General features: G+C 67.8%; 87 protein-coding genes (2 of these 87 cut by a window edge). 39 read left to right on the forward strand and 48 right to left on the reverse strand.

Translation table 11 applies throughout. The features are described 5' to 3' along the window. The 7 genes from FBZ87_RS02935 to FBZ87_RS02965 form a co-directional block, all read left to right on the forward strand. A protein-coding gene (locus FBZ87_RS02935; RefSeq protein ID WP_246134201.1) for a S46 family peptidase crosses the window boundary here: on the forward strand, positions 1-1,027 show its 3' portion. 1,019 nt of this gene lie to the left of the window's left edge; the window shows 1,027 of its 2,046 coding nt (coding positions 1,020-2,046); its start codon lies beyond the left edge, outside the window; it ends in the stop codon at positions 1,025-1,027. Between the two features lie 362 nt (positions 1,028-1,389). Then, entirely contained in the window at positions 1,390-2,454 is a 1,065-nt protein-coding gene (locus FBZ87_RS02940) for an HlyD family secretion protein (protein ID WP_145608861.1), read from the forward strand. Positions 2,455-2,465: 11 nt separating this feature from the next. Beyond that, positions 2,466-4,073, forward strand: a complete 1,608-nt coding sequence (locus tag FBZ87_RS02945; RefSeq protein WP_211106824.1) for a DHA2 family efflux MFS transporter permease subunit — start codon at positions 2,466-2,468, stop codon at positions 4,071-4,073. 5 nt (positions 4,074-4,078) lie between these two features. After that, a complete protein-coding gene (locus tag FBZ87_RS02950; RefSeq protein ID WP_145608862.1) occupies positions 4,079-5,581 on the forward strand; it encodes an efflux transporter outer membrane subunit in 1,503 nt (500 codons plus the stop codon). A 38-nt stretch (positions 5,582-5,619) separates the two neighbouring features. Beyond that, entirely contained in the window at positions 5,620-6,261 is a 642-nt protein-coding gene (locus FBZ87_RS02955; RefSeq protein WP_186454537.1) for a TetR/AcrR family transcriptional regulator, read from the forward strand. A gap of 278 nt (positions 6,262-6,539) precedes the next feature. Next, positions 6,540-8,051, forward strand: a complete 1,512-nt coding sequence (locus FBZ87_RS02960; protein ID WP_145608864.1) for an efflux transporter outer membrane subunit — start codon at positions 6,540-6,542, stop codon at positions 8,049-8,051. 138 nt (positions 8,052-8,189) lie between these two features. Further along, entirely contained in the window at positions 8,190-9,419 is a 1,230-nt protein-coding gene (locus tag FBZ87_RS02965) for an acyltransferase family protein (RefSeq protein ID WP_145608865.1), read from the forward strand. Positions 9,420-9,438: 19 nt separating this feature from the next. Here FBZ87_RS02965 and FBZ87_RS02970 read toward each other — a convergent pair whose 3' ends face one another. Further along, positions 9,439-10,806, reverse strand: a complete 1,368-nt coding sequence (locus tag FBZ87_RS02970; RefSeq protein ID WP_145608866.1) for a sensor histidine kinase — start codon at positions 10,804-10,806, stop codon at positions 9,439-9,441. Positions 10,807-10,834: 28 nt separating this feature from the next. Then, positions 10,835-11,506, reverse strand: a complete 672-nt coding sequence (locus tag FBZ87_RS02975; RefSeq protein WP_145608867.1) for a response regulator transcription factor — start codon at positions 11,504-11,506, stop codon at positions 10,835-10,837. 193 nt (positions 11,507-11,699) lie between these two features. Here FBZ87_RS02975 and FBZ87_RS02980 point away from each other — a divergent pair, with 193 nt between their 5' ends. Next, complete coding sequence (locus tag FBZ87_RS02980) at positions 11,700-12,695, forward strand: FkbM family methyltransferase (RefSeq protein ID WP_145608868.1); 996 nt, start codon at positions 11,700-11,702, stop codon at positions 12,693-12,695. 84 nt (positions 12,696-12,779) lie between these two features. On the opposite strand, the gene FBZ87_RS02985 is transcribed toward FBZ87_RS02980, so the two are convergent. The 3 genes from FBZ87_RS02985 to FBZ87_RS02995 are packed head-to-tail and all read right to left on the reverse strand — an operon-like array spanning position 12,780 to position 20,591. Continuing rightward, on the reverse strand, positions 12,780-15,899 hold the full coding sequence (locus FBZ87_RS02985) for an efflux RND transporter permease subunit (protein WP_145608869.1): 3,120 nt from the start codon (positions 15,897-15,899) through the stop codon (positions 12,780-12,782). Positions 15,900-15,918: 19 nt separating this feature from the next. Further along, entirely contained in the window at positions 15,919-19,131 is a 3,213-nt protein-coding gene (locus FBZ87_RS02990) for an efflux RND transporter permease subunit (protein ID WP_145608870.1), read from the reverse strand. Further along, positions 19,128-20,591 carry an efflux RND transporter periplasmic adaptor subunit gene (locus FBZ87_RS02995; RefSeq protein WP_145608871.1) on the reverse strand — a complete coding sequence of 488 codons (1,464 nt, stop codon included), beginning with the start codon at positions 20,589-20,591 and terminating at the stop codon, positions 19,128-19,130. Before FBZ87_RS02995 ends, FBZ87_RS02990 begins: the two co-directional genes overlap by 4 nt. A 718-nt stretch (positions 20,592-21,309) precedes the next feature. Between FBZ87_RS02995 and FBZ87_RS03000 the strand changes: the two genes are divergently transcribed. The 7 genes from FBZ87_RS03000 to FBZ87_RS03030 all read left to right on the forward strand — a co-directional run bounded on the left by FBZ87_RS03000 (position 21,310) and on the right by FBZ87_RS03030 (position 30,417). After that, a complete protein-coding gene (locus FBZ87_RS03000) occupies positions 21,310-21,555 on the forward strand; it encodes a hypothetical protein (protein ID WP_040842394.1) in 246 nt (81 codons plus the stop codon). 75 nt (positions 21,556-21,630) lie between these two features. Further along, positions 21,631-23,385, forward strand: coding sequence for an ABC transporter permease (locus FBZ87_RS03005; protein ID WP_326486335.1), 1,755 nt, complete (start codon positions 21,631-21,633; stop codon positions 23,383-23,385). A gap of 19 nt (positions 23,386-23,404) precedes the next feature. After that, entirely contained in the window at positions 23,405-24,814 is a 1,410-nt protein-coding gene (locus FBZ87_RS03010; protein WP_246134202.1) for an ABC transporter ATP-binding protein, read from the forward strand. Between the two features lie 209 nt (positions 24,815-25,023). After that, positions 25,024-27,228 carry a prolyl oligopeptidase family serine peptidase gene (locus FBZ87_RS03015; protein ID WP_246134203.1) on the forward strand — a complete coding sequence of 735 codons (2,205 nt, stop codon included), beginning with the start codon at positions 25,024-25,026 and terminating at the stop codon, positions 27,226-27,228. A 108-nt stretch (positions 27,229-27,336) separates the two neighbouring features. Then, positions 27,337-28,629: an AMP-binding protein gene (locus tag FBZ87_RS03020; protein ID WP_246134204.1), complete on the forward strand. Its 1,293-nt coding sequence runs from the start codon at positions 27,337-27,339 to the stop codon at positions 28,627-28,629. Continuing rightward, positions 28,626-29,369: an SDR family NAD(P)-dependent oxidoreductase gene (locus tag FBZ87_RS03025; protein ID WP_186454538.1), complete on the forward strand. Its 744-nt coding sequence runs from the start codon at positions 28,626-28,628 to the stop codon at positions 29,367-29,369. Before FBZ87_RS03020 ends, FBZ87_RS03025 begins: the two co-directional genes overlap by 4 nt. Positions 29,370-29,382: 13 nt before the next feature. Continuing rightward, a complete protein-coding gene (locus FBZ87_RS03030) occupies positions 29,383-30,417 on the forward strand; it encodes a 3-oxoacyl-ACP synthase III family protein (RefSeq protein WP_145608872.1) in 1,035 nt (344 codons plus the stop codon). A 171-nt stretch (positions 30,418-30,588) separates the two neighbouring features. On the opposite strand, the gene FBZ87_RS03035 is transcribed toward FBZ87_RS03030, so the two are convergent. The 6 genes from FBZ87_RS03035 to FBZ87_RS03060 all read right to left on the reverse strand — a co-directional run bounded on the left by FBZ87_RS03035 (position 30,589) and on the right by FBZ87_RS03060 (position 39,238). Further along, a complete protein-coding gene (locus tag FBZ87_RS03035) occupies positions 30,589-31,041 on the reverse strand; it encodes a flagellar biosynthesis repressor FlbT (protein WP_145608873.1) in 453 nt (150 codons plus the stop codon). A 262-nt stretch (positions 31,042-31,303) separates the two neighbouring features. After that, positions 31,304-33,160 (reverse strand): flagellin N-terminal helical domain-containing protein, encoded by a 1,857-nt coding sequence (locus FBZ87_RS03040; protein ID WP_145608874.1) that lies wholly within the window; start codon positions 33,158-33,160, stop codon positions 31,304-31,306. 199 nt (positions 33,161-33,359) lie between these two features. Then, positions 33,360-35,306 carry a tetratricopeptide repeat protein gene (locus tag FBZ87_RS03045; RefSeq protein WP_186454539.1) on the reverse strand — a complete coding sequence of 649 codons (1,947 nt, stop codon included), beginning with the start codon at positions 35,304-35,306 and terminating at the stop codon, positions 33,360-33,362. A 160-nt stretch (positions 35,307-35,466) separates the two neighbouring features. Further along, a complete protein-coding gene (locus tag FBZ87_RS29050; RefSeq protein WP_186454540.1) occupies positions 35,467-36,060 on the reverse strand; it encodes an RAD23 family protein in 594 nt (197 codons plus the stop codon). Between the two features lie 346 nt (positions 36,061-36,406). Then, positions 36,407-38,494, reverse strand: a complete 2,088-nt coding sequence (locus tag FBZ87_RS30005; protein WP_145608876.1) for a tetratricopeptide repeat protein — start codon at positions 38,492-38,494, stop codon at positions 36,407-36,409. 27 nt (positions 38,495-38,521) lie between these two features. Continuing rightward, positions 38,522-39,238, reverse strand: coding sequence for an MBL fold metallo-hydrolase (locus FBZ87_RS03060; RefSeq protein ID WP_145608877.1), 717 nt, complete (start codon positions 39,236-39,238; stop codon positions 38,522-38,524). 293 nt (positions 39,239-39,531) lie between these two features. Here FBZ87_RS03060 and FBZ87_RS03065 point away from each other — a divergent pair, with 293 nt between their 5' ends. The 3 genes from FBZ87_RS03065 (at position 39,532) to FBZ87_RS03075 (ending at position 41,799) form a co-directional block, all read left to right on the forward strand. Next, entirely contained in the window at positions 39,532-40,455 is a 924-nt protein-coding gene (locus FBZ87_RS03065) for an HD-GYP domain-containing protein (RefSeq protein ID WP_145608878.1), read from the forward strand. A gap of 701 nt (positions 40,456-41,156) precedes the next feature. Beyond that, positions 41,157-41,378, forward strand: coding sequence for a hypothetical protein (locus FBZ87_RS03070; protein ID WP_040842923.1), 222 nt, complete (start codon positions 41,157-41,159; stop codon positions 41,376-41,378). After that, positions 41,368-41,799: a helix-turn-helix domain-containing protein gene (locus tag FBZ87_RS03075; protein ID WP_145608879.1), complete on the forward strand. Its 432-nt coding sequence runs from the start codon at positions 41,368-41,370 to the stop codon at positions 41,797-41,799. Before FBZ87_RS03070 ends, FBZ87_RS03075 begins: the two co-directional genes overlap by 11 nt. Positions 41,800-41,859: 60 nt before the next feature. Here FBZ87_RS03075 and FBZ87_RS03080 read toward each other — a convergent pair whose 3' ends face one another. Next, entirely contained in the window at positions 41,860-42,873 is a 1,014-nt protein-coding gene (locus FBZ87_RS03080) for an NADP-dependent oxidoreductase (protein ID WP_145608880.1), read from the reverse strand. Positions 42,874-43,069: 196 nt separating this feature from the next. After that, positions 43,070-45,982, reverse strand: a complete 2,913-nt coding sequence (locus FBZ87_RS03085; protein ID WP_246134205.1) for a TonB-dependent receptor domain-containing protein — start codon at positions 45,980-45,982, stop codon at positions 43,070-43,072. A gap of 473 nt (positions 45,983-46,455) precedes the next feature. Between FBZ87_RS03085 and FBZ87_RS03090 the strand changes: the two genes are divergently transcribed. Beyond that, entirely contained in the window at positions 46,456-47,703 is a 1,248-nt protein-coding gene (locus FBZ87_RS03090; protein ID WP_211106825.1) for an aspartyl/asparaginyl beta-hydroxylase domain-containing protein, read from the forward strand. Between the two features lie 10 nt (positions 47,704-47,713). Here FBZ87_RS03090 and FBZ87_RS03095 read toward each other — a convergent pair whose 3' ends face one another. Then, the gene (locus tag FBZ87_RS03095) at positions 47,714-48,316 is read right to left on the reverse strand and encodes a TetR/AcrR family transcriptional regulator (RefSeq protein WP_145608883.1); all 603 of its coding nucleotides are present in this window, start codon (positions 48,314-48,316) and stop codon (positions 47,714-47,716) included. Between the two features lie 202 nt (positions 48,317-48,518). Here FBZ87_RS03095 and FBZ87_RS03100 point away from each other — a divergent pair, with 202 nt between their 5' ends. The 3 genes from FBZ87_RS03100 to FBZ87_RS03110 are packed head-to-tail and all read left to right on the forward strand — an operon-like array spanning position 48,519 to position 52,752. Next, the gene (locus FBZ87_RS03100) at positions 48,519-50,015 is read left to right on the forward strand and encodes an efflux transporter outer membrane subunit (RefSeq protein ID WP_145608884.1); all 1,497 of its coding nucleotides are present in this window, start codon (positions 48,519-48,521) and stop codon (positions 50,013-50,015) included. 27 nt (positions 50,016-50,042) lie between these two features. Further along, positions 50,043-51,230, forward strand: coding sequence for an HlyD family secretion protein (locus FBZ87_RS03105; RefSeq protein WP_145608885.1), 1,188 nt, complete (start codon positions 50,043-50,045; stop codon positions 51,228-51,230). Positions 51,231-51,240: 10 nt separating this feature from the next. After that, complete coding sequence (locus FBZ87_RS03110; protein WP_145608886.1) at positions 51,241-52,752, forward strand: DHA2 family efflux MFS transporter permease subunit; 1,512 nt, start codon at positions 51,241-51,243, stop codon at positions 52,750-52,752. 126 nt (positions 52,753-52,878) lie between these two features. On the opposite strand, the gene FBZ87_RS03115 is transcribed toward FBZ87_RS03110, so the two are convergent. From FBZ87_RS03115 to FBZ87_RS03130, 4 genes are all read right to left on the reverse strand, one after another. Next, positions 52,879-55,026, reverse strand: coding sequence for a TonB-dependent receptor (locus tag FBZ87_RS03115; protein ID WP_186454541.1), 2,148 nt, complete (start codon positions 55,024-55,026; stop codon positions 52,879-52,881). A 518-nt stretch (positions 55,027-55,544) separates the two neighbouring features. Then, positions 55,545-56,081 carry a hypothetical protein gene (locus FBZ87_RS03120; protein WP_145608888.1) on the reverse strand — a complete coding sequence of 179 codons (537 nt, stop codon included), beginning with the start codon at positions 56,079-56,081 and terminating at the stop codon, positions 55,545-55,547. A gap of 180 nt (positions 56,082-56,261) precedes the next feature. Then, entirely contained in the window at positions 56,262-59,222 is a 2,961-nt protein-coding gene (locus FBZ87_RS03125; protein WP_246134206.1) for a TonB-dependent receptor domain-containing protein, read from the reverse strand. Between the two features lie 564 nt (positions 59,223-59,786). Continuing rightward, positions 59,787-62,234 carry a TonB-dependent receptor gene (locus FBZ87_RS03130; RefSeq protein ID WP_211106826.1) on the reverse strand — a complete coding sequence of 816 codons (2,448 nt, stop codon included), beginning with the start codon at positions 62,232-62,234 and terminating at the stop codon, positions 59,787-59,789. Positions 62,235-62,850: 616 nt separating this feature from the next. On the opposite strand from FBZ87_RS03130, the gene FBZ87_RS03135 reads away from it, so the two are divergent. Beyond that, a complete protein-coding gene (locus FBZ87_RS03135; RefSeq protein WP_145608889.1) occupies positions 62,851-66,459 on the forward strand; it encodes an ATP-binding protein in 3,609 nt (1,202 codons plus the stop codon). 60 nt (positions 66,460-66,519) lie between these two features. Here the strand turns inward: FBZ87_RS03135 and mbfA are convergent, their stop codons facing one another. Then, positions 66,520-67,476 carry an iron exporter MbfA gene (mbfA, locus tag FBZ87_RS03140; RefSeq protein ID WP_145608890.1) on the reverse strand — a complete coding sequence of 319 codons (957 nt, stop codon included), beginning with the start codon at positions 67,474-67,476 and terminating at the stop codon, positions 66,520-66,522. A 241-nt stretch (positions 67,477-67,717) separates the two neighbouring features. On the opposite strand from mbfA, the gene FBZ87_RS03145 reads away from it, so the two are divergent. Beyond that, positions 67,718-68,368 (forward strand): LysE family translocator, encoded by a 651-nt coding sequence (locus tag FBZ87_RS03145; RefSeq protein ID WP_246134207.1) that lies wholly within the window; start codon positions 67,718-67,720, stop codon positions 68,366-68,368. A gap of 146 nt (positions 68,369-68,514) precedes the next feature. Continuing rightward, positions 68,515-69,573 (forward strand): tetratricopeptide repeat protein, encoded by a 1,059-nt coding sequence (locus tag FBZ87_RS03150; RefSeq protein ID WP_145608891.1) that lies wholly within the window; start codon positions 68,515-68,517, stop codon positions 69,571-69,573. 62 nt (positions 69,574-69,635) lie between these two features. On the opposite strand, the gene FBZ87_RS03155 is transcribed toward FBZ87_RS03150, so the two are convergent. Next, positions 69,636-70,673: a hypothetical protein gene (locus FBZ87_RS03155; protein WP_211106827.1), complete on the reverse strand. Its 1,038-nt coding sequence runs from the start codon at positions 70,671-70,673 to the stop codon at positions 69,636-69,638. Between the two features lie 250 nt (positions 70,674-70,923). Between FBZ87_RS03155 and FBZ87_RS03160 the strand changes: the two genes are divergently transcribed. After that, positions 70,924-72,219, forward strand: a complete 1,296-nt coding sequence (locus FBZ87_RS03160) for a hypothetical protein (RefSeq protein ID WP_145608892.1) — start codon at positions 70,924-70,926, stop codon at positions 72,217-72,219. Positions 72,220-72,355: 136 nt separating this feature from the next. Here FBZ87_RS03160 and aceB read toward each other — a convergent pair whose 3' ends face one another. Next, the gene (aceB, locus tag FBZ87_RS03165) at positions 72,356-74,002 is read right to left on the reverse strand and encodes a malate synthase A (RefSeq protein ID WP_145608893.1); all 1,647 of its coding nucleotides are present in this window, start codon (positions 74,000-74,002) and stop codon (positions 72,356-72,358) included. A 339-nt stretch (positions 74,003-74,341) separates the two neighbouring features. Further along, positions 74,342-75,631, reverse strand: coding sequence for an isocitrate lyase (gene aceA, locus FBZ87_RS03170; protein ID WP_145608894.1), 1,290 nt, complete (start codon positions 75,629-75,631; stop codon positions 74,342-74,344). Positions 75,632-75,995: 364 nt separating this feature from the next. Here aceA and FBZ87_RS03175 point away from each other — a divergent pair, with 364 nt between their 5' ends. Continuing rightward, positions 75,996-77,435 (forward strand): helix-turn-helix domain-containing protein, encoded by a 1,440-nt coding sequence (locus FBZ87_RS03175; RefSeq protein WP_145608895.1) that lies wholly within the window; start codon positions 75,996-75,998, stop codon positions 77,433-77,435. A gap of 101 nt (positions 77,436-77,536) precedes the next feature. Then, on the forward strand, positions 77,537-78,055 hold the full coding sequence (locus FBZ87_RS03180; protein WP_145608896.1) for a hypothetical protein: 519 nt from the start codon (positions 77,537-77,539) through the stop codon (positions 78,053-78,055). Positions 78,056-78,071: 16 nt separating this feature from the next. On the opposite strand, the gene FBZ87_RS29595 is transcribed toward FBZ87_RS03180, so the two are convergent. Continuing rightward, on the reverse strand, positions 78,072-78,707 hold the full coding sequence (locus FBZ87_RS29595; RefSeq protein ID WP_145608897.1) for a hypothetical protein: 636 nt from the start codon (positions 78,705-78,707) through the stop codon (positions 78,072-78,074). 41 nt (positions 78,708-78,748) lie between these two features. Beyond that, positions 78,749-79,279 carry a GNAT family N-acetyltransferase gene (locus tag FBZ87_RS03190; protein WP_145608898.1) on the reverse strand — a complete coding sequence of 177 codons (531 nt, stop codon included), beginning with the start codon at positions 79,277-79,279 and terminating at the stop codon, positions 78,749-78,751. 188 nt (positions 79,280-79,467) lie between these two features. Here FBZ87_RS03190 and FBZ87_RS03195 point away from each other — a divergent pair, with 188 nt between their 5' ends. Both FBZ87_RS03195 and FBZ87_RS03200 read left to right on the forward strand, forming a co-directional pair. Then, entirely contained in the window at positions 79,468-80,784 is a 1,317-nt protein-coding gene (locus tag FBZ87_RS03195; RefSeq protein ID WP_145608899.1) for a metal-dependent hydrolase family protein, read from the forward strand. A gap of 37 nt (positions 80,785-80,821) precedes the next feature. Continuing rightward, entirely contained in the window at positions 80,822-81,769 is a 948-nt protein-coding gene (locus FBZ87_RS03200) for a phytanoyl-CoA dioxygenase family protein (RefSeq protein WP_145608900.1), read from the forward strand. Here the strand turns inward: FBZ87_RS03200 and FBZ87_RS29065 are convergent. Beyond that, positions 81,766-82,128 (reverse strand): VOC family protein, encoded by a 363-nt coding sequence (locus tag FBZ87_RS29065; protein ID WP_186454544.1) that lies wholly within the window; start codon positions 82,126-82,128, stop codon positions 81,766-81,768. The two genes, FBZ87_RS03200 and FBZ87_RS29065, sit on opposite strands and share 4 nt — an antisense overlap. Before the next feature lie 202 nt (positions 82,129-82,330). On the opposite strand from FBZ87_RS29065, the gene FBZ87_RS03210 reads away from it, so the two are divergent. Beyond that, positions 82,331-83,389, forward strand: a complete 1,059-nt coding sequence (locus FBZ87_RS03210) for a DUF6624 domain-containing protein (protein ID WP_186454545.1) — start codon at positions 82,331-82,333, stop codon at positions 83,387-83,389. A 78-nt stretch (positions 83,390-83,467) separates the two neighbouring features. Here FBZ87_RS03210 and FBZ87_RS03215 read toward each other — a convergent pair whose 3' ends face one another. After that, the gene (locus FBZ87_RS03215) at positions 83,468-83,947 is read right to left on the reverse strand and encodes a YchJ family protein (protein ID WP_145608903.1); all 480 of its coding nucleotides are present in this window, start codon (positions 83,945-83,947) and stop codon (positions 83,468-83,470) included. Positions 83,948-84,263: 316 nt separating this feature from the next. Here FBZ87_RS03215 and FBZ87_RS03220 point away from each other — a divergent pair, with 316 nt between their 5' ends. The 4 genes from FBZ87_RS03220 (at position 84,264) to FBZ87_RS03230 (ending at position 88,392) form a co-directional block, all read left to right on the forward strand. Beyond that, positions 84,264-84,671, forward strand: a complete 408-nt coding sequence (locus FBZ87_RS03220; RefSeq protein WP_211106847.1) for a hypothetical protein — start codon at positions 84,264-84,266, stop codon at positions 84,669-84,671. A gap of 246 nt (positions 84,672-84,917) precedes the next feature. Beyond that, entirely contained in the window at positions 84,918-85,055 is a 138-nt protein-coding gene (locus FBZ87_RS29070; RefSeq protein ID WP_157999424.1) for a hypothetical protein, read from the forward strand. A gap of 246 nt (positions 85,056-85,301) precedes the next feature. Further along, entirely contained in the window at positions 85,302-86,582 is a 1,281-nt protein-coding gene (locus FBZ87_RS03225; protein WP_246134208.1) for a Bcr/CflA family multidrug efflux MFS transporter, read from the forward strand. A 256-nt stretch (positions 86,583-86,838) separates the two neighbouring features. Further along, positions 86,839-88,392: an efflux transporter outer membrane subunit gene (locus tag FBZ87_RS03230; protein WP_186454546.1), complete on the forward strand. Its 1,554-nt coding sequence runs from the start codon at positions 86,839-86,841 to the stop codon at positions 88,390-88,392. 65 nt (positions 88,393-88,457) lie between these two features. Here FBZ87_RS03230 and FBZ87_RS03235 read toward each other — a convergent pair whose 3' ends face one another. The 8 genes from FBZ87_RS03235 to FBZ87_RS03270 form a co-directional block, all read right to left on the reverse strand. Next, positions 88,458-89,246 carry a MerR family transcriptional regulator gene (locus FBZ87_RS03235; protein WP_211106828.1) on the reverse strand — a complete coding sequence of 263 codons (789 nt, stop codon included), beginning with the start codon at positions 89,244-89,246 and terminating at the stop codon, positions 88,458-88,460. A gap of 140 nt (positions 89,247-89,386) precedes the next feature. Beyond that, positions 89,387-90,172: an exodeoxyribonuclease III gene (locus FBZ87_RS03240; RefSeq protein ID WP_145608905.1), complete on the reverse strand. Its 786-nt coding sequence runs from the start codon at positions 90,170-90,172 to the stop codon at positions 89,387-89,389. A 72-nt stretch (positions 90,173-90,244) separates the two neighbouring features. Beyond that, positions 90,245-90,445, reverse strand: a complete 201-nt coding sequence (locus tag FBZ87_RS03245; protein WP_040845606.1) for a YbdD/YjiX family protein — start codon at positions 90,443-90,445, stop codon at positions 90,245-90,247. Next, a complete protein-coding gene (locus FBZ87_RS03250; RefSeq protein WP_145608906.1) occupies positions 90,445-92,514 on the reverse strand; it encodes a carbon starvation CstA family protein in 2,070 nt (689 codons plus the stop codon). The genes FBZ87_RS03245 and FBZ87_RS03250 overlap by 1 nt, the downstream gene beginning before the upstream one ends. Positions 92,515-92,964: 450 nt before the next feature. Continuing rightward, positions 92,965-93,441 (reverse strand): spore coat protein U domain-containing protein, encoded by a 477-nt coding sequence (locus FBZ87_RS29075; protein WP_186454566.1) that lies wholly within the window; start codon positions 93,439-93,441, stop codon positions 92,965-92,967. Between the two features lie 328 nt (positions 93,442-93,769). Continuing rightward, positions 93,770-94,231, reverse strand: coding sequence for a Csu type fimbrial protein (locus FBZ87_RS03260; RefSeq protein ID WP_145608907.1), 462 nt, complete (start codon positions 94,229-94,231; stop codon positions 93,770-93,772). Positions 94,232-94,561: 330 nt separating this feature from the next. Beyond that, positions 94,562-95,032: a spore coat protein U domain-containing protein gene (locus FBZ87_RS03265; protein ID WP_145608908.1), complete on the reverse strand. Its 471-nt coding sequence runs from the start codon at positions 95,030-95,032 to the stop codon at positions 94,562-94,564. A gap of 286 nt (positions 95,033-95,318) precedes the next feature. Then, positions 95,319-95,777 (reverse strand): Csu type fimbrial protein, encoded by a 459-nt coding sequence (locus tag FBZ87_RS03270; RefSeq protein ID WP_145608909.1) that lies wholly within the window; start codon positions 95,775-95,777, stop codon positions 95,319-95,321. 327 nt (positions 95,778-96,104) lie between these two features. Here FBZ87_RS03270 and FBZ87_RS03275 point away from each other — a divergent pair, with 327 nt between their 5' ends. The 3 genes from FBZ87_RS03275 (at position 96,105) to FBZ87_RS03285 (ending at position 98,197) form a co-directional block, all read left to right on the forward strand. Further along, a complete protein-coding gene (locus FBZ87_RS03275; RefSeq protein WP_145608910.1) occupies positions 96,105-97,295 on the forward strand; it encodes an acyl-CoA dehydrogenase in 1,191 nt (396 codons plus the stop codon). Between the two features lie 120 nt (positions 97,296-97,415). Next, entirely contained in the window at positions 97,416-97,646 is a 231-nt protein-coding gene (locus FBZ87_RS03280; protein ID WP_145608911.1) for a hypothetical protein, read from the forward strand. Between the two features lie 317 nt (positions 97,647-97,963). Continuing rightward, a complete protein-coding gene (locus FBZ87_RS03285; RefSeq protein WP_138918831.1) occupies positions 97,964-98,197 on the forward strand; it encodes a hypothetical protein in 234 nt (77 codons plus the stop codon). A gap of 65 nt (positions 98,198-98,262) precedes the next feature. Here FBZ87_RS03285 and FBZ87_RS03290 read toward each other — a convergent pair whose 3' ends face one another. The 6 genes from FBZ87_RS03290 to FBZ87_RS03315 form a co-directional block, all read right to left on the reverse strand. Next, positions 98,263-98,835, reverse strand: a complete 573-nt coding sequence (locus FBZ87_RS03290; RefSeq protein ID WP_145608912.1) for a nucleoside 2-deoxyribosyltransferase — start codon at positions 98,833-98,835, stop codon at positions 98,263-98,265. Then, positions 98,832-100,829: a bifunctional 2',3'-cyclic-nucleotide 2'-phosphodiesterase/3'-nucleotidase gene (locus FBZ87_RS03295; protein WP_145608913.1), complete on the reverse strand. Its 1,998-nt coding sequence runs from the start codon at positions 100,827-100,829 to the stop codon at positions 98,832-98,834. The genes FBZ87_RS03290 and FBZ87_RS03295 overlap by 4 nt, the downstream gene beginning before the upstream one ends. Before the next feature lie 141 nt (positions 100,830-100,970). After that, on the reverse strand, positions 100,971-101,945 hold the full coding sequence (locus FBZ87_RS03300) for an ABC transporter permease (RefSeq protein WP_145608914.1): 975 nt from the start codon (positions 101,943-101,945) through the stop codon (positions 100,971-100,973). 19 nt (positions 101,946-101,964) lie between these two features. After that, a complete protein-coding gene (locus FBZ87_RS03305; protein WP_145608915.1) occupies positions 101,965-103,092 on the reverse strand; it encodes an ABC transporter permease in 1,128 nt (375 codons plus the stop codon). Then, positions 103,089-104,690, reverse strand: a complete 1,602-nt coding sequence (locus tag FBZ87_RS03310) for an ABC transporter ATP-binding protein (protein ID WP_246134209.1) — start codon at positions 104,688-104,690, stop codon at positions 103,089-103,091. The genes FBZ87_RS03305 and FBZ87_RS03310 overlap by 4 nt, the downstream gene beginning before the upstream one ends. Positions 104,691-104,755: 65 nt before the next feature. After that, positions 104,756-105,781 (reverse strand): BMP family lipoprotein, encoded by a 1,026-nt coding sequence (locus FBZ87_RS03315; RefSeq protein ID WP_186454547.1) that lies wholly within the window; start codon positions 105,779-105,781, stop codon positions 104,756-104,758. A 357-nt stretch (positions 105,782-106,138) separates the two neighbouring features. Here FBZ87_RS03315 and FBZ87_RS03320 point away from each other — a divergent pair, with 357 nt between their 5' ends. After that, on the forward strand, positions 106,139-107,743 hold the full coding sequence (locus tag FBZ87_RS03320; RefSeq protein ID WP_145608916.1) for an alkaline phosphatase D family protein: 1,605 nt from the start codon (positions 106,139-106,141) through the stop codon (positions 107,741-107,743). 6 nt (positions 107,744-107,749) lie between these two features. Here FBZ87_RS03320 and FBZ87_RS03325 read toward each other — a convergent pair whose 3' ends face one another. The 8 genes from FBZ87_RS03325 to fba all read right to left on the reverse strand — a co-directional run. Further along, positions 107,750-108,208: an NfeD family protein gene (locus FBZ87_RS03325; RefSeq protein WP_145608917.1), complete on the reverse strand. Its 459-nt coding sequence runs from the start codon at positions 108,206-108,208 to the stop codon at positions 107,750-107,752. 11 nt (positions 108,209-108,219) lie between these two features. After that, positions 108,220-109,227, reverse strand: a complete 1,008-nt coding sequence (locus FBZ87_RS03330) for an SPFH domain-containing protein (RefSeq protein ID WP_246134210.1) — start codon at positions 109,225-109,227, stop codon at positions 108,220-108,222. A gap of 120 nt (positions 109,228-109,347) precedes the next feature. Further along, entirely contained in the window at positions 109,348-110,583 is a 1,236-nt protein-coding gene (locus FBZ87_RS03335; protein WP_145608918.1) for a patatin-like phospholipase family protein, read from the reverse strand. A gap of 61 nt (positions 110,584-110,644) precedes the next feature. Further along, positions 110,645-111,295 (reverse strand): ribulose-phosphate 3-epimerase, encoded by a 651-nt coding sequence (gene rpe / locus FBZ87_RS03340; protein ID WP_145608919.1) that lies wholly within the window; start codon positions 111,293-111,295, stop codon positions 110,645-110,647. After that, complete coding sequence (gene cbbX, locus FBZ87_RS03345; protein WP_145608920.1) at positions 111,292-112,245, reverse strand: CbbX protein; 954 nt, start codon at positions 112,243-112,245, stop codon at positions 111,292-111,294. The genes rpe and cbbX overlap by 4 nt, the downstream gene beginning before the upstream one ends. Then, entirely contained in the window at positions 112,245-112,664 is a 420-nt protein-coding gene (locus tag FBZ87_RS03350) for a ribulose bisphosphate carboxylase small subunit (protein WP_145608921.1), read from the reverse strand. Before FBZ87_RS03350 ends, cbbX begins: the two co-directional genes overlap by 1 nt. A gap of 18 nt (positions 112,665-112,682) precedes the next feature. Beyond that, entirely contained in the window at positions 112,683-114,140 is a 1,458-nt protein-coding gene (locus FBZ87_RS03355; RefSeq protein WP_145608922.1) for a form I ribulose bisphosphate carboxylase large subunit, read from the reverse strand. Between the two features lie 138 nt (positions 114,141-114,278). After that, a protein-coding gene (gene fba, locus FBZ87_RS03360) for a class II fructose-bisphosphate aldolase (RefSeq protein WP_145608923.1) crosses the window boundary here: on the reverse strand, positions 114,279-115,343 show its 3' portion. The gene runs 21 nt beyond the window's last position; only the last 1,065 of its 1,086 coding nucleotides appear in the window; the start codon falls outside the window, past its right edge; it ends in the stop codon at positions 114,279-114,281.

The following is a 115,343-nucleotide window of genomic DNA, read 5'->3' on the forward strand; positions in this document are numbered from 1 at the left end:
CCCGCAGTTCCAGCAGCGCTTCGGCGATCCCTGGGCCGCCATTGCCCAGGCCGTGAGCCATTACCGCGCCGTCGCCGACCGCATGGAGGTGGTGGAGGAGGGACGCGGGCCCCAATCCGACCTGTTTGCCTACGCCCGCCTGCTGGTGCGCGCGGCGGAACAGCGCCAGCTGCCCGACATCAAGCGATTCCAGGAATTCACCGACGCCGGCATCCCTTTCACCCGCCAACGCCTGCTGGCGAACGCACCCATTTCCAACGACCTGGAAAAGCTGTTGCTGCGCGCTTGGCTGGTCCAGCTGCGGCGGGTGCTGGGGCCGGACGATCCCCTGGTGCGCGACGTGCTGGGCGCGCAGACGGCGGAGAAGATGGCCAGCGATTTGGTGGACGGCACCCGCCTGGCCGACCCCAACGAACGCAAGCGCCTGCTGATGGGCGGCATCGAGGCCATCAAGAACAGCCACGACCCCTTGATCCGCTTCGCGCAGGAGGTGGACAAGCAGGCACTGGCCATCCGGCGCGACGTGGAGGTGAATGTGGAAGCGGTGGAACGGCGCAACGCCGGTGTCATCGCCCAGGTCGTCTTCGCCGCCAAGGGCACCGGCGCCTACCCGGACGCCACCTTCTCCCCCCGCGTGTCCTACGGCACGGTGAAGGGCTATGACGAGAACGGCCGCCATGTGCGCTACTACACCACCATGGGCGAGGCCTATGGCCGCGCCACCGGGGCGGAACCCCTGGCCCTGCCGCGCTCCTGGCTGCGTGCCCGCAACGATGTGGACTTCGGCCGCAAGCTGAACATCGTCAGCACCAACGACATCGTGCGCGGCAATTCCGGCTCGCCGGTGGTCAACACCGACGGCCAGGTGGTGGGCATGATCTTCGACGGCAACAGCCAGTCGCTGGGCGGTGATTTCGGCTTCGATGACAACTCCAACCGCGCCGTCTGGGTGTCGGTCGGGGCGGTGAAGGAAGCGCTGACCAAGATCTATGGCACCACCCGTCTGAACCGCGAACTGGGCATCTAGCGTCGTCGGCTGACCCTGTGATCGCCGCCGCTGACAGGCGCCTCCAGCTGGTGATAAGCGAGGTGGCGTCATCGCGGAAAATGGCCTGGAATTTTAAGGTTTTGGCCGGGCGTACGGGCCTGCGCTCACATCTCACGGTGTTGGCGCTTGCCGCATCCCAGATCTGCGCCATCCTCATTAGGTGCGTTCCGGAACCATAAGCAATAACTTGCTTGCAAGCAGTTTCCGCGCCGCAGGATTTCGCGGCACCTTCCACACATCCCCATTCCTTGACCCGGCCAGGCCGGGCCCAAGGCGTTAGCACCCCTCCCGGGTGCCCAAGCCCGATCCGGCCTTCAACGATCAGGGACCAAAGGACCATCATGACCAGCGCGCCCACCGCCCTTCCGCCCAAGCGTTCCCCCCTGCCGCGTATCATCGGTTTCGGCGTGCTGGCCATCATCGTGGTCGGTGGCGTCGTCCTCTGGCTCAGTGGCCGGGGCAAGGAATCCACCGACGACGCCTTCACCGAGGGCCGGGTGGTGACGGTGGCGCCCAAGGTTTCAGGCTTGGTGATCGAGCTGGCGGTGCAGGATAACCAGAAGGTGAAGGCCGGCGACCTGCTGTTCCGCATCGATCCCCGCGATTACCAGAACACCCGCGACCGCGACGCCGCGCAGCTGCAACTGGCGCAGGCGCAGCTGGCGCAGGCGCAGACCAACCTGGAAATCGCCCAGGTCTCCTACCCGGCGCAGCTGGACCAGGCCCGCGCCGCCCGCGCCCAGGCCGAGGCCACGCTGGTCCGGGCGAAGTCCGACCTGGCGCGCCAGACCGAGATCGACGTCCGCGCGACCACCAAGTCGCAGATCGACGCCGCCCAGGCGGCATTCCGCACCGCCCAGGCCCAGCTGGCCGACGCCGACGCCAAGCTGCGCTCGGCGGAGCAGGCGCCGCGCAATATCGAGGTCGCCGCCACTCAGGTGAAGCAGTGGGAGGCCCAGGTGGCCGCCGCCCAGGCCGAACTGGCCCAGGCGGAGCTGAACCTGTCCTACACCACCGTGGTGGCGCCGCAGGATGGCTGGGTGACCAAGCGCGCGGTGGAAAAGGGCAACTATCTGCAGGTGTCGCAGTCGGCCATGACGCTGGTGACGCCGGAGGTGTGGGTGGTCGCCAACTTCAAGGAAAACCAGCTGAAGCACATGCGCGTGGGCCAGCCGGTCGACATTGATGTCGACGCCTTCCCCGACCTGAAGCTGACCGGCGCCGTCGACAGCTTCCAGATGGGCACCGGCTCGCGCTTCACCGCCTTCCCGGCGGAAAACGCCACCGGCAACTTCGTGAAGATCGTCCAGCGCCTGCCGGTCAAGATCAAGGTGACGGGCGGCCTGCCCGCCGATCACCCCCTGCCCCTGGGCCTGTCGGTCGAACCTACCGTCAACCTGAACTGAGGGGGGCGGCGGTGAGCGAAGGACTTCCCCCACCCGAGGCGGATCACGGGGCGTCGGCCTGGCGCCCCAAGCACAACCCCTACCTTGTCGCCATGGTGGTGACGGTCGCCACCTTCATGGAGGTGCTGGACACCACCATCATCAACGTGGCCCTGCCGCACATCGCCGGCAGCCTGTCGGTGGGCACGGATGAAAGCACCTGGACCCTGACCTCCTACCTGGTGGCCAACGGCATCGTGCTGCCCGTGTCCGGCTGGCTGGGCCGCATGATGGGGCGCAAGAACTACTTCCTGCTGTCCATCATCATGTTCACGGTGTCGTCGCTGCTGTGCGGCCTGTCGACTTCGCTGCCGGAACTGATCATCTTCCGCCTGATGCAAGGTTTCTTCGGCGGCGGCCTGCAGCCCAACCAGCAGTCCATCCTGCTGGACACGTTCGAGCCGGCCAAGCGCGCCACCGCTTTCGGCGTCACGGCCGTCGCCATCATCGCCGCCCCCATCATGGGGCCGACGCTGGGTGGCTGGATCACGGACAATTTCAGCTGGCGCTGGGTGTTCCTGATCAACGTGCCGGTGGGTGTCATCGCCACCTTCGCCATCTCGGCGGTGGTGGAGGATCCGCCCTGGGCCAAGGCTGGTGCCGGCAAGGGCAAGCGCAACATCGACGTGGTCGGCCTGTCGCTGATCGCCGCCGGCTTCGCCTGCCTGCAGATCGTGCTGGACCGGGGCGAGCAGGAGGACTGGTTTTCCAGCGGCTTCATCCAGGCTTTCGGCGTTGGCGCCGTGCTGGGCTTGGTGGGCGCCGTCGTCTGGCTGCTGGACCGGCCCGATCCCATCGTCAACCTGCGGGTCTGGAAGAACAAGGATTTCGCCATCGGCACCCTGTTCATCAGCATCATGGCCGCCACCCTTTATGGCAGCGCCGTGCTGATTCCGCAGCTGGCGCAATCCCAGCTGGGCTACACCGCCACCTGGTCGGGCATGATCCTGTCGCCCGGTGGCTTCATGATCCTGTTCATGATTCCCATCATCACCCGCGTGCTGCTGAAGAAGTTCCAGGCCCGCTTCATCGTGGCAACCGGCTTCTTCCTGCTGGGCATCGCCATGTTCTACACGGGCACCATCACGCCCCAGGTCAGCTTCCTGAACCTGATGAGCATGCGCCTGGCCCAGACCTTCGGCACGGCACTGCTGATGATCCCCATCAGCACGGTGGCCTTCGCCTCCGTCCCGCGGGAGATGAACGGCGACGCCGCCGCCCTCTACGCCATGTCGCGCAACCTGGGCGGCAGCATCGGCATCGCCCTGGTCACGGCCTATCTGACCCAGCGGTCGCAGGTGCACCAGGCCTATCTGGTCGAACACCTGTCGGACCTGAACATGGGTTATCAGATGACCAAGCAGGCCTGGATGAACGGCCTGGCTGGCCACGGGCTGACGCCCTCGCAGATGGACTCCTCAGCGCTGGGCGGCATCTACCGCGCCCTGGTGCGCCAAGCGGCCATCCTGGGCTACGTCGACGTCTTCCGCATATCCGGCGTGGTCGCCTTCTGCGTCGTGCCCCTGGCCTTTTTCATGAAATCCACCAAGGCGGCGCCCAAGCCCGCCGCCGCGGAGTGACCCTGATGCCCGCTTCCACTCCCCTTTTCCCGCTTCCGCGCCGAGCCCGGCTGCTGGCCGCCACGGCGGCCCTGGCCTTGACCGCCGCCTGCACCCTGGGTCCGGACTACCAGCCGCCGGCGGCCGACGCCCCCACGGCGTGGAGCGCCACGACCACCCAAGCGACGGGCCAGGTGGCGGGCAAGACCCAGGTCAATACCGACCCCACCGTGCTGGCCCATTGGTGGACGGAGTTCCACGATCCCACGCTGGACAAGCTGGTGGCCGATGTGGTCGCCGGAAACCTGGACCTGAAGGTGGCGGAACAGCGCATTCTGTCCGCCCGCGCCCAGCGCCAGCAGGCAGCGGCGGCCCAATACCCCAGCGTGAAGGGGGAGAGCGCGGCCATGCGCAACCGCCTGCCCCCGGGGGCGACCGGTTCACTCGGCGGCACCAGCAACATCTTCCTGGCGGGCTTTGACGCCTCATGGGAACTGGACCTCTTCGGCGGCACCCGCCGCAGCATCGAGGCGGCCGACGCCAACATCGAGGCGGGTATCGAGAACCGGCGCTCGCTGGTCATGTCCATGCTGGCCGAATTGGGCACTGACTACGCCGCCCTGCGGTCCGTCCAGGCGCGCATCGTCATCGCCAACGAGAACGTGCGCCTGTCGCAGGAAACCCGCGACCTGACGGCCGCGAAGTACAAGGTGGGCCTGGCGACCGAACTGCAGCTGGCGGAGGCTGACGGCCAGTTGGAACAGCAGAAGGCGGTACTGCCGTCGCTGGCGACCCAGGCGGCCCAGCGGGCCCACGCCATCGCCACCCTGACCGGCCGCACCCCCGCCGACGTGGACAGCCTGCTCACCACCGCCGGACCGGAGGTACCCCTGCCGCCCTCCCTGCCGGCCAGCCTGCCGTCCGAGGTGGTGCGGGCCCGTCCCGACATCCGGGCCGCCGAGCGCACCATGGCCGCCACCAACGCCCAGATCGGCGTGAAGGAGGCGGCGCGCTTCCCCAAGCTGTCGCTGGGCCTGATCGGCGGCTTCCTCAACCCCGACATCGGCAAGCTGCTGCAGGGCGACAGCTTCGGCTGGAGCGTGGGCCCCACCCTCAGCGGCCCCATCTATGATGGCGGCCGCCTGAAGGCTGGGGTGAAGGATGCCGAGGCCCAGGCCGAAGAGGCGCGCCTCACCTACCGCAAGACGGTGCTGACCGCCTTCCAGGAGGTGGAGGACGCGCTGGTCGCCTACGCCAACGAGCGCCAGCGGAACGAGACCTTGCACCGCGCCCTGGACGCCGCCCAGTTGGCGCAGGACCGCGCCCGGTCGCAGTACCGCGCCGGCCTGGCCGACTTCCTGACCGTGCTGGATGCCGACCGCACCCTGGCCACGTCCAAGGACGCCGTCGCGCAGAGCGACTATGCCCTGGTGCAGCAGACCATCGCCCTCTACAAGGCGCTGGGCGGCGGCTGGCAGGCCGGGGAGACGACCACGGCCGCCGGCGCCGCCAGCGCGCCGCCAGCGTGACCCGGGGGGCGGCAATGGGCCAGGGTGAGACAGCGGTGATGGAAGATGACACCTCCGGAGAGCGTCCCGACGGCCGCCCCGGTGGGCGCCAGCGCAAGGCGGGCGATACCCGCCGGGCGGAGATCATCGCCGCCGCCCTGGAACTGCTGCATGAGGTGGGGCCCGGCGGCACCACGACCACGGCCATTGCCCGTCGCATCGGCATGGCCCAGGGCTCGCTGTTCCGCCATTTCCCCACCAAGCGCGCCATGTGGGAAGCGCTGCTGGACAGCCTCTCCCACCGCATCGCCCCACCGATCCAGGAAGCGCTGAACGGTGCCGGCAGTCCCATGGCCCGCCTGCGACAGGTCATGCACACCTGGCTGGGTCTGGCTGAAAGCATCCCGGCGCTGTCGTCGCTGATGTTCTCGCGCGAGGTGCTGGCCGACAGTCCCGATATGCGCAGCCTGCTGGCGGAACGCCTGCAGCGGCCCCACCGCATCTATTGCGCCCTGATCCGCGAAGGCATCGCGGCGGGCGAGGTCTCGCCCGACACCGATGTGGAACGCGTAGGCTGGATCCTTTCGGGCATGAAGCACAGCCTGGTCATGCGCTGGACTTTGCTGGACCGCACACTGGACATGCACGCCGACCTGGACGTGATGCTGGATACGATTATCGCCGGCATGAGCCGGCGGTAAGTATCGGTGCATTGGCCTCAGGCGCGCTGACCGGATGGTGGCGGGGCGGCAAATGGCCGAGCCCCGTGTCCATTTTTCCCGACAGGTTGGCGGCTTTTGTTTCGTACCATCGGGCGGTCACGGGGGTGGGCGTTCCACTTCGCCCGCTGGTGGCTGGGCCAATTGGGCGCAGGCCCAGTTCGTCCGTGACAGGGGGCTTCCGGTGTGAAAAGAAGGGCGCCGGGTCTGTTCCCATTTCGCGTTTCCATCTGGCCTCCCTTCCTGGATCACGTCCCGCGATGCTGCGCCACCGGTCGTCCCGTTCCCTGCTTTCGTCCGTCGCCAAGCGGCCCCTGCTGGCCTTTGTCATGGCGGGTGCGCTGACGGGCTGCACCGTGGGGCCGGACTATGAACGGCCGGAAACGCCGCAGCCGGCGGCCTATCGCGAAACGGTGACCGGCGACGCCGCCAAGGACGCGACCCTGCGTACGGAAATCGCCGCCGACTGGTGGCGGCAATTCAAGTCGCCGGAACTGGACAGCCTGATCGCCCGCGTGGCGTCGAATAACTTCGACGTGCGCGCTGCGGTGGCCCGCATCCGCCAGGCCGAGGGGACGGTGGACGAACAACGCTCCACCCTGTTCCCCACGGTGACGGCGAGTGCGGGGCGCACCCGCAGCCAAACGGGCGGCGGCACCACCACCGTCAGCAACGGCAACTTCATCACCCGCAACAACATCAGCAGCAACTATTCGGCCAAGTTGTCGGCCAGTTACGAGCTGGATTTCTGGGGCAAGAACCGGTCCGCCTTCGAATCGGCCAAGGCCAGCCTGAACTACAGCCGCTACGACAAGCAGACGGTGCTGATGACGGCCATCGCCACGGTGGCCACCGACTACTTCCAGGCGCTGGCCTACAAGGACCGCCTGGCCCTGGCCCGCCAGTCGCTGCGCGATGCCGAGGACGTGCTGCGCGGCATCCAGGCCCGCGCCCGCGCCGGCACCGCCACCGATGTCGACGTGGCCAACCAGGTGAACGTGGTGGAGGGCGAGCGCGCCGCCATCCCGCAATATGAGCAAAGCCTGGCGCAGCAGATCGACGCGCTGGCCGTGCTGGTCGGCGTGCTGCCGGAACAGCTGAAGATCGAGGGCACCACCCTCAGCGGCCTGGCGGAGCCCGAGGTGGCGCCCAACCTGCCGTCCACCCTGCTGACCCGCCGGCCGGACGTGGCCTCGGCCGAAGCACAGCTGATCGCCGCCAATGCCACCCTGCGCAGCGTCATCGCCCAGCAATACCCCAGCCTCAGCCTGACCGGCAGCTACGGCTATCAGAATGAGTCGCTGGGCGACCTGTTCAACCCGGCCAGCAAGCTGTGGTCGCTGGGCACCTCGCTCAGCCAGACGGTGTTCGACGCCGGCAACCTGCAGGCCCAGTCCGACGTGCAGCGCGCCCGGGTGGAGGAGCTGGCGGCGGATTACCAGAAGGCGGTCGTCACCGCCTTCTCCGATGTCGAGGATGCGCTGGCCGGGGTGCGCTACACCCGCGACATCCGTGGCGCCCAGGAAAAGGCCACGGCCTCGGCCGACGTGGCCCTGCGCGGCACCACCGGGCAGTTCCAGCGCGGCACCGCTGACATGGTCAGCGTGCTGACGGCCCAGCGCACCCTGTTCAGCGCCCAGGACAGCCTGGTGCAGAGTCGCCTGAACTACCTGACCTCCATCGTCACGCTGTACCGCGTGCTGGGCGGCGGCTGGTCGGTGGAACAGACCGAGGCCCAGGCCGATACAGCGCCCGCCAAGGCCGGTGGCTGACTGCCGTCCTCAAAGCCAGGGGCGCCATCGTCATTTCCGGCAAAATGCCGACCTTGGGGCTAGCCGCGCGGGACGCGTGCTGGCACACCTGATCGCATCCCCGCGCCGTTCCCTGGTTGAAAGGCCTGCCTGTTCCCCATGTCCGCGCCCGCCTTGGACCGCCCTTCCGTGGAGCCCTCTCCCGCCGCCAAGCCTGAACGCCTGCTCTCGCTGGACATCTTCCGGGGGCTGACCGTGGCCCTGATGCTGCTGGTCAACGATCCCGGCACCTGGTCCGACATCTATTGGCCGCTGCGCCACGCCAAATGGCATGGCTGGACGCCCACCGATCTGATCTTCCCCTTCTTCCTGTTCATGGTGGGCATCACCACCCACCTGTCGCTGACCCAGCGGCGGGCACGGGGGGATGACGATGGCGCCTTGGCCCGCCAGATCCTGCGGCGCGCGCTCATCCTGTTCGGCCTCGGCCTGTTCATCGCCTGGTTCCCGGGTTACGCGCTGGCCGGTCACGGCACGCTGGCCGATCGCGCGGCGGCCCAGGTGCTGTCCTGGCGCATCCCCGGTGTGCTGCAGCGCATCGCTCTGTGCTACGCCGCCGCTGGCCTGCTGTCGCTGCGGATGGGGCCGAAGGGGCAGGGGGCGCTGATCCTGCTGCTGCTGCTGGGCTATTGGGTGGTCATGACCTGCGTGCCGGTGCCCGGCACCGGCGCCACCGGCCTTGCGGCACTGGCCCATCCCGGCGCCACCGTGGCGGCGGCGGTCGACCGCGCGCTGTTCGACTGGGGCGCCTGGGGCAACCACCTGTGGGCCGCCGCCAAGACCTGGGATCCCGAAGGCGTCCTGTCGACCCTGCCGGCCATCGCCACGGCGCTGCTGGGCGTCCAGGCCGGCCGCTGGCTGGCCCGGCCCCTGCCGTTGCCGGCCCGCATCCGGGGCCTGATCGTGGCCGGGGTCGTGGGCGTCCTGCTGGGCGAAATCTGGGATCTGGCCTTCCCCATCAACAAGAGCCTGTGGACCAGCTCCTTCGTGGCCCTGACCGCCGGCATGGCTTGCCTGTGCCTGGGTGCCCTGCTGTGGGTGGTGGAGGTGCGCGGCTGGCGCCGCTGGACCCGGCCGGCCCTGGTCTTCGGCGTCAACCCCATCCTGGCCTATGTCGGATCGGAACTGATGGCCATCATCATCGGCGGCGTCATCACCCTGCCCTGGGACCACCGGATTGCCCCCCTGCAGGACGTGATCTACGAGGCGGTGTTCTATCCCCTGCTGCCGGAAAAGGCGGCCTCGCTGGCCTTCGCCCTATGCTTTGTCGCCCTGTGGTGGGCGATCCTCGAGGTGCTGTACCGCCGGCGGATCTTCCTGAAGGTATGAGGTTCCCTGACGGGTCTTATCAAGCAGCCTTATCCTCAAAGCACAGGCTGAACAACGCGCCGCCGCCGTGGCGGTCGCGGGCGGCCAGGCGGCCGCCGTGCTGGCGCATGATTTCCATGGCGATGGCCAGGCCCAGCCCTGAGCCGGTGATGCCGGCGCCGGCGGCGCCGCGCACGAAGGGCTCCGCCAAGGTCAGGGGATCCTCGCCTTGCAGGCCGGGGCCCCGGTCGGCGACGGACAGGATGGGGCCGGGGCCCACGCGCACCTCCACCGTGCCGCCGGCCGGGCCATAGGCCACGGCGTTCTCCACCAGGTTGCGCAGGGCCTCGGCCACGGCGCCGGTGTTGCACACCAGGGGGAAGTCCTCCACAACCTCCAGCTCGATGGATTTGCCCAGGGAGCGGATGAAGGGCGCCAGGGTCACCAGTTCCCCCGCCGTCAGTTCGCCCGCCATGACGCGATCGGTGCGGGGCAGGGGGGTGCCGGACAGGCGCGACAGCGACAAGAGCTGCGCCACCAGGCGGGACAGGCGGCGCACGTCGGCGCGCACAGCCGCCATGTCGGCCTCCCCGCTTTCTAGGCGGGCCTGCACCACGGCCAGGGGGGTGCGCAGCTGGTGGGCGGCGTCGGCGATGAAGCGGCGGTGGTGGCGGAAGCTGCCTTCCAGCCGGGCCAGCGCCGTGTTGAAGGCGTCGACCAGGGGCAGGACTTCGCTGGGCAGGTTCTTGCCGTCCAGCCGGTGGTCCAGCCGGTCCAGGCCGATGGCCGCCGCCTCCTCCGACACCTCCTGGATGGGGGTCAGGCTGCTGCGGATGGTCCAGACGCCGATGGCGGCGGCGATCAGGGCCACGGGGATGCCGAACAGCAGGATGTCGCGGACGAATTCATCCAGCAGGCCGTTGATGATCTTCTGGTCGGCGGTGGGCGATTGCGCCACCGCCAGCGTCAGGGTGCGGTCGCCCAGCTTGATGGGCGTGCCCAGGCCATAGCGCTCCGGCTCGCCCGGCGGGCGGAAGAAATATTCCGTGTCCGGCTGGTTCAGCGCCTCGCGCAGGGTATTGGCGGCGCGGGGCAGGGACTGGGTCAGCAGCCGGCCGTGCTGGTCCCACACGGCATAGATGACGCCGTCCTCTTCCAGGGCATAGCGGTTGGCCAGATCCGGCGGCAGGCGGTCCAGCGACAGGCCGCCGTGGTTGAACACGGCCATCAGTTCATTGGCCTGGCCGCGCAGCACCTTGCGCTGCACGACGCCGCCTGCTTCCTCCAGCCGCACCACCAGGGGCAGGATACCCACGGCGACGGATGCCAGGAACAGCAGGCCCAGGCGCCAGGCCAGGCGGCCCTGCAGCGACCGGTGCCGCCAGATCTGCGCCAGGGTGGCCAGCATCAGGAAGAAATCCGAGGAAAGAGGGGGCTCACGACGCGCTCATCATATAGCCCAGGCCGCGCATGGTGATAATGCCGGCCGTGGCCTCCGCCGTCGCCAGCTTGCGGCGCAGGCGGGACACCAGGGCCTCCACCGCGTTGTCGGTGGCCTCGTTGCCGAAGCCGTAGAGGGCGCTGTCGATGTGCGCCTTGGTCACCACCTGGTCCACCTTGCGCAGCAGCACCTCCAGCAGGGCCAGCTCGCGCGCCGTCAGGGTCAGCGGGGCACCGGCCACGGCCACGCTGCGGGCGGCGCTGTCGAAGGACAGGTTGCCGCATTCCAGCACCACGCCAATGACGCCACCCGGCCGACGCAGCAGGGCCCGCAGTCGGGCCGCCAGCTCCCCCATGTCGAAGGGCTTGACCAGGTAATCGTCGGCGCCGGCGTCCAGCCCCTCGATGCGATCATCCAGGGTGGACCGGGCCGTCAGCATCAGGATGGGCACCTTGCGGCGGCAGCCGCGCAGGCGGCGCACCAGGCTGACGCCATCGCCATCGGGCAGGCGCCGGTCCAGAACCAGGGCGTCGTAGTCGGCGGTGGAGATATAGTCGTCGGCCTCGGCCAGGCTGCCGCAGGCATCGACGGTGAAGCCGATTCGCGACAGGTGATCGGCGGTTAGTGTCCGCAGATCCCGTTCATCCTCGACCAAAAGAAGCCGCATCGGCCAAGTTCCCACAAGTCGCCCACTGCGGGCGGCAGACGTATCTATACGCGCGAACAAGCGCGGCCTGTCGGTGTCCTGCTGATTTTCACGGGGCGGGGCCGGTTTGAGAGGCGAAAAACCGCGTCAGCAAGGCGTCAGCTTGACTGTGCCATCGTTGCCACGCGCTGATCAACCGAGGGTGCTGACCACCATGACCGTCCTCACCGCCGCCCTGCTGCCGGACCCGTCTTCCGGATCCTGGGACGTTCCGCCCGCCAGTCCAGCGGCCGGCACTCCCGTCATCGACTATCGCGCCCCGGTGGCACCGGTGGACGATGGCTTCGGACGGCATCGCCCCGGCGGGCTGCCGGGCTTGCTGCTGGCGCTCGGCGCCGCCCTGCCGGCCAGCCGCTGGGGCCGGGTGGCCGGCGGCGTCCTGGGCCCGGTGGTGCGGGTCATGGTGCCCTGGCTCTACGGCTCCGTCATTGATGTGGCGGCCGATGGCCTGCGCCGCCGCCTGCACGTCCGCGACCATGCCGACGACCGCCGGTTCCTGGCGCTGCCCCGCCAGGCGGCGGCCCGGGCCCGGGCCCATGTCGCGGCGGCCCTGCCAGCCGATGGTGTTTTTGTCGATGTCGGCGCCGGCACCGGCCTGCACACCCTTGCCGCCGCGCGCCACCTGGGCCCCCAGGGCCGCGTGCTGGCGGTGGAGCCGAACGCCGCCACCCGCGACCGGCTGGCGGTCAACCTCTCCCTGAATCCCATCGCCGCTACCGTGACCCTGGCGGAAGAGGCGGCGGGCCCCACTTGCGACGGCCTGGTCCTCGCGACCGGCGCCCGCAGGGCCGCCGCGGTGCCCGCCTGGGAGGGGCCACCGCCGGCCCTGGTGCGCACCCGCCCGCTGCTGGATTTGGTGCGGGCTGCCGGCCTGCATCGTGTCGACGTGCTGCGCCTGGGCTACAAGGCCGGCGCCGACCTGGCGCTGATCCCCTTCCTGCAGGCGGCACCCCAGGCCCTGCGCCCCCGGCTGGTCGTCATCGACCGGCGCGGCGCCAAGGGCTGGGGCGTGGATCTGCCGGCCACCCTGGCCCTGTTCGGCTACCGCGCCTGCGGCGTCACGCCGGACGCGCTGCTGTTCCAGGGCGATGCCGTTGCCGACTCCGGCGCCCTGTGGGAGCCGACCGACTGGTCATTGGTCGCCTCCTGATCCGGCCCGTCTGATCCGCGCGAAAATGAGAAGGGCCCACCGGGGTGATCCGGCGGGCCCTTTCCATTGGTCCTGTCGGATGCCTCAGCTTCGCTTCACCCCGGCCATGGCCGCGTGCAGGCGGGACAGCATGGGCCTGCGCGGCCGCAGGTTCCGCAGCGCCAGGTAGATCACCGGCGTGGTGTAGAGGGTGATGAACTGCGACACCAGCAGGCCGCCCACCAGGGCGACGCCCAGCGGCTGGCGCAGCTCCGCCCCCGTTCCGCCGCCGATGGCCAGCGGCACGGCGCCCAGCAGGGCGGTCAGCGTGGTCATGGTGATGGGGCGGAACCGTTCGCGGCACGCCTCCGTGATGGCGTCCACGGGGGACATGCCCTGGATGCGCTCCGCCGCCAGGGCGAAGTCCACCAGCATGATGGCGTTCTTCTTCACGATGCCCATCAGCAGGATGATGCCGATGAAGGAGATCATCGACAGCTCGAACCCCGTGGCCATCAGCGCCAGGATGGCGCCGATGCCGGCGGAGGGCAGGGTGGACAGGATGGTGATGGGCTGGGCCCAGCTTTCGTACAGCATGCCCAGTACGATGTAGATGGTCACCAGCGCCGCCACGATCAGCAGGGGCTGGCCCTGGTTCTGCTGTTGGAAGATGCGGGCGATGCCGCCCACCTCCACCCGCATCGAGGCCGGCATGGCCAGTTCCGTCACCGCCTGCTGCGCCCGGGCCAGGGCGTCCACCTGGGCGACGCCGTCGGCCAGGTTGAAGCTGAGGGTGGAGGAGGGGTACTGCCCCTCATGGTTCACCGACAGGGGCGATTCCTGCACCTGCACCTTGGCGAAGGTGGATAGCGGCACCATGCCCGCCACCGACTTCACATAGATGCGCACCAAATCGTCCGGACCCTTCTGCTCATTGGGCGTCGCCTCCAGCACCACGTGGTACTGGTTGCGGGCGCCGTAGAGGGTGCTGACCTGCTTCTGGCTGAAGGCGTTGCCCAGGGCCGCGTCCACGTCCGATGGCGTCAGGTTCATGCGCGAGGCCAGGTTGCGGTCGATGACCACCTTGGCGTCCAGGCCGGCCTTGTCCTGGTCGGAACTGACATCCTGGAAATAGTCCGGCAGCTCCTTCAGCTTGGTCACCAGCTTCGGCCCCCATTCATAGAGGTCGTCCAGGTTGTCGCTCAGCAGTGAGACCTGGAACTGCGAGTCGCTGCTGCGTCCGCCAAAGCGCAGGTCCTGCTCCGCCTGCAGGAAGACCTGCAGCGCCTCCATCTTGGCGAACTTGGGCCGCAGGCGGGCGATGACCTGGTCGGCGCTGGCGTCGCGCTGGTTCCTGGGCTTCAGCGAGATGGTCATGCTGCCGGTGTTGGCGCTGCTGCTGCCGGGGCCGCCGCCGCCGCCGCCGGTGGTGCCGCCGATGGCCGCCACCGCCGGATCGTCGGCGATGATCTTCACCACCTCCTGCATGCGGCGTTGCATGGTCTGGAAGGAGGTGTCGGCCGAGGCGCGCACGCTGCCGCGCAGCAGGCCCGTGTCCTGCTGGGGGAAGCCGCCCTTGGGCACCACGCCATACAGGTAGACGGTGCCGAAAATGGTGCCGATGGCCACGAACAGCATGAGGATGCGGTGCCGCATCACCCAGCCCAGGCCCTTCATATACAGGTTGGTGGCGCCGTCCAGCGGCCGGCCCACCCAGCGGTCGGCCCAGTTGGCCTTGCGCTCCCGGGCATGGTCGACGAAGCGGGCGCACATCATGGGCGTCAGGGTCACCGATACGATGCCCGACACCAGGATGGCCGCCGTCAGGGTCATGGCGAATTCGTGGAACAGCCGGCCCGCCAGCCCGCCCATGAAGATGATGGGCATGAATACGGCCACCAGCGACAGGGTCATGGACACGATGGTGAAGCCGATCTCGCGCGCGCCGTCCAGGGCCGCCTGCAAGGGCGGCTTGCCCATCTCACGATGGCGGACGGCGTTCTCGATCATGACGATGGCGTCGTCGACCACGAAGCCCACGCTGATGGTCAGGGCCATCAGCGACAGGTTGTCCATGCTGTAGTCCAGCATCCACATGACGGCGAAGGTGCCGGCCAGCGACAGGGGCACGGCGGTGGCGGCGGCCAGCGTGGGCGCCAGGCGGCGCAGGAACAGGCCCACCACCAGGATGACCAGGCCGATGGAGATCAGCATGGTGATCTGCACGTCGTCCACGCTGGCGCGGATGGTGCCGGTCTGGTCGTTGACCACGTTGATGTCGATGCCGGGCGGCAGCCACTTCTGGATCTGGCCCAGGTTGGCCTTGATCAGGTCCACCGTCTTGATGACGTTGGCGCCGGGCTGCTTCAGCACCGAGACCAGCACGGCCGGCTGCGTGCCGAACCAGCCCGCCTGCCGGATGTTTTCCGAGCTGTTCAGCACCGTGGCCACGTCACCCAGGCGGAAGACGGTGCCGCTGGCGGTGCGCACCACCAGGTCGCGGTAGTCCTGCGCCTTCAGCATGGTGTCGTTGGTGGTAACCGTCATCAGCGTGTCTTCGCCGTCCATGGTGCCCACGGGCTGGCTGACGTTGGCGTTGGTGATGGCGGTGCTGATGTCGGCCAGGCTGATCTTACGCGCGGCCAGGGCGTTCACGTCCACCTGCACGCGGATGGCGGACTTCTCGCCACCGGCGGCCGAGGCCTGGGCCACGCCCTCGATCTGCGACAGGCGCTGGGCCAGGATGCCGTCGGCGGCGTCGAAGATGGCCTGGTTGGTCAGGGTCTTGGACGTCAGGGCCAGCGTCATGATGGGCCGGCCGTTGGGGTTGGCCTTGCGGAACGTGGGTTGGCTGGTCAGGCCGGAGGGCAGGTCGGTGGCGGCGGCGCTGATGGCCGCCTGCACGTCGCGCGCCGCGTCCGTCACCGGCCGGCTGACGTCGAACTGCAGGATGATGGTGCTGACGCCCAGCGACGTGGACGAGGTCATCTCGTTCACGCCGGCGATCTCACCCAGGTGACGCTCCAGCGGGGCGGTCACCGTCGCGGCCATGGTCACGGGGTCGGCCCCCGATTCCCTGGCCTGGATGAAGATGATGGGCAGGTCGGTGTTGGGCAGGGACGCCACCGGCAGGAAGGCGTACGCCACCGCCCCCACCAGCGCCAGGCCGATGGCCAGCAGGGCCGTGCCGATGGGCCGGCGGATGAAGGGTTCGGAGATGCTCATGGGGTGGCTGCTCCGCGCCTCAGTCCGCCAGGCCCGTCAGGGGTGGGGGCGCGCCCGGGGGCACGTCTTCCGTCCGGTCGCCGCCGGTGCGCCGGGCGACCCAGGCGCGCAGCCGCTCCATGTACAGATAGATCACCGGCGTGGTGTACAGGGTCAGCAGCTGCGACAGGATCAGGCCGCCGACGATGGTGATGCCCAGCGGCCGGCGCAGCTCCGACCCCGTGCCATGCTCCAGCGCCAGGGGCAGGGCGCCCAGCAGCGCCGCCATGGTGGTCATCATGATGGGGCGGAAGCGCAGCAGACAGGCCTCCACGATCGAGTCGTGGGGGGATTTGCCCTCCACCCGTTCCGCCTCGATGGCGAAGTCGATCATCATGATGGCGTTCTTCTTCACGATGCCCATCAGCAGCACGATGCCGATCAGGGCGACCAGCGACAGGTCGTTGCCGGTCAGCCACAGCGCCAGCAGGGCGCCGATGCCGGCCGATGGCAGGGTCGACAGGATGGTCACCGGGTGGATGATGCTCTCATACAGCACGCCCAGCACGATGTAGATCGTCACCACGGCGGCGGCGATCAGCCACGGCTCGCTGGCGATGGAGGTCTGGAATTCCGCCGCCTCGCCGGCGAAGGACCCGGTCACCGTGTCCGGCATGCCGATGTCCTTCTCCGCCTTGGTCACGGCGTCTACCGCGTCACCCAGCGACTGGCCCTCGGCCAGGTTGAAGGTGACGGTCAGGGCCGGGAACTGGGCCTGGTGGTTCACCGTCAGGGGCGCGCTGGTGGTCTCGATCTGTACCAGAGAACTCAGCGGCACCTGGGTGTTGGTGGTGACCTGGGTGCTCTGCGCCACCGTGTTCACCGCCACCGGCCCGCCGGTGCTGGGCACATACAGGCGGCCCAGCGCCTCGGGGCTGGATTGCAGCTTCTCCGGCACCTCCAGCACCACGCGGTACTGGTTCATCTGGGCGTAGATGGTGGAGATCTGGCGCTGGCCGAAGGCGTCGTACAGCACGTCGTCGATGCTCTGGATGCTGACGCCCAGGCGGGCGGCCAGGGCGCGGTCGACGTTCAGCACCACTTGGCGGCCATTGGTCTGCTGGTCGCTGGCTACGTCGCGGAACTGGGGCAGGCTGCGCAGCTTGGCCACTAGCTTGGGCGCCCATTCCGCCAGTTCCACGCCATCGGCGTCGGCCAGAGTGTACTGGTACTGCGTGCGGCTGGCGCGGGCGCCGATCTGGATGTCCTGCACCGACTGGACGTAGACCTCACCCTGCACGCCCGACAGCTTGTGGCTGAGGCGCACGGCGACCGCGTCGGCATTGGCCGATCGTTCGTCCCGCGGCTTCAGGCCCACCGACAGGTGGGCGGTATTGGGGGTGGGGTTGACGGTGCTGGCGCCGGCGAAGCTGGTCACCGACACCACGTCGGGGTCCTGGGCGACGATATCGGCCACCTGCTGCTGCAGGCGGCGCATGGACGAGAACGAGCTGTCCTGGTCGCCGTCCACGGTGATGGCCAGGATGCCGGTGTCCTGGCTGGGCAGGAAGCCCTTGGGCATCCACATGTAGAGGACGACGGTCAGCACCAGGGTGCCGATGGCCACCAGCAGGGTCAGGAACTGGAAGCGCATGACCACGGACAGGGTCCGCTCATAGCCCCGCAGCATCCAGTTGAAGCCGGCTTCCGTCCATTCCAGGGGGGAATATTTGGCCCAGCGCGCGCGGCGTCGGTGGGCGGCCTGTTCCTCGGCATGGCTGCGCAGCAGGCGGCCGCACATCATGGGCGTGACGGTCAGCGACACGACGGCCGAGGCGACGACGGCGATGGTCAAGGTCAGCGAGAACTCGCGGAACAGGCGGCCGATGATGCCGCTCATGAACAGCAGGGGGATGAACACCGCCACCAGCGACACCGTCAGCGAGATCACGGTGAAGCCGATCTGCTTGGCGCCCTTGTAGGCGGCCGGCAGGGGCGCCTCGCCCGCCTCGATGTAGCGGATGACGTTCTCGATCATGACGATGGCGTCGTCGACGACGAAGCCGGTGCCGATGGTCAGGGCCATCAGCGACAGGTTGTCCAGGCTGAAACCGCACAGCGCCATGACGCCGAAGGTGACGATCAGCGACAGGGGCAGGGCCACGGCCGGGATGACGGTGGCGCGGCCGGACCGCAGGAAGGCCAGGATGACCAGCACCACCAGCACGGTGGTCAGCACCAGGGTTTGCTGCACGTCGCGCACGCTGGCGCGGATGGTTTCCGTCCGGTCGGCGACGATGGTCAGCTTGATGCCGGCGGGCAGGGCCGATTGCAGCTCATGCAGCTTGGACTTCAGCCGGTCCGCCGTTTCCACGATGTTGGCGCCGGGCTGGCGCTGGATGTCCAGCAGCACGCCCTGCTTGCCGTTGAACCAGGCGCCGACGCGGGAGTTTTCCAGCCCGCGCGTCACCACGCCCACGTCTTTCAGGTGGACGGGGGCGCCGTTCTTGTAGGTGACGATGACGTCGGAATAGGCCTCGGCCTTTTCGATCTGGTCGTTGGCGGTGATGGTATAGGCCTGGGCGACGCCGTCGAAGCTGCCCTTGGCTTGGTTCACGTTGGCCTTGCCCAGGGCGGTGCGGATGTCCTCCATGCTCAGGCTGTAGGCGGCCAGGCGCTCCGGCTGGATCTGGATGCGCACGGCCGGGCGCTGGTTGCCCTGCACGGTGACGCGGCCCACGCCCGACACCTGGCTCAGCTTCTGCGCCAGCAGGCTGTCGGCCGTGTCGGAAAGGGTGGAGATGGGCAGGGTTTCCGAGGTCAGCGCCAGCGACAGGATGGGCGGGTCCGCCGGGTTGACCTTGGCGTATGTGGGCGGATAGGGCAGCGTCTTGGGCAGGGTGCTGCCGGCGGCGTTGATGGCCGCCTGCACGTCCTGTGCTGCGTCGTCGATGTTGTGGCCCAGGCCGAACTGCAGCGTGATGTTGGACACGCCGAAGCTGGAGATGGACGTCATGACGTCCAGGCCGGGAATCTGCCCCAGCTGGCGTTCCAGCGAGGCGGTGATCAGCGTGGCGGTGGTGTCGGCGCTGGCGCCGGGCAGCTGGGTGGTGACCTGGATGACGGGGAAGTCCACTTCCGGCAGCGACGACACCGGCAGCGCCCGATACCCCAGGAAGCCCACCAGCACGATGCCGATCGCCAGTAGCGTGGTGGCGATCGGCCGGGCGATGAAGGGGGCGGAAACGTTCATCGCGGCTGGCTGCCCTGGGTGTTGTCCTGCGCGGGCTGGCCATTGGCAGGCTGGCCATTGCCGGGTTGATTGGGGTTGGGCGCACCCTGTGGCGTCGGGCCCTGGGCCGGGTCGCTGCCCGGCTGGCCGCCCTGGTTGCGGCGGCGATGGTGCTCACCCTCGGGCCCGGCCTGGCCGTTGCCGCCCTGACCCTGGCCGCGGTGGTGTTGGCCGGTGGCGCCCGCGGGCGCCCCGGCGTCCGGCGTCGCGCCCGCCGGGGCGGCGATGTTGATCTTGGCGCCGTCCTGCAGGCGGTCCTGGCCGTTGACCACCACGCGCTCGCCCACCTGCACGCCGTCGGACAGGGCGGACTTGTCGCCTTCGTTCAGGATGACGGTCACGGGGCGGGGGGTGACGGTGTTGTCCTCGTTGACGATGTAGACGAAGGTGCCGTTGGGGCCATGCTGGATGCTGGAGGCCGGCACCACGGCCAGCTTGGGCTTCACTTCCAGCAGCAGGCGCATGTTGACGAAGCCGCCCGGCCACAGGCGATTGTCCTTGTTGGGGAAGGACGCCTTCAGCTTGATGGTGCCGGTGGTGGTGTCCACCTGGTTGTCCAGGGTGGTCAGGGTGCCCTTGTCCAGCTGGCGGCCGTCGGAACTGACGGCCAGCACGCTCAGCGTCTCGCCCTTGGCCAGGTGGGCATTGATGACGTCCAGCTGCTGCTGCGGCAGGGTAAAGACACCCGAGATGGGCTGCATCTGGGTGATGACCACCAGGCCGGTGCTGTCGCCGGAGCTGACGATGTTGCCCACGTCCACCAGGCGCAGGCCGGTGCGGCCGTCGATGGGCGCCTTGGTCACCGTCCAGTCCAGGTTGGTCCGGGCGGTTTCCACGGCCGCCTGGTCGTACTTCAGCGTCGCCTCATACTGGGCGACGGTGGCCTTCTGCGTGTCATAGGTCTGCTGCGTGCCGTACTTCTCGGCCGCCAGGGCGCGGTACCGCTCCAGGTCCAGCCGGGCGTTGGCCAGTTGCGCCTGGTCCTGTGCCACCTTGGCCACCGCCTGGTCATACGCCGCCTGGTACAGGCGCGGATCGACCACCGCCAGGGTGTCGCCGGCCTTCACGGTCTGGCCTTCGGTGAAGGCGACCTTGGTCAGCTGGCCGCCGATGCGGGTCTTGACCGTGACGGTGTTCAGCGCCTGCACCGTGCCCAGGCCGTCCAGGTAGACCGGCATGTCGGCCAGCACCACCGGCGTCACCGCCACGGTTGGGATGGAGAAGCCGCCGCCGCGACGCCCGCCGCCCCCACCGGGGCCCCCGGGGCCGCCCGGGGGCGGGCCGCCGGCGCCGGGCCGCCCACCCGGCGCACCTGGGGGGCTGCCCGCGTCCTGGCTGCTCGGCTTCTTGTGCATGACCCACCACGCGCCACCACCCAGCAGCACCACGACCAGGGCAGACACCCAAACACTGCGTCGCATCGAAATCCCAACCTTCCCGATGATCTCTGGAACCCGGGTTTATACGCCGGCCGTCCGAAGATCCTGTTGTCTCGCTTATTCCCACGGATGGGCGTGGCCGGTAAGATTTGAAAAGGCCCGTACCCGACTGCCCTGCCTTGTATTTCGCGCCTTCTCTTACCCCGAAAACCGCCAGGCGTCAGCACCGCTTGCACCCGCCCGCCTGGGTCCGCTTCGCCGTCCATCCTCAGGGCCATCCCGCCCATGCCGGCCGGCAGGCTATAGCGGTGCCGGGTGACGGTTTTATGTCATCCCACGCCGGATACCGCCTGCGCCAATTGGCGCATGGCAGGGTGAAACCGGCCCGCGCGGCATGATCGGGACCGGATGATTTTGCATCGCGGCAAATCGCGCTCTGGTTTGGGGTTGACGCGGGTCCCCCGCCCGGTTTATTGGCGGGCCGTCGGTTGTCCTCCGCCGTCTGGAACCCCGGTTCCGCACGACGGGCGATATGCCGTCAACCCCAAGAGAACAGTCACCCTGAGAATGAACCCTCGACCTAGTGAGAGCGGCGCGGACCCGTTTGGCCGGACCCATCCGGCGCGACTGGTCGCTACAGACCGCCAGCCGGGACAGGGGTGTGGGTGGGAGTGTCGGGCCCCTCGCTGAGACGGGGGCATCGACGCCCCCATCCCCGCCTTCGTCCCCGCCGGGCACCGGCCGCGTGACGGAGGCAGCAATGGCCCTCAACAAGACCCGTTTTTCCGCCGGGACCGATCCCGTGTCCGCCGTCATGGCGGCGGCGGCCCGTGCCGCGCAGGCGCAGCGCGCGGCCCTCTCTGGCCATGGCCTCACCCTGGTGTGGCGGCAGGATGCCGCCGGCCGCCCCGTTATGGGCTGGATGCTGATGCGCCGGCCGGTGGCCGCCAATGACATCGCCGCCAACGACGCACCGTCGGAGGGCCGAACGCGGTACGCCCGCTGACCGGTACCTGATTCCCCTGACGCTGTTCGGGCCCGACACCCCATCCGAAACCAAGGGTGACGGGGGGAACGGCCAATGACGATGCATGTCCTTCACGGCGGCCGTGACGGGCTGGGATCACCCAGCCCGCTTGCCCGCCTGGCGCCGTCCCGCTGGGACGTCGTGGCCTTGCCGCTGGTCCTGGGCCTGCTGGCCCTGTTGGTCTTCGGCGGGCACGAGGTGGCGCAGCCGCTGTCGCAGCTGGAACGCACGCCCATCACCCTGGACCCGTGGACGCTGCCCTACTACGCCCTGCGCACGACGCTGCGCATGCTGGCGGCCCTGGGCGCATCCCTGCTGTTCACCCTGGTCTATGCGCCGCTGGCGGTGAAAAGCCAGCGCGCGGGGCAGATCCTCATCCCGGCGCTGGACATCCTGCAGTCCGTGCCGGTGCTGACATACCTGTCCTTCACCGTGACCTTCTTCCTGGGCTTGTTCCCCGGCCAGGTGGTGGGGGCGGAGCTGGCCTCCATCTTCGCCATCTTCACCAGCCAGGCCTGGAACATGACCTTCAGCTTCTACCAGTCGCTGCGGACGGTGCCGTCCGACCTGGAAGAGGTGTGCACGGGCTATCACTTCTCCACCTGGCAGCGCTTCTGGCGGCTTGAGGTGCCCTTCGCCATCCCCGGCCTGGTCTGGAACATGATGATGAGCATGTCCGGCGGCTGGTTCTTCGTCGTGGCGGCCGAGGCGGTGACGGTGGGCAGCACCACCATCACCCTGCCGGGCGTGGGCGCCTATCTGGCGCTGGCCATCGAGCAGCGCGACCTGGGCGCCATCGGCTGGGTCATCCTGACCATGCTGGGCGTCATCATCCTTTATGACCAGCTGCTGTTCCGGCCGCTGGTCGCCTGGGCCGACCGCTTCCGCGCCGACACCGTGCAGGCAGAGGAACGCCCGACCTCCTGGGTGCTGACCATGGTGGAACGCTCCACTCTGTTCCGCACCTTGGGCCGGCCGGCCGGCGGCGCCGCCCGCGCTACCTTGCGCTGGCGCCTGCCGTCCCTGCCCAAGCTGCCGGCACCCAGGCTCAGCCCCCGGGCCGTGCGCATGGGGGATTATGTGTGGCAGGGCGCCCTGGCCGTCATGGCGCTGTACGTGGCGGTGCACGGCGTCCAGTTCATGGCCACCGGCGTCACCTGGGGTGATGTCGGCCATGTGGTGCTGCTGGGCCTGGCCACCATGGTCCGGGTGGTGGTGCTGATCGTCCTGGCGGCGGTCATCTGGGTACCGATCGGGGTGATGGTGGGCATGCGCCCGCGCCTGGCCGCCATCGTCCAGCCGCTGGCCCAGTTCCTGGCCGCCTTCCCGTCCAACCTGTTCTTCCCCGTGGCGGTGGCGGCCATCGTGCACTGGACCCTGAACCCGGACATCTGGCTGTCGCCGCTGATGATCCTGGGCACGCAGTGGTACATCCTGTTCAACGTGGTGGCCGGTTCCCAGGCCTACCCCGTGGATCTGCGCGACGTTATCGCCAACCTGCGCCTGCGCGGCTGGAAGAAGTGGCGGGACGCCCTGCTGCCCGGTGTCTTCCCCCACCTGGTGACGGGGGCCATCACCGCCAGCGGCGGCGCCTGGAACGCCAGCATCGTGGCCGAGGCCGTGTCCTGGGGCGATACCCACGTCCAGGCACGTGGACTTGGCGCCTATATCGCCCAGATGACGACAGACGCCGACTTCCCGCGCCTGGTGCTGGGCAACGTCGTCATGGTCTGTTTCGTCGTGCTGTTCAACCGTCTGGTCTGGCGGCCGCTGTACGCGTACGCCGAACGCCGCCTGCGCGTGTCCTGAAGGAACGGAGGTCCCCATCATGAACCTGACCCCGAAGTCCCTGCGCGCGGCCCTGGGCGTGCATGCCCCGGCCGACCTGGCCACCGCCGGAGTCGCTCCCCGTGGGGCGTCCTCCGGCCCCCGTCCGCTGCCCAGCGGCGTGCCCATCCTGACCGTGAAGGACGTCAGCAAGCGTTACGACGCCGACCCCGACAGCCCCCTGGTGCTGGATAACGTCAACATGACGGTGGACCGGCGCGAGATTGTGGCCCTGCTGGGCCGCTCCGGCTCCGGCAAGTCCACCCTGCTGCGCATCATCGCCGGCCTGCTGTCCTCCACCTCGGGCCAGGTGTCCGTGGCGGGCAAGCCGGTTTCCGGCCCGGCCAACGACGTGGCCATGGTCTTCCAGTCGTTCGCCCTGTTCCCCTGGCTGACGGTGCTGGAGAACGTGCAGGTGGGACTGGAGGCGCGCGGCGTGCCCCCGGCGGAGATGCGCAAGCGCGCGCTGGCTGCCATCGACCTCATCGGCCTGGACGGGTTCGAGAACGCCTATCCCCGCGAACTGTCGGGCGGCATGCGCCAGCGCGTGGGCTTCGCCCGCGCCCTGGTGCTGGATCCCGGCATCCTGTTGCTGGACGAGCCGTTCTCGGCCCTGGACGTGCTGACGGCTGAAACCGTCCGTACCGACTTCCTGGACCTGTGGGGCGATGGTCACCTGGCCATCGGCGCCGTGTTGCTGGTCACCCACAACATCGAGGAGGCGGTGCAGATGTGCGACCGTATCCTGGTGATGTCGTCCAACCCGGGCCGGGTCGCGGCGGAGATCGAGGTGACGCTGCCCCATCCGCGCGTCCGCACCGACCCGGCCTTCCGCCAGCTGGTGGACCACATCTATGGCCTGATGACCCGCCGGCGCAAGGCGGCGCCGGGCATCGCCGAGACGCTGGCCGCCGGCCTCAGCCTGCAGCTGCCGCATGTGTCGACCAACGTGCTGGCCGGTCTGATGGAAATGGTGGATGCCGAGCCGCACAACGGCGTGGCCGACCTGCCCGTCATCTCCTCCGCCCTGCAGATGTCCACCGACGACCTGCTGAAGGTGGCGGAAACCTTGCAGATGCTGGGCTTCGCCGAGGTGGTGGAGGGCGACATCCGCCTGCTGCCCCCAGCGCGGCAATTCGCCCAGGCCGAGCTGGACGTGCGCAAGCGCCTGTTCGCCGACCATCTGCTGCAACGCATCCCGCTGGCCAGCCACATCCGCCGCGTCCTGCAGGAACGCCCAAACCACCGCGCCCCCCGGCCCCGCTTCGAGACGGAGCTGGAGGATCATATGTCCGAGACCGCGGCGGATGAGACGCTGAAGGCCATGATCAGCTGGGCGCGCTATGCCGAGGTCTTCGCCTATGACGGCGACACGGCGCAGTTCCACCTGGACGCGGAGGAAGAGGCTTAGTTTTTTCCTCAAGCGCCGGCAGCCGCATTCACGGCTTTGGCTTTCCTCGATTTTTAGTCCGCTCCGCTTCCCAAAAATCTCCGGCGGACGCGGTCGCGTCCTAGGAGGAGGGTTAAGGGGCCAGCATTCCAAGTTTGCGAGAAGAGGCTTGGCAGAACGGGCCGCCGGTGGTGCACTGCGCGGCCCGTTCCCCTTTCTGGACACCGCCCATGGCCCGCCTGGCTGCCCCCCGCCTCATCGCCCTGTCCTTGGCTGGAATGGCTTGGTTTGGCGGTGGTGCCGGGGCGGTGGGTCTGCCCTCCACCCCGGCCAAGCCCGTGACGGACAGCTTCTTCGGCCAGCCGGTGGCCGATCCCTACCGCTGGCTGGAGGATTGGTCCGACCCGGTGGTGAAGCGCTGGTCGGCTGATGAGAACGCCTACAGCCGCGTCTACCTGGACGCCGTACCCCAGCGCGCCGCCATCAAGGCGCGCCTGGAGTCGCTGATCGCCGCTACGCCCAGCCGTTATTCCGGCGTGCGCGCCGCCGGCGGCCATCTGTTCGCCCGCTATATCGACCCGCGCCTGCAACAGCCGCAGGTGGTCATGATCGATGATGGGATGACCACGGCGCCGTCGCGCGCGCTGGACGTGAAGGTGATCATCGACCCCAACCGGATCGACTCGCGCGGCCTGACGGCGGTGGACTGGTTCGTGCCGTCCCCCGACGGCCGGCTGGTGGCCGCCAGCCTGTCCACGGGCGGCAGTGAGAATGGCAGCGTGCATGTCTTTGACACCGCCACCGGGACGGAGGTGGGTGAGGTCATTCCCCGCGTGCAATATCCCACCGGCGGTGGCGACCTGGCCTGGTCCGCGGACGGCAAGGGCTTCTGGTACACCCGCTACCCGGGGGAGGAGCGGCCGGAGGCCGACCGTCATTTCTACATGCAGGTCTACTGGCACCCGCTGGGTGGCGATTCACGCAACGACAGTTACGTGCTGGGCCGCGACTTTCCCCGCATCGCGGAGGTGGAGCTGGACAATCGCGAAGGCACGGGGCCCCTGGTCATCTCGGTCGCCAACGGCGATGGCGGGGAATTCGAACACTTCCTGCTGCCCCAGGCCGCCGGGCCTACCGGCACACCGGCGCCGGTGACCCGGTTCGCCGACAAGGCGGTGGCGGTGGCGCCCGGGCCCGACGGCGCGCTTTACCTGATTTCCCGCCTGAATGCGCCGGCGGGGCGCCTGTTGCGCCTGGCGCCGGGGGACACCAACCTGGTCCATGCCAAGGTGCTGGTACCCGAGGGCAAGGCGGCGCTGCTGTCCGACCGGGGCTCCCACTCCCTGGCCGTGACGGACAGCCGCGTCTATCTGCGCCGCATTGAAGGCGGCCCCATCACCGTGGCCATGGTGGCGCCGGCCACGGGTCAGCCGCTGGGTCCGCTGCCCCTGCCGCCGGTCTCCGCCAACCATGAGCTGGTGCCCCTGGCCGGCAACCGCGTGCTCTATGACATGACCACCTATCTCAAGGCGCCCGCCTACGCCATCTACGACGAGCGCCGGCAAAGCATGGACGAAACCAAGCTGTCCGCCGCCGGTGGGCTGGATTTCAGCGACGCCGAGGTGGTGCGCGACGCCGCCACCTCCGCCGATGGTACCTCGGTGCCGGTCACCATCATCATTCCGAAGGGCGCGCGCAAAGGGGGCAAGGCGCCCGCGCTGCTGACCGGCTACGGCGGCTTCGGCGTCAGCCTGACGCCGGGCCAGCTCACGGCGGAACAGCGCTTGTGGCTGGACGCCGGCGGCATCTACGCCATCGCCAACTTGCGCGGCGGGGCGGAGTTTGGCGAGGCCTGGCACGATGCTGGCCGCCTGACGAACAAGCAGCATGTCTTCGACGATTTCGCCGCCGTGGCCCGCCTGCTGGTGCAGCGGGGCTATACCGATGCCGACCACCTGGCCCTGATCGGCGGCAGCAATGGCGGCCTGCTGATGGGCGCCACCCTGACCCAGCATCCGGACCTGGCCCGCGCCGTGGTGGGCAATGTCGGCATCTACGACATGGTGCGGACGGAACTGGACCCCAACGGCGCCTTCAACATCACCGAATACGGCACCGTGAAGGATTCGGCGCAGTTCCAGGCGCTGTACGCTTATTCGCCCTATCACCATGTGACGGATGGGGTCCGCTATCCCGCCGTGCTGCTGGCGACGGGGGAGAATGACGGCCGCGTGAATCCCATGCATTCGCGCAAGATGGTGGCCCGGCTGCAGGCGGCCAACCCCACCGGCCTGCCCATCCTGCTGCGCACCACCGCCAATGCCGGTCATGGCCATGGCAGTTCCCTGGCCGAGCGCGTGGCCCTATCGACGGACATCTACGGCTTCCTGTTTGACCAGCTGGCCATGACCCTGCCGCCGCCATCGGCCAAGTGACGCATTAAGCCGGATGGTGCATTAAGGCTGTCGCGGGCGGGGTGGCTGGCCCATAGTAGGGACCTGTTTTTCCTGATCCTGTTCCCCCGCAAGGAACCGCCTGGTGCCATGATGTCCCCGCCTGCCGCCCCGCCGCCATTCCCCGCTCCGGCGGATGGAATGGGCTGGCTGGACCCTGCCTGCCGGTTGATCCAGGACGGCCAGTCCCATGACCAGGCGGCCTTGCTTGAGCGGGCGCGGGACTTGGCCGGCCGGTTGCGGCCCGCCGCGCGCATCGCGGCGGTTGCGGCCACACCGCTGGCTGTGGCGGTGGCCCTGCTGGCGGCCCGCCTGCTGGACGCCGAGCTGTTCCTGATGCGGGGCACTGCTGTGCCCGCCGGGGTTGACGCGGTGGTGGATGCCGGCGGCGGGGTAACGCGCCCGGGCGGTGCGTTGTCCGGGGCCGCGCCCGGCTTCGCCCTGGTGCTGGAAAGCTCCGGCACCACCGGCACGCCCAAGCGTCTGCGCCACGCTTTCGATCGGCTGGCGGCCCGTATCCAGGGGGGGCGGGGGCGGGGCAGCGTGTGGCTGGCCACCTTCGACCCGGGTGGCTATGCCGGCCTGCAGGTGCTGCTGACCGTGTTGCGCGGTGGCGGGACGCTGGTGGCGGGCGACGCCCCCGACGTGCCGGCGCTGGCGGACCTGGCGCAGCGTCATGCGGTCACCCACATCAGCGCCACGCCCAGCTTCTGGCGGGCCTTCCTGCTGACGGGGAAGACGCCGCCGCTGAAGGCGATGACTCTGGGGGGTGAGGCGACGGACCAGTCGTTGCTGGACCGGCTGGCGGCCGCCTTTCCCAACGCCGCCGTGCGTCACATCTATGCCAGCACAGAGGCGGGCGCCCTGTTCGCCGTAGCGGACGGCCGCGCCGGCTTCCCCGCCGCCTGGCTGGAGACCGGAATTGAGGGTACCGACCTGGCCGTGCGTGACGGTGTGTTGTGGGTCCGGGGGCCCCGGCTGGCCATCGCGTTGGCCGGCGGCCGCCTGCTGACCGATGCCGACGGCTGGTATGCCACGGGCGACCGGGTGGACATCGTGGGCGACCGGGTGCTGTTCCGGGGGCGTGAGGACGGTGTGGTCAACGTCGGCGGCGTGAAGGTCATGCCCGATGAAGTGGAGACTCTGATCCAGGCGGTACCGGGCGTCGCCGACGCCGCCGTGCGGGTGCGGGCCAGCCCCATCACCGGGCATCTGCTGACGGCACAGCTGGTGGTGGTACCGGGCCAGGATCCTGAGGTCCTGCGCCCCAGGGTGGCGGCGGCCCTGGCTGGCTTGCCGGCGGCGGCCCGCCCCCGGCGGTTGGAATTCGTTACGGAGCTGGAATTATCCCCGGCCGGCAAAAAGAAACGGGTGCAGGAATGAGTGACCATATCATCGTCACCGGCGGCAGCCGGGGCCTGGGCTTGGCGCTTGTGCGCGCCCTGCTGGCGGACGGCTGGCGCGTCTCCACCTGCGCCCGCGGGCCAACGGCGGAGGTGGAGGATCTGACGGCCCGGCACGGCGACCGCTTCCTGTTTCAGGTGGCGCAGGTGGGCGACGCGGATCAGGTAACCGCCTTCGTCGACGCTGCCACGGCTTGGGCCGGCGGGCTCTATGGCTTGGTCAACAATGCCGGCATCGCGCGCGAGGGCATCTTGGCCACCTTGCCCCAGGTGGAAATCGACACCCTGATCCAAACCAACCTGAACGGCGCCATCCAGGCTGCCCGGGCGGCCTTGCGGCATCTGCTGCGCCGCCCAGCCACGGCGGCGCCCGCTGGTGGGCGCATCATCAACATCTCTTCCATCATTGGGCAGCGCGGCTATACCGGCCTGGCCGCCTATGCCGCCACCAAGGCGGGAATGGATGGCATGACCCGGGCGTTGGCGCGAGAGGTGGGGCGGCGGGGCATCACCGTCAACTCGGTGGCACCAGGTTATCTGGAGACAGAGATGTCCTCGACCCTCAGCGCCGGCCAGCGCGACCAGATCATCCGGCGCACGCCACTGGGCCGCTTGGGCACGGCAGACGACGTGGTGCCGGTGGTGCGCTTCCTGCTGGGCCCGTCCGCCGCCTATATTACCGGGCAGACCTTGGTGGTCGACGGCGGCATCAGTTGCTGATGGGAGATCGTTGATGGCGTTGGCCCGGTTGAACGGTGTGGCGGTGCGGGGCATCGTCTCGGCACTGCCGGCCCGGGTGGAGGATACGGCGGACCTGGCCGCCCGTTTCGGGGAAGAGGCGGCGCGCCGCCTGGCCACCGCCACCGGCATCCATGCCCGCCATTTGGCGGCGCCCGGCCAATGCACATCCGACCTGGCGGTGCCGGCGGCCCAGGCGCTGCTGGACGGGCTGGGCTGGGCAGCCGACAGCGTCGACCTGCTGGTCTTCGTCAGCCAGACCCACGACCAGGTGCTGCCGGCCACGGCTTGCCTGGTGCAGCGGCGGCTGGGCCTGTCCAAGAGCGCCGCCGCCTTCGACCTGTCGCTGGGCTGCTCCGGCTATGTCTATGGCCTGTGGGCGGCGGGCTCGGCGCTCGCCTCATTGCTGCCCCGGGCCGATGGGCGGCCGGCGCGGGCCTTGCTGCTGGCGGGCGACACAACCAGCCATATCCTGGATCCGGATGACCGGGCGGTGGCGCCCCTGTTTGGCGACGCCGCCGCCGCCACAGCGCTGGAGATCGACGCCGCCGCGCCGCCCATGATCGTGGACGTGGGCACGGATGGCGCCGGTGCCCCCTATCTCATGGCGGCGGGGGGGGCCATGCGGGGGCCGGACCGGCCGCCACGCCTGTTCATGGACGGCACCCAGGTCTTCGCCTTCACGTTGCGTGAAGTGCCGGGCGCCATCGCCGCCACCTTGGCCGCCATCGGCTGGACCGCGGCGGATGTGGACCGTTTCGTCCTGCACCAGGCCAATGAAATGATGCTCCGCCGCCTGGGCCATAAGATCGGCGCCACGGACGAACAGCTGGTGCTGGCCCTGGCCCGCCATGGCAACACCAGTTCGGCCAGCGTGCCGCTGGCCTTGACCGACGCGGTGGCGGCCGACCTCAAGGCCGGGGCCTTGCGGGTCCTGTTGTCCGGATTCGGGGTGGGATGGTCCTGGGCCACGGCGGCGGCCACCCTGGGGCCGCTGGCCGTGTGCGAGACCATTGTGCTGCCGGCCTGAAAGGCCGGAGCTGATACCCGTGGCATTTGATCGTGACCGCTCAAATGCCCCCTCAATCGCCGGGCGCCAGCATGCGCTGGCTCGGCTTCCTCGCTGTGCCCTGCGGTGCTCGCTCCGGCGCCCGCGGTCGCGGGCTACACCGGCACGAGTCAACATCTCGTGCCGGTGGTATTATTCGTCGACGGCGGGGGCGGCCACCTTGCGGCGGCGGCGCACAACCTCCACCGGCGGCTTGGGGGCCGGCGCGGCCTCGGCCGTTTCCTTGATGTCGAACAGCTTGCGGCACAGCTTCAGCGCGCGGTAGTTGTTGCCCTCGCGCACCAGCGTCTGCACCTCGTCGAACAGGTCGGCCTTGTCGGGATGCTGGACCCGCGCCTCTTCCAGGATGGCGGCGAAGTGCACCATGTTGGTGCTGGCATCCTCGGGGAAGATATAGATCAGCTGGATGATGAAATAGAGCCGCTTCTCGATGGTGTCGCAGTTCTCTTCCTTCAGGATTTCCCGGCCACGCAGGAAATTCACCTTGTTGTAGAAGAATAGCGAGACGGGATGATCGCCGATGCCGATGACGGCGCCGTTGACGATCAGCTTTTCTCCCGGACGTAACACCAGTTTCAGCGGCAAGGGGGCAATCCTTCCTTCAGAACGCAGCCTCGGGGCCAGGGCCCGGGGCCATGGCTCAGCCGTGCGGGCCGAACCGGGCAGAACCTTAAACGAATGAAGCCGCCCGAACGGGCGGGCGTATGCGCGCACCCCTAGGAATTACGGCAGCCGACCCCGTCCGGTCACCAAAAAACCGCTGGCCGCCGGAATTGCCCAGCCAAAAAAGAAGGTGGCGGACGTTGCCGTCCGCCACCCTCGGTACTTCCACGCTTGAGCTGATCTATTAGAACAGCTTGAGGATGGACTGCTGAGCCTGGTTGGCCAAGGACAGGGTGGTGACACCCAGGGACTGCTTGGTCTGCAGGGCCAGCAACTGAGCGCCGGCTTCGTTCTGGTCGACCTGCGTCAGGTTGTCGGCACCATCCTGCAACACATTGTTGAACGCGTTGGTGAAATCCGAACGGGTCTGAATGATGTTCAGGTTGGTGGCCAGCGTCTGGGACGCGGAGCGCAGAACGTTGGTCGCGTTGGTCAGCTGGGCCTGGGCCTTGTCGATGTCCGCGCGATCCAGGAAGTTGTTCTGGGCGTAGTCGATGGCCAGACCCTGGCCCGAGGTGGTGACGTTGGTCGCCGCCACGGTGATGCCGCTGCTGTTGTTCTCGTTGAACTGGACGCTCAGGTCGTTCGACGTGCCCGCCGCGGTGGTCTGCGCGGTGGAGATGTTGGCGGCCTTGTTGGCGCTGGCCGCCTGCCGAACGTTACTGGCGTCGACGTTCAGACGAACGGTGCCGGTGCTGAACGAGAAGGCGTTCTCACCATCCGACAGCTTGGAGTCGCCGCGCTCGTTGGTGCCGGAACGGGTCACGGAGACGCCGTTCAGGTCCGTGGCGGTCACGGAAACATCCACGTTCTTCTCGATGGTGGACGTGCCGTTGCCGGCGGTGCCCAGCGCTTCCAGCGAGGCGCGGTCCACGGTGAAGGACACCACCGTGCCCGACGAGAAGGACAGCGAGATGTCCTTGGTCAGGGCATTCGACGCCGAAGTGCCCAGCGAGAACGAACTGGCGGTACCAGCGGTGGCGCCGGCGGTGATGGTGAACTGGTTGTTGGCACCACCCGCACCGACCGAGAAGCCCGAGAACGCGCCGTGCAGGGAGCTGCTGATCACCGCCTTCAGGTTGGTGGCGATGTTCTGCTGACGGGTCGCGGTATCAGCGGCCGACACGTCACCAGCCGAAGCGGTGTAGGTGAAGGACGTGCCGTTGATCGTGGCCGTGAAGGTGTCGCCCTGCTCGATGTTGCCGGTGATGGACACCTGCGAAATCTGGGGCGTGCCCGACGAACCGGCCGTCTGCAGCGTGTTGGTGGCCGACTGGGTGTTGTCGAAGAAGCTGATGGTCCGCGACTCGTCGCCTTCCGTCACCACGACGCTGCGCTGCTGGCCGACCGAGCCGCGGGTCTGGATGGAGATGTCGGAGAAGTTGCCGGAGGTGCTGCTCAGCTTGCCGGAAATCTTCAGGCCGAAGACACCGCGAGCGGTCTCGGCGTTGGCGATGTCGCCGGCGGCGCCGGAGATGTCGCCGGTGCCGGAAATCTTCACCGAGTAGGTGTCGGCGCCGGTGATGTTGGTGACGCGGGCGTTCGAGATCGAGGTGATCGAGTTGGCGGTCGCGATCGTGGTCGAGGTGGCGGCGAAGGACTGGCCATTACCGGCAACCAGGTTCTTGCCCGAGTAGCCGCTGTCACCCGCCAGCTTGTCGATCTGGTCCTTGATACCGTTGAACTGATCGGCCAGCGACTTGCGGGTCGCGACGGCACCGGCATCCGTGCCCAGGTTGGCATAGGCGGTCGTCAGCAGGCCCTGAGCCTGGGTCACGAGCGACTGGATGGAGGTGATGCCCTGGCTGCCAGCCTTGATCGTGCTGACGGCCTGCGACATGCCGTCCTTCAGGGTGGACAGGTCGCTTGCGCGCTGATTCAGGCTCTGCGCGGCGAAGAAAGCGGTCGGACCGTCAAGGGCGGAATTGACCTTGTTACCGGTCGCCAGCTGGTTTTCCAGCTTGCTGGTCGCGGTGTTGGTCTGCTGCAGCAGCAGCAGGTTGGTCCGCATGCTGGACGAAAGCTGAACGGCGTCAGACATAAAAAGTCTCCTTTGGAGAGGGTATGTGTCGCCCGAGTTTTTCGGACACGTTAAGTGATGACTGGTTTCTGTGACGGAGTCAAGGCACGATTGATAAAATTTTAGACGTTTTGTCTATGTCTCAGGGTTCACCCGTCGTGCCGGCCTTCACCACGATGGTTCAATACATCACCAACTGTTGACGGATCCTTAACATGGATCAAGGCGCCTCGATAGCGGTATCAGCGACACGCCGCGCCAGGTCGGCGGCCACCCGGGCCATGATCGGACGCCAATCCCCGCGCGCCTCCTGCCGATAGAGGCGGGCGCTGGGGTACCAGTCACTGTCCGTGCGGCCCATGCCCCAGCGCCAGTCGGGGATCTGCGGCAGAATGACCCACACCGGCCGTCCCAGGGCCCCGGCCAGATGGACCGGGGCGGTGCAGGAACTGATCAGCAGGTCCACCTCAGCGAGGATGGCGGCGGTATCGGCGAAATCCTTGATGTCCGGGGCCAGGTCGGTGAAGGCGGCGGGCAGGTCTGCGTCCGCCAGATCTCGCCGCCCATCGCCCATTTGGATACTGAAGACGTGCGTCCCCGGCACACGCAGCACCGGCGCGAAGGCTGGCAGCCGGGGGGAGCGCCAACGGTCGCCGGTGAAGTTCGGGTTGCCGGCCCAGACCAGCGCGACCTTCAGGGCGCCGGGATCCGCCATGGCCCCCCGCAACCGGTCACGCCAGCGCGCGCGGCGGTGGTCTTCTCCCGGCAGCCCGTCCAGGGAAAGATAGGGAAGCTTGTTGGGAATGGGGGCCAGTCCGGCCTGGAAAAGGCCCGGCAGGCTCATGACGGGACACTGCAGGTCGAAGGCGGGCAGCGGCTGGTCCGTGGGCGCCAGCTCCAGCCGGCCGGGATGCGCCAACCCCTGGAACAGGGCCGCAAGCTCCGGCGGTGTCTCCACCAGCAAGCGGCCGCCCCGGGCGGCGACCAGCGGCAGATAGCGCGCCGCCATCAGCATGTCACCCAGGCCCTGCTCGATATGGACCAGCAGGGTACGACCCGGGAAGGGCCCGCCGTCCCAGTCCGGGCGGTCGAAGGTGCGCAGGGGGGTTGTGCGGCTGTGGCGTCGCCATTCATACAGCGGCCAGCCCTTGGCGTATCGGCCCAGCAGCAGGGATACCAGCGCCAGGTTCCAGTTGGCCTCCACCGCGTCGGGCTTGAGGGCCAGCGCTTTTTCCGCCGCCTGGGCCGCATCCTCGAGTCGGCCCAGGTCGTACAGGGCGGCGCCCAGGGCGGTCCAGGCGCGGTGGAAGGTGGAATCAAGGGCCAAAGCCCGGTGGTAGGCATCGACCGCGCCGTGCAAATCATCCATGGCGCGCCGGCCCATGCCCACATTCAGCCAGCCGCCGACGAAAGCGGGGTTCAGCCGCACGGCCTCCTCGTAGGCGGCCAGGGCTTCGGCCGGCCGTTGCAGTTCGCTCAGCACGGTGCCCAGGTTGGTGTGCAACTCGGGTATCCGGGGGAACAGGGCCAGAGCCTGGCGGTAGCTGGCCGCCGCCTCGTCCAACCGTTTGGCCGCCTTCAGCGCGCCGCCCAGGTTGGACAGCGCCTCACCGTATCGCGGATCCGCGGCCACGGCCGCCTGGAAGGCGGAAATGGCTTCCGCGGTTCGCCCCCCCGCCAGCAGGCAGGCGCCCAGGCTATTCCATGTTTCGGGACTTGGCACCAAACCGGCCCCGCGCCGGGCGGCCGCAGCCTGCTCATAGAGAGGCAGCGCGTCGGTGGCGTGCCCCTGCTCCAGCAGGGCGGCGGCGCGGCGCTCCTGCAATGTCGCCAGGGCATCGGCGGCCTGCGCATGGCCAGATTCCCTCTGCAGCACATGCCGATACAGCGCTTCGGCGGCATCGGGCTGACCCTGGCCCTGGCGCACCGTGGCCAGCAGCAGGGCGATGGCGGGAATGTCCGGCGCCAGGTAATGGGCCCGTTCCAGCCGAGCCAGCGCCACCTGGTCGTCCCCGCGCTCGTGGGCAGCCATGCCCCAAAGATAAAGCGCCTGGACATGATCTGGCGCCACGGCCACCACGCGGCCATACAGCAGTTCCGCCTCCGCCAGGCGGCCGGCCTCATGGTGGTCCAGCGCCAGCTTCAGCCTGTCTTCAACGGTAGCCATAGTGATCGTGCCGTCCCGGCCGGTGCTCCACGCGATAGGCCCGCAGCATGGCCGCGAGCGGCATGCCGGTTCAAAACAAATCGCGGACTGGATCGGAAAAGCAGGCAGGCCCCGCCCTACCAGGCGGACGACGGCCATTGGCCTGTACGGGGAAGAGGCGTCAGGCGACCACGTTGACGGCCGCAGCACCCAAGGTCACCGCCGCCACTAGGGGGCTTATCAGGGCGCTGCCCGATCCGGCGCCGCCCGTGCTGGTGGACGACGCGCCGGTGGTGCCGGCGGAGGAGGCGGTGGTGCTGGTGTTGGACGCGGTGGCGCCCGCTGCCGACTGGTCGTTGGAGGGGGCCGTCACTTCGGCCGGCAACAGCGGATTGCCACCCTTGTAATGCGGGGCGCCGGTCGCGCGCAGGCGATATTGCTCCACCACCTGGCGGGAGGGGATTTGATAATCGACGGCACCGGTGGTGCTGTCGCGGAACTGGGTGATGGCGATGGCCGCCTGACTGTCATATGTGACGACCGGGCTGATGTAGGCGGGCGCCGACAGACGCGACGTCGTCTCCTCCCCCGCCGTGGAGGTTCCCCCGGAGGCGGCGCCAGGCGTGGACGAACCAGGCGTGGGCGAACCAGGCGTGGACGAACCGGCCGTCGCCTCGGCCGAGGTGTCGTTGGTGGCATAGCCCAAGGTCGCCAGGGTCCCGTTGGGGATCTGGGTGTAGACGGAGCCAGTGCTTAACACGCCATCCAGGGCCATGGACTTCGGTCCTTGGTTAGGAGACAATCGGAAATATTCGACACGCGCCCGTAAGGGACGTGCGCAGGCCAGGAAGACATCGGTTCGGACCCCTTATTCCACCTCTGGTTTCGAGGGGCTTCCCAGGGACGAGTCCTTTGGAAAAGACCGGCGAAAAGGTGGTCGGGGGTGGCGGATTCACGCCACAGTAAATTTTTCAACAATAACTTTAACAAAATTGACGCGGCCGCACAAATTTTTTTCGCAACTCTACCGTTAGGATAGGACGCGGCTTCGCCCTGCTTGCGATCAGAGATTGCCGCGGGGGCCGAGTTTCGATGCGCGATCAATCAAAAAGATAACATTTTCAGGGGATTGGTTTCGCAACCAAGTCGATTGCCAACTGGCGCGCCGTGGCTGACCAATCGCCCCAACTCTCTTGACGATACAGGCGCAGGGTGGGGTACCAGGGGCTGTCGGCGCGATCGCGCAACCAGCGCCAGCAGCCGTCGGTGCGGGACAGCACCCATACCGGCCGGCCCAAGGCCCCCGCCAGATGGGCGACCGCCGTGTCCACGGTAATGACCAGATCCAGGCAGGCCACCAGCGCGGCGGTGTCGGCGAAGTCCCGCAACTCCCCCGTCCAGTCCAGCAGAGGAAAGGGCGCCGTGGCTGCCTGTGCGGCCGGGGTGCCTTTCTGCAGGCTGATGAAACGGACGTCATCCGCGGCGGCCAGGGGAGCCAGCACCGCCAAGGGCACGCTGCGGCGTCGGTCGATCAAGGCCGATACGGGGTCGTCCGGGCGGGGGTCGCCGCCCCATACCAGGCCCACGGCCCGCATGCCCGCCGGCACGGCCTGGGCCAGCCGCGCCCGCCAGCCCTCCACCGGCGGCGGCGTCAGATAGGGACACTGGGCTGGAATGGTTTCCAGCGTCGTGCCCAGGCGGTGCGGCAGGCTCATCAGCGGGACGCGGGCATCCCAATCGGCGGCGCTGACCGTGGCGCCGGGTGGAACCACCGTCACGCCGGGTAGGCTCAGAGCCATCAGCCGCGCCAACGCCGGCTGCACTATGAGACCGACGCGGGCCAGGCCCAACCGGCTGGCCGCCCCCGCCAGCAGGGCGGCGTAGCGCGCGAATTGCAGCGTATCGCCGTGTCCCTGCTCGGCATGCACCAGCAGGCGTGTGCCTGCCATCGCCGTCGGATCCGGTCCCCGCCATTCCGGCAGGACGGTCAAGCTGGGGTCCGGCGGCGGCATTTGGCCGGTCTGGTGGCGCCATTCATATTCCTGCCAACCCATGGCCAGGTCACCCGCCAACAGGCGGGCCAGCGACCGCTGCCAGTGCACCGCCGGTTCCCCGGGCGCCAGGGCCAGCGCCTTGAGGTAAAGCGCTTCGGCCCCGTCATCGTCGCCCAGGTCCTTCAAGACCGTGGCCAGATTGGTCAGCGGCCGGTGGTCGTCCGGCGCTGTGGCGGCCGCGCGGGTCAGGACATCCGCCGCCTGCGGCAGCCGGCCCTGGGCGTGCAGCAATACGCCCCGGTGGTTCAGCACCTCCGCCCGGCCGGGGTCCTGCGCCTCGGCCTGGTCCAACGCGGCGGCGGCGGCATCGAAGTGGCCCAGCCGGGTTTCCAGGAAGCCCAGGTTGATCAGGATTTCGGCCGTCTCGTCCGCCATGCCGGGCAGGGCCAGGGCCCGGCGCAGGGCGTCGGCCGCCGGCTCTGGCTGGTTCAGGGCCATCAGGGCCAACCCCAGCCGCGCCCAGCCCTCACGCCGGCCGGGATCCAACTCCACCGCACGGCGGGCCAGGGTGGCGGCGATCGTGGCCCGGTGGCCGCTGGACCCCTGGGGAGCGCCCCCCTCGGAGAGGGAGAGGTGGTCGCCGGCCTGGTTCAGCCAGAGGCTCACCAGGTTGCGCGTCGCGCCAGCGTGGCCGGGCTGTCGCCGCAGGACCTCGGCGAACGCCGTTTCCGCCTCGTCCGTCAAGCCAGCCCGCGTCAGAGTCACCGCCAGGTCATCCAGGATGTCGATATCGTCCGGCGCCAGGGCGGCGGCGGCCTTCAAGGCCCGCACGGCGGCCGGCGCGTCCCCCATGGCCGCCAGGGCGCGGCCCCGCCGCCGCTGCCAGCCCGCCGCCTGGGGCGCGGGCGGATTCAGGGCCAGGGCCTGCTCCAGGCAGTCCGCCTCAAGCGCGGGGCGGACCAGTGCTGCGGCCGCGTCGGCGCGGGTGACGTGGAAGGCGGCGGCCGCCGCGTTGGCCTGCGTGGCTTGGCCGGCGAGGTCCAGGGCTTCCTCCGCCCGACCCGTCTGCAGGCACAGCACGGCCAAAAGATTCAGCGCGTCGCCTTCCGCCGGTGCCACAGCCAGGATGCGACGGTAAATCACCTCGGCATGGCCCAGGGCGCCCTCGCGGTGATGGCGCAAGGCCTCGTTCAGGGCGTCGGTGATACTGGCCATGGGACTTTCCAGAAAGGGGGCGGGGGCTTAGCCCCGCGCCACGGCGCGGTCGGATACGAAGGGGTTGCTACGCCGCTCCTGGCCGAAGGTCGAGGGCTCGCCATGGCCGGGCAGGAAGGTGATGTCGTCGCCCAGGGGGAACAACTTCTCACGAATGGACCGGATCAGGGCAGCGTGATCGCCACGGGGGAAATCGGTACGGCCGATGGAGCCCTGGAAAATGACGTCGCCCACGACGGCCAAGCGAGAAGCCGGATGGATGAAAACCACGTGGCCGGGGGTATGGCCGGGGCAATGCAACACATCCAGCGTCAACTCACCCACCATGACGGTGTCGCCATCGTTCAGCCAGCGGGTGGGGGTGAAGGACTTGGCGTACAGCATGCCATACTTGGCCCCGTCTTCCGGCAGGCGGTCGATCCAGAATTTGTCCTCCAGCTGCGGCCCCTCCACCGGCACGCCGGTCGCGGCCGCCAGGTCCGCCACGGCGGCCGCATGGTCGACATGGCCGTGGGTCACCAGGATGCGTTCCAGCGTCAGGCCCTGGCGCGCCAGGAATTCCTTGATCTGAGTGACGCCGTCGCCAGGATCGACCACCGCCGCCCGCTTGGTCGCCGTGCACCACAGGATGGAGCAGTTCTGCTGGAACGGCGTCACCGGCAGGATGGCCACCTTCAGGGGCGGCGTACCCGGCGCGGGCTTTGCGGCGGCGTCCGACGCGGGGGGGACGGTCTGGTCCGGCATGGCTGTCCTCGGGCGGTGGGGGGTGGAAGGGCGCCTCACCGTCATACCCCGCCGGGCACCGGCAGGTCCAGGTTTAGCCGGACTTGCGAACCGCCAAAGCTACCCACCCGGCGAGCGACGCCACGGCCGGTGTGGCCGTGACCAGGTGTGCCGGCGACTTCAAGCAGGGGTGGGCTGGGTCCTAGGTGGTACTCCTTATGCCATTGGCCAAGCGGTCTATTACTTAGGGGCCGGTAGCAAATCCTTAAGCACTTCCCGCCAAGACTGCCTTCGTGGGTAGAAGGAGCGGGGTTATGGATATCGTCGTGATGCGTGCCGGGGCCCTGCTGGTGGCCGACGCCGCGCACCTGGCCGGATACTGGCCCGCCCTGCTGACCGCCGCCCTGGCCGCGGCCGTGGCCGTGCGCGAGGTGTTGCGCCGCCGGACGCTCGTGGCCCCACCGCCCCCCGACCGCTTGACGGAAATGAGCCGCATCCTGGCGACGGAGGTGGCTCAGCGCCGCCGGTCGGAAGTCATGCTGGTCAGTGCGCGGGCCCAGCTGGGTGAAGCGCAATCGCAAATGATCAACCGCCTGCGATCCGCCAGCGCCTTGCGGGATAACGAAACCGCCTCCCACACCGACAGGGTGGGGCAGATGGCCCGTCATTTGGCGCTGCTGGCAGGATGCGACGCTGAATTCGCCGACCAGCTGGCGCTGGCGGCCCCCCTCCATGACGTGGGCAAGATCGGCATCCCCGACGCCATCCTGCTGAAGCCCGGCCCCCTGGCCCCCGCAGAATGGGACGTGATGAAGACCCACACCACCATCGGCGCCGGCATCCTCATGGGCAGCGGCCTGCCGCTGCTGGACCTGGCGGCGGAGGTTGCCCTGAGCCATCACGAACGGTGGAACGGCCAGGGCTATCCCCGGGCACTGAAAGGCCCCGCCATTCCCTTGTCCGGCCGCATCGTGGCCCTGGTGGACGTGTTCGACGCGCTCATGTCCGCCCGGCCCTATAAGGAGCCGTGGCCCCTGTCTCGGGCCCTGGCCCACATCACCGGCGAGGCCGGCGCCCATTTCGACCCGAACCTGGTGCGTCTGTTCATGGACCAGATCCAGGATTTCGTTGCCATCCGGGAGCGGGACCGCGACGAGGAGGCGATGCTGGGCGCCGACCAAGCCCTGGATTGGGAGGAAATGGCGTCCGCCCAGGTGATTCCCCTGCCGATGCGCTGACCTTCTATAATCCATTCATTGAAATACCCAGGAGCGGGGCCGCAACCATCTGAAAAGGAATGGGCGCCCGCCTTTTTCATGTCCGGCCCAAGTCGGCCGCGGGCGGTGACCGCATAGGCGGATTGGCGGATGGCGCGCGACGGGTGCGGCCGCTACCGTGGGATCAACGAAAAGGATCCCGTCAGGGACGCCCGAACCGGTAAAGGGCGAATGCCCATTTCTTTTCAGATGGTCCGGCCCCGCCGCTCAGGGTGGCGCCGGGTGGCGTTCCAGGCTTTGTCCGGGCCTCCCCCGTGCCTTCGCGAGAGGGCGGCAAAATCGGCGCCTTAATCGTTCCTGCAAGCGACAGCTTTTGACGGCTCGTCCGTATAACGACAAAAGCGCACCTAATTCGTGTCGCCCTGCGGAAGAGATGGCTGAAGTGCCAAGGGGCGGCCCCGGTGTCCGGGCGGTTTAGGCCCGGGAACCAGGATTGGTTGCAGCGTTGCATCGGTGTGTTGGGCCCGAGCGATCATGAGTGCCATTTCTGCAATGGCTCAGGTTGATTTCGCAACCACCAGGCGGATCCCGCGTCCGGCTGATGGCGGCGAGGATAGGCCGGGAGACAGCGGATCTGGCGGTTTCGGGCGGTTTCGTCCCGCGTTCCTGGAAGGGGCACGACCAGGGGGCGTGGGGCGGGCCAAGGAAATGGATTTGCAGAAATGAAGATCAAAAGCGTCATCGTGATCGAGGTAGAGGCAGACGACTTCGTGGCGGCGGGTGACCATCAAGCGGCGATCCGCCGTCTGTTCGAGCCCATCATGGCCACCTACCCTCAGGCCAACCTCACATTCTCGCAAGTGAAGCAGCGCGCGGCTTCCCAGGTGCGGCCGTCCCTGCGCCTGGCCTCCAACACGGGGAACATGCACCATTATGACAGCTAATCAGAACGACCACCGCCATCGGCAGCGCAGCGCTCCCCTGGCGGCCCTGGAAGCCATGCGGGCGGTGGATGAGCAGTTCTCGCTGCAGGAGGCCTGCGGTTTCCTGTACATCTGCGAGAACGAAGGCATCAGCCTGCGGGAGCTGGGGATGTTGCTGCGGGCGCAGCCGCACACCGTGTCGCGCATCGTTGCCCGCCTTTCCACCGGGTTCGGCAATCGGGCCTCGGACCTGGTGGAGGCGCGTACGCTGCACCATGACAACCGCGTCCGCACCCTGCACCTGACGGAACGGGGCCGCACCTTGTGCCGCACGCTGAACAGCATCATCGTGCAGGCCGTACCCATCCTGGATGATGGGGAAGGCGCCCCCGCTGCCACCCGGTCTGCTACCGGCGCCACCTGGGCGTCCGCCTCGGCCTGACGTGAAGTCGCGATCCCCGGCGGCGGTTGGGCCGCCGGGGCGCGTCTTGTCCCGTCTTGCTCAGTCGGCGACCTTCAGGGCCAGCTTGCCGAAATTCTCCCCCGTGAACAGCTTCAGCAGCGTGTCGGGGAAGGCGGCCACGCCACCCTCCACGATGTCCTCGCGTGATACCAGCCGGCCTTCCTTGATCCAGCCGGCGATCTCCGCCACCGCCTGCGGATAGCGGTCGGCATAGTCGAACACCACCATGCCCTCCATACGGGCGCGGTTGACCAGCAGCGACAGGTAATTGGCCGGTCCCTTCACCGCCGTGGTGTTGTTGTACTGCGAGATGGCGCCGCACACGACGATGCGCGCCTTGCGCGCCAGCTGCGCCAGCACCGCCTCCAGGATGTCGCCGCCGACATTGTCGAAATAGACGTCCACGCCGTCGGGGCAGTGAGTGCGCAAATCCTTGCGGATGTCGCCGGCCTTGTAGTCGATGGCCGCGTCATAGCCCAGCGTCTCCACCGCGTAGCGGCACTTCTCCGGCCCGCCGGCGATGGCCACGGTGCGGCATCCCTTGATCTTGGCGATTTGTCCCACCACCGCGCCGACGGCGCCGGTGCCGGCCGAGACCACCACAGTGTCGCCCGGCTTGGGCTGGCCCACGTCCAGCAGCCCGAAATAGGCGGTCATGCCCGGCATGCCGAGCGCGCTCAGGTGCACGGGCAGGGGCGACAGGGCGGGATCGACCTTGGTCAGGGCCTTGGCCGACAGGGTGGCGTATTCCTGCACGCCCAGCGCGCCGCTGACGTAGTCGCCGGTGGTGAAGGCGGGGGCGGCGCTGGCCACCACGCGGCCGATGCCGCCGGCGCGCATGACCTCGCCCAGCCCTACGGGCGGGATGTAGGACTTGCCCTCGTTCATCCAGCCGCGCATGGCCGGGTCCAGCGACAGGTACAGGGTCTGCACCAGCACCTCGCCCTCGGCGGGCGGGCGCGCCGGTTCTTCCGTGCGCTGCCAGTCGCTGTCCTTCGGCAGGCCGACGGGGCGGGCCGCCAGGCGGATCTGGTGATTGGTGGGCGTGCTCATGGGCGGATTTCTCCCGGTATCGAAGGGCCGGCGTGCCCCGGCCTTGGCTGACGCGGGACGCAGCCTAGCGCCAAGCGGGTGGGACCGGTATATCGAAAATCATCGATACAATCTTATTTTGCACAAGATATTGCCAACAAAGGAAAACGGCGGGTCCGAAGACCCGCCGTTCGTCTTGAAACGGGATGATCGCCAATCAGAAATCGGCGGTCACACCCAGGAAGAAGGTCCGTCCCAGGGTGTCGTAGATGCCGGGGAAGGTGTTGCCATTGCCGTAGCTGGACGTGCCGGCGATGCCGTAGACGTTGCTGTCCAGGATCGGCGGATCCTTGTCGAACAGGTTGTTGACGCCGAAGCGGACCGTGTAGTGGTCGTAGAGTGTGGCCGACAGGGCGATGTCGAAGTAGCTGTAGCTGTTGATGCGGCCGTCGGCTTTGTCGTAGTCGCCCGACAGCAGGGCGTTGCTGGTGTTCTGGTCCAGCTTTACGCCGCCGATGTACCGCCAGTTGCCGGACAGGTCGACGTTCCACGGCGTCTGCCAGGTGACACGCATGGTGTGGCGCCACATGGGCATGGGCTGGCCGCAGGTCACGCCGAACAGGCCGCGGCAGTTGTAGGCGCTTTCGCCCGGCTGCTGCTGCACCAGGTAGTTGGCCATCCAGGTGCCGTTGAAGTTGAACAGCACCGAACCGCGGTCCTTGACGTTCAGGTCTTCCAGGTCGACCAGGTAGTTCAGGCCGATGTCCACTCCCTGCTCGTTCAGGTAGCCGGTGTTCAGCTCGGTATCGATGATGTAGCCGCCGGTCAGCGCCAGGCTGCCGTTGCTGGCGCGGTGCACCAGGCTGCAGTAATAGCTGTCGCCGCTGTTCAGGCACTGGTTCAGCACGGACGAGGCCGACAGGGTGCTGATCAGGTCGGTCACACGGATGTCGAAATAGTCGACGGTTGCCGAGAAGTTACGCAGGAAGGTCGGGGTGATGACGGTGCCGATGGTCCAGGTGTCGGCCGTTTCCGGCTTCAGCGCGGTGTTGCCGCCGGTCAGGACGTTGCACTGCGAGGATGTGCATTCCGCGATGGTGCCGTACTGGGCGGCGGTGACGCCGGTGCGGGCGCACTGGGCCAGCGTGGCCGACGGGCTGGAACCCGCGCACGGATCGGAGGCGGAGGTCAGGCCCACGGTCTGGGTGGAATACAGCTCAAGGATGCTGGGGGCGCGGACGGCGCGGTTGTAGCCGCCGCGGAAGCTGAGGTCTGAGACGGGCGCGTAGGTCAGGCTGGCCTTCCAGCTGTCGACCACGCCGGACGAGCTGTAGTCCGACCAGCGGTAGCCGGTATCCAGCACCAGGGCCTTGGCCCACTCCCGCCCCTCGATCAGCGGCACGCGCAGTTCGCCGTAGATTTCCTTCACATCGTAGGAGCCGCTGGAGTTCTGGGTGGCGCCGCCGGAGCCGGCCAGGTCGCCCGAAGAATTCTCCTCGTCCACCTTCAGATTCAGGCCTTCCTTGCGGTACTCGGTGCCGAAGGCGATGGCGACTGGGTTGTTGGCCAGCGGACTCTGCATCCCGAACCGACCGAAGTCGCCGGTGATGGACCCCTGGACCACGTCCTGGGTGACGTTGCCTTCCTTGAAGGAGGTGGTCTTGATGTAGTTCCAGGCGTCGCTGCTGATGCCGTTCAGCGAGAAGATGTTCAGCGGCACGCAGTTTAGGTCGGTGCCGTCGATGACGGACTGGCAGGTGGCCACCCCGTTCACGTTCACGACGTTCAGGGCCTTCTGGACCTTGGAGATGGAGACGTCGTTTTCGTAATGCTCGGTGTAGATCACTTCCGAGTGCTGGGCCGAGACGTCATAGCTCCAGCCGCCGCCCAGATCGCCCTTGGTGCCGATGACATAGCGGTAATCGGTGTGGCGGATGTCGTCGTACCGCTCCATGCCCGAGCCGCTGAAGCGCAGGCCGATGGTGCCCGACCAATTGGTGCTGGTGCCGGCGTTGCTGCCGCACAGCGCCGTCGCTTCAGACGCCGACATCAGCGGGTTGTCGCAGTTGATGTTGTACAGGGCGGAATTGAAGATGGCCGACGGGGCGATCTGGGCCCGGGTGTGGTCGGTCATGAACATGAAGTCGGTGTAGACGTCGAACGCCGGGCTGACCTCATAGTGCGCGAAGGCGCCGCCCGTGTACCGCTCGTCCTGGCGCTGCAGGTAGTTGTAGGGCCCGTAGTTGTAGGACAGGGCGTTGGTGTAAGGCACGAAGGTGGACGAGCCGTCCGGGTTCAGCGACAGGCCGGTGCCCGACCCGTTGGTACGGAAACGGCCATAGGTGTTGTTGCTGGACCCCTGGCAGACGTGGCTGTCGTTGTCGGCGCCCGAGACGGAAAGGGAGCAGGCGGACCAGTCGCGGCTGGACTGTTTCACCGGCTCCGTCCAGCGGTATGTCGCATAGGCGGTGACGTTGCCGCGGTTGTTGGGGGCGTTGGCGCCGATGATGAAGCTGCTGTCGCGCACGAAGCCGTCGAACTGGCTGCCCGGAACGGACACGCCGAAGTTCTTCAGCGCCGTCTGCGCTTCCTTGTTGTCGTTGTCGTGCTGGGCGGCCGACAGCTGATAGTCGACCTTCACGCCCTCGAAATCGCGCTTCATCTTGAAGTTGACGACACCGGCGACGGCGTCGGAGCCATAGACGGCCGAGGCGCCGCCGGTGACCACATCCACACTGTCCACCAGCGCCGCCGGGATGAAGTTCACGTCGGCGTAGGGATAGCTGGGGTCGCCCCCGGCCATGCGGCGGCCGTCGATCAGCACCAGGGTGCGCGAGGGGCCCAGGTTGCGCAGGTTGATGGTGGCCGTGCCGCTGGCGCCGTTGGACACGCCCTGCGTCTGGTCGGCGGTCACGCCTGGCAGGCGGTTCAGCATGGTCTCGACGTTGGTCGTGCCCTGCAGCTTCATTTCCTTGTCGGTGACCGTGGTCAGCGGGCTGTCGCTGCTCAGGTTCGCGGCCTGCTTGATGCGCGACCCGGTGACGACGATTTCCTGCAGATCGTCCTCCGCGGCAGCGGCGGTGCCCACCGCCATCGCCATCACGCATGCGGCCATGGAACCGGCCAGCATGGTCCCCATCAATGTCGTCGACGTGAGCAAACGTCCCCGGTCTGTCATTTTCTTCACTTGTCTCTTCTCCACCCAACCGCCTGTAACGGCGTCTTGACGGTCACGCCGGCAATCCCCGTGCTGAAAAGGGGCTGAGGCTGCCGGATCGCTTGGAGCAGAGTTTTTGAGGAGTGAAAAACGAGCGTCAACTAAACGCGATAATAACGATTCATATAGCGAGTCTATGTCACGTTTCAGTGACACTTAATCTTAATAACGCATCGTGATTTTGGTAACTGCTTCGTAACTGGCATTATATTTATTTTGATGATGCGATCAGTATTAGATGCAATGTCGTGCTTCCATTCTTGGAAGATTGCACAACGGCGGTGCAATTAAGCGCTTTTCCAAAAGGTTAGGGCTCACATCCCTAGCATTGCGGCCAAAGTTGTGCTGCCATGGCGGTGTTAAGGCGCCTACAACGGGGAGCAACGATGCAGCCTGATGTCCCAGCCCAGCGGTCCAATGCGGCCGCCATGGCGGCCATGAAATCAGGCAATTACGCGAACGCGCACGCCATCCTGGAAGAGGCGCTGCGCCAGTCGCCCGGGGAATTGCCGCTGTGGCTGAATCTGGCGGCGGCCCGCCGCGCCATGGGCCGCCACGCCGACGCGCTGGCGGCGGTGGACCATGTGCTGACGGTGGAGCCTCGGCTGTTCATGGCTTTGCTGATGCGGGCGTCGCTGCTGCAGGCCTTGGGCCGCAAGCGCGAGGCGGGCGAGGCCTACGGCGTGGCCGTGGCCCTGGGCGAGACGCAGCAGAATTTGGATCCGCCGACTCAGCGGGCGCTGGACCAGGCACGCAAGGCCCACGCCGCCCATGTCCAGGAGATGGCCGATTTCCTGCGCCCGGTGGTGGACCAGGGTGCCGCGCGGGGCACCAGCGCCGACGCCCGGCGCATGGCCTTCTTCACCGACCAGGTGCTGGGCCGGCGCAAGGTCTACACCCAGCAGCCGACGCATTATCACTATCCCGACATGCCGGCGATCGAGTTCTACGATCGCGAGGAATGCCCATGGCTGCCCACGCTGGAGGCCGCCACGGCCGACATCCAGGCGGAATTGGCGGCCATTCTGGCCGACGAGGCGCTGGCCGACGCCTTTATGCCCTACATCGACTATCGCGATGGCCTGCCCCTGGACCAATGGGCGGAACTGAACCGCTCCCCACGGTGGAGCGCCTTTCACCTGCTGCAGCACGGCCTGCCGGTGCCCGGCAACGCCGACCGCGCGCCCAGGACCATGGCCGTGCTGGAGCAGATGCCGCAGCCGCGCATGATCCGCCGGTCACCCGCCGCCATGTTCTCCGTCCTGAAGCCTCGCACACGCATCCCGCCGCATACCGGTGTCGCCAACACCCGCCTGGTGGTGCACCTGCCCCTGGTGGTGCCGCCGGGCTGCGGCTTCCGCGTGGGCAACCAGACGCGGGAATGGAAGGTGGGGGTGGGTTGGGCCTTCGACGACACCATCGAGCATGAGGCCTGGAACGACAGCGACCAAGTGCGGGTGGTCATGATCTTCGACATCTGGAGCCCGCGCCTGTCGGCTGCCGAGCGTGACTTCATCGCCCACATCATGGCGGCTATAGACGATTTCCAGGCGCAGCAGCCCGTGTCCGTCGGCGGTTTTGGCGCCGCCCCCTTGACGCCCAAGGCGGCGGGTGGCGGCTTCTCCAGCCTGTGACGCGGCCAGGTCAGCCGGCGGCGTAGGCGCGCAGGAACACGTCCACCGCCGAGTCCGCCGCCGTGTCGATGGCGGCGGGACCAGGCTTCTCCTTGGCGTCCAGCATGACCAGGTCCACGTGCTCGGCCTCCACCAGGCCACGGAAGTGGGCGGCGGCGCGGTCGGCGTCCGTCCGGCGCAGGCGGCCCCGGTCCATCAGAACGGTCAGATAGGCGGCGAACTTCGACCAGCCCACCTTGGGGCCGTTCTCATACAGCAGCCGCCCAACCTCGGACCGCGCCGCTTCCGACACCGCGATGCGGCGGATGGACATGGCCCAGGGCGACAAGACGAAGCGCAGATAGATGCGGCCCAAGCGGGTCAAGGTTTCCCGAACGTCGTCGTCGGGGTTCAGCGCCTCGAACGAGGCTTGCTTCATCTCCGCCGCGGCATGCGCCATGACGGCTACGAACAGTTCCTCCTTGGACCGGAAATAGCTGTACAGCGTGGCCTTCGACCCGCCGACCCGCGTCGCCAGCTCGGACATGGAGGCGGCGGCGAACCCGACCTCCTGGAATAGGGCGCCGGCGGCGTCCAGGATGGCTTGGCGGCGGGCTTCGGTCTTCACCTTCATGATGGCGCGCGTTCCTAAAGGCTGGCCAGCCGGCTGGATTTGGTGGGCCGTGGTCGATGGCGGCGACCATGCCCGTACGGTTCCGCGACGGCAAGGCGTAACATTTCATAACTAAACCGTACGGTACGTTTATGGCTTGACCAGATCGCCACGCAAGCCCATAAAACCAAACCGTACGGTTTATTTATGCCAGTAGGCCCTCATGTCCGCCCCCGCTTCCCTTCCCAGCCGCCCGTTGCAGCGCCTGGGCGTTTCCCTGTGCCTGTCCGCAGCACTCCTGGGCCTGTCCGCCTGTGCCTGGGTACCGGAGGTGGGCCCGGCGCCCGCGCCGCGCGCCGCCGCCGGCTTTGCCACACAAGCCAGCTTTGCCCCTTCCTCTCCCGCCATCGCCGCAGTCGCTTGGCCGCAGGATCGGTGGTGGGCCGCCTATGGCGACGCCCAACTGGATGCGCTGATCGAGGAAGGGCTGGCCGGCGCGCCGGACCTGGCGGCGGCGGCGGCGCGGCTGCGCAAGGCCGAGGCCCTGGCCGACCAGGCGGATGCCGCCCTGCTGCCGAGCGTGACCGCCAACGCCCAGGTGACGGAGGACAAGCAGAGCTACCGCTACCTGTTCCCGCCAGCCTTCGTGCCCAAGGGCTATCACGAGGTGCCGCGCGCCACCCTGGACCTCAGCTATGACTTCGATTTCTGGGGGAAGAACCGCGCCAGCCTGGCGGCCGCCACCTCGGACGCCGAGGCGGCGCGGGCGGAGGTGGCGCAGGCCCGCCTGACCCTATCGGCCGGTATCGCCGCCGCCTACGCCGACCTGGCGCAGCAGGCGGCCGACCGCGACGCCGCGGCCGAGGCGGTGGACGTGCGGGTGCGCAGCACGAATCTGGTACGCCAGCGGCGGGAGAACGGGCTGGAAACCCTGGGCGCTGTCCGCCAGGCGGAAGCGCGCGAGGCGGCAGCCCGGGGTGACTTGGCCGCCCAGGACGAGGCCATCGCCCTGACCCGCAACCGCCTCGCCGCGTTGATGGGCGCCGGGCCCGACCGGGGCCTGTCCATCCAGCCGCCGGCCGGCGCCAGCCTGAAGGCATTCGGCCTGCCGGCCAACCTGGCGGCCGATCTGCTGGGCCGCCGTCCCGACGTGGTGGCCGCCCGCCTGACGGTGGAGGCGGCGGCCAAGCGCATCGCCGTGGCCAAGGCCGCCTTCTATCCCAACGTGAACCTGGCGGCCTATTTCGGGGTGCAGACCCTGGGCCTGAACGCCCTGACCAAATCCGGCGCCACCATCGGCAGCGTCGGCCCGGCCGTCAGCCTGCCCCTGTTCGAAGGCGGGGCGCTTGCCGCCCAGTATCGGGGTGCCCGGGCCGACTACGACGCCGCCGTCGCCGATTACGACGGCACGGTGGCCAAGGCACTGCAGGACGTGGCCGACGCCGCTGCCAGCGCCCGCGCGCTGGAAACGCGGCTGACCCACGCCCGCGACGCCATGGCCGCGGCCGCCGATGCCCATCGCATCGCCACCGCCCGGTACGAGGGCAAGCTTTCCACATACCTGGACGTGCTGACGGCGGAGGACACCCTCATCACCGACCGTCGCGCCCTGGCCGATTTGCAGGCCCGCGCCTTCACGCTGGACATCGCCCTCATCCGCGCGCTGGGCGGCGGCTATCAGGCCGCGCCCGCCGCTCCCCAAACCGTCGCCGCCCGCTGACCCGCCGCGCTCCCGAGGATCATCCCCATGTCCACCCCGTCCCGCACCCCCGCCGCCGAGGCGGCCGAACCCTCCTCCGTCCATGTCCTCGCGCCGGCCGCCAGGAAGCCATCGCCCCGGCGCCACCTTTTCGCCGGCCTGGGCGCCGTCGTCCTGCTGGCGGGCTTGGGTTATGGCGGCTATCGCCTGGTGACGGGCGGTCGCTACGTTTCCACCGATAACGCCTACGTCAACGCAGACGCCGCGCAGGTGACCTCCTCCGTCGATGGTACCGTCCGGGCCGTGCCGGTGGTGGACACGCAAAGTGTGAAGAAGGGCGACGTGCTGGTGCTCATCGACGACACCGACGCGCGCATCGCCCTGGCCCAAGCCCAGGCCCAGCTGGGCCAGGCGGAGCGCCGGGTGCGCGGCTACTTCGCCAATGATGGCGCCCTGGCCGCCCAGGTGGCGGCGCGCGACGCCGACGCCGCCCGGGCCGAGGCGCAGCTGACCTCCGCCCAGGCCGATTATGATCGCGCCCGGGTGGATTTGGACCGGCGCCGGGCGCTGGCCGCCTCCGGCGCCGTGTCGGGCGAGGAACTGACCAGCGCCCAGAACGCCTTCGCCACCGCCACCGCCAACTTGGCCGTGGCCAAGGCGGCCCGGGCCCAGGCCGCAGCCAACCGCGCCGCCGCCCAGGGCTCGCAAAAGGTGAACACCGTGCTGATCGCCGACAGTGACGTGGCCACCAATCCCGAGGTCATGGCCGCCCGCGCCCGGGTGGAGCAGGCCCAGGTGGATCTGGGCCGCACGACGGTGCGGGCCCCCTTCGACGGCGTCGTCGCCCGCCGCCAGGTGCAGGTGGGCCAGCGGGTCAAGGCCGACACCATGCTGATGAGCGTGGTGCCGGTGGGCGAGGCCTATGTCGATGCCAACTTCAAGGAGGTGCAGCTGGCCCATGTGCGTCCCGGCCAGCCGGCGGAGCTGACGGCCGACCTTTATGGCGGGGGCGTCGTCTTCCATGGCCAGGTCGCCGGCCTGGCCGGTGGCACCGGCTCCGCCTTCGCCGTCATTCCGGCCCAGAACGCCACCGGCAACTGGATCAAGGTGGTGCAGCGCGTGCCCGTGCGCGTGGTGCTGGACCCCAGCGAGCTGGCGATCCATCCCCTGCGCGTCGGCCTGTCCATGAACGTCACCATCGATACGGCGCCGACTGGCGCCGCCGGCAAGCGCTGAGGGACCGCCCATGAGCAGCGCCGTCTCCGACGCCGGGGCGCCCAAGACCCTGGCCGGCGGGCAATTGGCCGTGGCGGCGCTGCTGCTGGCCGCCGCCAACTTCCTGGTGGTCCTGGACACCACCATCGCCAACGTCTCGGTGCCCAACATCGCCGGTGGCCTGGCCGTTTCCTCCAGCCAGGGCACCTTCGTCATCACCTCCTACTCGGTGGCGGAGGCGGTGACCGTGCCGCTGACCGGTTGGCTGGCCGGCCGCTTCGGCACCGTGCGTACCTTCGTCATCGCCATGCTGGGCTTCGGCATCTGCTCCGCCCTTTGCGGCTTCGCCCAGTCCCTGGGCATGCTGGTGCTGTTCCGGGTGTTGCAGGGCCTGGCCGGCGGGCCGCTGATGCCCCTGTCGCAGACCCTGCTGCTGCGCGTCTTCCCCAAGGAAAAGGCGCCGTCCGCCATGGGCATCTGGGCCATGACCACCCTGGTGGCGCCCATCCTGGGGCCCATCCTGGGCGGCACCCTGTGCGACAGCTGGGGTTGGCCCTTCATCTTCTACATCAACGTGCCCATCGCCATCCTGTGCGCGGCGGCCTGCTGGGTCCTGCTGAAACTGTTCGAGACGCCGACCGTTCGCCCCCGCTTCGACCTGGTGGGCCTGATCTTGCTGATCGTCTGGGTGGGCGCCCTGCAGATCATGCTGGACGAGGGCAAGGACATGGACTGGTTCTCCTCCACCGAGATCGTGGCGCTGGCCATCGTCGCCGCCATAGGCCTGGCCGCCTTCCTCATCTGGGAACTGACGGAGGCGCATCCGGTCGTGGATCTGAAGGTCTTCCGCCATCGCGGCTTCGCCATGGCGGTGCTGACCATCAGCCTGGGCTTCGGCGCCTTTTTCGGAGCCACCGTGCTGACGCCGCTCTGGCTGCAGAGCAATATGGGCTACACCGCCACCTGGGCCGGTTACGCCACGGCGGCCACCGGCATTCTGGCGGTCATGGCGGCGCCCATGGTCGCCAGGATGTCGGCCAAGGTCGATCCGCGCCCGCTGGTGTTTTTCGGCCTGATGTGGCTGGGCCTGGTCACCTTCTACCGCAGCGGCTCCAGCACCGACATGACCTATGGCCAGATCGCCTTTCCCTTGCTGTTGCAGGGTCTGGGCATGCCCTTCTTCTTCGTGCCTCTCACCGGCCTGGCGCTGGCCAGCGTGACGGTGGAGGAAACCGCCTCGGCGGCGGGCCTGATGAACTTTCTGCGCACGCTGTCGGGCGCCTTCGCCACCTCCCTCGTCAACACGCTGTGGGAGGATGGCGCCACCCGCAACCGGGCTGAACTGGCGGATTTGCTGCGTCCCGGCCTGGTGGGTCCCGACCTGTCCATCCAGCAGTTGGACCGCATCGTGCAGGGCCAGGGTGTCATGCTGGCCACCAACCAGATCTTCCTGGGGGTGGCCATCGCCTTCGGCCTGTCGGCCCTGGTCATCTGGCTGGCACCCAAGCCCACGCGTGTGGCCGACACCACCGGGGTGCACTGAGGCGGGCCCCCAGTCGCCGGCGCCCACAGCTTGGCCAAAGAAAAGGCCCCGCCCGGCGTGCCGTCCGGGCGGGGTCCAGGTTCGGGGCCGTCAGTCATCGCCCCCGGGGAAGATCAGCCTGGGGCTTTAAAACGTATATGTGGCCTTCAGCCCGAATTCGCTGCGGTCGTTGTTGCGGATGATCTCGGTGAAGCCGGCGAAGGCGTCATCCAGCCGGCCCACGTCGTAGCGTTTGTTGAAGATGTTCTCGCCATACACGGCCGCCGTCCAATGGCCCTGGGCCGGTGTGTAGGCGATGTTGAAACCGAACAGGCTGCGCGACTTGATCAGGTTGTAGCTGTCGTTGGCCGATTGCCCGTATTCCTTGCCGCGATAGGAATAGTCGATGCGGGCGTCGATGGTGCCGCTCTCCAGGAACAGGTGGTACTGCGGCGCCACCGACAGGGTCCACTGCGGGGTCAGCGCCGGGGTGAAGCCGACCTTGATGGCGGTGGCGTCGCTCGGTACCGCCGTGATCTGGGCGTCGATGAAACCGACGGAGGTCTGGATGTCGAAGGCCCTGCTCAGCTTCAGCGTGCCCTCGACCTCGAAGCCCTTGGCCTCCGACTGGCCGGCGCTCTCGATGCGGGTATTGAAGCCGGTGGCCGATGGCTGCGACACCTCCAGCGGCAGGTCGGTGTACTCGGTGTAGAAGCCCGACACGTTCATCTGCAGCAGGTCGAAGAAGACACCCTTGATGCCCGTCTCGTAATTGGTGGCGAAGGTGGGGTTGAAGGCGGTGAAGTAGCTGGGCCCGTTGAAAGGCCGGGGCGGGAAGCCGCCGCTCTGGTACCCGCGGGAGATGGTGGCGTAGGCGGCCACGGACTTGGCGATGTCATAGGTGGCCGACACGTCCCAGGTGGTGGCGCTCCACGACTGGCTGCGGTAGACGCGCGAAGGATCGGTCCAGCTGTCGAACTGGGCGCTGGCGTCCTTATGGTCATCGGAATAGCGGGCGCCGGCCGACAGCTTCAGATCGTCCAGGATCTTGTAGCCGGCGTGGGCGTAGACGGCGTAGCTGCTGGTCGTCTGCTTCAGGTCGAAATAACCGCTGGGGCTTATGTAGACGGTGGGACCTGAATTGGTGTTGCCCTGCTCATCACTGGCATAGGCGCCGATGACGAAGTCCAGCTTGCCGTATTCGCCGTTCAGCTGCGGTTCCACCGAATATTGCCGGGCGAAGCCGCGTTCCGGATAGGATTCCAGGTCCAGGTAGGTCTGATCGTCGTCCAGGCCGCCGGTGTAGTGGGTATAGCGGAAGCCGCCCAGCACCTTGGCCGTCAGGTTCTCATTCAGCTCCCAGTTGGCGGTCAGCGAGGCGCCGCGGTTCTGGATGGTCTGCTTGAACAGTTCCGCGTGATTGGAATTGCTGTCGTCCGGGTTGGCCGGCAGCAGGCTTTCGCTCAGGCCCAGGGTGCCGGTGAAGAAGCCGTTGGGGTTGTTCACCTCCATGGTGGTGGGCGTCTTGCCGTAGATGCCGTTCATGGCGTCCAGGGTCAGCAGCAGCGAGAAGGTTTCCGAGGCCTGCAGCTTGGCGGCCGCGCGGCCCGATACCTCGTTGATCTCGCCCACATCCTCGGGCGCGTTCACCTTCAGGGCCTGGCCGATCCCGTCGCGGCGGTTGACGGCGGCGGTGAAGGACACGGCTAATTTATCGGTGACCTTGGTGTTGGTGTAGACGTTGGCCTCGACCCGGGCGCGGCTGCCCACCTTCAGTTCCGCCTTGGTCACCTGCTCGTCGCCCGGCTGGGCGGTGATGATGTTGACGGCGCCGCCGATGGTGTTCTTGCCGTAGAGCGTGCCCTGCGGCCCGCGCAGCACCTCCACCCGCTCGATATTGGCCAGGGTCAGGTTGGACCCCATCTGCCGGCCCAGGTAGACGCCGTCGACATAGACCCCCACGCCGGGGTCGGTGGTGATGATGTGGTCCTGCAAACCGATGCCGCGGATGAAGATGGCGGCATGGGCCGGGTTGCCCACGCCGAAGCGGTTGATCTCCAGGTTGGGGACGTACTTGCCCACGTCCGCCAGGTTTTCCATGTTGCGCTGCTGCAGGTCCTCCGCCGTGAAGGCGGAGATGGCGGTGGGCGTCTCGGTCAGGCTTTCCGCCCGCTTGCGCGCCGTCACCACGATTTCCTGGAACACCGAGTCGTCGGTGGCGGTGGCCGCCGTTTGCGCCTGGGTGCCGCCAGCCAGCAGGGCGGCCGCGCCACCCGCCAGAAACGACGTCAGCATGGCGCGCATCTTCTTTTGATCTTTGCCCGTTATAGGAACTGCCCTGTTCGACATTGTTGTCCCCGTCTTTCGTGATTGGATTTGACGAAAGCAGGCTCGATGGATTCCGCCCGTTTTATTGTGGGGCCGTTTTATTGAGAGGCCCTTTTTGCCGTGGTTGGGCGGGGCGATCGTTGACGAGCCCCGAACCTACCCGCCCCGAGGCCCGCGGGCGGTTTGCCGCGCCTGTCGTTCCTGGGATGCCATCAGCATCGGCGCAGCCTGGGGTTGCGGCAACCATTTTCTGACCGAATGGTCAGGTTTGGCACAGCCAGGCGCTGGGCGCATTCCATTCGCGCTTGCCAATGCCCCTGTGTTCCGCGCCAGAGGTATGCCGGATGGTGTAGAGGGTTGATTGTGCGGGTTCGGTCCGGGCCTGGCGCTGAATGGCCATGCCCCCGAGTCGGCATGCGGAAAGGGCGGCCATGAGGGCCGCCCTTCGAAATACACGATGTAATGACTGAGGTGCTGATGGACGGTCAGCTCACGCGCGTCGCCTTCGCCGGCCGGCTGCGGCCCACCACCATAGAGTAGCTGCCGAACAGGCCGTGCATGACGCGCACCTCGTCGCCCGGCTTCGGGTCGAAGGTCAGCGCCTCCTTGCTGACCCAGGTTTGGCCGTTGGCTAGGGTCACGGCGAACAGGCGATAGGGCAGGGCCACCGACGAGGCGACCGTGGAATGCATCTCCTCATCCTGTTCGGCATCGTCCTTGGCCTGCTGCTCTTCCGTCCGGGGCAGCTTTTCCTTGCCGAACCGTGCCGTGGGATCCTCCGGCACGGCGGGCGCGGTTGGGGTGGCGTTGGCAGTGGCGGCGTTGGGAAGGGGGGCGGCCGGGGCGTTGGCTGCGGCGGCGGCCAAGGCGTCGTAGCAGGCCAGACGCTGGGTGGCGTCACCAATCGCCCGGCAGGAGGCCAGGCTCTCGGCGGCGCGGGCCGGCTGCGGGGCGGCGGGTGCCACGGCCAAGGCCAGCAACAGGGTGGCGGCCGTCAGCGACGGCATCTTCTTGAACGACATGGTCCGGGATTCCTAAGGCGTGATCCGTGGGCGGCAGTGTGCCACGGCTTTACACCGGGCGGAATAGCGACGGCTGTCGCCCAGGGTCAAGCAACCATCGCCAACGCATTGAATGGAAAAAGAAAACGGCGGGCCCCGGGGGACCCGCCGTCTCTGGACTGAAGGCTATGCCGTGTTCGATTAGAACTTGGCGGAAGCCTGGAAGAAGAAGTAACGGCCCAGGCTGTCGTACACCTGAGAATAGGTGTTGCCGTTGATGAACGAGGAGTTGCCGTTCACCTGGGTCGTGACCAGCGGCGGATCCTTGTCGAAGACGTTGTTCACGCCGCCGCTCAGGGTCAGCCAATCGCTGACCTGGTAGGAAGCCGAGAAGTCGAAGTAGTCGTAGCTGTCGATGTGAGCCAGGCCGGGGATGACGGAACCGTTCAGCGTGGCGTTGCTGCTGGTCCGTTCCCAATCGGCGCCGCTGATGTGGCGCCAGTTGACCGACATGGTCGCATCCCACGGGGTTTCCCAGGTCATACGGACCTTGTGACGCCACACCGGCAGCGGCGTGGAGCAGGTCGCGCCGTACAGGCCGGCGCAATCATAGCCGTCCGAGCCCGGCAGGGCCTGGGTGACGAAATCGATCAGATAGGTGCCGGTGAAGTTGAAGTTCAGGGCGCCCAGCTTCTCAATGCCGATGTCGGCCAGGTCCAGACGGTAGTTGGTGTTGAAGTCGATACCCGACGTCTCTTCGCTACCGGTGTTCTGGTTGGTGTTGGTGACGTAACCCGTGGTGCCCAGCCACAGCGAACCGGTCGCCGAGCGCTTGATCAGCGGGCAGTAGAAGCTGGTGTTAACACCGGTCAAGCAGTTGGTCATGATCAGATCGGCGCCGATGCCGCTGATCAAGCCGTCGATCTTGATGTTGAAGTAGTCGGCCGAGAAGGTCAGGTCCGGCAGGAAGGTCGGGGTGATCACGGCACCCACGGTCAGGGTGTCGGCCGATTCCGGCTGCAGGTTCGGATTACCACCTTCCAGGTCGTTGTACTGGCCAGCGGGGTTGGCCGTGATGCGACCGTATTGGGCGGCCGTCACGCCGGTGTTGGCGCACTGGGCAGCGGTCGGGGCGCCCTTGGCGGTCATGTCACCAGCACAGGGGTCGTTGGACAGGCCCAGGGCCACGCCCGACGGCGTGAACAGTTCGACCACGTTCGGGGCGCGGACGGCGTGGTTGAAGCCGGCGCGGAAGCGGACGTCCGAGGTCGGGGCCCACTCACCACCCACCTTGTAGGTGTCGGTCTTGCCCGAGGTGCTGTAGTCGGAATAGCGGTAGCCGCCTTCCAGGTTCAGGTCCTTGACGAAGGGCTTGTCCTGGACCAGCGGGATCTTGACTTCCATGAAGGCTTCACGGACGTCGTAGGCACCGGCCACACCGTGGGTCGGACCGCCCTGGCCCGCCAGGTCGCCGCTGTCGAATTCCTGGTCGACCTTCAGGGTCAGCTCTTCACGACGGTATTCCGTACCGAACGCGATGCCGACGCCATGGCTGGCCAGCGGGCTCTGGAAGCCGTAACGGCCCAGATCGCCGCTGATGGAGACATCCACCACGTCCTGGACGGTCGAGCCTTCCTTGAAGCCCGGGGTCTGCAGGTAGCTCAGCGCGGCCGGGTCGATGGCGGTGCTGCTGCTGAAGATGTTGTAGGGCACGCAGCCAGCGGCCACGGCGGCGGAGTTGGCGCAAACCAGCTTGCCGCTGCTGTCGGTCGTGGCGTTCAGCGCCTCGGCCGTGCGGGCCAGCGAGAAGTCGTTCTTGTAGGTTTCCGACAGGATGACGGTGCTGCGCTGGGCATAGGCGTCATAGCTCCAGCCATCCCACAGGTCGCCCTTCAAGCCGACCAGTTCGCGGTAGGAGGTGTGACGCAGATCGTCGATACGGCCACCGCCTTCGACGTTACGGCGCAGGATGCTGACGTCGGCGGTGCCGGTCTTGGCGGAGATGGCGTTGCCGCACAACAGGGAGGACTCGCTCGCGGACAGCAGGGGGCTGTTGCAAGCGATGGTGAATTCCTGTCCGAAGATGCCCGACGGGGCGATCTGGGCGACCGTGTGGTCGTCGTGGAACATGAATTCGGTGTAGACCTGGACGTGCGGGTTGAAGTCGTAGTGACCGAAGAAGCCTGCGGAATAGCGCTGGTCAGGACGCTGATAGTAGTTGTACGGCGCGTAGTTGAACGCGTCGGCCGAGGTGTAGTCGCGCAGGCTGGTGCCGCTGACGATGTAGTCGCCGCTGTTGGGGCTCTTGGCGTCGATGTTGTTGTCGATGATCTGGGCCGGGGCCGTGGTGCCCGAGCCGCCGCACGAATAGGCGCCCTTGGCCGAGACACTGATGGCGCAGGCGCTGTAGTCGCGCTTGTCCTGAGTCACCGCCATTGTCTTGCGATAGTCGGCGTAGACGGTGATGTTGCCCTTGCCGTCGGGGGTGTTCACGCCCAGCACGCCGGAGTAGGTGCGGGTGAAGCCGTCGGTGACGTCGTCTTCCGGCAGGCCGAAGTTGCGCGCCTTGACGGCGTTCTGGAACTTCGTGGCGTCGTTGTTGTGCTGGTAGAAGCTGTAGCTGATGTCAGCCTTGGCGCCTTCGAAATTGTCGTCCATCACGAAGTTGACGACGCCGGCCACGGCGTCGGCGCCGTACACGGCCGAGGCGCCGCCGGTCAGCACGTCAACGCGCTTCACCAGGGCTTCGGGGATTTCGTTCAAGTCGGCGGCCGGGTTCAGCGGCGAACCGGCGGGCATGCGGTGACCGTTGACCAGCACCAGGGTACGGGACGCACCCAGGTCGCGCAGGTTGACGGTGGCGGTACCGCTGGAACCGTTGGAAATCATGCTGCCCTGGCCGGCGAAGGCCTGGGGCAGGTTGTTGATCACGTCTTCGATGCGGGTGGCGCCCTGCAGCTTGATTTCCTCGCTGCCGACGCTGGTCACCGGGCTGATGCCGGCGGACGAATCCGTCTTAATACGCGAACCCGTGATGACGATTTCCTGCAGATCGTCGGCGGCCGCCGCGGCGTAGGCCGTCGTCGACATCGTGAGGGCGCACACGCCAAGGGCGGCGCCCGTCAGCAGCGACTGACGGATCCTGCTCTCAAATCCCTTCATGTAGTCCATCTCCATTTCGGATTGGTTGTTCCCCGTTCGGCGCCGCCTGGGCGTGTTTCCCGGCCTCTGGCGGCAGCTCCCCAGTCCGCTTCTGCCCAGCGTTCTGTTTGGCTTGGGAGGAAGTTTTCCGATCACGTTAGCAATGCGTCAACGACCCAAGGGGTAGGGCGGCCGATTCCGTGCATGTCTGTAGCTTTTTGGTTACACTTAAGCGATAAACTTGCGCCAAAAATGTTGAAATTGGACAAAAATAACCAGGCGACAGAATGAGCTGTCCGACACACATCTGTTGCAAATTAAAAACCAAACGGTAACAGCGACAAATTGCATCGTTTCGCGGGTGGGGACGGGGCCCGCGCCGGGGCCGCTGCCGAATCAGTAGGCACTACCGCCCATTGCCCAAAGAGCGGGCGGCGCGTTCGCGCCCGACGAGAAAATCCGTCTTATCGCGCGCCTTATACATTCCCCGGTGTTCCGCGATGAACCAAAGAAAAAGGGGCGACCCGAAGGCCGCCCCTTTCGCATTGGGCCCGGCGGCTCGCAGACCGCCGGAGGAACGCGCGATCAGAACGAGGTATGGATGGTGCCCATGAACGTGCGCGGGGCGCCAACCTGGTAGAACGGCAGGCTGCTCTTGCCGGCCACCGTGGCGATCGAGGTCGAGGACGAGATCGTGTTCAGGTAGCGGCGATCGAACAGGTTGTTCACGTTGAACTGCAGGTACGTGCCCTTGAAGCCGCCGGCGTCCGGCAGATCCAGGCGGGTCTCGAAGTTGGCGACGAAGAACGGGGTGGTCCATTCGTCGTTCACGTCGGTGGCGGCGCGGGTGCCGGTGTACTTGCCTTCGATGGAGGCCGACAGGATGTCCAGCGGCTTGTATTCGACGCGGCCGGCGGCCATCCACTCCGGCGTGTCCACCAGCTGCTTGCCGGACGTGTTGTAGACGTAGCCCGCCGGGCCGGCCAGGTTGTTCTTCACTTCGGAGTGCGTGTAGCTGCCCGAGGTGTAGAAGTTGACCTGATCGGTGATGGCGAAACCGGCCTCGATCGAGGCGCCGTACAGATCGACGCGGCCCAGGCTGCGGTCGATGGTATTGTTGGCGTCGTTCGGGTCCAGGGCGGACACGATGCGGTTGATGTAGCGGGTGTACCAGCCGCTGACCGAGGTCATCAGCCAGTTGGTCTGGAAACGCTCGCCCAGTTCGAAGTTATAGGTCTTTTCCGGATCGACGATGCCCGGCTGGTCGGTCTTCACGCCGTACAGGTTGTCGGTACGCGGCGCGGAGAAGCCTTCCGAGAACTGGAAGTAGACCTGGTGTTCCGGCGTGATCTGGTAGACGACGCCCAGGCTGGGCAGCGGATCGCTGAAGTCCTTCGTGCCGGTGAACGGCGTCCGGTACAGGTTGGTCTGCGTGATCGTCGGGTTGGTGGTGCAGTACTGGTTGCTGCTCAGTGACGCCACGTTGGTGGAGGTGCTGGTGTAGGTATAGCAGTACTGGTTCAGCTCACGGTGGAAGAAGGGCAGGCGCAGGGCCGGCACCACGGTCAGCTTCTGGTCCAGGGCCTTGAACACGTATTCCAGCGACGCCTGGTTCAGCTCGGCGATGGAGTAGCGGTTGCGGGCTTCCAGCTGCGAGCCGTCGGCGGCGTAAATCTGGCCGGAGTTCTTGCCACCGAACACGTCCAGCGGGGTGCCGTCGGCGCCGATGTAGCTGAAGTCACCGGTCTGACGGTGGCGGCCGTAGTCCAGGGTATAGCCGACGCGCAGGCGGTTGTTGTCGTCGATGTCCCAGATCAGGGAGGAGGTGACGCCGCTGCGGAAGGTGTTGGTGTTGCTGGGGGCGTACAGCAGCACGGTGTCCAGCAGATCGCCGTCGCCGTTCAGGTCCACGCCCTTGGCGGTCTTGCTGGTGCCGATCAGGCGGGGGTCGGTTTCCTTGATCGAGGTGGTGCCGCCGCCGTTGGCCAGCGTGTACTGGAAGTACGGGTCGACGGTCAGCATGACGTCGTCGGACAGGTGGAAGCGCGATTGGCCGCGGATGTTGCCCGTGTTGGACGGGTTCACGCGCACATTATAGTAGTTGCTGTCCGTGCTGGGGACGGTATCGGCCTTGCCGTTGACGGCCGTCTGCGGCACCCAGGTGTTGTTGTAGTCGGCGAAGTAGTTCGAGGCGAACGTCGCGCGGCTGTTGGTCTGGTACGAGTTGTTGCGGTTCTCGTTGTAGTGGGCCGCGACCGAGATGAAGTCGCCGCCACCCAGATCCTCATAGATACGGGTGTTGAACTGCTTCTTCTGCAGGCTGCCGTAGCCCTTGAACTTGTCGTAGTCCTGGTAGGACGCGGCCAGGAAGGCCGAGGTGCGGTTGCCGGGGCCGAAGTCGCCGGTGTCAAGCACGGTGAAGATGCGCTTGTAGCTGTTGCTGCCGAAGCTCAGCTTGCCTTCGACGCCCAGCTCGTCCAGCGGCTTGCGGGTCTGGACGTTGATGGTGCCGCCGGTGGCCGACGCGGTCGGGCTGTCGACGTCGGTGGTGCCGATGTTGACGGTGGCGCGGTTCACCAGCTCTTCATCGATGACCTGGTTGGAATAGATGGCGTAGTTGCCGGTGTCGTTCAGCGGAATGCCGTCGAAGGTCAGCGAGACGCGGTTGCCGTCGAAGCCGCGGATGCGGATGTTGCCGCCGGAGGAGCCGTAGGCGTCGTTGTTGGTGAAGTTCACGCCCGGCAGCAGGTTCAGGCTGGCCAGCACGCTCTGGCCCGCGGTCTGCGTGGCCAGGTATTCCTGCGTCACGGTGGAGCGAGACTTCGGGGACGTCTCGGCCTGGATCAGGCCGGCGATGTTGGGCTGCTTGCGCGCGCCGGTGATGACGATCTCATCCATTTCGGACGCGGTGGACTGCGCCAGGGCCGGAGCGACCCAGGCGGTGGCGGTCGCCAGGGCGACCATGCCCGTGCCAAGCTTCAGGAAAGTGGCGTAGCGGCGCCCCGGCGCCTGCGCGCGATTAAGCTTCTTCATCGATTGCCCCCAGAATTTGGATCGTTCGTCGTTCGGTCAGCCACACACCCGTCCGCACCCGTTCGTTCAGCCAGGTGAGGCCGTGTCGGGCGCTTTATTCCCTTCTTCGTATTACAACACCATTACAGAGGCGCGGCCTTCTTGCCCAACTCCCACCAAAACGCGCCGATTTGCCCCTAACTGTGGCCGTCAAAGCACATGTGATACGGGCGGCGCGACAAAGTGCAGCGCAGCTTTTTTGCGCAGAAATGGTCAAAAAATAATTTACTATCAATAAGATGAATATTGACGCACATGCGTCCACCATCTGTGTCGGGGCAAGTGTTGCAGAATGATGAAATCTTGACCTGTTGATCAGGAATTCGGGCGAATCAGCGCCGTGGGCGGCGGCGCGGCCGCCAGTCCGGCCGGCGGGGCCCGGTATGTCCGGAACGGCATGGTGGAATGACGGGACCTTCCTACCACCCAATCGCCAGTCTCGCGGCGGGCGCCGCTCTTGGCGGGGGCGGCGCCCGGCCCTAATATAGATATTGGTATGCCTTCCAGGGGCTTGCCGGCCAGGGCTTGCCGGCTGTAATCGGGGGCGGTGCATGCGGCGCGCGGACGGTGAGGGGTGATGCGGCTACCGGGACTGCGCAGCAGGCTGCTGTTGCTGCTGGTGGCCGTCATCGGCGCCATGGCGGCCCTGATGGTGGTGGAAGGGCAGTCCAGGCGCCAGGCGGCGGTCATGGCTGCCCAGGCCCACGTGCGCATCCTGACCCAGGTGGCGGAGGAGGAACACCGGGTGCTGGTGGAGCAGCTTGGCCATCTGGTGGAAACCGTTGCCCTGCAGGAGGTGGATCTGTCGGCCGGCGACTGCGCCGGCGACCTGGTCCGGCTGAAGGCGGCGGAGCCGTGGATCGCCAACGTCTTCCTCTCGCGGCCCGACGGCACCACGATCTGCGCCTCCACCGGCAACCCCCCGGCCGCCCTCAATGTCAGCGACCGCCCCTATTTCCAGGAGGCGGTGCGCACCGGCCGCGCCACGCTCAGCGACTACATGATAGGCCGCACCACGCAGGCCCCCATCTTGGCCATGGCCCGCCCCATCCTGGGTCCGGATGGCCAGGTCAAGTCCGTGGCCCGGGCCAGCATGCGGCTGAACTGGGCCGGTCGCCTGGCGGCCATGGCCGCCGACATGCCCAATGGCCTGTTCGCCATCGTCGATGCCAAAGGCGAGGTGCTGGTGCGCTTCCCCGCCCCGGCCCAGGCACCCGCTGCGGCGGCACCCCTTCCGGTGGAGCCCCAGGCGGACGGCGCGGCCGCCCCGCTGGGGAACACCCCGTCCGGCGCGGTCCTAACCGGCCAGCGGCTGGACGACGCCCTGGTTGCGCAGCTGTTCGCCCAACCCACGGGCACGCTGCTGTCGGCAGGGCTGGATGGTGTGCCGCGCATTATCGGCTTTGGCACCCTGCAGGGCATCAATGCCCGCGTTGTGGTCAGCCTGCCCCGGGCCGAGGCGGTGGGTGAGGCGGACGATGATTTCTGGCGCAGCATGATGGGCCTGGCGGCCGTGGCCGCCGCCGCCCTCCTGCTGGGGATCTTCGCGCTGGAAACCTCGGTCATGAGTCGCCTCGGCACCCTGACCCGGGTGGTGGAGCGGATCGGCCGGGGCGAGCGGGGGGCGCGCGCGCCGGAACGGGCGTCGGACGCTGAATTCGCCGTGCTGGCCCGGGCCATCAACACCATGGCCCATAACCTGGAACAGGGCGCCACCGACCTGGCGGAGCGCGAGGTGCGCTTCCGGGACCTGATCGACGTGTCCACCGATTGGTACTGGGAGGCGGATCCGGACCGCCGGCTGACCTATGTGTCGCCCGGCGTGCGGTCCATCGGCCTCGATCCCCTGCGCATGGTGGGTCAGAAGCAGATCGGCGGCCTGACCCCCACGCCCGAGACCGCCGCCGCCCTGGCCGGCGGTGCCGACAAGCAGGAATTCCGCGACCTGCGCTATGTGGTGAGCCACCCCAGCGGCAGGCGCTACCACATCGTATTGTCGGGCCGCCCGCTTTATGACGCCGACGGCGCCATCCGGGGCTGGCGCGGCGTCGGCCGCGACATCACCGCCCTGGTGGAGGCGCGCGACGCGCTTGAAGAGAGCGAGGCCCGCTTTCGCTTGTTGGCGGATCGCGCCAGCGACATCATCCTGCTGACGCGGCCCGACGGCACCCGCCTCTACGTTTCCCCTTCCGTGGAACGCATCCTGGGTTACGGCGTGGCGGAATTCACGCAGCTGCCCCTGTCGGATCTGCGCCATCCGGACGACCATGCCATCGACGCCACCCTGGACGCGCTATCGGCGGCGGCCTCGCGGGCCGGTTCCGGCGCAGCCGGGGCCATGGCCGACGGCGACCTTGCCAGCGGCGTTTCCGCCCGCTTCCGCCTGCGTCACAAGGACGGCCGCTGGATCTGGCTTGAGACCATCATCTCTCTCACCCGGGGCGACGACGGGATGCCCCTGCTGATCTCCGCCGCCCGCGACGTCACCGAGCGGGTGCGGCAGGAGGAGGAGTTGCGCGCCGCCCGCGATACCTTGACCACGGCCGCCGCCGAGCTGGAGCAGGCGCGCCGCGTGGCGGAAGACGCCAATGCCGCCAAGTCCGCCTTCCTGACCGCCACCAGCCATGAAATCCGCACCCCGCTGAATGGCATCATCGGGGCCGTGCAGCTGCTGGCGGCGGAGCCGCTGGCGCCCCTGCAGCGCGACCTGGCCGCGATCATCCGTGACAGCGCGCAGACCCTGTTGCTGCTGGTGGACGATCTGTTGGACCTTTCGAAGCTGGAGGCCGGGCGGGTGGACCTGGTGGCGACGGACTTCCAGCTGGCCGCGGTGGTGACGGAGGCCGCGCGCCTGATGGAAGGCCAGGCCCGGGCCAAGGGTCTGGCCCTCAGCACGCGCATCGCGCCCGAGGCGGCGGCCACCTTCCGCGGCGACGCCCGCCGCCTGCGCCAGCTGCTGCTGAACCTGCTGGGCAATGCCGTGAAGTTCACCGACAAGGGGCAGGTCCAGCTGACGGCCGAGGTGGTCGAAGGCGCGCCGGTGGGGAACGCGGGCCGCCCGCGCGACGTGCGCGTGGTGCTGACAGTGCGTGACACCGGCATCGGCATGACGGCGGATCAGCAGGCGCGGCTGTTCAACCGCTTCGTCCAGGGTGACGACAGCATCGCCCAGCGCTATGGCGGCAGTGGCCTGGGCCTGTCCATCTGCCGCGAACTGGTGACCCTGATGGGCGGCACCATCACCCTGGACAGCTCACCCGGCCAGGGCAGCACCTTCATCATCGACCTGACCCTGCCGCGCCTGCCCGGCCAGGCCGCAGCCGAAGCGGCGCCGCTTCCCTCCGCCCCGCCCCCAGCCCCCCCGCCCAGACGTGGCGCTGGCCGCCGCGTGCTGGTGGTGGAGGACAACAGCATCAACGCCCGCCTGACGGAGATGATGCTGCGCACCGAAGGCTACGCCGTTGAATTGGCCAGCGACGGGGCCGCGGGCGCCACTATCGCCTTGGGCCAGCCGCCGGTGGATCTGGTGCTGATGGATATCCAGATGGCCGGCCTGGACGGGCTGGAGGCGACGCGCCGCATCCGCGCGGGCGAGCCGCCGGGCCACCGCGTGCCGGTCATCGCCATGACCGCCAACGCCATGGTGGGCATGCGTGAGGAATACCTGGCCGCCGGCATGGACGACTACGTGTCCAAGCCCTTCGACCAGGGCCGCTTCCTTGACCTGGTGGCCCGCTGGACCGGTGGGGCCGCCGTGTCGGCGGTCCCTGGCGCGACGGAGGGGCCACAGCCCATGGCCGGCCCCAGCGACGGCTTTCCCATGGCCGACCAACCCCTGTTCGATGGCGAGCCGCTGGCTAAATTGGTGGACCTCGCGGGGCGTGATGGCACGGTGGACATGGTGCGGGAGTTCGTCAGCTTCGGACAGGCCCGCATCGCCCGCACCGCCGGCCTGGTCACCGCCGGCAACCTGCCCGAGGCGCGGCGCGAGGCGCACAGCCTGATCTCCACCGTGGGCAATCTGGGCCTGCGCCGCCTGCAGTACCTGGCGCAGTCGCTGGAGCAGGCGTGCATCCAGGACGACGCCGAAGAGGCGCGCCAGCTGGTCGCCGCCATCGTCGGCGTGGCGCCGGCATCCTGGGCCGCGCTGGCCCGCGACTATCCGGTGCCCATCGCCGCGGCCTAGCTGTGTAGTTTCTTCAGATGCCGGCGTCCCATCCGGGGGCGCCCGTGTCTGAGAAGCGCGTCACGCGCTTCCGATCAAAATCCCCGTCGCGAACACCAGCAGGCCGCCGATGATGACCTGGAAGGCGGCGGCCAGGAAGGTCGTGTCCATGTAGCGGTTGCGGATCCAGGAGATGACGCCCAGTTCCACCACCACAACGGCGGCGGCGGCGGCCGTGGCCGTCCAGAACTGGGGGATGAGATAGGGCAGGGTGTGCCCCAGGCCGCCCACGGCGGTCATGATTCCGCAGACCAGGCCGCGCAGCCAAGGGCTGCCCCGGCCGGTCAGGCTGCCGTCGTCGGACAGCGCCTCGGCGAAGCCCATACTGATGCCGGCGCCCACGGCCGAGGCGATGCCCACCAGGAAGGTTTGCCAGGTGTCGTGGGTGGCGAAGGCGGCGGCAAACAGCGGCGCCAGGGTGGAGACGGAACCGTCCATCAGCCCCGCCAGGCCCGGCTGCACCACCTGCAGCACGAACAGGCGGCGTTCCGACGCGTGCTCCTCCTCCCGCACCTGAGGCGTCACCAGGCGGGACTCCAGCTGCTCCGCCCGGGCCTCATGGCGGCGCTCCTCATCCGCCAGGTCGCCCAGCAACTGGCGGATGGCGGCGTCGGTGGAGCGGCGGGCCGCCCGGGTGTAGAAGCGCTTGGTCTCCGCCTCCATCAATTCGGCCTGCTGGCGCACTGTCTCCAGCGACAGCGGGCGGATCAGCCAAACCGGCTTGCGCTGCACGAAACCGCGCACGTCCTGGCGGCGGATCAGGGGGATATGCTCGCCGAAGCGCTGGCGGTACAGCTCGATCAGGCGGTGGCGATGGCCGTTCTCTTCGGCTGCCAGGGCGTTGAAGACCTTGGCGCTTTCCGGAAAGTTCTCGCGCAGGCCGGTGGCGAACTCGTCGTAGATGCGCGCGTCCTCCTCCTCCAGCGACACGGCCAGCGCCAGCAGCTCCTGTTCGGTGAGGTCGGAGAAGTCCTTCATGGGGATGGCCTTGCGCAGGAACGGGGAATGCCGGGAAGACTAGCCAAGTCATGGCGCCCGTCAACCCGCCGCGTGCGTGGGCAACACGGGATATACGAGTAATAATAATGAGTTGCGCTTGCTGTCCCGAGATGGACGCCATGGCATGGCAGCATGGGCTCCCTGCGCGCGATCCCCCTCATCAGCCGGGGTCTTCCGCGTTAAACTCCCGCCCCACTCCATCCTTCGAGGACGCCTGGGCATGTTGAGCTGGCAGACCCTATCGGCCTTCGCCGTCACCTGCTTCTTACTGTCGGCCACTCCCGGCCCGAACATGCTGTTCGCCATGGGCATCGGCCTGCGCCATGGCGTGCGCGCCGCGGCCTGGGCGGGGGCGGGCATGTGCCTGGCGCTGGGCGCCATGGCCGGCCTGTCGGCGGTGGGCATGGCGGCGCTGCTGCAGGCTTCCTCCACCGCGTTCATGGTGGTGAAGGTACTGGGCGTGGCCTACCTGCTGTACCTCGGTGTCCAAGCCTGGCGGGCGGACCCGAAGGAGACGCTGCGCGCCGAGGCGGACGTGGAACAGCGGGGGGAGGCCGTACGTCCCGCCGACGCCAGCGCTCACCGACTGCTGCTGCGCGGCCTGCTGGTCTGCGGTTCCAATCCCAAGGCGCTGATCTTCATGGCCGCCTTCTTCCCACAGTTCATCGACGCCGCCCAGCCGCTGACGTCGCAGCTGGTCCTGCTGACCGTGCTGATGGTGGTGATCGAGTTCGGCTGGATCCTGACCTACGCCATCGGCGGGCAAACCCTGGCCAGCCGTCTGCAGACGCCCAAGGCCGCCCGCCAGCTGAACCGCCTCACCGGCGGCTTGCTCATCGGGGCTGGCGGCGTCCTGGCGCTGATGCGCTGACTGGATCCGCGCCAACGGGGTGTGCGCTGACTGGCGGCTATCGTGCCCGTGTAAAGCTGGGTCGCTTGCGGATCCGCGTCCATGGCCTACAGTGGGCGCGGGACCGGCTTGCGGTTCGTCCTGGGTATCATCCATATCGGGGTGTCATGCGTTCGCGTCGTCTTTCCGCTTCCGTCGCCGCCGCCGGCTTGGCCGCGTCCCTGCTGTCCGGCTGCGCCTTTTTCGAGGGTGACGACGATACCGCCCCCGCCAAGCCCGGCGACGGCCTGCTGTCCCGGTTGGCCCAGGGCCCTGAGGCCCCACCCGCGCCGGCGTCCGCCCAGCCTGCGGGTTCTGCCCAGTCAGTGACGCAGGCGCCCGCCGCCTCGCCGGCCGCCCCGATCAATGTTCCCGTCCTGCCGGCTCCGGCGGTACAGGCGCCTCCCGCGCAGGCCGAGCCGGTCCAGACGCCCGATACCATTATGCCCGGCGCGCAGGGCCGGGCGGGTCAGATGGCCATGTCCACCCTGCCGCTGGACGGCCACATCAATCCCCCCGTCGATCCGCCGGACGCGCAGCGGCTGGTGGCCCAGGCCGACGCGCAGATGGAGGATAAGAACGGCAAGGGACCGTCGTCGCAGGACATGGCCTCCGCCCTGGCGCTGTTCGACCAGGCCATGGCCCGCGGCAGCCTGAAGGCGCGCGAGGCGCTGGCGGTCTATTATTACTACGGCCGGGGTACGGCCCGGGATCCGCAGAAGGCGGCGCAGGTGGTGAAGCCCGCCGCCCAGGCCGGCCTGGGCATGGCCGCCCTGATCTACGGCCAGTTGTACAACAACGGCAGCATCCCCGGCGGCGGCGCCGGAGAGGCGCAGTACTGGTACAACATCGCCCGCCGCGCCGGCTGCGCCCCCTGCATATCCAGCCACCAGGAATTCCTGAACAGCATCGAGGCCAAGCTGAACCTGCCGGCCAGCAAGGGGCAGGGGGACCTCGCCAGCGACCCCATCGTGCTGGCCGGCATCACCGATAGCGCCGCCGGCACCAAGCGCGAATACACCACGCTGGGCATCCTCTATCCGGGCTGGAAGCAGGTGGAACAGCGCCAGCTGACGGAAAACGACCATGTGCTGGACCAGTTCACCCTGGAAAACGCCCAGCAGCGACGCGTGCGCGTCTATTTCGACGCCACCGGTTGGGGTAAGCCGGCACCCAAGGCCAAGTAGGAAGCCGGCCCACCGGATGCTGCCGCCCGGAACCACGAAATCCGGCCGAACACGAAGCCCGACTATTGATTCCAGGCGCGGCGCAGGGCCTGGCCGCAGGCCATGCTGGCCAGATACGCCTTCGGCGCCATGACCTCGCGCGCGATCAGGCCATAGGTGCGGCGGTCGGCGCTGATCCAGGGATAGAAGCCCATCATGCCCGGGCTGCTGAAGGCGCCGTCGCCGCCGGGGCCATCCTCCACCCAATGGTTCAGGCTGTAGTGCCAGGGCTGGGGCAAATCCGGCGCCTGCACGGCGGCGCAGTCGGGCCCCTGGGTGCAGACGGGGTGGCTGCCCAGCAGGTCATGGATGCGCAGATGGCCGGACACCACCTTGCGCAGGAAGGCACCATAGGCGGCCGGGCTGGCCTTCAGGCCGCCGGACACGCGGGGGGCGGCATAGTCTAGGTGCAGGTCCGGGCCCAACACCCGCCGCACCTCCGCCGCCAGGCCGTAGCGATCCAGATCGCCCAGACCCAGGGTGGTGGCCAGATACTGGTCGTGGCCGCCGTTATAGCTGAACCGGCCTTGGTGCTCGGCATTCCGCAAGCCGTTGCCGCGCCGGTCCAGGCAGGCGGCCACGGTGTGGGCGGCGAAACAGGCCAGCGGGTTGAAGTTGTCATAGCCGGACCGCATCTCCAGCGCGTCTAGCTGATCCGGCGTCAGCTGGCCGCCCACCCGCTCCACCACATACGCGGCGAAGACCAGCTTGCTGGCGCTGGCCACCTGCAAGGGCTTGTTGGCGCTGTAGCGGCTGCCCCGGGTGCCGCTGGCCAGGGTCCCGCTGCCGTCGCCGATCTCCCAGTAAAAATCGCCCATTTCCCGGCAGGCGGCGTCGGTGCTGGCCGCCGCCGCCACGGCCGCGCGGCGGCGGGCCAGACCATGATGGGGGTCGGCCTTCTGGTACGCCTGGGTTTGCGGGGCATCCACCGGGACGGCATGAGCGACCTCCGGCGAGGCTGGTGACGGGGCCGGCGATTGGGCGCTGGTCCCGGTGGCGGTCATCAAGGCGGCACCCGACAGGCCTGCCGCCAGGGCGGCCGCCCGCCATTTCACCGTCATTTCCAACACCCGCCGTTGCACACGCACGTCCGCCGACCACACCCATTGCCCAGAGCGCGGCCATGATATCAGCCGCCCCCAATGGCGGGTATGGATGGGGCCGGTACTGTCGTCTTTGTCGCAGGCGGGCTGTCCTGACGACATGCATCTCATGCGCGTGTTGAACGTAAAATACATACGTATTAATTGTATTTCCGCCTTCATATGGGACGCTCTTGATGGCGTCCTGCAATCAGCGGGAGTAAACGGGATGGTGACGACCTACGACGCGTGGCAGACCACCTTCTTCTTCAACAACATCGCCAACGACGCCGGCGGGCAGGACGTGACGGTGGACTTGGATAAGTCCTTGCCCAAAAACGCCGCCCTGCAGGCGGGCGCCACGGCGGCGGCGGCGCAGCTGACGGCCATCCTGACGACCGGCGTCGACAAGGCGATCAAGGCCGCTGGCTCGCAGCTGGGGGCCGACGACTGGACCGTGGTATGGGGCCCCCAGGTCCTGTGCATCAATCCGGTCGCATTAAGCGTCCGTTGGGAGGCGTCGCCGCCCACCGCCCGCTTCAACGCCGCCAACGCGCTATTCGTGGTCTACAGCCCCACGCTGGCCCGCTATGTCGTGGCCATCGCCGCCACCAACTTCAAATCCTTCTACGATTGGCTGAAGGAGGATTTCGCGGTGGCCACCGTGGTGGCCTGGGAAGGGGCCTTGCAGATGTGGAATGGCGGCACCAACGATACCCAGCCCAGCGCCCAGATTCCCTGCATCTCCATGGCGACGTACACCGGCATCACCAACCTGCTGGGCATCATCGACACCCAAATCACCCAGCAGACCTTGGTGGCTTTCCTCAAGGGGCTGACCCCGCCCGCCGGCACCACGCTGACCTTCACCGGCCACTCGCTGGCGGGCGCCCTGTCGCCGACGCTGGCCATGGCCTGTTTCGACCCCACCGCCGGCCTGCTGCAGGGCAGTTCGTGGACGGCCGGCGACGCCATGATCTACGCCACCGCCGGCGCCACCCCGGGCAATGCCCCCTTCGCGGCGCTGGTCAACGGCACCGGCTGGGCGGGCGCAGACCAGACGGGCAGCCAGCCCTGGCAGATCTGGAACCACGACATGTACAACAACGTGGATGTGGTGCCCCACGCCTGGGGGTCCGCCATGCTGGACGCGATTCCCGGCTATTACGGCACCTATTACGGTGCGCTGACCACCGACCTCATCACCCACCTCATCTCGCACGCCCGCGCCCATGCCAAGAAGGGGGAGGCCGTGGCCGGCCCCTACACCCCCATCAACAACCAGGCGCTGAATCCCGAGGGGCAGCCCGCCGCCTTTGACGAATTCGTCTCCAGCTACAAGGTGTCCGAGGGTGGCGGCGAGGTGATCGAATACCTGACCCCGGCCCAGGCCGCGGCGGTGTCGCCCCCGCCCACGGACAAGACGCAGGTGTCCTGGACCGAGCAGGTGCTGTTCCAGCACACCACGGCCTATGGCCAGCTGATCCTGCAGAACCCGCCCCAGCCGGTGAAGTTGCCGTCTTAAGGCCGAGGGGACCAAACGCCGAGGGGACCAAACAAGGAAAGCAGGCCAACAAGGAAGGCCGGCATCCATCCGGGCGCCGGCCTTTCCCCGCGGTCTTCGCCCTTTTGCTTGGGCGTTCCTCCCTCTCCCCGGGAACTCAGGAACCTGTCTCCATCAGCCGATCATAGGCCGGCAGGGTCAGGAATTCGGCGAAGCGGTGCTGGAACACCAGGTCGGAGAACAGGCGCGCCGCCTCCTCATGCCGGCTGTGGGCCAGGGCCACCTCCCCCACGCGGCCGATCCAGGCGGCCAGTTCCTCCTCGATGATGCGCTCCACCAGGGCATGGTCGATGGTGCGGCCGTCGTCCAGCTTGGCACCGTGGCGCAGCCATTGCCAAACCTGGGCGCGGCTGATCTCCGCCGTGGCGGCGTCCTCCATCAGATTGAACAGGGGCACGCAACCCTGGCCGCGCAGCCAGGCCTCGATGTAGCCGATGCCCACCGCCACGTTCTGGCGCAGGCCCGCCTCCGTGCGGGGGCCTTGGGGGATGGCCAGCAGATCCTCCGCCGTCACCCGCACGTCGTGGCAGGTGGCGTGGATCTGGTTGGGGGTGCGCATCAGGTCGTCGAACACCTCGCGCGCCACCGGCACCAGCGCCGGATGGGCCACCCAGGTGCCGTCATGGCCGTTGCGGGCCTCCCGCTCCTTGTCCGCCCGCACTTGGGCGAAGGCGCGGTCGTTGGCGACGGGATCGTCCTTCACCGGGATGTAGGCCGCCATGCCGCCAATGGCCGGGGCGCCGCGGCGGTGGCACGTCTTCACCGCCAGGCGGGAATAGGCGTTGAGGAAGGCCTTGTCCATGGTGACGGCCGCGCGATCGGGCAGCAGGGCGTCGGGATCGTTCCGGAACTTCTTGATGAAGCTGAAGATGTAGTCCCAGCGGCCGCAGTTCAGGCCGGCGGAATGGCACCGCAGCTCATACAGGATCTCGTCCATCTCGAAGGCCGCCAGGATGCTTTCGATCAGCACCGTCGCCTTGATGGTACCGGGGGGCAGATCCAGGCATTCCTGGGCGTGCAGGAAGACGTCGTTCCACAGGCGCGCCTCGGCCCGGCCCTCGATCTTGGGCAGGTAGAAATAGGGGCCGCTGCCCCGGGCCAGCAGTTCGCGGGCGTTGTGGAAGAAATAAAGGCCGAAGTCGAACAGCGCGGCCGACACGGGCCGGCCGTCGATCAGCACGTGCTTTTCCTCCAGGTGCCAGCCGCGGGGGCGGACCATCAGCACCGCGACCTTGTCATTCAGGGCATAGCTCTTGCCCGACACCGGATCGGTATGGGTGATGGTGCGGCGAATGGCGTCGCGCAGGTTGACTTGGCCATCCATGACGTTGGCCCAGGTGGGGGCGTTGCTGTCCTCGAAATCGGCCATGAACACCTGCGCGCCGGAATTCAGCGCGTTGATGATCATCTTGCGTTCGACGGGGCCGGTGATCTCCACCCGGCGGTCGCGCAGGTCGGCCGGCTGCGGCTCGACCGTCCATTCCTCGTGCCGGGCATAGCCGCAGGCGGGGTTGAAGGCCGGCTTCTCACCCGCGTCCAGACGGGCCTGGCGCTCCACCCGCTTTTCCAGCAGATAGCGCCGGCGCCAGCCGAAGCGGCGTTCCAGGTCGGCCACAAAGGCCAGGGCGGCGGGGGTCAGGAGGACATCATAGCCGGGCTTGGACGCGGCGCGGATCTCGATACGGCCTACCGGGGCATCCGGGGACAGGCGGGGGGCCGAGGGGGCGAGCAGAGCGTCAGGCATGATACCTCTCCCTTCAGATCAGGGGGCCTGTCGCGGATAGGCTCAGGCCCTCGGAGGCGGTGATGTAAGGGGGCAGGGGTGCGGCGGCGGGACGCTCCAGCGTCGTTCAAACCCCGTCGCCGCACCCTTGCCAGGGCAGGGGATGGAATGGGCCATCCCCTGCCGATCTCGTGGACGCGTTGGAATTCGGTGAAATCCGGAGGGAAATCCGGAGGGGAAAACCGGGCGGCGGCGGGACGCTCCAGCGTCGTTTATTCCCGCCGCCGCCCGAAGGGTGCTTCCAGGCGAACGGTGCGTCGGCCTTCCCTGGAAGTCACCCCGTTCCGGGGACGGAGACGATCAGTGGAACTGGTCGGTCTCGGTCGAGTCCTTCATGGCGGTGGTGCTGCTGGTGCCGCCGGTGATGGCCATGGACACGGCGTCGAAGTAGCCGGTGCCCACCTCGCGCTGGTGCTTCACCGCGGTGAAGCCGTGCTCCACGGCGGCGAATTCCTTCTGCTGCAACTCGGAGAAGGCGGCCATGCCGCGCTCCTTATAGCCGCGCGCCAGCTCGAAGGTGGCGTAGTTCAGCGAGTGGAAGCCCGCCAGGGTGATGAACTGGAACTTGTAACCCATGGCGCCCAGCTCTTGCTGGAAGCGGGCGATGGTCGCCTCGTCCAGGTTGGCGCGCCAGTTGAAGCTGGGCGAGCAGTTGTAGGCCAGCAGCTTGCCCGGGAACTGCTTGTGCACGGCCTCGGCGAAACGGCGGGCGTCATCCAGGTTCGGCTTGGACGTTTCCCACCACAGCAGGTCGGCATAGGGGGCGTAGGCCAGGCCGCGGGCGATGCAGTAATCGACGCCCATGCCCTTGCGGATGCGGAAGAAGCCTTCCGGCGTGCGGTCGTTGCGGTCGATGAAGGGATGGTCGCGCTCATCCACGTCGGATGTGATCAGCTGCGCGCTTTCCGCGTCGGTGCGGGCCACCACCAGGGTGCTGGTGCCGGAGACGTCGGCGCCCAGGCGGGCGGCGTTCAGGATGCGGATGAACTGCTGGATGGGGATCAGCACCTTGCCGCCCAGGTGGCCGCACTTCTTTTCCGACGCCAGCTGGTCCTCGAAATGGACGGCGGCGGCGCCGGCCTCGATCATGGACTTCATCAGCTCATGGGCGTTCAGCGGGCCGCCAAAGCCAGCCTCGGCGTCGGCGACGATGGGCACCATCCAGTTGATGTCGTCCTTGCCCTCGGAATGGGAAATCTGGTCGGCGCGCAGCAGGGCGTTGTTGATGCGCTTCACGACGCTGGGGACCGAGTTGGCCGGGTACAGGCTCTGGTCCGGGTACATCTGGCCCGCCAGGTTGGCGTCGGCCGCGACCTGCCAGCCGGACAGATAGATCGCCTCCAGGCCGGCCTTGGCCATCTGCACCGCCTGGTTGCCGGTGAAGGCGCCGAGGCTGTGGACATAGGGGCGGGTGTGCAACAGTTCCCACAGGCGGCGGGCGCCCAGTTCGGCCAGGGTGTATTCGATCTTCACCGTGCCGGACAGGCGCTTCACGTCCTCCATGGTGTAGTCGCGCTTCACACCGTCGAAGCGGCGGGCATGCAGCGCCTTCAGGTCGGTGGGGGTGGTGCCTTGATCCAGCGGAGCCATGATCGCCTAATTCCTTTCATTCAAGACGTCGGACGGCCTTTTGAGCGGGGTTGGAACCATGATGGTTCCGGCCGACCTTATGATGTTCCCGTGACCGCCGGCGTTTGCCTGTTTCGCACTGCGTCCGTCGCGTTCACTGCACTGCATTAGACTTGGCGATTTGGTAAACTGGATCAATAAGTCTTTGATTGAAAAGTGGTAACGATGTAATCTCTTGTAATGTCGGTAAGTGAAAACTTGTAAAGTTTGTAAATTCACTTACCCTTCCGGCGCAGTGCTGAAGGGGTGGGAACCAAGTGGCGGCAGGGCTAACACCCCGTCTGAACAGGCCGCCACGGGACCGGATGGGAGGGGGTGGCGGGCGATGGCGGAAAAGAAGGCGATGCTGGGCCACAAGGTACGCCGCCTGCGTCGCGACCTGCACCTGACCCAGGCCCAGATGGCGGAGATGCTGGCCATCTCCCCCTCCTATCTGAACCTGATCGAGGGCAATCAGCGGCCGCTGACCGTGGCGCTGCTGCTGAAGATCGGCCAGACCTTCGACGTTGACCTCGCCACCTTCGCCGAGGATGACGAGGTGCGGCTGGTGGCGGGCCTGCGCGAGGTGTTCGCCGACCCGCTGTTCGACCATAACGACATCAAGAACCAGGACATGAAGGAACTGGCGGCGGTCGCCCCCGGCCTGGGCCAGGCGGTCGTCACCCTTTACCGCGCCTATCTCGAGGCGCGGGAGGATATCCAGGCGCTGGCGGAAAAGGTGGATGACCGCGACCGCCAGCACCCCCAGGCGGCCGGCCAGCAGTTCGCCCAGGATGAGGTGGGGGAGTTCTTCCAGGACCAGAACAACCATTTTCCCGAGCTGGAGCTGGCGGCGGAAACGCTGTGGTTCGACGGGGACCTGGATTCGGCCGACCTCTATGGTTCCCTCGCCCGTTTCGTGCAGAAGGCCCACGGCCTGACGGTCAAGCTGATGCCGGTGGAGGTGATGGGCGAGACGGTGCGCCGCTACGACCGCCATTCCCGCCGCGTGCTGATCTCGGAAATGCTGCCGCCGGCGGGGCGCACCTTCCAGCTGGCGGTGCAGGTGGCCCTGATGCGCCACCGCGACCTGCTGTCGGCCACGGTGGAAAAGGCCACCATGGCCAGCGAGGACTCGCGTCAGCTGGCCCGCATCGTCCTGGCGGGCTACTTCGCCGCTGCCGTCATGATGCCCTATGGCCGCTTCCTGGAGGCGGCCAAGTCCGCCCGCTATGACATCGAGGTGCTGATGCACCGTTTCGTCGCCAGCTTCGAGCAGGTCTGCCACCGGCTGACGACCTTGCAGCGGCCGGGGGCCAAGGGCGTCCCCTTCTTCCTGGTGCGGGTGGATCCGGCGGGCAACATTTCCAAGCGGTTCAGCGCCGTGCCTGGCTTCCACATGGCCCGCTTCGGCGGCGGTTGCCCGCGCTGGACCGTGCACCAGGCCTTCCGCAACCCGGGCCAGATCCTGACTCAGCTGATGCGCATGCCGGACGGCACCAGCTATTTCGCCATTGCCCGCACCCTCAGCAAGGCCGGCGGGTGGAAAAGCGTGCCGCGCCAGTTCGCCCTCAGCCTGGGGTGCGAGGCGACGCAGGCGCACCAGCTGATCTATGCCGACGGCATCGACCTGGCCGGCGCGCAGGCCACGCCGGTCGGCACCAACTGCCGCCTGTGCCCGCGCCTGGACTGTACGCAGCGGGCCTTCCCGCCCTTGAACCACCGCCTGGTGGTGGATGAGAACATCCGGGGACTGTCCAGCTATATCGGGCCGCCCACCGGCTGACGGTCATATTAACGGCGGGCATCCATCCCATCCCCTTGCGTCCTTGCCGCCTAAGGCTGTAGGCGGCAGGGTGGCGCCGGATCGTCGTGGGGGAATGCATCATGCGCAGGTTGGCGGTGGGTATGGCCTTGGGCGCCATCGCGGGCGTGTCGATGGCCGCGTTCGCCGATCCGGCGCCGGGTCTGAAGCCCATGGCCTTTCTCGCCGGCCATTGCTGGAGGGGTGAATTCCCCGGCGGCCAGCGTACCGATACCCACTGCTTCGCCTGGCTGTATGAAGGCAAGGCCCTGCGCGACACCCACACGGTGCGCACGCCCGGCCAGCCGGACTATGTGGGCGAAACGACATACTATTGGGACCCGGCGGCCAAGCGGGTGGAATACCTCTACATCGAGAACCAGGGCGGCATCAGTCACGGCACGGTGACGGCCGAGGGCGGCGCCCTGGTCTTCCCCGCCACCCAGTATGTGGCGGAGGGCCAAGCCATGACCTATCGCGTGCGCTGGACCCCGCAAGGGACCGGCGATGGTGAGCCCGCATCATATGAGGCGTGGAGCGAGGCCCAGACCAAGGACGGCTGGTCCACCATGTTCAAGCTGGCGCTGAAGCGGCAGCCCTGACCTTGCCACCGCCGGATCAGTGGCTCTTGGGGGTTTCCAGCGCGCGGTCGGCCGCCGCCAGGGCGCCCTTGCCGGCCAAGGCCAGGACGATGACGTAGTTTTGATAGTGGCGCAGCCGTTCGATCAGGGTCTGGCGCTGGGCGGGGCTCATCTGGGCGGGATCGGTGCCGAACAGGCGCATGTCCTGCCATTCCGCCAGCTGCGCCTTCTCCTGCTCTGTGAACAGGCGGAAGCCGGCATAGGCTTCGGCGTAGCGGCGCACCTCGTCGTAGGGCAGTTCACCCAGGGCCTGGGTGGCGATGGCGGCATCCCAGCTTGCGCTGGACATCAGGTCCAGGCGGATGCCGGGGTACTTAAGCTCCGCGCCCGCTGTCCCTTTGCCTTGCTGCCAGGCGGTCAGCAGGGCGATGTCTTCCTCCGCCCGGCTACTGTGCCCGGCGACCTCGGCCATGACCTCCTGCACCGCCTTGCGATTCTCCGCCAGCTCGGCATGGAAGCTTTCCACCGCCTGCCGTGCCAATTCATGGCGATGATAGGCCTCCACCGCCTGTTCCAGGCCCAGCGCGATCAGGATGCCGATGGTGACCACGCCGATATGGATGGCGAAGTCCTTCAGGGATTGGATGGGGCCTTCCGGGGCGTGGATTTCCATGGGCGTGTTTCGCGTCTGGTCAGGATGGGAATGGGAAAGGGTCAGTTCAGGATTTTCTGCAGGAACACCAAATCCAACCAGCGGTCGAATTTGCGCCCCACTTGGGGCAGGCGCCCGGTCTCGCTGAAGCCATAGCGCTGGTGCAGGCGGATGCTGGTCAGGTTGCTGGCCTCTATCCCCGCGATCATGACATGCAGGCCGGTGGCCGTCGCCCGCGCCAGCAGGGCGGACAGCAGGGCGGTGCCGATGCCCCGGCCCCGCGCCGCCTCATCCACGTACAGCGAATTCTCCACCGTGTGCTGATAGCCGCTGCGGGCGCGGAACTCCCCATATGTGGCGAAGCCCAGCACCTCGCCCGGCGGCGCGTCGGGGCCGGGTGTGGCCACCAGCACGGGCTGTCCCTTGGACTGGCGCTCGGCCAGCCAGGCGGCACGCTCCGCCACCGAGGTGGGCTCCAGGCTCCATATCGCGGTGGTATGGACGATGGCCTCGTTCAGGATGGCCACGATTCGCGGCAGATCGGCGGCGTTGGCGTCGCGGATGTGGACGAAGGGGGACGGCGCGGCGGACATGGGCGTCGGACGGACCTCGGGTTCTCGCTTTGGTGGCACCGGTAAAACACATGAACGCGGCCCCTTTGGCAATGGCCGTTGCCGGACCGGGGCCGGGCCGGATACCGTTGCACCAAGGGCCGCCGCCGGAACGGGCGGCCCCACAAAGATGGGCGACCGGCAGAAAGGGCATGGGGATGAGGGGCTTGATGGGGACGTGCGCCGCGGTGGCGGCGCTGCTGGCGTCCACGGCGATGATGGTGGGCGCGCGGGCGGCCGAGGCGCCGCACGACACCGTGGTCTATGCCGGGGCGCTGATCGACGGCGTCACCTTCACCCTCCGCCGCCAGGTCACCATCGTGGTGCACGAGGGCAAGGTGGCGGCGGTGGAGGCCGGCTACGTCGCCCATCCCGGCGCCACGGTCGTCGACCTGAAGGACCAGACGGTGCTGCCGGGCCTGATCGACTGTCACGTCCACATCTCGTCCAAGCTGCCCAGCCAGGCCAACGCGGTGGAGGACATGATGACCCACACCGCCGTGGACGCGGTGCTGGACGGCGCCATCTTCGCCCGCGCCATGCTGCTGCAGGGCTTCACCAGCGCGCGCGACGTAGGCGGCGGGGACGACACGGTGTCGCTGCGCAACGCTATCAATGACGGCAAGGTGCCGGGCCCGCGCCTGTGGGTGTCGCTGGAACCGCTGGGCCCCACCGGTGGCCATGGCGACCCGTCCAACGGCTTCGACTCCCGCCTGCACCATCCCGACTGGCAGAACGGCATCGTTGATACGCCGGACATGGCCCGGCTGCGGGTGCGGGAGCATCACAAGCGGGGCGCCGACGTCATCAAGATCATGCCGTCGGGCGGCATCGCCAGCACCGGCGACGACCCCCGCGCCCAACTGATGACGAATGAGGAGATCAAGGCCGCCATCGACACCGCCCACGCGCTGGGCATGAAGGTGGCGGCCCACACCTACCCCGCCCAGGCCATCATCAACACAGTGAACGCCGGCGTCGATTCCATCGAGCACGGTTCCTTCGCCGATGCCGACGCGGTGAAGGCCATGAAGGCCCACGGCACCTACCTGGTGCCGACGCTGACCGTCTACGACGTGTTCATGAAGGCGGCGCAGGAACATCCTGAGCTGCTGCCCCCCGGCACGGCGGAAAAGGAACTGGCCAACGACGCGATCCCGAAGCGCAACCTGCCGCTGGCCTACAAGGCGGGGGTGAAGATCGCCTACGGCACCGACATCGGCGAGGGCGACCACGCCCGGGAATTCGCCCTGCTGGCCGAGGCGGGCGTGACCCCGGCCGACGCGCTGGCCTTCGCCACCCGCAATGCCGCCGACCTGATCGGTGCCACGGACCGCATCGGCACGGTGCAGCCGGGCCGCTATGCCGACCTGATCGCCGTGACCGGCGATCCGCTGAGCCATCTGGAGTTGATGGAACAGGTGCGGTTTGTCATGAAGGGGGGCGTGGTCTACAAGGCCGATGGCCGCCCCGTCCTGCTGCCCTGAGCGCGGGCGGAACCAGACGGTGAAGGGGGAACAAGCGGTGACGGGATCTCGGGAGGGCGACATCAGTTTGGTGGAGCGCTGGCGTACCCGCATCCCCTCCTGGCGCGTCTTCCTGGAACGGGCGCAAATCGACCGGCGGCTGGCCATCTATGACCTGCTGCCCATGATCTGGACGCCTCGGGCGCGTGATGTCGCCGCCGCCGTCGTGGCCTTCTTCCAGCCCAAGTCGCCTTGGCCTCGGCCCACGAACCAGGCCCGGTCCTGGGCGCGCGACTTGGCCTGGCAGGGCCTGGTGCCCCTGCCGGCCCTGGATGGCGAGGTGGCGGCGGAGATCCGCGCCTATTTCCAGGGTGTGCGGTGCAGCGACCCTTTCCGGCCCCACCTGGGGACCTTCCCCTGGGATCAGCCGGCCAGCGATGAGACCAACATGGGCTATTACGCGGTACAGGACATCCTGGCCGCCCCCCATGTGCTGGCGCTGCTGAACGATCCCACCATCCTGGACGTGGCGGAACTGTACCTGGGCTGCAAGCCGGTGCTGGACAACATCGGCTGCTGGTGGTCCTACGGCGACCGTCCGTCGGCCAAGGGCACTCAGCGCTATCATCGCGACTGGGACTCGCTGAAGGGCTTCAAGCTGTTCTTCTACCTGACCGACGTGGGGGAGGAGGACGGCCCCCATGTCTTTGTGCGTGGCAGTCACCGCGACCCCCGCCTGGCGGTGGGCAAAGCCTTGTCGGACGAGGTGGTGCACCGTGTCTTCGGCGCCGACAAGGTGGCGACGGTGACCGGGCCGGCCGGCACCCGCTTCCTGGCTGATACCTTCGGCTTCCACAAGGGGCAGCTGCCCCGCGGCGGCCGCCGCCTGATCCTGACGGCCCAGTACAACGTCCACTCCTCCCCCCATACGCCGCGCCAGCCCTGGCTGCCCCGCGACAGCCATTTCGACCCGGACGTGAACCGGCGGGTGATGAAGCGGCGCTAGCGCTGCTGGAAGATGAAGGTGTTGCCGCTGGGATCGTCGATATAGACCTCGCGCGTGCCCCAGGTCTGATCCAGTGGCCCCTCATGCACCGGTGAATTCGCTCTCGTCGGTACCACCAGGCCACGCGCCGTGAAGGATGCGAACAGCCCGTCGACATCGTCACAGAGAACGATGGTCGACGCGCGGCCGTATCGCCCGTCCGGGGTGAGGTTGAGGTGCAATTCGTCCATGCCCCTGTTCAGAAGGGCGTAAAATGGCGCTTCTGCCGGAAAGCTCCGGACCAGGTTGAAGTCGAGCACCTGGGTGAGGAACGTCAGCGCCTCCGCCATGTCCCGCACGATAAGCACAGGGATAAGCATGGGCCCATCTCCTCGCCTGGTTTTATCGTCCGCGACGGTCGCATGAAAAGCGAACTGCCAGCAAGCGTCGGACGGGTTACCCGCCCCGTGACAGCCATGTCGGCCCAAAGTCCGAAGACGGGACGAAGCGACGTTAGGACGCGCCGGGTACCGCAGGCGCTGATAGTATAAGCAACGGCATATTCCATTTGTGGGGGGCGCGATGCGGCGTGGATGCGGTGGCGTTTTGCTGGCTATGGGCGTGATGCTGGCGGTGGCGCCGGCCGGTGCGGTCTTCATCCAGCCCCAGACCACCGGGTCTTTGGCTCAGGCGGCGCCTCAGGCCGCGGCCTACATGGCACGGTCGCAGGCGGCGTTGGACGACCACACCTGCGACCCGGCCGAAATCGTCTGCGCCGTGGGGATCGCCGCCTTCGCCACGACCGCCGTTTTCACGGTCAGCCATGCGGCGTGCGATGACGCCGCCTGTGAAACGGAACGCGCGGCCCTGGTGTCCAATTATCGCAACCAGGTGGAGGCCATCCGCGCCCGGATCGCCCACGACAACACGTTTTTGGCGCAGGGCCCTGGCGGTGGGCAAGGTTCCGTGGGCATGGTCGATGGCCTTCGGGCCCGCGGCGACATGCCCAGCAAGGCGCAGGTGGACTCGCTGCTGGTCCGGGCGCAGACGGCTCTAAACGCCGACGCTTGCCCGCTTACCGCCCCAGCCTGCGTGGAAGGTGAGCTGTGGCTGATCTGGGACATGGACCAGATGGTCCGCGCCTTCCCTAATTGTAACACCTTGCCCAGGGTGGAGGTGCAGGCCTGCTGGCAGGCGCTGGGCCCGCGCATGCGGGCGGCTGACACCTATGATCGCCGGCGGCTGCGACGGCTCATGGACGCGGTCGGCTGGCCGGCCGAGGTTGACTGGGGGCGTCGCGCGGCGACGGGGGCGTGGCTGGTGGCGCAGCACTCGGGCCGCACCGATCCCGACCTTCAGGCGGCCGTGTTGGTTGCAGTCAAAGCGGCGGTTGACGCGGGGAAGAGCCCGGCGGTGCAATACGCCTATCTGTTCGATCGCAACGCCGTGTCCAACCAGCACCCGCAACTGTACGGCACCCAGGGACGGTGCGACCCCGCCACCAAAACCTGGGTCATGAGCGAGGTCAGTGATCCCGATGGGCTGGCGGCGCGCCGCGCCGCCCTGGGCCTCGACCCCATGGCGCTTTACCAACAGCAATCCGACCGGTTCTGCCGGGGCGGCAGGGAGGACGACGACTGAACCCGATCCTCATGGCTGGAATCGAAACCCCCGCCGGGCTTCGCCTGGCGGGGGGCAATCGCGTGAACGCCAGGCGGCTCAGGCGCCGTGGCACTTCTTATACTTCTTGCCGCTGCCGCAGGGGCAGGGGTCGTTGCGGCCGACCTTCTCCGCCGTGCGCGGGCGTGGGCCCATGGCGCCGTCGACATAGTACCAGCGGCCGTCGCGCTTCTCGAAGCGGCTGGTCTCGTGGTGCAGGTAGTCCTTGCCCTCGAAGTTGAAGCGGGCGACGAACTCCACCTTGCCGGTATCGTCCTCGGGGCCGCCGGCCTCGGTCCACCGCACTTCCAGGCCCTGCCACGTGCTGTCGCGGGCCCACTGCTCGGTCTCTTCGCGGTTGAAGTCCTCCGCCGTCTCCGGCAGCAGGGTGCTCTGCAGGTAGTCAATGTTGTGCACGATGAAGGCGGAATAGCGCGAGCGCATCAGCGCCTCGGCCGTGGGCGGCAGGGCGGTGCCCGCGTGATAGGGGCCGCAGCAATCTTCATAGGCGCGGGCGCTGCCGCAATGGCACTGGCTCATCGTCGTGATGTCTCAAGGCTGAAAGAAGGGGTATCTGTGCTGCCAGATACCGCAAACCGTCGCCGGACACCAGTGCGCAGGCCGCGCCACCGCTTTCCCGCCACCGTTGGCGGGCAACCATCGGCCGCAACCCTGCGCGCATGGGCGGCACGCCAGCCTTGCGGCGCCCGGGTCTTGCGGCGGCGGGGCCGAGCGCTCATTTGCTTGATGTAACAGGATGTGTGCCCGGGTCGCATGCCGGGGCCGACCACCGCCGATCCCAGGGCCGACCCCATCCTCGCCCGCCGCACGATCCCCCTCAGGGAGTGCACGAACCATGTCCTTGCCTGGCAACACCGCGCTGACGACCGGGCCATCCACGGCCCCGAAACGCCGCTGGCCCTTCCTGGCGTTGAAAGGCCTGGCGGCTGGCGCGGCGCTTCTGGCCCTGTCGGGCTGCGTGGCCGACGGCTACTACGCCACGCCGGTCTATTCGGGCCCCTACGCCTATTCCACCTACCCTTACTACGACGGCTACGGCTATTACGGCGCCTATCCTTATTACGTCGGCATCGGCGGCTATTACCCGTATTACGGCTGGGGCCATGGTTACTGGCATGGCCACTACGGGGGCTGGTCTGGCGGCCACTGGGGAGGCGGCCACTGGGGAGGCGGCCACTGGGGTGGTGGTCATTGGGGCGGTGGTCACTGGGGCGGACACGGCGGCGGGTTCGTCCACCACTGACCCCGTCCCCAGGCGGGAAGCATCGGCATAAGCATTTGCGGGCTTGCCAGGCGCCCGGTCCAGCGATGGGCCGGGCGTTCTGCTGCGCACTCCGCGGCGCTTTCCCTGCGTCAGCGTGCCACGGCATGAACCCGATCATGCCCAGCAGCCGCCGTCTTGTTGTCGCATTTGGCTGCCAGATTTTTCCCATGCCGATAGCCCCACGGGACACGCCCAGGGCGCGGCCCGATAGTCCGGAGATACATCATGTCTGATCGATCCCGTTCCATTCTGACCCGGCTGGTCCTGGCCGGGATGGTGCTGGCCGGACTGTCCGGCTGCGTGATTGAGGAACGTCCTTATCACCACCACTATTGGCATCACGATTATTACGACCACTATTAAGCCAATCGGGCGCCGACGTCGGGCGCCGGATGCGATCGCGAAAGGCCGGAGGCGCCGGGGAACCGGGGGCTCCGGCCTTTATTTTGGGAATGTCTATTGGGGGAAACGGTGGTGGCGCCGCCCGTCGTCCGGCGCGGGGCTGATCCGCACAAAGGCCGGATTGGTTAGCGCCCCGGCTGTGGCCATCATTGTTGCACATGCTCAATGGCGTGGTTGGGGGCGGGCGCACCGCTCAAGGAGCTGAAGGTGGCGGTGGAACAGGTGGCCTCGGGATCGGCGATCGCCGGCGGCGCGTCGATGGGGGGCTCTGCGGTCTCGGGGGCCGTGGATGCGGGCAGGCGCCGGGGCGCTGGGCTGCTGACGCAGCGTGGCGTGGGCTTTGTCGCCATGCTGGCCATGCTGATGTCCTTCGGCTCCATGTCGGTCGACATGTACCTTCCGGCCATGCCGCAGATCGCCCGGGACCTGGGGGTCACGCAGGCCGGGGTTGAATCGTCGCTCACCGCCTTCTTCCTGGCCTTCGGCCTGTGCCAGCTGTTCTGGGGGCCTCTGGGCGACCGTTTCGGCCGCCGCGGGCCTATCCTGGTGGGGATCCTGCTGTATCTGGCGGGCAGCGCCGGCTGCGCCGCCGCGCAGGACATCACCACCCTCAGCCTGTGCCGCGCCATCCAGGCGGCGGGCGCCGGCGCCGCGCCGGTTCTGGCCCGCGCCATGGTGCGCGACGTGTTCGACCGTGACCGCGCCGCCAGCGTCTTCTCCATGATGATGCTGGTCATGGGCATCGCCCCCATGGCCGCCCCGCTGCTGGGCGGCCAGGTGCTGGCCTACCTGGACTGGCGGGCCATCTTCTGGGTGCAGGCGGGCTTCGGCTTGGTGGCCATGGTGGGCCTGATCAGCCAGCATGAGACCCTGAACCCGGCCTTGCGGGCGCGGTCCAACGGGCTGGCCCAGCTGCGCAGCTATGGCCAGCTGATGATCAGCGGCCGTTTCCTGGGCTACGCCCTGACGTCCGCGATGATCTATGGCGGCATGTTCGCCTACATCGCCGGCACGCCCTTCGTGTACATCGACTATTTCCAGGTGCCCGCCCGTCTGTACGGCCTGCTGTTCGGCCTCAACATCGTCGGCATGATCATCGTCAACATGATCAACAGCCGGTTGGTGCTGCGCCTGGGCACGGATCGCCTGCTGGCCTGGGGATCGGCCTGCATTGCCCTGTTCGGCATCGGTCTCGCCATCGCCGGCCACACCGGCGCGGGTGGCTTGTGGGGCATCGTCGCGGGCCTGTTCCTGTTCATGGCCTTCACCGGCCTGATCGGCGCCAATGCCACGGCGGGCGCCCTGGCCTCATACCCGCACATGGCGGGCACGGCCTCGGCCCTCATGGGGTCAACCCAGTTCGTCACCGGCGCCGTGGTCGGCACCCTGGTGGGCTGGCTGGCCGACGGCACGCCCTGGCCCATGGCCGCCATCATCGGCGGCGTGGGTGTGCTGGGTTTCGTCTTCAACCGCCTGCTGATCCGCTGAACGCAACAGTGGCATGCGCCACTATTGTGCGCCCGCGTTAATCCATGTGCGCCGCGTCACTGAGACGCGATCGGGGTTTGCCTTAAACAACGGCACGATTGCACCGGGTCGGGTGCGCGGGGCAGGGGCGGGGGGCCAACCCGATCGGCCTGGCGCACGCCGCTTCCCTCTGACACGCGTCCTATCTGCCCAGCCCCTGCGCCGTTTCCGCGCGCGAGGGGCACGAAACCGTTTTGCCGGATCGAAGGTTTCCACGATGTCCACGTCGCGTACCCTTGCTTCCACCTCCTGGTTCCGCCGCCTCGCCACCCGTCGCCTGGCCGTCGCCTTCCTGCCGCTGATGCTGGCGGCCTGCGCGCTGGACGGGGAAACCCCGGCCGACCCGGCCAAGTCCCTGGTGATGCCGTCTCACTGGGATGCCACCTCCACCCAGGGCGGTGCGAAGGACGGCACCACCCAGACGGTGGCCGTCACCACCGACGCCGCCGCTTGGCCGACGACCGATTGGTGGTCGGGTTTCAACTCGCCGGAACTGACCCAGCTGCTGGCACAGGCCCGCGCCGACAATCCCGACCTGGGCGCCGCCGCTGCCCGCATCGCCCAGGCCGAGGCCCAGGCGGAAATCTCCGGCGCCTCGCTGTGGCCCAGCGTGCAGCTGGGGCTGAGCAGCACCCGCTCCGGCAGCCGTAACATCAAGGGCTCGGCCGCCGCCGGCCTGAACGGCGCCGTGCCGCTGAGCGACTACGCCGGCAACGTGCACCAGGCCTCGCTGTCCGCCAGCTATGAGATCGACTTCTGGGGCAAGAACCGCGCCACCCGCGACAGCGCCCAGTTCAGCCTGGACGCCAGCCGCTTCGACAGCGAGACGGTGGCCCTGTCGCTCAGCAGCAACGTGGCCGCGACCTACTTCCAGATCCTGGCGATCCGCGACCGCCTGGCGGTCGCGCGCGGCAACCTGGAAAATGCCGAGCATGTGCTGTCCCTGATCGATGCCCGCGTGCAGGCCGGCGCCGACAGCCAGCTGGACCTGGTGCAGCAGCGCTCCATCGTCGCCACCCAGCGCGCCGCCGTCCCGGCCCTGGAGCAGCAGGAACGCACCCAGCTGAACGCCCTGGCCATCCTGCTGGGCCGCGCGCCCGAAGGCTTCACTGTGCAGGCCAAGGGCTTGGCCGACGTGCAGCCGCCGGCGCTGGGCACCGGCGTGCCGGCCGAACTGCTGACCCGCCGCCCCGACATCCGTTTTGCCGAGGCGCAGCTGGCCGCCGCCGGTGCCGACATCAAGGTGGCGCGCACCCAGATGCTGCCGTCCGTCACCCTGAACGCCAGCACGGGCGTCGAGGCGGCGACCCTGGCCCACCTGGTGAACGCCCCCACCCTGCTGTTCAGCCTGGGCGGCGAGATCGCGCAGAGCCTGTTCTCCGGCGGCCGTCTGGAGGGCCAGGTGCACCAGGCCGAGGGCCGGCACCGGGAGCTGGCGGAGGATTACCGCAAGGCCGCGCTGTCCGCGCTGTCCGACGTGGAAAGCGCCGTCTACTCCATCGACCGCTACCAGGACCAGTACGGCCTGCAGAAGGACGCCGTGGCCCAGAGCCAGCGGGCCTTCGAACTGGCCGAGGATCGCTACCGCGGCGGCCTGACCGACCTGCAGACCCTGCTGGACACCCAGCGCACCCTGCTGTCCACCCAGGACACCCTGGCCCAGGTGAAGCTGTCGCGGGTGCAGGCCAGCGTCAGCCTGTTCAAGGCGCTGGGCGGCGGCTGGCAGGACGACGGCAGCAGCTTCCTGTCGCAGGCCAAGGCAGCGCGCTGATCCCAGCCCGCTTGAGTCTCAAGGAAAGCCCGCCCCGGCGCCGGCCAGGGCGGGTTTTCTATTGCCTACGCCTGGCTTCCTTTCATGGCGGCACCGACGTAGTCCCACAGGCCTTGGTCGAAGGGCAGGCCCTGGCCTTGCGGGTCGCGGTCCAGCGCCTTCTGCCACAGGCCGGCGGTGCGCTGCGCCACCGTCCCGTCGCCCTGGGTGAAGGCGGTGACCAGGCTTTGCCAGCGTCGGGCGGCCTCCTGCGCGCGGGCGTCGCTGGCCGGCACGCCGGCTTGGCGCAGGGCCTGGATGTCGGCAATCAATTGCGTCCAGGCGCGGGTACCCTCGGCTGCCGCCGCCTCACCGCCCCGGGGCGTCATCAGGGTGGCGCGTTCCTCGGCCGTATAGTCCTCGGCCAGGACGGTGCGCAGGGTTTCAGGCATCGTGTTCATGTCCAATCTCCGGATCAAGGTGCACAGGTCATCGACGGAGATCGGGGTGGTGCCGGGGCGGGACATGCCCGTACGGGCCAGGGCCTGTTCCACCAGGTCCAGGCCGGCCTGGGCCGCCGCCAGCCGCCCGCGCCAGAGGGTGGCCTGCACCTCCAGCACGCGCCGTAGCGATGGGGTGTCGCCGGCCAGAACCCGGGCGATCTCGGCCAGCGACAGGCCCAGGGACTTCAGCGCCTGGATGATGCCCAGGCGCTGGAACTCCCGCGGGCCGTACAGCCGCCAGCCCTTGTCGGTGCGCGGCGGGTCCAGCAGGCCGCGCGCCTCATAGACCCGCAGCGCCCGGATGGTCAGGCCGGTGCGCGCCGCGGCTTCCGCCGCCGTCAGCACCGGCTCCGCCATCCGCTTTCCGGCCATGCCGTTCACCCTCGTCCGCACCATCTTGTCCCCGATCATCGTCGATAAGGCACGGTGCGGGTATGACCCAGGGTCCGGCTCAAGAGGTTTTTTCATCCCACCTAAGGCGCGGATGCGCCTGCCGGAGTTTGAGGAAAAACTTAAAGATAATCCACCGTCAGCGGCGCATGGTCGCTGAAACGCTGGTCCTTGTAGATGGCGGCGCTTTTGGCGGTGGCGGCCACGCCCGGGGTGGCGATCTGGTAGTCGATGCGCCAGCCCACGTTCTTGGCCCAGGCCTGGCCCCGGTTGGACCACCACGTATAGCCTTCCTCGCCCGCCTCGGGGTACAGGCGGCGATAGACGTCGACCCAGCCCTGCTCATCGAACAGGCGGGACAGCCAGGCGCGCTCCTCCGGCAGGAAGCCGGAGTTCTTCAGATTGCCCTTCCAGTTCTTCAGGTCGATCTCCTTGTGGGCGATGTTCCAGTCGCCGCAGAGGATGACCTGGCGGCCGGCCTGGGCCAGGGCCGCCATATGGGGCAGGAAGCGGTCCATGAAGGCGAACTTGGCGGCTTGCCGATGCTCCCCGCTGGAACCTGAGGGCAGGTAGACCGAGACGACTGACAGGTCGCCGAACACCGCCTCGACATAGCGGCCCTCGGCGTCGATGTCGTCATGCCCCAGCCCCAGGATCACCTGATCGGGCGCCTTGCGGCTGTAGACGCCCACACCGCTGTAGCCCTTCTTCTCCGCATACTGGAAATAGCCGTGATAGGCGGCGCCGGCGGCGTCGCTGGGCGCCAGCATCAGGGGCGTCATGTCCTCGGCCTGGGCCTTCAGCTCCTGCACGCAGACGACGTCGGCGTCCTGGGCCGCCATCCAGTCGAAGAAGCCCTTGGTGGTGGCGGAGCGGATGCCATTCAGGTTGGCGGAGATGATGCGCATGCTGGGGCTTTCGTCAGGCAAAGAAAGAGGGGGCCGGTCAGGGCCCCCTCTCGGTAAACAAATCCGGCAGGTTCAGCAACAGCGGCCGACCTTGCCGCTGTAGCGCGCCTCCTGCCGTTCGCGGAAGAATTCCTCCCGCGACATGATCGGCTGGTCCGGATGGTTGAGGCGCCGGTGTTCTACATAGCTGTCATAGTCCGGCAGCCCCACCATCAGGTTGGCCATGCGGGCCACCAGCTTGGCGAAGGGAAGGGCTTGCGCTTGTGCCGACATCAGTCGTCCCCGGCGGCGACGGCGGCCCCACCGATCCCGACCTCGTGCGCCGTGGCGCGCGGGTTGGCCAGGGCCTTGCGGATGTTCAGGATGCCGAACACCAGCATGGACACGACCACGGCCATGAACAGGCCGCACAGGGTGGCGTCGACATAGTCGTTGGTGATGACCCGCGCCATGGCCTCCGTCGTCTTGGCCGGGGCCAGCACCTTGCCGTCGGCCAGCGCGGTGGAGAACTTCTTGGCGTGCGCCAGGAAGCCCACGGCCGGGTTGTCATCGAACAGCTTCTGCCAGCCGGCGGTCAGCGTGCAGATGGCCAGCCACACGGTGGGCAGGATGGTGACCCAGGCGAACTTCTCCCGCTTCATCTTGAACAGGATGACGGTGCCCAGCATCAGGGCGATGGCCGCCAGCATCTGGTTGGAGATGCCGAACAGGGGCCACAGCGTGTTGATGCCGCCCAGCGGATCGACCACGCCCTGGTATAGGAAATAGCCCCAGCCGGCGACGGCGATGGCCGTGGCCAGCAGGTTGGCGCCCCAGCTCTGGGTCACGCGCAGGGCCGGCACCGCCGTGCCCAGCAGGTCCTGGATCATGAAGCGGGCGACGCGGGTGCCGGCGTCGACCGTGGTCAGGATGAACAGGGCCTCGAACAGGATGGCGAAGTGGTACCAGAAGGCGGTCATGGACTGGCCACCCACCAGGCTGGACAGGATGGTCGACATGCCCACCGCCAGGGTGGGGGCGCCGCCCGCGCGGCTGAGGATGGTCGTCTCGCCCACGTTCTTGGCCACTTGGGCCAATTCGTCTGGGGTGATGGCGAAGCCCCAGTTGCCCACCACCTGGGCCGCCTGGTCCACTGTGGTGCCGATGACGCCGGCCGGCGTGTTCATGGCGAAATAGACGCCGGGGTGCAGCACGCAGGCCGAGATCAGCGCCATGATGGCGACGAAGCTTTCGGCCAGCATGGCGCCATAGCCGATCATGCGGGCCTGGGCCTCCGTCTCCAGCATCTTGGGCGTGGTGCCCGAGGAGATCAGGGCGTGGAAGCCCGAGACCGAGCCGCAGGCGATGGTGATGAACAGGAAGGGGAACAGCTGGCCGGAGAAGACCGGGCCGCTGCCGTCGACGAAGCGGCTGACCGCCGGCATGTGCAACTCGGGCATGACGATCAGGATGCCGACCGCCAGCGCGATGATGGTGCCGATCTTGAGGAAGGTCGACAGGTAGTCGCGCGGCGCCAGCAGCAGCCACACCGGCAGGACCGAGGCGATGAAGCCGTAGGCGATCAGCATAAGGGCCAGCGTCTCACCCTTGAAGGTGAAGGCGGCGGCCCAGGCGGGATCCTCCGCCACCCACTGGCCGCCCATGATGCCCAGCAGCAGCAGGACCAGGCCGATGGCCGACATCTCGCCCACGCGGCCGGGACGGATGAAGCGACCGTAGATGCCCATCAGCACGGCGATCGGCATGGTGGCGAAGACGGTGAAGGTGCCCCAAGGGCTGCCGGCCAGGGCCTTGACCACGATCAGCGCCAGCACGGCCAGCAGGATGATCATGATGAGCAGCACGCCGAACAGGGCGATGACGCCCGGCACCGTGCCCATCTCGGACTTGATCATGTCGCCCAGCGAGCGGCCGTCGCGGCGGGTGGAGGCGAACAGGATGATGAAGTCCTGCACGGCGCCGGCGAACACCACGCCGACCAGGATCCACAACGTGCCGGGCAGATAGCCCATCTGCGCTGCCAGCACGGGGCCCACCAGCGGGCCGGCGCCGGCGATGGCGGCGAAGTGGTGGCCGAACAGCACCCACTTGTCCGTGGGCACGTAATCCAGGCCGTCATTGTGGCGCATGGCCGGGGTCGGGCGCCCGCCGTCCAGCTTCAGGGCGGTGTTGGCGATGTACAGACTGTAGAAGCGATAGGCGATGGTGTAGGTGCACAAGGCCGCCACAACCACCCACAGCGCATTGACGGTTTCGCCGCGCGACAGCGCGACGACACCCAGCGATGCGGCGCCGACGAGCGCCACAATCAGCCAGACGAGCCGTCCGGCGGTTCCGTTCATTCCGTTTCCTCCCAAGAAATCCCGCACCCCAGCCCCGGCCGCAGGGGGTACCTCGAATTCTCTTCACCCTTGGGCCGTCCGCCGGGTCTACGGCGACGGTCCAGGGTTGGCCTTGTCATTGCCGCGCCAGGGCTGATCGCGTTGATATTACAGGATCGTTTGCCGCTTGGACAGAGGGGCGCCCGTTGCCGCGAGGGCCGCCGCCAAGGGTGCGGTGTGCGGTGCGGTAAAGGAATTATTCATAGTTCGGTGCGATAACAGGGGTGCAACTTGGTTGCGTTTTCCTCCCTTCTGAAAACTCAGCCCCGGCGCCTTCTGGCAGCCGGGGTTTTTTATTGCCCGCACCGCAGTATCTTTTTGCTGCGACCGCAAAAACGGCGACGGCCCCGCCCGGGAGATCCAGGCGGGGCCGTATGGTCAGCCGAACCGGTGTGGTTGTTGGGTGTGTGATCAGCGGCCCTGGATGGTGATGGTCAGGGTGTCGGTGTAGCTGCCGGCGATGGCCTGGGCGTTGGCGGGGACGGTGACGGCGACGGTTGCGGTCTTGTTGAACTGGGCGGAGGAGCGGACGACGTTGACGCTGCTGCCGCTGGACTGGCCGTCGTAGATGGGGGTGTAGCTGATGGGCTGGGCGCCGGTGGCGGAGGACTTCAGGGTGCCGCCGTTGGCGGAGGAGACGCTGATCTGGTAGCCGGCGCCATCGTTGCAGGTCTCGACGACGCTGCCGACGGTGACGGCGTTGGAGCCGGTGAGGATGTTCAGCTGGGTGCCGGCGTCGGTGACGGCGACGGAGCAGGTCTGGGCGACGGTGCTGTTCAGCTGGATGGTGCCGGAGGCGGCGGCCGTGGCGGCGAAGGCGGGGGCGGCGGCCAGGGAGACGGCGGCGACGGTGGTGGCGGCGATCAGGGCGGCGGCGAAGCGGATCATGACGACGGTTCCTATCGGTTCGGCTGGGCTTGTTGCCCGATTGCTTTGATGTGAGACGTAACAGCAATCACGGTGCCAGAACCGGGTCTGGGACGGCATTAATCCGTTAACCAATTGACAGCATTGATTTATCTGACCTATCGCCACGAAGGCGTGCCAGGGCACGCCGGTAACACTGTTGCGTCACGCACCATGCGAAAGGTTAGGAACTCAGCTGAATCAATGCATTAGGATTTGCAGTCCGCTAGACGGCGGACACGCGAAAGGGCGCCCCGGCGTGGGGCGCCCTCTCCCGAACCTTGGTCTGAGGGTGACCGTCGCTGGCGGCTTACTTGCCGGCGATGGTGATGGTCAGGGTGTCGGCATAGCTGCCGGCGATGGCCTGGGCGTTGGCGGGCACGGTCACGGAGACGTTGGAGGTCTTGTTGAACTGGGCGCTGGAGCGGGTGACGGCGAAGCTGGCGCCAGAGCCGTTGGTGCCGTCGTAGCTGGTGGTGTAGCTGATGGCGCTGGCACCGGTGGCGGACGACTTCAGCGTGCCGTTGTTGGAAGAGGCAACCGTGATGGTGTAGCCGGCGCCGTCGTTGCAGTTCTCGACCACGCTGCCGACGGCGACGTTGCTGGAGCCGGACAGGATGTTCAGGGTGGCACCGGCATCGGTGACGGCCACGGTGCAGGTCTGGGCGACGGAGCTGTTCAGCTGGATGGTGCCCGAGGCGCCAGCGGCGGCGAAAGCGGGGGCGGCGGCGAACAGGGCGACAACAGCGGCGGCGGCGGCGATGCGGATCATGATGAGGTTCCTATCGGTTCGGTGGGCGGCTTCAGCGGCCCGGTTGGTTCATGCCTGGTTATAAGCACATGCCGTGCCGAGATTTGTCGCTCGCTGGAAATGTCGCATATGCATTTGATAAAAAAAGATAAATTTCTTTGCTGCGATGAGAGGTCACACTAATCTCTTCCAGATTGTTGCGTTGCGCAATAACCCAAAGATTAGGACTGGCCGCCACGTCAATGCATTAGCACATGCATTTATCCACGATTAATCCCGACAGAAAATGCACAATGAAAAAGGGCGGCCCCTCGCGGGACCGCCCTTTTCGGTGTTGGGATATCGCCAGGCTTACTTGCCGGCGATGGTGATGGTCAGCGTGTCGCTGTAGCTGCCGGCGATGGCTTGGGCGTTGGCGGGCACGGTCACGGAAACGGCGGAGGTCTTGTTGAACTGGGCGCCGGAGCGGGTGACGGCGAAGCTGGCGCCGGAGCCGTTGGTGCCGTCGTAGCTGGTGGTGTAGCTGATGGCCTGGGCACCGGTGGCGGACGACTTCAGCGTGCCGTTGTTGGCGGAGGCAACCGTGATGGTGTAGCCGGCGCCGTCGTTGCAGTTCTCGACCACGCTGCCGACGGCGACGTTGCTGGAACCCGACAGGATGTTCAGGGTGGCGCCGGCATCGGTGACGGCCACGGTGCAGGTCTGGGCGACGGTGGCATTCAGCTTGATCGTGCCTGAGGTGGCGGCACTGGCGGGTAGGGCGGCCAGAAGGCTGGAAGCCAAGGCGGTGCTGGCGACGACAGCGGCGATGCGGCGGATCATGACAGGCCTCTAAACGGTTCGATGGGCTTTTGCCCATTTGGTTCATGATTGGTTAAAAGCAAAGACAGTGCCAGAGTGGTCTGGGCCGCAAGAGAATGAGTTAAATTATTGATTTATAATGATTAATTTTCCATCTTGGCCGTGAGTGCTGGCGGTACAGCTCTGGCTTCGTTGCGACATGCATTTATAGGCGCAAGTGCGTCTTAGCGTTATGCAATTGCAAAATATAATAGCGATACGGCCGATGGGGTCGGCCGTATCGCATCCATCGTACCCCGTGTGCGGCTTACTTGCCGGCGATGGTGATGGTCAGGGTGTCGCTGTAGCTGCCGGCGATGGCCTGGGCGTTGGCGGGCACGGTCACGGAGACGGCCGCGGTCTTGTTGAACTGGGCGCCGGAACGGGTGACGGCGAAGCTGTTGCCCGAGCCGTTGGTGCCATCATAGCTGGTGGTGTAGGTCACCGGCTGGGCGCCCGTCGCGGAAGACTTCAGGCTGCCGCCGTTGGCGGAGGCGACGGTGATGGTGTAACCGGCGCCATCGTTGCAGTTCTCGACCACGCTGCCGACGGCGACGTTGCTGGAACCGGCCAGGATGTTCAGCTGCGCGCCGGCGTCGGTGACGGCCACGGTGCAGGTCAGCGACACGGTGCCGCTCAGCTTGATGCTGCCCGAGGTGTCGGCCAGGGCCGGGGCGGAAACCAGGGTGGCGACCAGGGCGGCGGCGGCGGCGGTGCGGCGGATCATGGCGAAAGGTCCTATCGGTTCGAGTGGGCTTTTGCCCGTTTCGTTCATGTCCCGTTATAAGCAGACCGCGTGCCAAAGCTTGGCCCAGTGGGGGTTGTCTAAATAAAATCAACGTATTGGTGGGAAATATCTTAACGAGACTTAACCTGTCCCTATGGACTAGGCCATTGCTCATAGGTTTTGCACTGCAACACGCATCGCGCCCTTGGGATAGGTGTATTGAAATGGGCAATGCATAATGCAGATACTCACGGAGTATCTTGACCGCCCGTGGCTTCCCGCCTGCAATGCGGCCCATCCAACGACCACCAATCAGGGGAAAGACCCATGGCGAGCGACAGTGCGGGCAAGGGCGGCTTCCAATGGGACGACGCCCTGCTGCTGGACGACCAGCTGGAGGCGGAGGAGCGGCAGGTGCGCGACAGCGCCCGCGCCTTCTGCCAGGACCGGTTGGCGCCCCGCGTGCGCGACGCCTTCCGGCATGAGGTGTTCGACCCCGCCATCATGGCCGAGATGGGGGAGCTGGGCCTGCTGGGCATGACCATCGACGGCTATGGCTGCGCCGGGGTGAACCATGTCTGCTATGGCCTGGTGGCGCGTGAGGTGGAACGCGTGGACAGCGGCTACCGCTCCGCCATGAGCGTCCAGTCTTCCCTGGTCATGCATCCCATCCACGCCTATGGCAGCGAGGAACAGCGCCAGCGCTACCTGCCCGGCCTGTCGGCCGGCACGTTGATCGGTTGCTTCGGTCTGACGGAACCGGACGCCGGGTCCGATCCCGCCGCCATGAAGACGCGGGCCCGCCGCGTGGCCGATGGCTATGTCCTGACCGGATCCAAGATGTGGATTACCAACGCACCGGTGGCCGACGTTTTCGTCGTCTGGGCCAAGGACGACGAGGGGCAGATCCGGGGCTTCATCCTGGAAAAGGGGATGACCGGCCTGTCGGCGCCCAAGATCGAGGGCAAGTTCTCCTTGCGTGCCTCCATTACCGGCGAGATCGTGATGGACGGGGTGATGGTGCCGGAGACGGCCCTGCTGCCCGGCGTGGTGGGACTGAAAGGCCCCTTCGGCTGCCTGAACAAGGCGCGCTACGGCATCTCGTGGGGCGCCATGGGTGCTGCGGAGGCCTGCTGGTTCGCGGCGCGCGACTATACCCTGACTCGCACCGCCTTCGGCCGGCCGCTGGCCGCGACCCAGCTGATCCAGAAGAAGCTGGCCGACATGCAAACGGAAATCACCCTGGGCTTGCAGGGCGCCCTGCGCCTGGGCCGGCTGATGGACCAGGGCCGCGCGGCGCCGGAAATGATCAGCCTGATGAAGCGCAACAACTGCGGCAAGGCGCTGGACATCGCCCGCGCCGCCCGCGACATGCATGGCGGCAACGGGGTGTCCGATGAGTACCCCGTTATCCGCCATGTCTTGAACCTGGAGGCGGTGAATACCTACGAGGGGACCCACGACGTCCACGCCCTGGTTCTTGGCCGGGCTCAGACGGGGCTGCAGGCCTTCGGCTGAGCTGGATCAATCGGGGGCCAAACAAATTGCCCAGCGATTGATCCAGCTCAAGGACGGTGCGGCTGGCGAGGGATAGTCCTGGCCCTATCCGGAACGCATAGCCAGGGAAACACCGTCCCCATGAACCTTCTCCTGCCCCCTGCCACGGCCGTGGTGATGCCTTTCCCGGCCCCGGTTCTGGCCGGCGAACTGGCGGGCCTTTCCTTAATCGCCTATGCCATGGGGTGTGCCGCGCGGCGGGATGGACATGCCCTTTTGTCTAATCCCTTTGATGAGGCCGATCCCCTTGGCTCTTTGGGTCATATCGGGCCCGCAGGTGCCTGGCGCGATGGCTGGCTGAACGGCGGCTGAAAGCGGATAAAGCGCCCGTATCGTCGGGTTCATTACGTATTCGGAACGGTCGTGCGGACGACCGCCGCGCCACCTGGATTCCCGCGCCGACGTCTACGGCCAGAAAATCGGGGGAAGATCGCGGGTGACAAGGTGATGACGTACCCCTAAGCTATATCCCTTGGCATTTGAATTGGATTATGCTGATCGCAACAGCCCACGGGTTCCATTCCCCGGGGCGGACCGGTCCGGCGAACGGCCTGGGTTTCTAGAGCCGACCCCCAAAAGGCGCGCCGCGCAGGCAGGTGCCCCGGGGGCTGTTAAGGAGTAGGGAAGCTATGGCGTTGTCTAGGCGCGGGGTCGAACCGCCCAAACCGGGTGAATGGATGGAAGAGGTGAAGCTGCCCAAGCGTCGCCTGCTGGTCCATGCCATCCATCAGCGGGCGGGTCATCCGCCCCATGTCGAATTCCTGGTCGACGGCCGCTCCAGCGACCGCCTCAGCCTGGCGCTTGAGGTTGTGCTGGACAGTGACCGGTTCCGGCGCATGGGCGTATCGCAGAACGCCGCCTGACGCGCAGGGAAACAGATGGACCTGAAACAGCCGGGCCGGCAACGCCCGGCTGTTTCATTTTCCGGTCAGCGCTCCTGGAAGGAAACCCAGTCCCATGCCGCGCTGAGGGCGGCATCCACCCCATGATAAATGCCCAGGGGGCCAGGCTGGGCCGTCGGGAACGGCGCGGGGTGAACCAGCATCAGGTTGGCGCCGAGGCCGAAATCCTCCACCATACGTCCTTCCGGATCGCGCCAGTCGCCCTTGGTGTCCTGGGTCAGGAGGAAATGGGCACGGGTCCGATCCAGCAGACTGGCGGGTGTGGCCGTATAGGCGAAGACCGGCCGGCCCAGCGCCGCCGCAAAGCCCATCTCATAGGCCGTGCCGTCGTCGGCCGAGGGGCCGCGAAAGGGACTGACGTTGGCCAGCACCAGATCCGTGTTCCGGATCAGGTCCAGGTTGGTGGCACGGATGCGGCCGGCGTGATCCGCCGCCGTCTCGCCTGGGATCGAGACCACCGCACCATCCATGGGGAAGACGCCAACGATGCCGAAGCGAGCGCAGGCCGCGCGCAGGGCGTCAGCGGCCGCCCCGGGATCGGGCAGGAACACTTCCGGGCCCGCCAGATAGGCCCGCCAAACCTTCTTTTCCGCCGTCATTTTCCCAGCCCCTGGCCGGCCAGCGCGGTGGGCGACAAATCCACCCGGAACAGTTCCAGCCCGGGGTCGCCAGGCCCCACGTCGCTCAGGTTGGGGTATTGGGTCAACAGCGCCGCCGCCTTGACGTTGGTATCGTACAGCACGGTCACCGGTGCGGTGACGGGCACGAAGCCCCAGCTGTGGTTGGTGGCGGGTACCAGGGTGCCGGCGGCGCGCAGGTAGTCGGCGATGATCTCCTGGATCGTTTCCGTGCCTGAGTAGACGATGTTCTTACCGTCCAGGCCGGGGAAGTTGCCGCCGCCGTTGGCGCGGTAATTGTTGGTGACGACGATGAACTCATCGTCATCCTTCACCGGCTGGCCGTTGTAGCGCAGGTCGACGATGCGGTGGTTGTCGCCCGGGGCCAGCTTGCCGTCGCCGCCGAAGCGCGGCGGCTGGGTCACATCGACCCGCCAGGTGACGCCGTCGATGACATCGAAGTTGAAGCTGGGAACGGCCCGGTTCACCAGCATCTGCGGCTCCTTCTTGGCCGGGTCAACGCGGTTGAAGACGCGGGCCCCCATCTCCAGCCAATCGCGCACCTGGGCGCCCGTCACCTTCACCGCGGCGACGATGTTGGGATAGAGGTAAAGGTCGGCGACGTTGCGCAGGCTGATCTGCCCGGCGGCCACGTCGGTGAAATAGTCGGGGCCGGGCTGGCCCCCCGCCTTGAAAGGGGCGGCCGCCGACAGGATGGGCAACTTGGCGTAGGGGCCGCCCGCCAGCGCCTTGGCCACGTATTGGCGCTGGGCGTCCGACACGATATCCAAGGCCGGCTGATCGGCGATGAAGCTGAAATAGGTCTCGATGCGGCCGGTGCTCTTGCCCACGGGCCGGCGCACATAATCCAGGGTCGCCTGATGCGCATCCTTGGCGATGGCCGCCACCGCCGCGTCCGGTTCCACCAGCGGCGTGGCCTTGCCGTTCACGCGGGTCAGCACGGGCCGGGTCTCGGCATGGCCGGCGGCCACGGTCCAGCCGCCCTTGCCGCCATGGGCCTTGGGGTCGGCGGAGAGGATCAGGTCGATCACGCCCAGATGGTCGCCGAAGAAGCCGGCCATGACCACCGGCTTGCCATGGATCAGGCCGTGTGGGATGTCGGCGTCCGGCAGGTTGGCATAATCGGCGGCGGGGAAGACCCGGTGGGCATGGCCGGTGACGACGGCGTCCACCTCGGGAATGGCGGCCACGGCCACGCCGGCGTTCTCCGCCATCTTCTGGTGGGGGGCGGCCGACAAGCCGCTGTGGATGACCGCCACCACCACGTCCGCGCCCTGGGCCTTCAGGTCCCGGGCGGTCTTGGCCGCCACCTCCACGATGTCGGAGGTGGTGACCTTGCCCTCCAGCTTGTCCTTGTCCCACAGCACGATCTGGGGCGTCAGCACACCGACCACGCCCACCCGGATCGTATGCTTGGCGCCGGCGCCGTCGGTGAAGTCGCGGTCCAGGATGACGCCGGCGGGGAACAGGGGCTGGCCATCCTCCACCCGGTTCACGTTGCCGGCCAGCACCGGGTACTTGGCCTCCTTCTCCGCCGCCACGGCATAGTCTAGGCCGAAATTGAACTCATGGTTGCCCATGACGGCGGCGTCGTAGCCCAGCGCGTTCAGGGCGGCGATGATGGGCTGGAACTTGCCCGGCCCCAGGCCCTGCACCCGGGCGACATAGTCGCCCATGGGCGTGCCCTGGATCAGGTCACCGGCATCCACCAGCAGGGTGTTGGGCTTTTCGGCCCTGGCCTTGCGGATCAGGCTGGCCACCCGTACCAGGCCGACGCCGGGGTCCGGCTTGTCGGCATAGTAATCGTAGTCCATGACGTTCATGTGCAGGTCGGTGGTCGACAGGATCTGCACGTCAATCTGGTCGGACCTGGCCTCCTGCGCCCCCGCGTCCAGGCCCCCGAACACTATGGTACCGGTAAACAGCAGGGCGGCCAGGCGGCGGCAGGCGGGCATGGCGGGGGCATCCTTGATCTGTATCGGGGATCTGTATCGGGGATCTGCATTGGGAAAGGGGGCCGGATGCGTTCCGGCCCCCTGGCTCTACAGGCGTGGTGTTACACCCACGCCCTCGCCACAGGCTTTGATGTAGGTCGCTTACCGGTCTTTCACATAGGCCTGGCCCGCCGCCTTGGGCGGGATGGACTTGCCGACGAAGCCCGCCAGCAGCAGCACGGTCAGGATGTAGGGCAGCACCTCGATGATCTGCACCGGCACCGCGCCGACGACCGGCAGGGCCACGCCCTGCAGCCGCGCCTGCAGCGCGTCGGTGGCGGCGAACAGCAGGCAGCCGGCCAGGGTGGGGTAGGGCCGCCACTTGCCCAGGATCAGGGCGGCCAGGGCCAGATAGCCCTTGCCCGCAGTCATGTTCTCCTGGAACCCCGCGCCTTGCGCGATGGAGAGGTAGGCGCCGGCCACGCCGCACAGCAGGCCGGTGATCAGCACGGCGCGATAGCGCAGCCAGGGCACCGAAATTCCGGCGGTGTCCACGGCGGCCGGGTTTTCCCCCACCGCGCGCAGGCGCAGGCCGAAGCGGGTGCGATAGGCCACCCACGAGGTGGCGGGCACGGCCAGCACCGCCAGGTAGACCAGCAGGTTCTGCCCGCCGATGACCTCGCCATAGAAGCGGCCCAGCAGGGGCACGCCGCGCACGGCCTCCGCCAACGGGAAGTGCAGGCCCAGGAAGCGCTGCCCGCCATCCAGCGAGGGCGTGCGGCCGCCCAGGTCGAACCAGGCGTTGGCCAGCACGGCGGTCAGGCCGGCGGCGATGGTGTTGATGGCGACACCGGCCACCACCTGGTCACCCCGGTGGGTGATGCAGGCGAAGCCGTGCACCAGGGCCAGCAGCAGCGAGGCGGCGATGGCCGCCGCCAGGCCTGCCCAAGGCGACCCGGTGACGGCCGCCGTGGCGGCGGCAGCGAAGGCGCCGGTCAGCATCTTGCCTTCCAGGCCGATGTCGACCACACCGGCGCGTTCGGAATAAAAGCCGGCCAGCGAGGCCAGTACCAGCGGTGTCGCCAGGCGCACGGTGCTGGCCAGCAGCGACACGATCCACAGGGCGGTATCGTCCATGGTCTCTTTCCCCGGGATCTCAGGCGCGCTGGCCGGCGGCCGATGCCGCCGCCTTGGGCTTCAACAAACGCACCAGCGCCGGGCGGAACATATGCTCCAAGGCGCCGGAGAACAGGATGACCACGCCCTGGATGACCACCACCAGGCGGGGGCTGATCTCGTTGTACTCGAACGACAGCTCGGCCCCGCCCTGGTAGAGGGCGCCGAACAGCAGCGACGACAGGACGATGCCCACCGGATGGCCACGGCCCATCAGGGCGACCGCGATGCCGGTGAAGCCCATGCCGGCCTGAAAGTTCAGGGTGATGCGGTGCTGCACACCCTGCAGCTCGTTGATGCCCACCAGGCCGGCCAAGGCACCGGAAATGGCCATGGCGACCACGATGGTGGTGCGGGCGTTGATGCCGGCATAGCGCGCCGCGGCCTCATTGGCGCCCACCGTGCGCATCTGAAAGCCCCAGCGGGTGTGCCAGATCAGAAACCAGACACCGGCGGCGCACAAGAGCGCCAGGAGCAGCGACAGGTTCAGCGGCAGGGTGCTGGTGCGGTAACCCAGGCCGGCGGCGATCTCCTTCACCGCCGGCAGGAAGGTGCTTTCGGCGAATTCCCGGCTTTCCGGCGCCATCTGGCCATGTTCGATCAGCGGCCCGCCCAGCAGGTAGACCATCAGGGCGCTGGCCAGGAAGTTGAACATGATGGTGGTGATGACGATGTGGCTGCCGCGATAGGCCTGCAGATAGCCCGGGATCAGTCCCCAGACGGCGCCGAACAGCGCGCCCGCCAGCACGGCCACCGGCAGCACCGTGTACCAGGGCCAGCCGCTGAGCGCCAGGCACACCAGGCCGGTGCCCAGGCCGCCGACATAGGCCTGGCCTTCGCCGCCGATGTTGAACAGGCCGGCATGGTTGGCGATGGCCACGGCCAGGCCGGTGAAGATCAGGCTGGTGGCGTAATAGAGGGTGTAGCTGAGGCCCGTGCCGCTGCCCACCGCCCCCTTGACCATGAAGGCCAGGGCCGAGAGGGGGTCCTGACCGATGGCCAGGATGACCAGGGACGAGACCACCAGGGCGGCGCCCAGGTTGATGGCCGGCAGCAGGGCCAGCGTGGCCCAGCGCGGCAGGCCGTCGCTGTTGGTGGATGCGCTCATGCCGCCCCTCCGGCCGCGTCCGCACGCGACCCGTGTTCCATATCGTCGGTGATGCCGGCCATCAGGCGGCCGATCAGGCCCTCGGTCGCGTCCTCGGCCGCCAGCTCGCCGGTGATGGCCCCGTCGCACATCACCAGGATGCGGTCGGACAGGGCCATGATCTCCTCCAGCTCGGCGGAGACCAGCAGGATGGCCTTGCCGGCGTCACGCATGGCCAGCAGGCGGCGGTGGATGAACTCGATGGCGCCGATGTCCACGCCGCGGGTGGGCTGGCCCACCAGCAGCACGTTGGGGTCGCGCTCCATCTCCCGGCCCAGCACCAGCTTCTGCTGGTTGCCGCCGGAGAAGAGCGAGGTGCGCAGCGACGGCTGGCGGGGACGGACGTCCCAGTCCTCCATCAGCCGGGCGGTGGCGGCGGCCACGCGCTTCCAGTTCAGGCGCGGGCCGTCGGCCATGGCCGGGTCGTCCTGATAGCCCAGCAGCGCGTTCTGGAAGGCGGGAAAGGGCTTCACCACCGCGCGGCGCAGGCGGTCCTCCGGCACGTGGGCGATGCCCTGGCGCCGGGCCTGGGCCGGATCCATGGGCGACTCCGGCGTCACGTCGCGCCCGTTGACGTGGACGCGCCCGCGCTGGAAGGGCGTCATGCCCGACAGCGCCTCCAGCAGTTCCGACTGGCCGTTGCCGGCGACGCCGGCCACGCCGACGATCTCGCCCGCCCGCACGCGGAAGGTGGCGCGCTTCAACCGCTCCACCCCGCGCTCATCGAATATGCTGAGATCTTCCACCGTCAGCAGCGGCGCGCCCGCCGGCGCGCCCGGCCGCCGCACGGCGGGGTTGGCGCGCCGTCCGACCATGGCTTCGGCCAGGGCCGCTTCGTTGGTGTCCTGGGTGTGGAAGCTGGCGACCACCGCCCCCTGGCGCAGCACCGACACGGCGTCGGTGATGGCCATGATCTCCTTCAGCTTGTGGGTGATCATCAGGATGGTGCGGCCTTGGGCGCGCAGCGCATCCAGGATGCGGAACAGGTCCTGCACCTCCGGGGGCGACAGCACGGCGGTCGGCTCATCCAGGATCAGCACCTGGGCGCCCCGGTACAGCGCCTTCAGGATCTCCACCCGCTGCTGGATGCCCACGTTCAGGTCGGCGACCTTGGCGTCCAGCGGCACGTCCAGGCGGTAGGCCTTTTCCAGCCGCTCCACCTCCGCCCGCGCCTTCCTGATGCCGTCCTTCAGCAGGGCGCCGCCCTCGGCCCCCAGCATCAGGTTCTCCAGCACGGTGAATTCCTCAACCAGCATGAAGTGCTGGTGCACCATGCCGATGCCGAGGGCGATGGCGTCCTTGGGCTCGCGGATGCGCACCTCGGCCCCGTTCACCAGGATCTGCCCCTCATCGGCCTGGTAGAAGCCGTAGAGGATGCTCATCAGCGTGGATTTGCCGGCGCCGTTCTCCCCCACCAGGCCGTGGATGGACCCGGCGCGGATCCGCAGCGAAACCGCCTTGTTGGCGTGGACGGGGCCGAAGCGCTTGTCGATGCCCACCAGTTCCACGGCCCAGGGGCCCGGCTGTGGCGGCACGGAGAGGGGAACGGTTTGCGACACGGGGCGGCTGGTCTCTGGTTCTGGGGGGCCGGGAAAGGGACCCGATGCGTGGATGGGATGGCCTATCAGTACTTGCAGCCGTTGGTTTCGTCGTAATTGGCGACCTTGCGGGTACCGTTCTGGATCTCGGCGGACGCCGCGTCCAGCGCCGCCTTCATCTCCGGCGTCACCAGCTTGGCGTTGTTCTCGTCCAGCGCCCAGCCCACGCCTTCCTCTTTCAGGCCCAGGGTGCGTACGCCCGCCTGCCAGGTGCCGTCCTGTGCCGCCTTGATGGCGTTGTAGGCGGCCACGTCCACCCGCTTGACCATGGAGGTCAGGACCGAGCCGGGAAACAGGTGGTTCTGGTTGCTGTCGACGCCGATGGAATACTTGCCCGCGTCCTTGGCCGCCTGCAGCACGCCGATGCCGCTCTGCCCGGCGGCGGCGAACACCACGTCCACGCCCCGGTCGAACTGGCTCTTGGCCAGCTCGCCGCCGCGCGTGGGGTCGGACCAGGCGGCGGGTGTGGTGCCCACCATGTTGGCGATGATGTGGTCGTCCGGCGCCACGGCCTTCACGCCCTGCTCATAGCCGCACTCGAATCGGCGGATCAGGGGGATGTCCATGCCGCCGACGAATCCCACGGTGTGGGTCTTGCTGCTCAGCGCCGCCAGCATGCCCACCAGGTACGATCCCTCCTGCTCGGAAAACAGGATGGACTGCACGTTGGGCAGCTTCACCACGCCGTCGATCAGGGTGAACTTGATCTCGGGGAATTCCTTGGCGACCTTGGCCACCGCCGGCGCCTGGCTGAAGCCCACGGCCAGGATGATGTCGGCGCCATGCTCCGCCAGGCGGCGGAGGTACTGCTCGCGCTGGACGTCGTTGCTGATCTCCAGCGCCTTGTAATTGATGCCGGTTTCGCGGTGGAACCGCTCGATGCCCGTCAGGACGCCTTCGTTGAAGGACTTGTCGTACTTGCCGCCGTAATCGAAGACCACGCCGGGAAAGAAGGCGGCCTCCGCCCCGCGGGCGGGGGCGGACCCAGGGACGAAGAAGGCGCAGCTCAACAGGGCGGCCGCCGCCAACGCCGCACGGATCGCTCTACTCATGAAGGGTCCCTGCCTCCGTGGGCATACTTTTGGACGGTGGCGAACGGGATGCGCCGCACCGCCTGCTCTGCTGAAACCTAGTCCATTTCCCAAGGTCCCGGCAAGTCGGGGGCTTAGGGGGCACGGCACGGGAACCAACCCTGGCCGATCCTGACCAAATGGTCAAGATGGGGCGCAAGCCTGGCGGGTTCGCCATGTAGGGTTGCGGCCCACGATACGTGGAGGTTGCAAGGTCCTGGCGACACTTTCATGACAGGGCGTCCGCCAAGGTTTTTCATGGTTGAACGCGGTTCCACCGGCGGGCACTCTGCCGCGCACTCTCCTCCCTTAAGCCTATCTGCGTCCGAGATGCCGCCCATGACCCGGTTCAGCCCCGTTCCCGAGGCCACCCGCCGCGCCCTGCTGAAGACCTTCGGCGCCAGCGCCGCCACGGCCTTCCTGCTGCCGTCGTCCATGGGCTCGGCCCTGGCGCAGGCGGCGTTCAGCAACGACCCGTTCTCGCTGGGTGTCGCCTCGGGCGATCCGCTGCCGGACGGCTTCGTGCTGTGGACCCGGCTGGCGCCCGAACCGCTGGCCTTCGGCTATGGTATGCCCAAGCGCCCGGTGGAGGTGGACTGGGAAGTGGCGACGGACGAGCGCATGCGCAACATCGTCCAGAGCGGTACCGAGGTGGCGCGGCCGGAACTGGGCCACGCCATCCATGCCGAGGTGGGCGGCCTGGAACCGGGGCGCGACTATTACTACCGCTTCACCGTGGGGGCGGAGCGCAGCATGGTGGGCCGCGCCCGCACCGCCCCGGCCCTGGGCGCCAAGGTGGAGCGCGTGCGCCTGGGCATGGTCGGCTGCCAGAATTACGAGGACGGCTACTACACCGCCTTCCGCCACCTGGCGGAGGAACGGCCGGACTTCGTCTTCCACTACGGCGACTACATCTACGAGAATCGGGTGCGGACGCATGAGACCAGCCGCTATTACGGCGGCCTGGCCCAGCCCACCGCCCGCCGGCACTTAGGCGACGAGCCCTATTCCCTGGACGAGTACCGCCGCCGCTACGCCCAGTACACCCTGGACCTGGACCTGCAGCTGGCCCGCGCCGCCTGCCCATGGATGGTCACCTGGGACGACCATGAGGTCGACAACAACTGGACCGGCACCGTCGACGGCGCCGGCATCGCCCCGCCGGAATATTTCCTGCTGCGCCGGGCGGCGGCCGCCCAGGCCTATTTCGAGCACATGCCCCTGCGCCGCGCCTCCTGGCCCAAGGGGCCGGACATGCAGATCTACCGCCGGCTGGCCTTCGGCAACCTGATCGACCTGCACCTGCTGGACACCCGCCAGTTCCGCACCGACCAGCCCTGCGGCGACGGCTTCAAGCCCGCGTGCGAGGGGCAGGACAGCGACGACGCCGAGATGATGGGCGAGGACCAGGAACGCTGGCTGTTCGAGGGGCTGGACCGCGGCCGCGCCCGCTGGAACCTCATCGGCCAGCAGGTCATGATGATGACCATGAACCGCGAGCCCTGGCATGGCCCCATCTACAACATGGACAGCTGGGAAGGGTACCACCAGCCGCGCCAGCGCCTGCTGCGGCACATCGCAGACCGCCGCCTGAACAATGTGGTGGTCCTGACGGGGGACGAGCACCAGAACTTCGTGGGCGACCTCAAGACCGACTACCACAGCGACAAGGCCGGCGTGGTCGCCACCGAATTCGTCGGCACCTCCATCAGTTCCGGCGGCGATGGCGCCGACAAGCGCCCGCGTTATGAGGAGATCATGCGCGGCAACCCGCACATCCGCTTCATGAACGACCAGCGCGGCTACCTGCTGTGCGACATCGGCCATGACAAGCTGACGGCCACTTTCCGCGTCATGGACCGCGTCACCACCCCCGGCGGCGCCATCAGCACCCGCGCCAGCTTCGTGGTGGAACCGGGAAAGCCGGGGGCGAAGCAGGCGTAAGCGCGCCTAAGCCGCCTCCACCCTCAGCGCCGTGCCGTCCACGCCGACCACACGCACGGTCGTCCCGGCGGCCAGGCCGTCGGGGCCGTAGACGATCCAGGCGCCGTCGTCCAGGCGGGCGCGGCCCTGGCCGTTGGTGATGGGCGTCTCCAGCGTCAGGACGCGGCCGACATACTGGCTGGCGCGGGCGTTCAGGGGCGGGCCGGGGGGCGCCGGCTCGGCCCGGTCGCCACCCAGCCAACGGCGGGTGGCCAGCAGCAGGCTGGCCGCCAGCACGGCGAACAGCACCGCCTGCCCGGCCAGGGCCAAGGCGGGGAAGAGGAACAGCGCCGTGCCCACCAGCACCGCCGCCACGCCCAGCCACAGCAGGCCGAAGCCGGGGGTGACCATTTCCACCAACGCCAGGGCGACGCCTGCTGCCCACCAGTGCCAGGCGTGGGGCGTCCATGCGGTGAAGTCGGGCATGACCTCCTCCCTCAGCTGCCGGGCGTGGTCCAGGGGCCGCCGGGGGGTGGGACCGGTGGCTGATCGTTTCGGCGGGGCGCGGCGGCGCGGGCCTGGTTGGCCGGTACGCCGGCGAAGCTGTCCTTGGCCAGTTCGGCGATGCCGCCCAGGGCGCCCAGGATGCCGGTCGACTCCATGGGCATGAACAGGATCTTCTGGTTGGGGCTGGCGGCGAAGCCCTTCAGCGCATCGACGTAGCGCTGAGCGATGAAGTAGTTCACCGCCTGCACGCTGCCGCCGGCGATGGCCTCGGACACCACGCGGGTGGCGGTGGCCTCCGCCTCCGCCAGGCGCACGCGGGCCTCGGCTTCGCGGAAGGCGGCCTCTTTCTTGCCCTCGGCCTGCAGGATGGCGGATTGCTTCTCGCCCTCCGCCCGCAGGATGGCGGATTGGCGCTGGCCTTCGGCCTCCAGGATCAGGGCGCGGCGTTCGCGTTCCGCCTTCATCTGGCGGGCCATGCTGTCCACCAGGTCGCGCGGCGGCTGGATGTCGCGGATTTCAACGCGGGTGATCTTCACGCCCCAGGGGTGGGTGGCGGCGTCCACCACGGTCAGCAGACGGGCGTTGATGGCGTCGCGCTGCGACAGCAGCTCATCCAAATCCATGGAGCCCATGACCGTGCGCAGATTGGTCATGGTCAGGTTCAGGACGGCGCGGTCCAGGTTGCGCACCTCGTAACTGGCCTTGGCGGCGTCCAGCACCTGAAAGAACAGCACGCCGTCCACCGTCACCATGGCGTTGTCCTTGGTGATGATCTCCTGCGACGGCACGTCCAGCACCACCTCCTGCATGGTCTGACGGGCGCCGATGCGGTCGACGAAGGGGACGATGATGGCCAGGCCCGGCTTTAGGGTGCGGGTATACCGCCCGAACCGTTCCACCGTATATTCCATGCCCTGGGGCACGGTCTTGATGCTGCTGTAGACCAGGACGATGGCGAAGGCCAGGACGGCCAGGATGAACACGCCGAAGGGCGACAAGGCGTCTCTCCCGCTTGTGGGCGCGGGTGCCGCCGCCGGAACGGCCGCCCCACACTGCCCCGCCATCATGCCACAGCGCGGGTGCCGTGGCCCGGTCTTTTATCTTTTTGGTTGTGGTGTTCACCTCTGGGTGAGGGCGAGCCACCGCGCCTTGGCCTCGGCATAGCTGCCGTCGCCCAGCACGCAGTCCAGCTGCGGCAGGCGGGTGATCAGGGGCTGGTTCGGGACGTCGCCCGCCATCCAGTCGCGTCCCAGCTGCCGGATCAGGGCGATCTGCGCCGGGTCGACCGCGTCGGCCGGCAGGGCCGCCACCTGGGCGAAGCGCCCGTCGGCCAGGCCCGGCGGCGCCGTCCACACCCCGCTTTCCAGCACCGGCTGGACGGAGACGTTCAGGCGCACCAGCCCGCCCAGGGCGGCGGGGTCCCGGCCCGCCAAGCGCTGGGCCAGGATGTGGGCCTCCAGGCTGGCGGTGTCGGGGGGATCGTCCAGAGTGGTTTGGGCCAGCAGCGACAGGTCGCCCAGGGTACCCCGCATTCCCACAGGTTCCGCCAGGTCGCCCGGCGGCTGGCTGGTGCTGGTCACCGGCGCGTGGCGGGTGGTGCCGCTGCCGAGACTCAGAATTTGAAGGTCGGTGTTGCCGCCGGGTTGCGCCAGCGCTTCCATCACCGCCAGCATCACCGGGTTGTTGCAGCCGGTCAGCCCGCCGTCCCAGTACAGGCGCCCATCGCACCGGGCGGGTTCGTCGAAGAAGGCCACGGGCGCGGTGCTGCTGGCGTTGATGACCTCCGCCAGGGGGGCGGTGGAGGCCTGCGGCTCCGTCACCGCCGTGGCCAGGCCGGCATAGCTGCGGAAGGTCATGGCCCGGCGCTGGGCGTAGTCGAAGGCGGGGATGAACACCTTCACCGGCACGGCGCCCCGCCGCGCCAGGGGCAGCGGCAGGCGGGCCATGGGACAGGCCGACAGGGCCAGGGGGCGCACCTGGCCATCGGCCGTGGCGGGGGTGGGCGGTGCCAGGCCGGGGTCGTCCAGCATGGCGGTCAGGCCGGCCAGCTTGCCCTGGGTGCTATATCGCGGGCCCAGGTCCAGGTCGGCCACCACCCTGTCCAGCCCATCGACCTTCACGAACAGGCTGCCCCGCCGCGCGTCATCCACGAACAGGTCCAGGATCTGGGCCGGTGTCAGGTTCTTGATCAGCCCGCCCAGCACGATGGCCCCGGCCGAGGTGCCGGCCGCCAGGTCGAATTCCGCCAGAATGTCGTGGCCCGGCATGTCGCTGCCGTACAGATCGGCCAGAACCATGGCCTCCAGCAGGGCCCAGGGACCGCCGCCGTCCAGCGTCAGGATGCGATAGGACATGGTTCCCTCCCTCAACCCCGCGCACCTCTACGCGGTTTTGAGGGGAATGGGCTAGTGCCACTTAGCCGCGCAGCGCCGCGATGTTGGCCTGATAGCGCCCGGCCCCGCCCTGGAATACGGCCGAACCCGCCACCAGCACCTCCGCCCCCGCCTGCACGCACAGGCGGGCCGTCTCCGGGTTCACGCCGCCGTCGACCTCGACCTGGATGGGCCGGCGGCCGATCATCGCGCGCAGGGCGTGGATCTTGGGGATCATGGCGGGGATGAAGGACTGGCCGCCGAAGCCGGGGTTCACGGTCATGACCAGCACCAGGTCCATCCGGTCCAGCACATAGGCCACGGCGCTTTCCGGCGTGGAGGGGTTCAGCGCCACGCCGGCCTTTTTGCCCAGGCCGCGGATGCGTTCCAGCGTGCGGTCCAGGTGGGTGGTGGCCTCCGCCTGCACGGTGATGATGTCGGCCCCGGCCTCGGCGAAGGCCTCCAGGTAGAGATCGACCGGGCTGATCATCAGATGCACGTCGAAGGGACGGTCGGTATGGGGGCGCAGGGCCTTCACCACGGCGGGGCCGATGGTCAGGTTGGGCACGAAATGGCCATCCATGACGTCGACATGGATGTAGTCGGCCCCCGCCGCCGTGATGGCGCGCACCTCGGCGCCCAGGCTGGCGAAGTCGGCGGACAGGATGCTGGGGGCGATCAGGGGTTGGGTCATGACGGGGCCTCCTTATCCGCTACCTGGCTATCGGGCGTGCCGGCGAAGACCCGGCTGGCCAGGATGTCCTCCGCCTCGATCACCGTCAGGTCGTCCACCGACAGGGGGCCGTCGTCCCGCTGGAACAGGCGGCTGGCCTGGCGCAGGCGGGCGCGGTCCAGGGCGTTGCGGATGGACCGGCCGTTGGCGAAGTGCGGCTGGCCCCGGCGCAGGGCGATATACTGGGCGAACACCGCCTTGGCCTGCGGGCTGAGGCGGTAGTTCATGGCCTCCAGCTGCCGCTCCCCGATTTCCAGCAGCTCTTCCTCACCATAGTCGGGGAAGTCGATATGGTGGGCGACGCGGGAGCGGAAGCCAGGATTGGCCTGGAAGAAGCGGTCCATGCGGTCGGCGTAGCCGGCCAGGATGACCACTAGGTCGTCACGCTGGTTCTCCATGACCTGCAGCAGGATCTCGATGGATTCCTGGCCATAGTCGCGCTCGTTCTCCGGCCGGTAGAGGTAGTAGGCCTCATCGATGAACAACACGCCGCCGGCGGCGCGCTTCAGCACCTCCTTGGTCTTGGGCGCCGTGTGGCCGATGTATTGGCCCACCAGATCATCACGGGTGACGGTCACCAGGTGCCCGCGCCGGACATAGCCCAGCCGGTGCAGGATGGCCGCCATCTTCAGCGCCAGGGTGGTCTTGCCCGTGCCGGGGTTGCCGGTGAAGCTCATATGCAGGGTGGGGGCGCCCACCGCCAGGCCGAAGCGCTGGCGCGCCCTGTCCACCAGCAGCAGGGCCGCGATCTCGCGCAGGCGCCGCTTGATGGGCGCCAGGCCCACCATTTCCTGGTCCAGCTGCGCGAAGATTTCCGGCAGGCCGGAGGCTTCGAAATCGGCGCGCAGATCCACCGCCCCCGGCGCCGCGTCGGCGGCATCCGCCGGGATTGCCATGAGGGTCGCGGCCATCACGAATACCGCTCCCCTTCCGGCAGCTGGGCGGCATAGGCGCGGGTGCTGTACAGGATGCGCCGGCCGTCGCTTTCCTGGCGTTCCAGGGCGAAGCCGGGCTCGTTGGCGGGCCGGTTGACGATGAAGGACAGGCGCACGCTCTCCCACCCGTGGCTGGCGTCAAAGCCGGAGATGCGGATGTAACGGTCGCCGTAGATCTTGCGGCAGGACGCCAGTTCGCCCATGACGCCGGCGGCGTCGCGGATGTCGAACATGGGTAGGCCCCACATGTCCCAATAGGTGTTGCGGGGGTGCGGGTCGTCGGTGAACTCGATGTTCACCGCCCAGCCCTGGTCAATGCAGTACTGCACCTGGGCCGTGATCTGCTCGTCCGTCAGGTCGGGCAGGAAGGAGAAGGTTCCTTGGGTGAGGCGCATCTTCAGTCTCCTTATCCTTTAGCCAGCCACGCTGGCGGTCGGCACGAAATCCGGCGCGTCGGTCGAGGTGTAGTTGAAGGTCACGTCCTTCCACACGTCCAAGGCTTGGCGCAGGGGCGTGCAGTGGCGGCTGGCGGCGGCCAGGATGTCCGGGCCTTCGTTGACGATGTCGCGGCCCTCGTTGCGGGCCAGCACCATGGCCTCCAGCGCCACCCGGTTGGCGGTGGCGCCGGCCTGGATGCCCATGGGGTGGCCGATGGTGCCGCCGCCGAACTGCAGCACCACGTCATCGCCAAAGAGGTCCAGCAACTGGTGCATCTGCCCGGCATGGATGCCGCCCGAGGCCACCGGCATGGTTTTGCGCAGCGAGGCGAAGGACTGGTCGAAGAAGATGCCGTTTTCCAGCCGCTGGGGCAGGAAGTCCTCGCGGCAAATGTCGTAATAGCCCTTGGTGGTGGCGGGGTCGCCCTCCAGCTTGCCCACCACCGTGCCGGCGTGGATGTGGTCCACCCCCGCCAGCCGCATCCACTTGGCGATGACGCGGAAGGACACGCCATGGCTCTTCTGCCGGGTGTAGGTGGAATGCCCCGCGCGGTGCAGGTGCAGCACCATGTCGTTGCGCCGCGCCCATTTGGACATGGACTGGATGGCGGTGTAGCCGATGACCAGGTCGATCATGACGATGCACGAGCCGATGGACTTGGCGAACTCCGCCCGCTCGTACATGTCCTCCATGGTGGCGGCGGTCACGTTCAGGTAGGTGCCCTTGACCTCGCCCGTCACCGCCTGGGCGCGGTTCACCGCCTCCATGCAATAGAGGAAGCGGTCGCGCCAGTGCATGAAGGGCTGGGAATTGATGTTCTCGTCGTCCTTGGTGAAGTCCAGGCCGCCTTTCAGCGCCTCATAGACCACGCGGCCATAGTTGCGCCCCGACAGGCCCAGCTTGGGTTTGACCGTGGCGCCCAACAGCGGGCGCCCGAACTTGTCCAGTCGTTCCCGCTCCACAACGATGCCGGTGGGCGGCCCGTCGAAGGTCTTCACATAGGCCACGGGCAGGCGCATGTCCTCCAGCCGCAGGGCCTTCAGCGGCTTGAAGCCGAAGACGTTGCCGATGATGGACGCCGTCAGGTTGGCGATCGACCCGGGTTCGAAAAGATCGATGTCATAGGCGATGTAGGCGAACCAGCTCTCGGGTGATCCCGGCACCGGTTCCACCCTGTGCGCCTTGGCGCGGTACTTGTCGCAGGCCGTCAGCCGGTCGGTCCACACCACCGTCCAGGTGGCGGTGGAGGACTCGCCGGCCACGGCCGCCGCCGCCTCGATGGGATCCACCCCGTCCTGCGGCGTGATGCGGAAGACGGCGATGACGTCCGTGTCCTTGGGCACGTAGTCCGGCTGCCAGTAGCCCATGTCCTGGTACTTCATGACCCCGGCGGCGTAACGGTCGCGGCGGTCCCGCTTGTCGATCGCGTTCATGTTCCTGTCCTCCTCAAGCGCCGGCGGGGCGTCCGCCCCTTGGCTTCCTCGATTTCCAGTCCGCTGACGCTCCCCGGAGCTCTCCGGCGGCCCCGGTCGGGGCCTAGGGTTGAGGTGCGTGGCGGGGCGGGATGGTGGTTACTCAGCCGCTACCGGTGTGCTGCCCAGGTGCGGGTCCAGCGCGCCGGTGGCGTAGCGCTTGGCCATGGCGGCCATGGGCAGGGGCGTGATGCGGCTGGCGTTGCCGGCGGCGCCGAATTGTTCGAAACGGTCGCGGCACAGCGCCTTCATGGCGTCCATGGCCGGCTTCAGGAATTTGCGCGGGTCGAACTCCGCCGGGTTCTCGGTCGCCGTCTTGCGGAACTGCACCGCCATGGCCAGGCGGCAGTCGGTGTCAATGTTGATCTTGCGCACGCCGAAGCGGATGCCGCGCACGATCTCATCCACCGGCACGCCCCAGGTGCGGGGCATGCGGCCGCCATAGGCGTTGAACAGATCCTGCAGTTCCTGCGGCACGGAGGAGCTGCCGTGCATCACCAGATGGGTGTTGGGCAACCGCTCATGAATCGCCTCCACCACATCCATGGCCAGGATGTCGCCATCCGGCTGGCGCGAGAATTTATAGGCGCCGTGCGAGGTGCCCATGGCGATGGCCAGGGCGTCCACGCGGGTGGCGGCCACGAAGTCCATAGCCTGGTCGGGGTCGGTGCACAGCTGGTCCAGCGACAGCACGCCCTCGGCGCCGTGGCCGTCCTCCGCCTCGCCCTGGCCGGTCTCCAGGCTGCCCAGCACGCCCAGTTCACCCTCGACCGAGGCGCCCACCCAGTGCGCGGCCTCCGCCACGCGGCGGGTGATGTCGACGTTGTAGGCATAGGGCGCCGGCGTCTTGGCATCGGCCAGCAGCGACCCGTCCATCATGACGGAGGTGAAGCCGTGCTGCAGGGCCGTCAGGCAGGTGGCCTCGCTGTTGCCGTGGTCCTGGTGCAGGCACAGCGGGATGGTGGGGTACAGCGCCTCCAGTGCGTCGATCATATGGGCCAGCATCAGGTCGCCGGCATAGGACCGGGCACCCCGGCTGGCCTGCAGGATGACGGGGGCGTCCACCTGGGCGGCGGCCTCCATGACCGCCAGGCCCTGTTCCATGTTGTTGATGTTGAACGCCGGCACGCCGTAATCGCGTTCTGCCGCGTGGTCCAGTAGCTG

It is taken from the genome of Nitrospirillum amazonense (assembly GCF_007828035.1).
Taxonomy (GTDB): Bacteria; Pseudomonadota; Alphaproteobacteria; order Azospirillales; family Azospirillaceae; genus Nitrospirillum; species Nitrospirillum amazonense.

Excerpts from the sequence above, each read along its gene's own strand:
- FBZ87_RS02940 (WP_145608861.1), top strand. The coding sequence starts at position 1,390 with ATGACCAGCGCGCCCACCGCCCTTCCGCCCAAGCGTTCCCCCCTGCCG.
- FBZ87_RS02950 (WP_145608862.1), top strand. The coding sequence starts at position 4,079 with ATGCCCGCTTCCACTCCCCTTTTCCCGCTTCCGCGCCGAGCCCGGCTG.
- FBZ87_RS02955 (WP_186454537.1), top strand. The coding sequence starts at position 5,620 with ATGGAAGATGACACCTCCGGAGAGCGTCCCGACGGCCGCCCCGGTGGG.
- FBZ87_RS02960 (WP_145608864.1), top strand. The coding sequence starts at position 6,540 with ATGCTGCGCCACCGGTCGTCCCGTTCCCTGCTTTCGTCCGTCGCCAAG.
- FBZ87_RS02965 (WP_145608865.1), top strand. The coding sequence starts at position 8,190 with ATGTCCGCGCCCGCCTTGGACCGCCCTTCCGTGGAGCCCTCTCCCGCC.
- FBZ87_RS02970 (WP_145608866.1), bottom strand. The coding sequence starts at position 10,806 with ATGCTGGCCACCCTGGCGCAGATCTGGCGGCACCGGTCGCTGCAGGGC.
- FBZ87_RS02975 (WP_145608867.1), bottom strand. The coding sequence starts at position 11,506 with ATGCGGCTTCTTTTGGTCGAGGATGAACGGGATCTGCGGACACTAACC.
- FBZ87_RS02980 (WP_145608868.1), top strand. The coding sequence starts at position 11,700 with ATGACCGTCCTCACCGCCGCCCTGCTGCCGGACCCGTCTTCCGGATCC.
- FBZ87_RS02985 (WP_145608869.1), bottom strand. The coding sequence starts at position 15,899 with ATGAGCATCTCCGAACCCTTCATCCGCCGGCCCATCGGCACGGCCCTG.
- FBZ87_RS02990 (WP_145608870.1), bottom strand. The coding sequence starts at position 19,131 with ATGAACGTTTCCGCCCCCTTCATCGCCCGGCCGATCGCCACCACGCTA.
- FBZ87_RS02995 (WP_145608871.1), bottom strand. The coding sequence starts at position 20,591 with ATGCGACGCAGTGTTTGGGTGTCTGCCCTGGTCGTGGTGCTGCTGGGT.
- FBZ87_RS03000 (WP_040842394.1), top strand. The coding sequence starts at position 21,310 with ATGGCCCTCAACAAGACCCGTTTTTCCGCCGGGACCGATCCCGTGTCC.
- FBZ87_RS03005 (WP_326486335.1), top strand. The coding sequence starts at position 21,631 with ATGACGATGCATGTCCTTCACGGCGGCCGTGACGGGCTGGGATCACCC.
- FBZ87_RS03010 (WP_246134202.1), top strand. The coding sequence starts at position 23,405 with ATGAACCTGACCCCGAAGTCCCTGCGCGCGGCCCTGGGCGTGCATGCC.
- FBZ87_RS03015 (WP_246134203.1), top strand. The coding sequence starts at position 25,024 with ATGGCCCGCCTGGCTGCCCCCCGCCTCATCGCCCTGTCCTTGGCTGGA.
- FBZ87_RS03020 (WP_246134204.1), top strand. The coding sequence starts at position 27,337 with ATGATGTCCCCGCCTGCCGCCCCGCCGCCATTCCCCGCTCCGGCGGAT.
- FBZ87_RS03025 (WP_186454538.1), top strand. The coding sequence starts at position 28,626 with ATGAGTGACCATATCATCGTCACCGGCGGCAGCCGGGGCCTGGGCTTG.
- FBZ87_RS03030 (WP_145608872.1), top strand. The coding sequence starts at position 29,383 with ATGGCGTTGGCCCGGTTGAACGGTGTGGCGGTGCGGGGCATCGTCTCG.
- FBZ87_RS03040 (WP_145608874.1), bottom strand. The coding sequence starts at position 33,160 with ATGTCTGACGCCGTTCAGCTTTCGTCCAGCATGCGGACCAACCTGCTG.
- FBZ87_RS03045 (WP_186454539.1), bottom strand. The coding sequence starts at position 35,306 with ATGGCTACCGTTGAAGACAGGCTGAAGCTGGCGCTGGACCACCATGAG.
- FBZ87_RS29050 (WP_186454540.1), bottom strand. The coding sequence starts at position 36,060 with ATGGCCCTGGATGGCGTGTTAAGCACTGGCTCCGTCTACACCCAGATC.
- FBZ87_RS30005 (WP_145608876.1), bottom strand. The coding sequence starts at position 38,494 with ATGGCCAGTATCACCGACGCCCTGAACGAGGCCTTGCGCCATCACCGC.
- FBZ87_RS03060 (WP_145608877.1), bottom strand. The coding sequence starts at position 39,238 with ATGCCGGACCAGACCGTCCCCCCCGCGTCGGACGCCGCCGCAAAGCCC.
- FBZ87_RS03065 (WP_145608878.1), top strand. The coding sequence starts at position 39,532 with ATGGATATCGTCGTGATGCGTGCCGGGGCCCTGCTGGTGGCCGACGCC.
- FBZ87_RS03070 (WP_040842923.1), top strand. The coding sequence starts at position 41,157 with ATGAAGATCAAAAGCGTCATCGTGATCGAGGTAGAGGCAGACGACTTC.
- FBZ87_RS03075 (WP_145608879.1), top strand. The coding sequence starts at position 41,368 with ATGACAGCTAATCAGAACGACCACCGCCATCGGCAGCGCAGCGCTCCC.
- FBZ87_RS03080 (WP_145608880.1), bottom strand. The coding sequence starts at position 42,873 with ATGAGCACGCCCACCAATCACCAGATCCGCCTGGCGGCCCGCCCCGTC.
- FBZ87_RS03085 (WP_246134205.1), bottom strand. The coding sequence starts at position 45,982 with ATGCTGGCCGGTTCCATGGCCGCATGCGTGATGGCGATGGCGGTGGGC.
- FBZ87_RS03090 (WP_211106825.1), top strand. The coding sequence starts at position 46,456 with ATGCAGCCTGATGTCCCAGCCCAGCGGTCCAATGCGGCCGCCATGGCG.
- FBZ87_RS03095 (WP_145608883.1), bottom strand. The coding sequence starts at position 48,316 with ATGAAGGTGAAGACCGAAGCCCGCCGCCAAGCCATCCTGGACGCCGCC.
- FBZ87_RS03100 (WP_145608884.1), top strand. The coding sequence starts at position 48,519 with ATGTCCGCCCCCGCTTCCCTTCCCAGCCGCCCGTTGCAGCGCCTGGGC.
- FBZ87_RS03105 (WP_145608885.1), top strand. The coding sequence starts at position 50,043 with ATGTCCACCCCGTCCCGCACCCCCGCCGCCGAGGCGGCCGAACCCTCC.
- FBZ87_RS03110 (WP_145608886.1), top strand. The coding sequence starts at position 51,241 with ATGAGCAGCGCCGTCTCCGACGCCGGGGCGCCCAAGACCCTGGCCGGC.
- FBZ87_RS03115 (WP_186454541.1), bottom strand. The coding sequence starts at position 55,026 with ATGCTGACGTCGTTTCTGGCGGGTGGCGCGGCCGCCCTGCTGGCTGGC.
- FBZ87_RS03120 (WP_145608888.1), bottom strand. The coding sequence starts at position 56,081 with ATGTCGTTCAAGAAGATGCCGTCGCTGACGGCCGCCACCCTGTTGCTG.
- FBZ87_RS03125 (WP_246134206.1), bottom strand. The coding sequence starts at position 59,222 with ATGAAGGGATTTGAGAGCAGGATCCGTCAGTCGCTGCTGACGGGCGCC.
- FBZ87_RS03130 (WP_211106826.1), bottom strand. The coding sequence starts at position 62,234 with ATGAAGAAGCTTAATCGCGCGCAGGCGCCGGGGCGCCGCTACGCCACT.
- FBZ87_RS03135 (WP_145608889.1), top strand. The coding sequence starts at position 62,851 with ATGCGGCTACCGGGACTGCGCAGCAGGCTGCTGTTGCTGCTGGTGGCC.
- mbfA (WP_145608890.1), bottom strand. The coding sequence starts at position 67,476 with ATGAAGGACTTCTCCGACCTCACCGAACAGGAGCTGCTGGCGCTGGCC.
- FBZ87_RS03145 (WP_246134207.1), top strand. The coding sequence starts at position 67,718 with ATGTTGAGCTGGCAGACCCTATCGGCCTTCGCCGTCACCTGCTTCTTA.
- FBZ87_RS03150 (WP_145608891.1), top strand. The coding sequence starts at position 68,515 with ATGCGTTCGCGTCGTCTTTCCGCTTCCGTCGCCGCCGCCGGCTTGGCC.
- FBZ87_RS03155 (WP_211106827.1), bottom strand. The coding sequence starts at position 70,673 with ATGACGGTGAAATGGCGGGCGGCCGCCCTGGCGGCAGGCCTGTCGGGT.
- FBZ87_RS03160 (WP_145608892.1), top strand. The coding sequence starts at position 70,924 with ATGGTGACGACCTACGACGCGTGGCAGACCACCTTCTTCTTCAACAAC.
- aceB (WP_145608893.1), bottom strand. The coding sequence starts at position 74,002 with ATGCCTGACGCTCTGCTCGCCCCCTCGGCCCCCCGCCTGTCCCCGGAT.
- aceA (WP_145608894.1), bottom strand. The coding sequence starts at position 75,631 with ATGGCTCCGCTGGATCAAGGCACCACCCCCACCGACCTGAAGGCGCTG.
- FBZ87_RS03175 (WP_145608895.1), top strand. The coding sequence starts at position 75,996 with ATGGCGGAAAAGAAGGCGATGCTGGGCCACAAGGTACGCCGCCTGCGT.
- FBZ87_RS03180 (WP_145608896.1), top strand. The coding sequence starts at position 77,537 with ATGCGCAGGTTGGCGGTGGGTATGGCCTTGGGCGCCATCGCGGGCGTG.
- FBZ87_RS29595 (WP_145608897.1), bottom strand. The coding sequence starts at position 78,707 with ATGGAAATCCACGCCCCGGAAGGCCCCATCCAATCCCTGAAGGACTTC.
- FBZ87_RS03190 (WP_145608898.1), bottom strand. The coding sequence starts at position 79,279 with ATGTCCGCCGCGCCGTCCCCCTTCGTCCACATCCGCGACGCCAACGCC.
- FBZ87_RS03195 (WP_145608899.1), top strand. The coding sequence starts at position 79,468 with ATGGGGACGTGCGCCGCGGTGGCGGCGCTGCTGGCGTCCACGGCGATG.
- FBZ87_RS29065 (WP_186454544.1), bottom strand. The coding sequence starts at position 82,128 with ATGCTTATCCCTGTGCTTATCGTGCGGGACATGGCGGAGGCGCTGACG.
- FBZ87_RS03210 (WP_186454545.1), top strand. The coding sequence starts at position 82,331 with ATGCGGCGTGGATGCGGTGGCGTTTTGCTGGCTATGGGCGTGATGCTG.
- FBZ87_RS03215 (WP_145608903.1), bottom strand. The coding sequence starts at position 83,947 with ATGAGCCAGTGCCATTGCGGCAGCGCCCGCGCCTATGAAGATTGCTGC.
- FBZ87_RS03220 (WP_211106847.1), top strand. The coding sequence starts at position 84,264 with ATGTCCTTGCCTGGCAACACCGCGCTGACGACCGGGCCATCCACGGCC.
- FBZ87_RS29070 (WP_157999424.1), top strand. The coding sequence starts at position 84,918 with ATGTCTGATCGATCCCGTTCCATTCTGACCCGGCTGGTCCTGGCCGGG.
- FBZ87_RS03230 (WP_186454546.1), top strand. The coding sequence starts at position 86,839 with ATGTCCACGTCGCGTACCCTTGCTTCCACCTCCTGGTTCCGCCGCCTC.
- FBZ87_RS03235 (WP_211106828.1), bottom strand. The coding sequence starts at position 89,246 with ATGGCCGGAAAGCGGATGGCGGAGCCGGTGCTGACGGCGGCGGAAGCC.
- FBZ87_RS03240 (WP_145608905.1), bottom strand. The coding sequence starts at position 90,172 with ATGCGCATCATCTCCGCCAACCTGAATGGCATCCGCTCCGCCACCACC.
- FBZ87_RS03245 (WP_040845606.1), bottom strand. The coding sequence starts at position 90,445 with ATGTCGGCACAAGCGCAAGCCCTTCCCTTCGCCAAGCTGGTGGCCCGC.
- FBZ87_RS03250 (WP_145608906.1), bottom strand. The coding sequence starts at position 92,514 with ATGAACGGAACCGCCGGACGGCTCGTCTGGCTGATTGTGGCGCTCGTC.
- FBZ87_RS29075 (WP_186454566.1), bottom strand. The coding sequence starts at position 93,441 with ATGATCCGCTTCGCCGCCGCCCTGATCGCCGCCACCACCGTCGCCGCC.
- FBZ87_RS03260 (WP_145608907.1), bottom strand. The coding sequence starts at position 94,231 with ATGATCCGCATCGCCGCCGCCGCCGCTGTTGTCGCCCTGTTCGCCGCC.
- FBZ87_RS03265 (WP_145608908.1), bottom strand. The coding sequence starts at position 95,032 with ATGATCCGCCGCATCGCCGCTGTCGTCGCCAGCACCGCCTTGGCTTCC.
- FBZ87_RS03270 (WP_145608909.1), bottom strand. The coding sequence starts at position 95,777 with ATGATCCGCCGCACCGCCGCCGCCGCCGCCCTGGTCGCCACCCTGGTT.
- FBZ87_RS03275 (WP_145608910.1), top strand. The coding sequence starts at position 96,105 with ATGGCGAGCGACAGTGCGGGCAAGGGCGGCTTCCAATGGGACGACGCC.
- FBZ87_RS03280 (WP_145608911.1), top strand. The coding sequence starts at position 97,416 with ATGAACCTTCTCCTGCCCCCTGCCACGGCCGTGGTGATGCCTTTCCCG.
- FBZ87_RS03285 (WP_138918831.1), top strand. The coding sequence starts at position 97,964 with ATGGCGTTGTCTAGGCGCGGGGTCGAACCGCCCAAACCGGGTGAATGG.
- FBZ87_RS03290 (WP_145608912.1), bottom strand. The coding sequence starts at position 98,835 with ATGACGGCGGAAAAGAAGGTTTGGCGGGCCTATCTGGCGGGCCCGGAA.
- FBZ87_RS03295 (WP_145608913.1), bottom strand. The coding sequence starts at position 100,829 with ATGCCCGCCTGCCGCCGCCTGGCCGCCCTGCTGTTTACCGGTACCATA.
- FBZ87_RS03300 (WP_145608914.1), bottom strand. The coding sequence starts at position 101,945 with ATGGACGATACCGCCCTGTGGATCGTGTCGCTGCTGGCCAGCACCGTG.
- FBZ87_RS03305 (WP_145608915.1), bottom strand. The coding sequence starts at position 103,092 with ATGAGCGCATCCACCAACAGCGACGGCCTGCCGCGCTGGGCCACGCTG.
- FBZ87_RS03315 (WP_186454547.1), bottom strand. The coding sequence starts at position 105,781 with ATGAGTAGAGCGATCCGTGCGGCGTTGGCGGCGGCCGCCCTGTTGAGC.
- FBZ87_RS03320 (WP_145608916.1), top strand. The coding sequence starts at position 106,139 with ATGACCCGGTTCAGCCCCGTTCCCGAGGCCACCCGCCGCGCCCTGCTG.
- FBZ87_RS03325 (WP_145608917.1), bottom strand. The coding sequence starts at position 108,208 with ATGCCCGACTTCACCGCATGGACGCCCCACGCCTGGCACTGGTGGGCA.
- FBZ87_RS03335 (WP_145608918.1), bottom strand. The coding sequence starts at position 110,583 with ATGTCCTATCGCATCCTGACGCTGGACGGCGGCGGTCCCTGGGCCCTG.
- rpe (WP_145608919.1), bottom strand. The coding sequence starts at position 111,295 with ATGACCCAACCCCTGATCGCCCCCAGCATCCTGTCCGCCGACTTCGCC.
- cbbX (WP_145608920.1), bottom strand. The coding sequence starts at position 112,245 with ATGGCCGCGACCCTCATGGCAATCCCGGCGGATGCCGCCGACGCGGCG.
- FBZ87_RS03350 (WP_145608921.1), bottom strand. The coding sequence starts at position 112,664 with ATGCGCCTCACCCAAGGAACCTTCTCCTTCCTGCCCGACCTGACGGAC.
- FBZ87_RS03355 (WP_145608922.1), bottom strand. The coding sequence starts at position 114,140 with ATGAACGCGATCGACAAGCGGGACCGCCGCGACCGTTACGCCGCCGGG.